At 71.3% G+C, this 110,249-nt stretch carries 111 protein-coding genes and 1 other RNA gene (1 of these 112 running past the window's edge); 63 read left to right on the top strand and 49 right to left on the bottom strand.

The annotated features are described in order from the left end of the window. The 5 genes in view from JTN19_RS09760 to JTN19_RS09740 are tightly spaced (at most 22 nt apart) and all read left to right on the top strand, a layout consistent with a single transcriptional unit that may run on beyond the window. Positions 1 to 924, top strand: partial view of an FAD-linked oxidase C-terminal domain-containing protein gene (locus tag JTN19_RS09760; RefSeq protein ID WP_206931856.1) — the 3' portion only. 516 nt of this gene lie to the left of the window's left edge; the window shows 924 of its 1,440 coding nt (coding positions 517-1,440); its start codon lies off the left edge, out of view; it ends in the stop codon at positions 922 to 924. Next, positions 921 to 2,090, top strand: a complete 1,170-nt coding sequence (locus tag JTN19_RS09755; RefSeq protein WP_206931849.1) for an FAD-binding protein — start codon at positions 921 to 923, stop codon at positions 2,088 to 2,090. The genes JTN19_RS09760 and JTN19_RS09755 overlap by 4 nt, the downstream gene beginning before the upstream one ends. Positions 2,091 to 2,108: 18 nt before the next feature. Next, the gene (locus tag JTN19_RS09750) at positions 2,109 to 2,531 is read left to right on the top strand and encodes a hypothetical protein (RefSeq protein ID WP_206931843.1); all 423 of its coding nucleotides are present in this window, start codon (positions 2,109 to 2,111) and stop codon (positions 2,529 to 2,531) included. Between the two features lie 3 nt (positions 2,532 to 2,534). Beyond that, positions 2,535 to 3,881, top strand: coding sequence for a glycolate oxidase subunit GlcF (glcF, locus tag JTN19_RS09745; protein ID WP_206931842.1), 1,347 nt, complete (start codon positions 2,535 to 2,537; stop codon positions 3,879 to 3,881). Between the two features lie 22 nt (positions 3,882 to 3,903). Beyond that, the gene (locus JTN19_RS09740; RefSeq protein WP_206931841.1) at positions 3,904 to 4,884 is read left to right on the top strand and encodes a Bug family tripartite tricarboxylate transporter substrate binding protein; all 981 of its coding nucleotides are present in this window, start codon (positions 3,904 to 3,906) and stop codon (positions 4,882 to 4,884) included. A gap of 13 nt (positions 4,885 to 4,897) precedes the next feature. On the opposite strand, the gene JTN19_RS09735 is transcribed toward JTN19_RS09740, so the two are convergent. From JTN19_RS09735 to JTN19_RS09725, 3 genes are read right to left on the bottom strand one after another with little or no spacing between them, the layout of a single operon-like run. Next, the gene (locus tag JTN19_RS09735; protein ID WP_206931840.1) at positions 4,898 to 5,839 is read right to left on the bottom strand and encodes a ketopantoate reductase family protein; all 942 of its coding nucleotides are present in this window, start codon (positions 5,837 to 5,839) and stop codon (positions 4,898 to 4,900) included. Further along, positions 5,836 to 6,603, bottom strand: coding sequence for a creatininase family protein (locus JTN19_RS09730; RefSeq protein ID WP_206931839.1), 768 nt, complete (start codon positions 6,601 to 6,603; stop codon positions 5,836 to 5,838). The genes JTN19_RS09735 and JTN19_RS09730 overlap by 4 nt, the downstream gene beginning before the upstream one ends. Further along, complete coding sequence (locus JTN19_RS09725) at positions 6,600 to 7,775, bottom strand: M20 metallopeptidase family protein (RefSeq protein ID WP_206931838.1); 1,176 nt, start codon at positions 7,773 to 7,775, stop codon at positions 6,600 to 6,602. Before JTN19_RS09725 ends, JTN19_RS09730 begins: the two co-directional genes overlap by 4 nt. 331 nt (positions 7,776 to 8,106) lie before the next feature. Here JTN19_RS09725 and JTN19_RS09720 point away from each other — a divergent pair, with 331 nt between their 5' ends. From JTN19_RS09720 to JTN19_RS09710, 3 genes are all read left to right on the top strand, one after another. Continuing rightward, positions 8,107 to 8,583 (top strand): hypothetical protein, encoded by a 477-nt coding sequence (locus JTN19_RS09720; protein ID WP_206931836.1) that lies wholly within the window; start codon positions 8,107 to 8,109, stop codon positions 8,581 to 8,583. 12 nt (positions 8,584 to 8,595) lie between these two features. Then, positions 8,596 to 10,098, top strand: a complete 1,503-nt coding sequence (locus JTN19_RS09715; protein ID WP_206931834.1) for a tripartite tricarboxylate transporter permease — start codon at positions 8,596 to 8,598, stop codon at positions 10,096 to 10,098. 75 nt (positions 10,099 to 10,173) lie between these two features. Next, the gene (locus JTN19_RS09710) at positions 10,174 to 10,926 is read left to right on the top strand and encodes an SDR family NAD(P)-dependent oxidoreductase (RefSeq protein WP_191083302.1); all 753 of its coding nucleotides are present in this window, start codon (positions 10,174 to 10,176) and stop codon (positions 10,924 to 10,926) included. On the opposite strand, the gene JTN19_RS09705 is transcribed toward JTN19_RS09710, so the two are convergent. Then, positions 10,855 to 11,499, bottom strand: a complete 645-nt coding sequence (locus tag JTN19_RS09705) for a gamma-glutamylcyclotransferase (RefSeq protein WP_340643306.1) — start codon at positions 11,497 to 11,499, stop codon at positions 10,855 to 10,857. The genes JTN19_RS09710 and JTN19_RS09705 overlap by 72 nt on opposite strands. A gap of 67 nt (positions 11,500 to 11,566) precedes the next feature. Here JTN19_RS09705 and JTN19_RS09700 point away from each other — a divergent pair, with 67 nt between their 5' ends. Genes JTN19_RS09700 through JTN19_RS09685 form a run of 4 tightly spaced genes read left to right on the top strand, consistent with a single transcriptional unit; the run spans position 11,567 to position 14,707 of the window. After that, positions 11,567 to 12,469, top strand: coding sequence for a DUF2125 domain-containing protein (locus JTN19_RS09700; RefSeq protein WP_206931828.1), 903 nt, complete (start codon positions 11,567 to 11,569; stop codon positions 12,467 to 12,469). Continuing rightward, the gene (locus JTN19_RS09695) at positions 12,466 to 12,852 is read left to right on the top strand and encodes a nuclear transport factor 2 family protein (RefSeq protein ID WP_206931826.1); all 387 of its coding nucleotides are present in this window, start codon (positions 12,466 to 12,468) and stop codon (positions 12,850 to 12,852) included. The genes JTN19_RS09700 and JTN19_RS09695 overlap by 4 nt, the downstream gene beginning before the upstream one ends. Positions 12,853 to 12,905: 53 nt before the next feature. Continuing rightward, the gene (locus tag JTN19_RS09690; protein WP_206931824.1) at positions 12,906 to 13,910 is read left to right on the top strand and encodes an NAD-dependent epimerase/dehydratase family protein; all 1,005 of its coding nucleotides are present in this window, start codon (positions 12,906 to 12,908) and stop codon (positions 13,908 to 13,910) included. Next, entirely contained in the window at positions 13,907 to 14,707 is an 801-nt protein-coding gene (locus JTN19_RS09685) for an SDR family oxidoreductase (protein ID WP_206931822.1), read from the top strand. Before JTN19_RS09690 ends, JTN19_RS09685 begins: the two co-directional genes overlap by 4 nt. Positions 14,708 to 14,734: 27 nt before the next feature. Here the strand turns inward: JTN19_RS09685 and JTN19_RS09680 are convergent, their stop codons facing one another. The 3 genes from JTN19_RS09680 to JTN19_RS09670 are packed head-to-tail and all read right to left on the bottom strand — an operon-like array spanning position 14,735 to position 17,444. Further along, positions 14,735 to 15,250 (bottom strand): DinB family protein, encoded by a 516-nt coding sequence (locus tag JTN19_RS09680; RefSeq protein ID WP_206931820.1) that lies wholly within the window; start codon positions 15,248 to 15,250, stop codon positions 14,735 to 14,737. Further along, on the bottom strand, positions 15,247 to 16,239 hold the full coding sequence (locus JTN19_RS09675) for a GNAT family N-acetyltransferase (protein ID WP_206931817.1): 993 nt from the start codon (positions 16,237 to 16,239) through the stop codon (positions 15,247 to 15,249). Before JTN19_RS09675 ends, JTN19_RS09680 begins: the two co-directional genes overlap by 4 nt. A gap of 2 nt (positions 16,240 to 16,241) precedes the next feature. Continuing rightward, a complete protein-coding gene (locus JTN19_RS09670; protein WP_206931815.1) occupies positions 16,242 to 17,444 on the bottom strand; it encodes a pyridoxal phosphate-dependent aminotransferase in 1,203 nt (400 codons plus the stop codon). A 172-nt stretch (positions 17,445 to 17,616) separates the two neighbouring features. Between JTN19_RS09670 and JTN19_RS09665 the strand changes: the two genes are divergently transcribed. Together JTN19_RS09665 and JTN19_RS09660 are read left to right on the top strand one after the other, a co-directional pair. Continuing rightward, positions 17,617 to 18,573 carry an acetyl-CoA carboxylase carboxyltransferase subunit alpha gene (locus tag JTN19_RS09665; RefSeq protein WP_191083311.1) on the top strand — a complete coding sequence of 319 codons (957 nt, stop codon included), beginning with the start codon at positions 17,617 to 17,619 and terminating at the stop codon, positions 18,571 to 18,573. Positions 18,574 to 18,577: 4 nt separating this feature from the next. Beyond that, complete coding sequence (locus JTN19_RS09660) at positions 18,578 to 20,062, top strand: MFS transporter (RefSeq protein WP_206931813.1); 1,485 nt, start codon at positions 18,578 to 18,580, stop codon at positions 20,060 to 20,062. Between the two features lie 60 nt (positions 20,063 to 20,122). Here JTN19_RS09660 and JTN19_RS09655 read toward each other — a convergent pair whose 3' ends face one another. Continuing rightward, positions 20,123 to 21,427, bottom strand: a complete 1,305-nt coding sequence (locus tag JTN19_RS09655; RefSeq protein WP_206931811.1) for an SDR family oxidoreductase — start codon at positions 21,425 to 21,427, stop codon at positions 20,123 to 20,125. Between the two features lie 59 nt (positions 21,428 to 21,486). Next, entirely contained in the window at positions 21,487 to 22,668 is a 1,182-nt protein-coding gene (locus tag JTN19_RS09650) for a methyltransferase (RefSeq protein ID WP_206931809.1), read from the bottom strand. Between the two features lie 99 nt (positions 22,669 to 22,767). Here JTN19_RS09650 and JTN19_RS09645 point away from each other — a divergent pair, with 99 nt between their 5' ends. Then, positions 22,768 to 23,748 carry a tripartite tricarboxylate transporter substrate binding protein BugD gene (locus tag JTN19_RS09645; RefSeq protein WP_206931806.1) on the top strand — a complete coding sequence of 327 codons (981 nt, stop codon included), beginning with the start codon at positions 22,768 to 22,770 and terminating at the stop codon, positions 23,746 to 23,748. Between the two features lie 41 nt (positions 23,749 to 23,789). Here the strand turns inward: JTN19_RS09645 and JTN19_RS09640 are convergent, their stop codons facing one another. Further along, positions 23,790 to 24,755: a Bug family tripartite tricarboxylate transporter substrate binding protein gene (locus tag JTN19_RS09640; RefSeq protein WP_206931804.1), complete on the bottom strand. Its 966-nt coding sequence runs from the start codon at positions 24,753 to 24,755 to the stop codon at positions 23,790 to 23,792. Between the two features lie 163 nt (positions 24,756 to 24,918). Here JTN19_RS09640 and radA point away from each other — a divergent pair, with 163 nt between their 5' ends. Next, positions 24,919 to 26,331: a DNA repair protein RadA gene (gene radA / locus JTN19_RS09635; RefSeq protein WP_206931802.1), complete on the top strand. Its 1,413-nt coding sequence runs from the start codon at positions 24,919 to 24,921 to the stop codon at positions 26,329 to 26,331. 35 nt (positions 26,332 to 26,366) lie between these two features. Here the strand turns inward: radA and JTN19_RS09630 are convergent, their stop codons facing one another. Both JTN19_RS09630 and JTN19_RS09625 read right to left on the bottom strand, forming a co-directional pair. Further along, on the bottom strand, positions 26,367 to 26,693 hold the full coding sequence (locus tag JTN19_RS09630) for a BrnA antitoxin family protein (RefSeq protein WP_340643305.1): 327 nt from the start codon (positions 26,691 to 26,693) through the stop codon (positions 26,367 to 26,369). Beyond that, positions 26,656 to 26,949: a BrnT family toxin gene (locus tag JTN19_RS09625; protein ID WP_242531022.1), complete on the bottom strand. Its 294-nt coding sequence runs from the start codon at positions 26,947 to 26,949 to the stop codon at positions 26,656 to 26,658. The genes JTN19_RS09630 and JTN19_RS09625 overlap by 38 nt, the downstream gene beginning before the upstream one ends. A 178-nt stretch (positions 26,950 to 27,127) precedes the next feature. Here JTN19_RS09625 and JTN19_RS09620 point away from each other — a divergent pair, with 178 nt between their 5' ends. The 3 genes from JTN19_RS09620 to JTN19_RS09610 are packed head-to-tail and all read left to right on the top strand — an operon-like array spanning position 27,128 to position 29,891. After that, a complete protein-coding gene (locus JTN19_RS09620) occupies positions 27,128 to 27,688 on the top strand; it encodes a CvpA family protein (RefSeq protein ID WP_206931798.1) in 561 nt (186 codons plus the stop codon). 11 nt (positions 27,689 to 27,699) lie between these two features. Then, positions 27,700 to 29,190: an amidophosphoribosyltransferase gene (gene purF / locus JTN19_RS09615; RefSeq protein WP_242531048.1), complete on the top strand. Its 1,491-nt coding sequence runs from the start codon at positions 27,700 to 27,702 to the stop codon at positions 29,188 to 29,190. Continuing rightward, the gene (locus tag JTN19_RS09610) at positions 29,187 to 29,891 is read left to right on the top strand and encodes an SDR family NAD(P)-dependent oxidoreductase (protein WP_206931794.1); all 705 of its coding nucleotides are present in this window, start codon (positions 29,187 to 29,189) and stop codon (positions 29,889 to 29,891) included. The genes purF and JTN19_RS09610 overlap by 4 nt, the downstream gene beginning before the upstream one ends. Here the strand turns inward: JTN19_RS09610 and JTN19_RS09605 are convergent. Next, positions 29,888 to 30,829 (bottom strand): NAD(P)-binding domain-containing protein, encoded by a 942-nt coding sequence (locus tag JTN19_RS09605; RefSeq protein ID WP_206931789.1) that lies wholly within the window; start codon positions 30,827 to 30,829, stop codon positions 29,888 to 29,890. The genes JTN19_RS09610 and JTN19_RS09605 overlap by 4 nt on opposite strands. A gap of 117 nt (positions 30,830 to 30,946) precedes the next feature. On the opposite strand from JTN19_RS09605, the gene JTN19_RS09600 reads away from it, so the two are divergent. Further along, positions 30,947 to 31,870 carry a lysophospholipid acyltransferase family protein gene (locus JTN19_RS09600; protein WP_206931788.1) on the top strand — a complete coding sequence of 308 codons (924 nt, stop codon included), beginning with the start codon at positions 30,947 to 30,949 and terminating at the stop codon, positions 31,868 to 31,870. 3 nt (positions 31,871 to 31,873) lie between these two features. On the opposite strand, the gene JTN19_RS09595 is transcribed toward JTN19_RS09600, so the two are convergent. The 4 genes from JTN19_RS09595 to JTN19_RS09580 all read right to left on the bottom strand — a co-directional run bounded on the left by JTN19_RS09595 (position 31,874) and on the right by JTN19_RS09580 (position 35,571). After that, on the bottom strand, positions 31,874 to 32,677 hold the full coding sequence (locus JTN19_RS09595; protein WP_206931787.1) for an ABC transporter permease: 804 nt from the start codon (positions 32,675 to 32,677) through the stop codon (positions 31,874 to 31,876). Then, the gene (locus JTN19_RS09590; protein WP_340643304.1) at positions 32,674 to 33,423 is read right to left on the bottom strand and encodes an ABC transporter ATP-binding protein; all 750 of its coding nucleotides are present in this window, start codon (positions 33,421 to 33,423) and stop codon (positions 32,674 to 32,676) included. Before JTN19_RS09590 ends, JTN19_RS09595 begins: the two co-directional genes overlap by 4 nt. A gap of 61 nt (positions 33,424 to 33,484) precedes the next feature. Then, entirely contained in the window at positions 33,485 to 34,642 is a 1,158-nt protein-coding gene (locus tag JTN19_RS09585) for a hypothetical protein (RefSeq protein WP_206931783.1), read from the bottom strand. Then, positions 34,639 to 35,571, bottom strand: coding sequence for a hypothetical protein (locus JTN19_RS09580; protein ID WP_206931782.1), 933 nt, complete (start codon positions 35,569 to 35,571; stop codon positions 34,639 to 34,641). Before JTN19_RS09580 ends, JTN19_RS09585 begins: the two co-directional genes overlap by 4 nt. A 215-nt stretch (positions 35,572 to 35,786) precedes the next feature. On the opposite strand from JTN19_RS09580, the gene JTN19_RS09575 reads away from it, so the two are divergent. Continuing rightward, on the top strand, positions 35,787 to 37,160 hold the full coding sequence (locus JTN19_RS09575) for a bifunctional heptose 7-phosphate kinase/heptose 1-phosphate adenyltransferase (RefSeq protein WP_206931780.1): 1,374 nt from the start codon (positions 35,787 to 35,789) through the stop codon (positions 37,158 to 37,160). 18 nt (positions 37,161 to 37,178) lie between these two features. Here JTN19_RS09575 and JTN19_RS09570 read toward each other — a convergent pair whose 3' ends face one another. Continuing rightward, entirely contained in the window at positions 37,179 to 38,522 is a 1,344-nt protein-coding gene (locus tag JTN19_RS09570; RefSeq protein WP_206931778.1) for a transglycosylase SLT domain-containing protein, read from the bottom strand. 308 nt (positions 38,523 to 38,830) lie between these two features. On the opposite strand from JTN19_RS09570, the gene JTN19_RS09565 reads away from it, so the two are divergent. From JTN19_RS09565 to JTN19_RS09540, 6 genes are all read left to right on the top strand, one after another. Then, positions 38,831 to 40,096 (top strand): glutamate-5-semialdehyde dehydrogenase, encoded by a 1,266-nt coding sequence (locus JTN19_RS09565; RefSeq protein WP_206931770.1) that lies wholly within the window; start codon positions 38,831 to 38,833, stop codon positions 40,094 to 40,096. 100 nt (positions 40,097 to 40,196) lie between these two features. Beyond that, positions 40,197 to 40,853: a nicotinate-nucleotide adenylyltransferase gene (locus JTN19_RS09560; RefSeq protein ID WP_206931768.1), complete on the top strand. Its 657-nt coding sequence runs from the start codon at positions 40,197 to 40,199 to the stop codon at positions 40,851 to 40,853. A 10-nt stretch (positions 40,854 to 40,863) separates the two neighbouring features. After that, complete coding sequence (gene rsfS, locus JTN19_RS20580) at positions 40,864 to 42,027, top strand: ribosome silencing factor (RefSeq protein WP_408901865.1); 1,164 nt, start codon at positions 40,864 to 40,866, stop codon at positions 42,025 to 42,027. Next, positions 42,024 to 42,488: a 23S rRNA (pseudouridine(1915)-N(3))-methyltransferase RlmH gene (locus JTN19_RS09550; RefSeq protein WP_242531021.1), complete on the top strand. Its 465-nt coding sequence runs from the start codon at positions 42,024 to 42,026 to the stop codon at positions 42,486 to 42,488. The genes rsfS and JTN19_RS09550 overlap by 4 nt, the downstream gene beginning before the upstream one ends. A 10-nt stretch (positions 42,489 to 42,498) precedes the next feature. Then, positions 42,499 to 43,179 carry an NnrU family protein gene (locus tag JTN19_RS09545; protein WP_206931767.1) on the top strand — a complete coding sequence of 227 codons (681 nt, stop codon included), beginning with the start codon at positions 42,499 to 42,501 and terminating at the stop codon, positions 43,177 to 43,179. Between the two features lie 68 nt (positions 43,180 to 43,247). Beyond that, positions 43,248 to 44,114, top strand: coding sequence for an ion transporter (locus tag JTN19_RS09540; RefSeq protein WP_206931766.1), 867 nt, complete (start codon positions 43,248 to 43,250; stop codon positions 44,112 to 44,114). Here JTN19_RS09540 and JTN19_RS09535 read toward each other — a convergent pair. Continuing rightward, positions 44,093 to 44,452, bottom strand: a complete 360-nt coding sequence (locus JTN19_RS09535) for a DUF2306 domain-containing protein (RefSeq protein WP_206931765.1) — start codon at positions 44,450 to 44,452, stop codon at positions 44,093 to 44,095. The two genes, JTN19_RS09540 and JTN19_RS09535, sit on opposite strands and share 22 nt — an antisense overlap. Before the next feature lie 51 nt (positions 44,453 to 44,503). Between JTN19_RS09535 and JTN19_RS09530 the strand changes: the two genes are divergently transcribed. The 3 genes from JTN19_RS09530 (at position 44,504) to gshB (ending at position 47,628) form a co-directional block, all read left to right on the top strand. After that, complete coding sequence (locus JTN19_RS09530; protein WP_206931764.1) at positions 44,504 to 45,016, top strand: TetR family transcriptional regulator; 513 nt, start codon at positions 44,504 to 44,506, stop codon at positions 45,014 to 45,016. 50 nt (positions 45,017 to 45,066) lie between these two features. Beyond that, entirely contained in the window at positions 45,067 to 46,587 is a 1,521-nt protein-coding gene (gene gpmI, locus JTN19_RS09525; RefSeq protein WP_206931763.1) for a 2,3-bisphosphoglycerate-independent phosphoglycerate mutase, read from the top strand. A gap of 90 nt (positions 46,588 to 46,677) precedes the next feature. Beyond that, a complete protein-coding gene (gshB, locus tag JTN19_RS09520) occupies positions 46,678 to 47,628 on the top strand; it encodes a glutathione synthase (protein WP_456315796.1) in 951 nt (316 codons plus the stop codon). 106 nt (positions 47,629 to 47,734) lie between these two features. Here the strand turns inward: gshB and trpE are convergent, their stop codons facing one another. Both trpE and JTN19_RS09510 read right to left on the bottom strand, forming a co-directional pair. After that, on the bottom strand, positions 47,735 to 49,234 hold the full coding sequence (trpE, locus tag JTN19_RS09515) for an anthranilate synthase component I (protein ID WP_206931761.1): 1,500 nt from the start codon (positions 49,232 to 49,234) through the stop codon (positions 47,735 to 47,737). Further along, on the bottom strand, positions 49,231 to 51,132 hold the full coding sequence (locus tag JTN19_RS09510) for a peptidylprolyl isomerase (protein ID WP_206931759.1): 1,902 nt from the start codon (positions 51,130 to 51,132) through the stop codon (positions 49,231 to 49,233). The genes trpE and JTN19_RS09510 overlap by 4 nt, the downstream gene beginning before the upstream one ends. 94 nt (positions 51,133 to 51,226) lie before the next feature. Here JTN19_RS09510 and tpiA point away from each other — a divergent pair, with 94 nt between their 5' ends. Genes tpiA through JTN19_RS09495 form a run of 3 tightly spaced genes read left to right on the top strand, consistent with a single transcriptional unit; the run spans position 51,227 to position 53,818 of the window. After that, complete coding sequence (gene tpiA, locus JTN19_RS09505; protein WP_206932303.1) at positions 51,227 to 51,964, top strand: triose-phosphate isomerase; 738 nt, start codon at positions 51,227 to 51,229, stop codon at positions 51,962 to 51,964. A 25-nt stretch (positions 51,965 to 51,989) separates the two neighbouring features. Beyond that, positions 51,990 to 53,114, top strand: a complete 1,125-nt coding sequence (locus tag JTN19_RS09500) for a phosphoserine transaminase (RefSeq protein WP_206931757.1) — start codon at positions 51,990 to 51,992, stop codon at positions 53,112 to 53,114. A gap of 38 nt (positions 53,115 to 53,152) precedes the next feature. Continuing rightward, entirely contained in the window at positions 53,153 to 53,818 is a 666-nt protein-coding gene (locus JTN19_RS09495) for a histidine phosphatase family protein (RefSeq protein ID WP_206931755.1), read from the top strand. Here JTN19_RS09495 and JTN19_RS09490 read toward each other — a convergent pair. Continuing rightward, on the bottom strand, positions 53,806 to 54,630 hold the full coding sequence (locus JTN19_RS09490; RefSeq protein ID WP_206931754.1) for a tellurite resistance TerB family protein: 825 nt from the start codon (positions 54,628 to 54,630) through the stop codon (positions 53,806 to 53,808). The two genes, JTN19_RS09495 and JTN19_RS09490, sit on opposite strands and share 13 nt — an antisense overlap. Before the next feature lie 86 nt (positions 54,631 to 54,716). Here JTN19_RS09490 and JTN19_RS09485 point away from each other — a divergent pair, with 86 nt between their 5' ends. The 4 genes from JTN19_RS09485 (at position 54,717) to JTN19_RS09470 (ending at position 61,261) form a co-directional block, all read left to right on the top strand. Next, positions 54,717 to 55,874: an ATP phosphoribosyltransferase regulatory subunit gene (locus JTN19_RS09485; protein ID WP_206931753.1), complete on the top strand. Its 1,158-nt coding sequence runs from the start codon at positions 54,717 to 54,719 to the stop codon at positions 55,872 to 55,874. Next, a complete protein-coding gene (locus tag JTN19_RS09480) occupies positions 55,874 to 57,163 on the top strand; it encodes an adenylosuccinate synthase (protein ID WP_206931752.1) in 1,290 nt (429 codons plus the stop codon). The genes JTN19_RS09485 and JTN19_RS09480 overlap by 1 nt, the downstream gene beginning before the upstream one ends. A 79-nt stretch (positions 57,164 to 57,242) precedes the next feature. Next, positions 57,243 to 59,324: a HAMP domain-containing methyl-accepting chemotaxis protein gene (locus JTN19_RS09475; RefSeq protein WP_206931751.1), complete on the top strand. Its 2,082-nt coding sequence runs from the start codon at positions 57,243 to 57,245 to the stop codon at positions 59,322 to 59,324. Between the two features lie 389 nt (positions 59,325 to 59,713). After that, positions 59,714 to 61,261 carry an ABC transporter substrate-binding protein gene (locus JTN19_RS09470; protein ID WP_206931750.1) on the top strand — a complete coding sequence of 516 codons (1,548 nt, stop codon included), beginning with the start codon at positions 59,714 to 59,716 and terminating at the stop codon, positions 61,259 to 61,261. Between the two features lie 12 nt (positions 61,262 to 61,273). Here the strand turns inward: JTN19_RS09470 and JTN19_RS09465 are convergent, their stop codons facing one another. The 12 genes from JTN19_RS09465 to JTN19_RS09410 all read right to left on the bottom strand — a co-directional run bounded on the left by JTN19_RS09465 (position 61,274) and on the right by JTN19_RS09410 (position 74,764). Beyond that, positions 61,274 to 61,744 carry a cupin domain-containing protein gene (locus tag JTN19_RS09465; protein ID WP_191083348.1) on the bottom strand — a complete coding sequence of 157 codons (471 nt, stop codon included), beginning with the start codon at positions 61,742 to 61,744 and terminating at the stop codon, positions 61,274 to 61,276. Between the two features lie 124 nt (positions 61,745 to 61,868). After that, a complete protein-coding gene (locus JTN19_RS09460) occupies positions 61,869 to 62,852 on the bottom strand; it encodes a branched-chain amino acid ABC transporter permease (RefSeq protein ID WP_206931749.1) in 984 nt (327 codons plus the stop codon). Positions 62,853 to 62,855: 3 nt separating this feature from the next. Next, complete coding sequence (locus JTN19_RS09455; protein WP_206931747.1) at positions 62,856 to 63,740, bottom strand: branched-chain amino acid ABC transporter permease; 885 nt, start codon at positions 63,738 to 63,740, stop codon at positions 62,856 to 62,858. Between the two features lie 131 nt (positions 63,741 to 63,871). Beyond that, complete coding sequence (locus tag JTN19_RS09450; RefSeq protein ID WP_206931745.1) at positions 63,872 to 65,119, bottom strand: ABC transporter substrate-binding protein; 1,248 nt, start codon at positions 65,117 to 65,119, stop codon at positions 63,872 to 63,874. 63 nt (positions 65,120 to 65,182) lie between these two features. Continuing rightward, complete coding sequence (locus JTN19_RS09445; RefSeq protein ID WP_206931743.1) at positions 65,183 to 66,427, bottom strand: ABC transporter substrate-binding protein; 1,245 nt, start codon at positions 66,425 to 66,427, stop codon at positions 65,183 to 65,185. 33 nt (positions 66,428 to 66,460) lie between these two features. Further along, entirely contained in the window at positions 66,461 to 67,702 is a 1,242-nt protein-coding gene (locus tag JTN19_RS09440; RefSeq protein WP_206931741.1) for an ABC transporter substrate-binding protein, read from the bottom strand. A gap of 52 nt (positions 67,703 to 67,754) precedes the next feature. Then, a complete protein-coding gene (locus JTN19_RS09435; protein ID WP_206931740.1) occupies positions 67,755 to 68,462 on the bottom strand; it encodes an ABC transporter ATP-binding protein in 708 nt (235 codons plus the stop codon). Continuing rightward, the gene (locus JTN19_RS09430) at positions 68,455 to 69,240 is read right to left on the bottom strand and encodes an ABC transporter ATP-binding protein (RefSeq protein ID WP_340643303.1); all 786 of its coding nucleotides are present in this window, start codon (positions 69,238 to 69,240) and stop codon (positions 68,455 to 68,457) included. The genes JTN19_RS09435 and JTN19_RS09430 overlap by 8 nt, the downstream gene beginning before the upstream one ends. Before the next feature lie 128 nt (positions 69,241 to 69,368). Further along, complete coding sequence (xdhB, locus tag JTN19_RS09425) at positions 69,369 to 71,660, bottom strand: xanthine dehydrogenase molybdopterin binding subunit (RefSeq protein ID WP_242531019.1); 2,292 nt, start codon at positions 71,658 to 71,660, stop codon at positions 69,369 to 69,371. After that, entirely contained in the window at positions 71,657 to 73,009 is a 1,353-nt protein-coding gene (locus tag JTN19_RS09420; RefSeq protein ID WP_206931737.1) for a xanthine dehydrogenase small subunit, read from the bottom strand. Before JTN19_RS09420 ends, xdhB begins: the two co-directional genes overlap by 4 nt. 19 nt (positions 73,010 to 73,028) lie before the next feature. After that, positions 73,029 to 73,607, bottom strand: a complete 579-nt coding sequence (locus JTN19_RS09415) for an amino acid synthesis family protein (protein ID WP_206931734.1) — start codon at positions 73,605 to 73,607, stop codon at positions 73,029 to 73,031. Continuing rightward, a complete protein-coding gene (locus JTN19_RS09410) occupies positions 73,604 to 74,764 on the bottom strand; it encodes an amidohydrolase family protein (RefSeq protein WP_206931733.1) in 1,161 nt (386 codons plus the stop codon). Before JTN19_RS09410 ends, JTN19_RS09415 begins: the two co-directional genes overlap by 4 nt. A gap of 122 nt (positions 74,765 to 74,886) precedes the next feature. Between JTN19_RS09410 and JTN19_RS09405 the strand changes: the two genes are divergently transcribed. Further along, positions 74,887 to 76,374, top strand: coding sequence for a 6-hydroxynicotinate reductase (locus JTN19_RS09405; protein ID WP_206931728.1), 1,488 nt, complete (start codon positions 74,887 to 74,889; stop codon positions 76,372 to 76,374). Between the two features lie 11 nt (positions 76,375 to 76,385). Then, positions 76,386 to 77,267 carry a UPF0280 family protein gene (locus JTN19_RS09400; RefSeq protein WP_206931726.1) on the top strand — a complete coding sequence of 294 codons (882 nt, stop codon included), beginning with the start codon at positions 76,386 to 76,388 and terminating at the stop codon, positions 77,265 to 77,267. A gap of 51 nt (positions 77,268 to 77,318) precedes the next feature. Here the strand turns inward: JTN19_RS09400 and JTN19_RS09395 are convergent, their stop codons facing one another. From JTN19_RS09395 to ssrA, 8 genes are all read right to left on the bottom strand, one after another. Beyond that, positions 77,319 to 77,546 (bottom strand): ribbon-helix-helix domain-containing protein, encoded by a 228-nt coding sequence (locus JTN19_RS09395; protein ID WP_206931724.1) that lies wholly within the window; start codon positions 77,544 to 77,546, stop codon positions 77,319 to 77,321. After that, a complete protein-coding gene (locus JTN19_RS09390) occupies positions 77,543 to 78,925 on the bottom strand; it encodes a class II fumarate hydratase (protein ID WP_206931722.1) in 1,383 nt (460 codons plus the stop codon). Before JTN19_RS09390 ends, JTN19_RS09395 begins: the two co-directional genes overlap by 4 nt. Positions 78,926 to 79,034: 109 nt before the next feature. Further along, on the bottom strand, positions 79,035 to 79,433 hold the full coding sequence (locus tag JTN19_RS09385) for a VOC family protein (protein WP_184382301.1): 399 nt from the start codon (positions 79,431 to 79,433) through the stop codon (positions 79,035 to 79,037). Positions 79,434 to 79,444: 11 nt separating this feature from the next. Then, positions 79,445 to 79,834, bottom strand: a complete 390-nt coding sequence (locus JTN19_RS09380; RefSeq protein ID WP_206931719.1) for a RidA family protein — start codon at positions 79,832 to 79,834, stop codon at positions 79,445 to 79,447. Positions 79,835 to 79,844: 10 nt separating this feature from the next. After that, positions 79,845 to 80,084: a DUF2798 domain-containing protein gene (locus JTN19_RS09375; RefSeq protein ID WP_340643302.1), complete on the bottom strand. Its 240-nt coding sequence runs from the start codon at positions 80,082 to 80,084 to the stop codon at positions 79,845 to 79,847. A gap of 127 nt (positions 80,085 to 80,211) precedes the next feature. Next, a complete protein-coding gene (locus JTN19_RS09370) occupies positions 80,212 to 81,864 on the bottom strand; it encodes a FumA C-terminus/TtdB family hydratase beta subunit (RefSeq protein ID WP_206931718.1) in 1,653 nt (550 codons plus the stop codon). 23 nt (positions 81,865 to 81,887) lie between these two features. Further along, on the bottom strand, positions 81,888 to 82,391 hold the full coding sequence (locus JTN19_RS09365) for an SspB family protein (RefSeq protein WP_206931717.1): 504 nt from the start codon (positions 82,389 to 82,391) through the stop codon (positions 81,888 to 81,890). A gap of 345 nt (positions 82,392 to 82,736) precedes the next feature. Next, positions 82,737 to 83,061: a transfer-messenger RNA gene (gene ssrA, locus JTN19_RS09360) on the bottom strand. A gap of 63 nt (positions 83,062 to 83,124) precedes the next feature. Here ssrA and thyX point away from each other — a divergent pair. Genes thyX through JTN19_RS09345 form a run of 3 tightly spaced genes read left to right on the top strand, consistent with a single transcriptional unit; the run spans position 83,125 to position 85,518 of the window. Then, a complete protein-coding gene (thyX, locus tag JTN19_RS09355) occupies positions 83,125 to 84,063 on the top strand; it encodes an FAD-dependent thymidylate synthase (protein WP_206931715.1) in 939 nt (312 codons plus the stop codon). Further along, the gene (locus tag JTN19_RS09350) at positions 84,053 to 84,637 is read left to right on the top strand and encodes an HD domain-containing protein (RefSeq protein ID WP_206931706.1); all 585 of its coding nucleotides are present in this window, start codon (positions 84,053 to 84,055) and stop codon (positions 84,635 to 84,637) included. The genes thyX and JTN19_RS09350 overlap by 11 nt, the downstream gene beginning before the upstream one ends. Continuing rightward, positions 84,634 to 85,518, top strand: a complete 885-nt coding sequence (locus JTN19_RS09345) for a ribokinase (protein WP_206931704.1) — start codon at positions 84,634 to 84,636, stop codon at positions 85,516 to 85,518. Before JTN19_RS09350 ends, JTN19_RS09345 begins: the two co-directional genes overlap by 4 nt. Here the strand turns inward: JTN19_RS09345 and JTN19_RS09340 are convergent. Both JTN19_RS09340 and JTN19_RS09335 read right to left on the bottom strand, forming a co-directional pair. Further along, positions 85,509 to 85,841, bottom strand: coding sequence for an MmcQ/YjbR family DNA-binding protein (locus JTN19_RS09340; protein ID WP_206931702.1), 333 nt, complete (start codon positions 85,839 to 85,841; stop codon positions 85,509 to 85,511). The genes JTN19_RS09345 and JTN19_RS09340 overlap by 10 nt on opposite strands. Next, positions 85,838 to 86,944 carry an Mrp/NBP35 family ATP-binding protein gene (locus JTN19_RS09335; RefSeq protein ID WP_206931700.1) on the bottom strand — a complete coding sequence of 369 codons (1,107 nt, stop codon included), beginning with the start codon at positions 86,942 to 86,944 and terminating at the stop codon, positions 85,838 to 85,840. The genes JTN19_RS09340 and JTN19_RS09335 overlap by 4 nt, the downstream gene beginning before the upstream one ends. A gap of 293 nt (positions 86,945 to 87,237) precedes the next feature. Here JTN19_RS09335 and hflK point away from each other — a divergent pair, with 293 nt between their 5' ends. From hflK to JTN19_RS09285, 10 genes are all read left to right on the top strand, one after another. Beyond that, positions 87,238 to 88,323, top strand: a complete 1,086-nt coding sequence (hflK, locus tag JTN19_RS09330) for an FtsH protease activity modulator HflK (RefSeq protein WP_340643301.1) — start codon at positions 87,238 to 87,240, stop codon at positions 88,321 to 88,323. Beyond that, a complete protein-coding gene (hflC, locus tag JTN19_RS09325) occupies positions 88,320 to 89,201 on the top strand; it encodes a protease modulator HflC (RefSeq protein WP_206931698.1) in 882 nt (293 codons plus the stop codon). The genes hflK and hflC overlap by 4 nt, the downstream gene beginning before the upstream one ends. Positions 89,202 to 89,374: 173 nt before the next feature. Further along, positions 89,375 to 90,967 (top strand): DegQ family serine endoprotease, encoded by a 1,593-nt coding sequence (locus JTN19_RS09320; protein WP_206931696.1) that lies wholly within the window; start codon positions 89,375 to 89,377, stop codon positions 90,965 to 90,967. An 82-nt stretch (positions 90,968 to 91,049) separates the two neighbouring features. Further along, positions 91,050 to 92,240, top strand: a complete 1,191-nt coding sequence (locus JTN19_RS09315) for a M20 family metallopeptidase (protein WP_206931694.1) — start codon at positions 91,050 to 91,052, stop codon at positions 92,238 to 92,240. 66 nt (positions 92,241 to 92,306) lie between these two features. Further along, entirely contained in the window at positions 92,307 to 93,257 is a 951-nt protein-coding gene (locus tag JTN19_RS09310; RefSeq protein ID WP_206931692.1) for a Bug family tripartite tricarboxylate transporter substrate binding protein, read from the top strand. A 64-nt stretch (positions 93,258 to 93,321) separates the two neighbouring features. Continuing rightward, positions 93,322 to 94,476, top strand: coding sequence for a YeeE/YedE family protein (locus JTN19_RS09305; protein WP_206931690.1), 1,155 nt, complete (start codon positions 93,322 to 93,324; stop codon positions 94,474 to 94,476). A gap of 34 nt (positions 94,477 to 94,510) precedes the next feature. Then, entirely contained in the window at positions 94,511 to 94,939 is a 429-nt protein-coding gene (locus JTN19_RS09300; RefSeq protein ID WP_206931689.1) for a thiosulfate oxidation carrier protein SoxY, read from the top strand. Beyond that, complete coding sequence (locus JTN19_RS09295; RefSeq protein ID WP_206931688.1) at positions 94,936 to 95,256, top strand: thiosulfate oxidation carrier complex protein SoxZ; 321 nt, start codon at positions 94,936 to 94,938, stop codon at positions 95,254 to 95,256. The genes JTN19_RS09300 and JTN19_RS09295 overlap by 4 nt, the downstream gene beginning before the upstream one ends. A 19-nt stretch (positions 95,257 to 95,275) precedes the next feature. Beyond that, positions 95,276 to 95,575, top strand: a complete 300-nt coding sequence (locus JTN19_RS09290; protein WP_206931687.1) for a c-type cytochrome — start codon at positions 95,276 to 95,278, stop codon at positions 95,573 to 95,575. Positions 95,576 to 95,589: 14 nt separating this feature from the next. After that, a complete protein-coding gene (locus JTN19_RS09285) occupies positions 95,590 to 96,870 on the top strand; it encodes an NAD(P)/FAD-dependent oxidoreductase (protein ID WP_206931685.1) in 1,281 nt (426 codons plus the stop codon). A 182-nt stretch (positions 96,871 to 97,052) separates the two neighbouring features. On the opposite strand, the gene JTN19_RS09280 is transcribed toward JTN19_RS09285, so the two are convergent. Then, positions 97,053 to 98,084 carry an ABC transporter substrate-binding protein gene (locus JTN19_RS09280; RefSeq protein WP_206931683.1) on the bottom strand — a complete coding sequence of 344 codons (1,032 nt, stop codon included), beginning with the start codon at positions 98,082 to 98,084 and terminating at the stop codon, positions 97,053 to 97,055. A gap of 264 nt (positions 98,085 to 98,348) precedes the next feature. Between JTN19_RS09280 and rutA the strand changes: the two genes are divergently transcribed. The 4 genes from rutA to rutD are packed head-to-tail and all read left to right on the top strand — an operon-like array spanning position 98,349 to position 101,314. Then, entirely contained in the window at positions 98,349 to 99,431 is a 1,083-nt protein-coding gene (rutA, locus tag JTN19_RS09275; RefSeq protein WP_206931681.1) for a pyrimidine utilization protein A, read from the top strand. Continuing rightward, on the top strand, positions 99,431 to 100,159 hold the full coding sequence (gene rutB, locus JTN19_RS09270; protein ID WP_206931678.1) for a pyrimidine utilization protein B: 729 nt from the start codon (positions 99,431 to 99,433) through the stop codon (positions 100,157 to 100,159). The genes rutA and rutB overlap by 1 nt, the downstream gene beginning before the upstream one ends. Positions 100,160 to 100,163: 4 nt before the next feature. Then, positions 100,164 to 100,550, top strand: coding sequence for a pyrimidine utilization protein C (gene rutC / locus JTN19_RS09265; RefSeq protein WP_206931677.1), 387 nt, complete (start codon positions 100,164 to 100,166; stop codon positions 100,548 to 100,550). Further along, positions 100,547 to 101,314 (top strand): pyrimidine utilization protein D, encoded by a 768-nt coding sequence (gene rutD / locus JTN19_RS09260; protein ID WP_206931676.1) that lies wholly within the window; start codon positions 100,547 to 100,549, stop codon positions 101,312 to 101,314. The genes rutC and rutD overlap by 4 nt, the downstream gene beginning before the upstream one ends. 5 nt (positions 101,315 to 101,319) lie before the next feature. Here rutD and JTN19_RS09255 read toward each other — a convergent pair whose 3' ends face one another. Then, positions 101,320 to 103,023, bottom strand: coding sequence for a gamma-glutamyltransferase family protein (locus JTN19_RS09255; RefSeq protein WP_206931672.1), 1,704 nt, complete (start codon positions 103,021 to 103,023; stop codon positions 101,320 to 101,322). 53 nt (positions 103,024 to 103,076) lie between these two features. Beyond that, a complete protein-coding gene (locus JTN19_RS09250; protein WP_206931670.1) occupies positions 103,077 to 103,469 on the bottom strand; it encodes a metallopeptidase family protein in 393 nt (130 codons plus the stop codon). Positions 103,470 to 103,497: 28 nt separating this feature from the next. Here JTN19_RS09250 and JTN19_RS09245 point away from each other — a divergent pair, with 28 nt between their 5' ends. Further along, positions 103,498 to 103,785, top strand: coding sequence for a 4a-hydroxytetrahydrobiopterin dehydratase (locus JTN19_RS09245; RefSeq protein WP_206931668.1), 288 nt, complete (start codon positions 103,498 to 103,500; stop codon positions 103,783 to 103,785). Continuing rightward, positions 103,779 to 104,246 (top strand): MmcB family DNA repair protein, encoded by a 468-nt coding sequence (locus JTN19_RS09240; RefSeq protein WP_340643300.1) that lies wholly within the window; start codon positions 103,779 to 103,781, stop codon positions 104,244 to 104,246. The genes JTN19_RS09245 and JTN19_RS09240 overlap by 7 nt, the downstream gene beginning before the upstream one ends. On the opposite strand, the gene JTN19_RS09235 is transcribed toward JTN19_RS09240, so the two are convergent. Continuing rightward, complete coding sequence (locus JTN19_RS09235) at positions 104,243 to 105,214, bottom strand: Bug family tripartite tricarboxylate transporter substrate binding protein (RefSeq protein WP_206931667.1); 972 nt, start codon at positions 105,212 to 105,214, stop codon at positions 104,243 to 104,245. The two genes, JTN19_RS09240 and JTN19_RS09235, sit on opposite strands and share 4 nt — an antisense overlap. A gap of 76 nt (positions 105,215 to 105,290) precedes the next feature. Between JTN19_RS09235 and JTN19_RS09230 the strand changes: the two genes are divergently transcribed. The 5 genes from JTN19_RS09230 to panC all read left to right on the top strand — a co-directional run bounded on the left by JTN19_RS09230 (position 105,291) and on the right by panC (position 109,492). Beyond that, entirely contained in the window at positions 105,291 to 106,214 is a 924-nt protein-coding gene (locus JTN19_RS09230) for a class I SAM-dependent methyltransferase (RefSeq protein WP_206931666.1), read from the top strand. A gap of 77 nt (positions 106,215 to 106,291) precedes the next feature. Continuing rightward, positions 106,292 to 106,618: a c-type cytochrome gene (locus JTN19_RS09225; RefSeq protein ID WP_206931665.1), complete on the top strand. Its 327-nt coding sequence runs from the start codon at positions 106,292 to 106,294 to the stop codon at positions 106,616 to 106,618. Then, the gene (locus JTN19_RS09220) at positions 106,615 to 107,178 is read left to right on the top strand and encodes a glutathione S-transferase family protein (protein WP_206931664.1); all 564 of its coding nucleotides are present in this window, start codon (positions 106,615 to 106,617) and stop codon (positions 107,176 to 107,178) included. The genes JTN19_RS09225 and JTN19_RS09220 overlap by 4 nt, the downstream gene beginning before the upstream one ends. A gap of 3 nt (positions 107,179 to 107,181) precedes the next feature. Continuing rightward, entirely contained in the window at positions 107,182 to 108,600 is a 1,419-nt protein-coding gene (locus JTN19_RS09215) for a M20 family metallopeptidase (protein WP_206931663.1), read from the top strand. A 52-nt stretch (positions 108,601 to 108,652) separates the two neighbouring features. Next, on the top strand, positions 108,653 to 109,492 hold the full coding sequence (gene panC / locus JTN19_RS09210) for a pantoate--beta-alanine ligase (RefSeq protein WP_206931662.1): 840 nt from the start codon (positions 108,653 to 108,655) through the stop codon (positions 109,490 to 109,492). 5 nt (positions 109,493 to 109,497) lie between these two features. Here the strand turns inward: panC and JTN19_RS09205 are convergent. Then, a partial coding sequence (locus JTN19_RS09205) for a DUF2971 domain-containing protein (protein WP_206931658.1) occupies positions 109,498 to 110,249 on the bottom strand: 752 nt, incomplete at its 5' end.

The following is a 110,249-nucleotide window of genomic DNA, read 5'->3' as shown; positions in this document are numbered from 1 at the left end:
GCCAACAACCTGCTGGGCGTCACCTTCGTCACCATCGAGGGCGAGGTGGTGGAGATCGGCGGCACGCATCTGGACGCGGCCGGCTATGACTGGCTTGGCCTCATCACCGGTAGCGAGGGGCAGCTCGGCCTCGTCACCGAGGTCACCGTCCGCATCCTGCGCGGCCCCGAGGGCGCGCGGGCCATGCTGGCCGCTTTCGACAGCGTGGAGGTGGCGGGCCAGGCCGTGGACGCCATCATCGGCGCGGGCGTGATCCCGGTGGCGCTGGAATTCATGGACAAGCCCTGCATCCATGCCTGCGAGGCCTTCGCCCATGCCGGCTACCCGCTGGATGCCGAGGCCATGCTGATCATCGAGGTGGAGGGCAGCGTGGCCGAGCAGGACATGCTGCTGGGCCGCATCCGCGACATCTGCGCGCAGTTCAAGCCCATCTCCATGAAGCTGGCCGAAAGCGCCGAGCAGTCGCTGGCCATCTGGAAAGGGCGCAAGGGCGCCTTCGGGGCGGTGGGGCGCATCAGCCCGGATTATCTCTGCATGGACGGCACCATCCCGACCGGCGAACTGCCCTTCGTGCTGAAGCGCATCGGCGAACTCAGCACGCAATACGGCCTGGGCGTGGCCAATGTGTTCCACGCGGGTGACGGCAACCTGCACCCGCTCATCATGTTCGACGCCAATGACGCCGAGAGCTTCCGCAAGGCCGAGGCCTTCGGCGCCGACATCCTGAAGCTCTGCGTCGAGGTCGGCGGCTGCCTGACCGGCGAGCATGGCGTGGGCGTGGAAAAGCGCGACCTGATGACATCGCAATTCACCGCGCGCGAACTGGACCTCCAACGCGACATCAAGTCCGCCTTTGACCCCGGCTGGCTGCTGAACACGGCGAAGGTCTTTCCGCTGGAAGGCAATGCGAGGATCGCGGCTTGATCGCGCCCTCTGACGAAGCGGGTGTGGCCGAGGCCGTCCGCGCGGCCCATGCGGCGCGCGAGCCATTGTCCATCGAGGGCCGCGGCACCAAGCGCGCCATGCTGCGGCCGGTGCAGGCCGCGCGCACCCTGTCCACGCGCGGGCTGACGGGCATCACGCTGTATCGCCCGACCGAGCTCGCCATCTCCGCCCGCGCCGGCACGCCCATCCCCGAGATCGAGGCGGCGCTGGCCGAGCACAACCAGCAGCTCATCGCCGAACCGCCCGAGTTGCGTGCCCTCTTCGGCGTGGAGGAGGCCGCGACGCTGGGCGGCATGGTCGGCGCCAATCTCAGCGGGCCGCGGCGCATCACCTGGGGCGCCATGCGCGACCATGTGCTGGGCATCCGCGCCGTGAACGGGGCGGGCGAGGTGTTTCGGTCCGGCGGGCGCGTGCTCAAGAACGTGACGGGCCTCGATCTGTGCAAGCTGCTGACCGGCGCGCATGGCACGCTGGGCGTGCTGACCGAGATCACGCTGAAGGTGCTGCCGCGCGCGGAATCCTCCGGCAGCCTGGTGCTGCGGGTGGCGGATATCGCGGCGGGCGTGCGTGCCTTGAGCGCCGCGCTGGGCACCCCCTATGGCGTCAGCGGCGCGGCCCTGCTGCCCGAGGGGCATGGGGCGATGCAGGGCTGCCTTGCCATCGCGCGCATCGAGGATTTCGCCGAGAGCGTCACCTACCGCCTGGACCGGCTGCGGACGGAACTCGCCGCCCAGGGCGAGGCCGCGCTGCTGGGCCGCGAGGCATCGGAGGCGCTGTGGCGTGACATCCGCGATGCCGCGCCGCTGAACCCCGCGCCGGAGGAGGCGGTGTGGCGCCTCTCCCTCGCGCCATCCCGCGCGCCGGCCGCCTGCGCGGAACTGCGCGCGGTCTTCGACGCCAGGCTTCTGCTGGACTGGGGCGGTGGCCTGGTTTGGGTGGCCGGTCCCGCCACCGAGGCCGCGCACGGCGCCGTGATGCAGGCCGCCGCCGGCGGCAGCTTCACCCTGTTCCGCGGCCCCGACGCGCTGCGCGCCGCCGTTCCCGTCCTTCCCGCCGAGCCCCTGCCCCTCGCCGCCATCGGCGCGCGGGTGAAATCGGTGCTCGACCCCGCCGGCATTCTCAACCCCGGGCGCCTGCGCGCCTGAGCCCTAGGAGAGACGAGCATGGGTTCCCTGGCTGATGGCCTGGCGCTGCTGGCGCTGGTGCTGGTGAGCGCGATCTACATCGCCGCCTTCTTCGACGAGGTGGACCCGGACTGGGCCACGCGCTCGCTCAAGGAGCGGGTGCTGGCCATGCCGGCGCTGACGGGCGTACTGATTGCCGTCTGGCTCATCGCCCTGCTGGGCGGCGCGTCCTGGCCGGGGCAGCTCGCCACCTGGGTGGCGGGCTGGAGCTTCACGGCCGTGCTGATGATCGCCGCCGTGCTGGGCGCGATGGTGGCGGTGGTGGGGCTTGCCCTGCTGCTGCGCCTGCGCTTCTCCGGCCCGGCCCTGGCCCTGCCGCGACAGGTCGCCGCCGCGCAGCTGGGCTTGGCGTTGATGCTGGTGGGCCTGGGCATGGCGCAGGCGGGAATTGGGAGCCACTGAACCTTGCAGACCAGCTTCACCGCCGAGCAGCTCCGTGATCCCGACACCGCGGAGAGCAACAAGATCCTCCGCAGCTGCGTGCATTGCGGCATGTGCACCGCCACCTGCCCGACCTTCCTGCTGCTGGGCGATGAGCTGGACAGCCCCAGGGGCCGCATCTACCTCATCAAGGACATGCTGGAGAACAACCGGCCCGCGACGGAGCTGGAAGCGCGGCATGTGGACCGCTGCCTCTCCTGCCTGTCCTGCATGACGACCTGCCCCTCGGGCGTGCACTACATGCACCTGGTGGACCATGCGCGCCGCCACATCGAGGAGACCTACACCAGGCCCTTCCCCGAACGCATGCTGCGCCGCGTGCTGGGCGCGGTGCTGCCGCGGCCTGGCCTGTTCCGCGCCGCACTCACGGCGGCGCGGCTGGCGCGGCCTTTGGGTGCGCTGGTGCCGGGCCAATCGCTGACGGCGCAGCGTCTGCGCGCCATGCTGAAGCTGGCGCCCGCCAGCCTGCCGCCGAAAAGCGCGGCGCAGGAAGCGCAGATCCATCGCGCCCAAGGCCCCCGCCGCGGCCGCGTGGGCCTGCTGACCGGCTGCGCCCAGAAGGTCCTGAACCCCACCATCAACGAGGCCACCATTCGCCTGCTGACGCGCATGGGCCTCGACGTCGTCATCACGCCGGGCCAGGGCTGCTGCGGCGCGCTGACGCACCACATGGGCCAGCACGACCCCGCCATGGCCGCCGCCCGGGCCAACATCGCGGCCTGGGGCGCCGAGATGGCGGGCGAGGGGCTGGATGCCATCGTGGTGAACACCTCGGGCTGCGGCACGACCATCAAGGATTATGGCTTCATGTTCCGCACGGAGCCGGAAGCCGATGCCGCCGCGCAGGTGTCGGCGCTGGCCATGGACGTGACCGAGGTGCTGGAGAAGTTCGGCTACGCCCCCACGCGCGAGGCGCCGGGGCTGACGGTGGCCTACCATTCCGCCTGCTCGCTCCAGCACGGGCAGAAGATCACGGCGCTGCCCAAGCAGTTGCTGGCGCGCGCCGGCTTCACGGTGAAGGAGCCGGCCGAGGGCCATATCTGCTGCGGCAGCGCGGGCACCTACAACCTTATGCAGCCCGAGATCGCGGGGCAGCTGCGCGCGCGCAAGCTGGAGAACATCCAGCGCACCCGCGCCGACCTGATCGCCGCCGGCAATATCGGCTGCATGACGCAGCTGGGGGGCGATGCGCTGCCCGTGGTGCATACGGTGGAACTGCTGGACTGGATGGCGGGCGGGCCCAAGCCGGCCTCTCTCTCAACGCGGGCGGGGCGATGGACGGCGGCCCCGCGGCGGGACAATCTTCGGTGAATACCATCACGGGAGAGAAACCATGTTCCGCCGGTCCCTGCTCGCCGCGCCCGCGCTGCTGGCGTTGCCCGCCCATGCCCAGGCCAACTATCCGGAGCGCGCCATCAACGTCGTGGTGGGCTTCCTGCCCGGCGGCTCGACCGACACGGGCGCGCGGCTGCTGGCCGAGCGGATGGCGCCGCGCCTCGGCCCCAATGCCCGCATGATCGTGGAGAACCGGCCTGGCGCCGGCGGCTCGGTCGGCGCTGAGTATGTCACCCGCCAGCCGGCCGATGGCTATCTGCTGACGCTCTCCACCGCCTCGGGCCACGCCACCAACCCCGCCGCGCTGCCCGCCACCGTGCGCTACAACCCGGTGGAGGACTTCACCCACATCGCCATCGTCGGCGGCGGGCCGCTGGTGGTGGCGGTGCCGCGCGCCTCGCCCCACCGCACGGTCGCGGAACTCATCGCCGCCGCGCGGACCGCCAACCCGCCCATGCTCTGGGGCAGCTCGGGCGTGGGCGGCATCGGCCATCTGACGGGCGAGGCCTTCGCGCACCGCGCCGGCATCCGCGGCGAATACGTGCCCTATCGCGGCGGCGCGGCCGTGCTGGAGGCGATGATGAAGAACGAGCTGGGCTTCTCCTTCGAGGTGATGGCCAGCGCGCTGCCGCATCTGCGCGACGGTTCCTCCCGCCCGCTCGCCGTCACCAGCCGCACGCGCCACCCGGCCCTGCCTGACGTGCCCTCGCTGCACGAGACCGGCATGGAGGGCTTCGACATCATCACCTGGAACGTGCTGCAAGGCCCGCGCGGCATACCCGCGCCCATCGTGGAGCGGCTGAACCGCGCGGCGGTGGAGGCCCTGGCCGAGCCTGAGCTGCGCCGCCGCATGGTGCAGGCCGGCATTGACCCCGCCGACCCCTCCACGCCTGAGGGAACGCGCGCCTTCGTGGCGGCGGAGCTGGAGAAGTTCCGCGGCATCGTGCGCGACGCGAACCTGCAGCTGGGCAGGACCTAGCGGCGATCAGACGCTAACCCCGCCCCACCGTTTTCCGCGCCAGCGCCACCAGCAATTCCAGCGTGGGCGCGGAGACGCCCGCGGCGCGGGCCAGTTGCAGCGGCACCTCCAGCAGCGCGTCGAATTCCAGCGCGCGCCCCGCCTCGAAATCCTGCAGGATGGAGGGGCGGTGCGCGAGCGTGACCGAGCGCAGCACGTTCTTCTCGATCTCGGGGCCGAGCGGATGGCCCAGCGCGGCGGCGATCGCCATGCCCTCCTGCATCATCGCCCGCGCGGCGGCCATCACCACCGGGTCGCTGAAGGTGGTCCGCATGTCCTGCCGCGTGATGAGCGTGATGGGCCCGTTGGTCAGGTTGTTGAGCAGCTTGGTCCAGATCTCGGTGCGGATGGCGGGGCTGACCACGCCGCCCATGCCCCCCGCCTCCAGCGCCGCCGCCAGGGCTTGCAGGCGCGGCGTGGCCTCGCCCGACAGCTCCCCCATGATGAGGCGGTTGGCGGCCGTCTGCACCTGCACCACGCCAGGTTCCGTCACGGTGCAGGCGGACCAGACCACGCCACCCACCGCGCGATCGAGCCCCACCGCGGCGCGGGTGGCGCCGCCCGGGTCCAGCACGTCCGGCGCGCCATCCCACCACCACGGGATGCCGTTCAGCACGAAGACCACGGGTGTGTCGGGGCGCAGCAGCGGGCCGATGGCGGCGGCGATGCCCGGCACGGCGGGCGCCTTCACCGTCACCACCACCGCATCCTGCGGGCCGAGCGCGGCGGCATCGGCCTCGGCGCGGGGGCGGGCGGTGAATTCCTCCTCCGGCGTGCGGACGGTGATGCCGCGCGCGCGGATGGCCTCCAGCTGCGCGCCCCGCGCCAGGACGCTGACCTCCGCCTGGCCCCCCTTGGCGAAGCGGGCGGCGATGTGGCTGCCGATGGCGCCGGGGCCGAAGACGCAGATCTTCATGGCGTGTTCTCCAGGGCGCCGAGCATGGCCCAGCCCGCCTGCACCAGGCGTTCGACGATGCGCGCCCCATGGGCGGCGTTCGCGCCGCGCGGGTCGGCGGCCTGGGTGCCGCCGGGGGCGATCTCATCCAGGTTCAGCGGCACGCCGAATTCCGCGCCTCCGGCGGCCAGCGTGCCGAAGCCGCTGACGGGCAGGCCCAGGAAGGGCGGCTGCACTTCGCGCGGCGCGAGGCGCTCGGGCGCGCAGAGATCGGGCCGCAGATGCAGCGCGACGGATGCCACCGGGTCACCCCCATGGCCCAGCGCGGCCGGGTCGCCGCCCAGCGCCTGCTGCCAGCCGCCGGCGTTCTTCCACAAATGCAGCACGGGGGCGATGAGCCCGCGCGAGACGCGCAGGCCGCGCTGCGCCTCCTCCACGGCCGGGATGTTCCCGCCATGGCCGTTGATGATGAGGATGCGCCGCGCGCCCCCCTCGACCAGCGCTTCCAGCACCTCGCGCAGCAGGGCGGTCAGCGTCGCGGTGGAGAGCGCGATGCCGCCTGGCACGCCCCGGAAGAAATCCGCGCCGCCGAAGGGAATGGGCGGGGCCACCAGCGCGCGGCCATGCGCCTCCGCGATGCGAAGCGCGATGGCCTCGGCCAGCAGGTAGTCGCCCATCGGCAGGGCGGGGCCGTGGGTTTCCAGGCTGCCCAGCGGCAGCAGCACGGCATGGCCCTCGGCGAGGCGCCGCGCGACCTCGGGCGCCGGAAGTTCCGAAATCCTCATCGCAGCATGTCCACCGCGATGCGGCTCAGCGCCTGCACGCCGAGCGCGATGCAGCGCTCATCCGGCTGATAGTTCGCGTTGTGCAGCCGGTCGTCACGCCCCGGCGCGCCGGCGCCGATGCCCAGATGGAAGGCGGGCGCGCGTTCGGCGAAGGCGGCGAAATCCTCTGCGCCCATGCTGGGCTGGCCCTCGTGCACCACCTCGCCGAAATGCGCGCGGAGGCTGGCGATCGCGGGGTCCAGCACGCGATCGTCATTCACCAGCGAGGCCACCATGCGCCGGTATTCGATGGTCGCCTCCAGCCGCAGCGCGGCGGCGGAATGCTCCACCAGGCGGCGGATGGCGGCCTCCGCCACGTCGCGCGCCTCGGCGTGCAGGGTGCGGACGGTGCCCTTCAGGTGCACCCGCTCGGGGATGATGTTGTAGGTGGTGCCGCCCTGGAACATGCCCACCGTCACCACGCAGGGGTGCAGCGGCTTCTGCTCCCGGCTGACGACCGTCTGCAATTGCGAGACGATCTGCGCCGCGCCCACGATGGGGTCCACTGCGGCATAGGGGTGCGCCGCGTGCCCCGACTTGCCGCGCAGATGGATGTCGAAGCGGTCGGAGGCCGCGAGCGACGGCCCGCGCACGAAGCCGAAGGTGCCGACCGGCTTGTCCGGGTGGTTGTGGAAGCCGATGGCCATGTCCACGCCATCCGCCGCGCCATCGGCGATCATGGCGGGCGCCCCTTCCAGCACCTCCTCGGCCGGCTGGAAGACCAGCACGATGCGCCCGGCCAGGTTTTCGCGCAGCCCGTTCAGGATTTCGGCGGCCCCCAGCAGCGTGACGGTGTGGATGTCATGCCCGCAGGCGTGCATCTTGCCGGCCACGGCGCTGGCGAAGGGCAGGCCGGTTTCCTCATGGATGGGCAGCGCGTCCATGTCGGCGCGCAGCGCGAGCGTGGGGCCGGGCCGCGCGCCCTCGATCACGCCCAGCACGCCGGTGCGCCCCACGCCCGTGCGGTGCGGGATGCCCATGCGCGTGAGTTCGGCAGCGACGATGCCGGCGGTCCGAACCTCCTCGAAGGCGAGTTCCGGATGGGTGTGGATGTCGCGCCGCATCTCGATCAGGCGCGGCTCCAGGGCGGCGGCCTGTTCGCGGATGCGCTGTTCGGGGTTGTTGGAGAGCATGTCGCGGTCTCTTTGACGTAATGTCGCATGGTCCTCGCTGGTGCCGCCCTTGTCCACACGGGCGGCCGGGCGCCGTGCCGCGGGTAGCTGTAAAGTAATTTAGGAATAAATTCGTTTTAATATTTTGTGTTGGGCGGCCTCCATGTCACTTCACCATAAGTTCCCACCCTGGAAACGAATACAGGGCAGGGAGGTATAGGTGGGTCATAGGATCAATACGAGGGATGTATTGTCCGGACTAATTTTACTTGGGCTAGGTTTGGCCGGGCTGTATTTCAATCAGGAACACGCCATCGGCTCCGCGCGGCGCATGGGGCCAGGCTACATGCCAATGCTGGCGTTTGTCGGGCTGACGGGTATTGGTGCCTTCGTGACCCTCGCGGCCTTTTTTACCGGGCCGAACCCGGTGGGCAACTGGTCGCGTCGCAATTTGGCGAGCCTGTTCGGGGCCATCATTGTATCGGCCATCGTCTATCTCGTCTCGCCGGCCATCCATCCTTTCTTCGGGGTGGGCTACAACGCGGTCGGCATCGCGATCGTGGCGGGAATGCTGGTGCTGACCCTCTCGCCCGACCTGCGGTTCATCGCGCTCATCTCGGCTTCCGTGGCCGTGTTCGGCCTGCTGCTGGAGCAGATCGGCTTCTTCGCGGCGCTGACGGGCACCATCCTGCTGTCCTGCGCGGCGGAGCGTGAGCACTTCCGCAAGCCGCTCGGCGTGCTGGGCCTCATCGTCTTCATGCTGGCCCTGTGCTGGTGGATCTTCATCCTCCAGCTCGACATCCGCGTCCACCTCTGGCCGACGAGCTGAGAGCCCCCCCACATGCAATTCCTCATCGAGAACCTGGCGCACGGGTTCACTATCGCCTTCGCGGGCCAGAATTTGCTCTTCGCGCTGCTGGGCGCCTTCATCGGCACCGCCATCGGCGTGCTGCCGGGCATCGGGCCGGTGGCGACCATCTCGCTCCTGCTGCCCATCACCTTCGGCATCCCGCCGACGACGGCCATCATCATGCTGGCCGGCATCTTCTACGGGGCGCAGTATGGCGGCTCCACCACCGCCATCCTGCTGAACCTGCCGGGCGAGGTCAGCTCCGTCGTCACCACGCTCGAGGGCTACAAGATGGCCCAGAACGGGCGGGCGGGGGCCGCGCTGGCCACGGCCGCCATCGCCTCCTTCCTGGGCGGCACGGTGGGCACGCTGCTGGTCGCGGCCTCGGGCCCCGCGCTCTCGGCCGTGGCGCTGTCCTTCGGCCCGGCCGAGTATTTCTCCCTCATGCTGCTCGGCCTCATCGTGGCCAGCGTGCTGGCGCAGGGCTCGCCCATCAAGGCGGTCGGCATGGTGATCCTGGGCGTGGGGCTGGGCATGGTCGGCACCGACGTGCAGACCGGGCAGCAGCGCTTCACCTTCGGCATCGCGGAGCTTTCGGACGGCATCAGCTTCGTGGCCATCGCGATGGGCATGTTCGGCATCGCCGAAATCGTGCTGAACCTGGAGCGGCCCGAGGCGCGTTCCCTGCTCAAGACCAAGGTGGGCTCCCTCTGGCTGAACCGCGAGGAGTGGAAGCGCGGCACCCCCTCGGCCGTGCGCGGCACGCTGCTGGGGTCGGTGCTGGGCATCCTGCCAGGCGGTGGCGCCGCGCTCGCCTCCTTCGGCTCCTTCATGATGGAGCGGAAGATGTCGAAGGGCCGGCACCTCTTCGGCAAGGGCGCCATCGAGGGCGTCGCCGGGCCGGAAGCGGCCAACAACGCCGCCTCGCAGACCGCCTTCATCCCGCTGCTGACGCTGGGCATCCCGTCCAACGCGGTGATGGCGCTGATGGTGGGCGCGCTGATCATCCAGGGCATCCAGCCCGGCCCGCAGATGATGGTGCAGCAGCCCGACCTGTTCTGGGGGCTGATCGCCTCCATGTGGATCGGCAACGTGATGCTGCTGGTCATCAACCTGCCCATGATCGGGCTGTGGGTGAAGCTTCTCCAGGTGCCCTACAAGTTCCTCTTCCCGGCCATCCTGGTGTTCTGCTGCATCGGCACCTACTCGATCAGCAACAACGTCTTCGACGTCTACATGACCATCGCGTTCGCCGTGTTCGGCTACATCTGCGCCAAGCTGCAGCTGGAGGCGGCGCCGCTGCTCATCGGCTTCGTGCTGGGGCCGATGATGGAGGAGCACCTGCGCCGCGCCATGCTGCTTTCGCGCGGCGACTGGTTCGTCTTCATGGAGCGCCCCATCAGCGCGACCATGCTGGCGATCGGCCTGGTGGCGCTGGTGATGATGCTGCTGCCCGCGGTGCGGCGGGGCAAGGACAAGGCGCTGGCCGAGTAGGCGGGCGCGACCGCTTCCGCAATTCACGCCGCGGGGGGTAACCTCCGCGGCGTTCCTCATGGGCGGGAGTTCGGCATGGATCTGCAACTGACGGGCAAGGTGGCCTTGGTGACGGGCGCCTCGGCGGGGCTGGGCCGCGCCATCGCGAAGGAGCTGGCGGCGGAGGGCTGCAAGCTGGCCCTGCTGGCACGGCGGCGCCCGCTGCTGGAGGAACTCGCCGCCGAACTGCCCGCGAGCGCGGAGCCATTGATCATCGAGCAGGACTTCACCGCGAAGGATGCCGGCGAGAAGGTGCGCGCCGCGATGCAGGCGCGCTTCGGCCGCTGCGACATCCTGGTGAACAATGCCGGCAGCAGCCGCCCGCAGACGGATCTCGGCAGCGACGAGGTCTGGATGGAGGCGATGGAGATCAACTTCCACGCCGGCCGCCGCATCACCCACGCGCTGGTGCCGATGATGCAGGCGAACAAATGGGGCCGCATCATCAACCTGACCGGCCAGGACGAGCCCTTCATGGTCAACGCCGCGAACGCGCCCAATGGCGCGGTGCACATCTGGGCCAAGGCGCTGTCCCGCGTGCTGGGGAAGGACGGCATCACGGTGAACAGCCTGCCGCCCGGGCGCATCCGCTCGGAGCAGATAGACCAGCGCATCATGCCCACCGAGGAAGCCCGCCGCGCCTGGGCCGAGCGCGAGGTGCCCGTGGGCTATATCGGCGAGGCGCGTGACATGGCCGTCATCGCGACCTTCCTGTGCTCACCGCTGGCGCGCTACATCACCGGCCAGGTCATCCATGTGGATGGGGGCACGCGGCGCTTCTCCCACTGAGGACGGCAGCTCCACCTGCGCGTGGGCACGAAGCTCCACCAGCCGCGCCAGGCGCTCCAGCCGCCGGTCCGGCAGCCCCATGGCGCGCAGATGGGCGGCGGTGTTCAGCAGGTATTCGCGGTTTGGCCCCGCCTGGCCATGGCCGCGCGCGATGGCCGCCACCGTGCTGTCCTCGCAGGGGCGCGCATAGGAGGGGTGGCGCCGGTCCGCCACATACGCGATGCCGCGCACCTGCCGGCCGGAGGCCAGGCTGAGTGGCAGCAGGCGCCGTTCATACACGTAAAAGCCGTTCGGGTTTTCCCGCGCGTCCAGGTAGTCCAGCACCGCGGCGGCGTGGGATGCCACGACGCGGAAGGCCACGCCCCGGCAGGCGCCCCCCCTGTCCAGCCCGAGCACCAGCCCTGGCACCTCCGGCGTGCCGCGATACAGCCGCGACCACAGGCAGAACCTGCGGTGATAGCCCCGGAGCAGGGCGGGCTCGGCGCCCTGGTGGTCGAACCCAGGCCGCCAGATGAGCGAACCATAGGCGAAGACATAGAGATGCCCATCGGCATCCAACGGCAGGTGTTGCACCGCGGCGCGGCCTTTGCTTGTCGGACGGGACCGGGTTAAGCCCAAACCCATGGCAGGAAAATGGTGGGTGCGCGCCGCTGTCGCGCCGGTGCTCGTGGTGGGCCTCGTAGCCGGGGCCTGGCACCTCGCGACCTCGCGGCTGGAGACGGAACTCACCACCTGGCGCCAGGCGCGCGAGGCCGAGGGCTGGCGCATCCGCCACGCGCCACCCACGCGCGGGGGCTTCCCGCTGCAAGCGGAACTGCGCCTGCGCGACGTGGTGGTGGACGCGCCCTCGCGCCTCGGCTGGCAGGCCGAGCGGGTGGTGCTGCGCATCGGCGTGACGCCCTGGGGCGTGCTGCGCGCGGATGTCGCGGGGGCGCAGGCGCTGCGCCACGCCGGCGGGGTGACGCCGGTGGTGGCCGAGGGGCTGCGCCTCTCCGCCCGCCTGCCCTATGCCGGGACGGATGTGGCGGCGGAAAGCCTGGCCCTGCCAGGCATGGCGGCGCAGTCCGTCTCGGGGCGGATCGAGGGCGGGCGGCTCGAGCTGGCGGCCGGCCGGGTCGAGGCCGCGGGCCTGCCGCCGGTGGAGCAGGCCGGGATCGAGGCGCGGGTGAACATCCCGCTGCAAGGCACGGCCGCGCAGTGGCAGGCGTCGGGCGGGCAGCTGCGCGTGGACCGCCTGGAATTCCGCAGCGGCCGCGTGGTGGCGCAGTTCTCCGGGCAGTTCAGCCTGGACCGCAGCCTCCAGCCCGAAGGATATGGCGGCCTCTCCGTCACCCATGCGGCCGAGGCGGTGGGCACCTTGTCCGAGTCCGGCTTGGTGTCCCCCGACATGGTGGGGCCGCTGCGGGCCCTGGTGCTGCTGACCTCGCGCATCCCGCCCGAGGGCGGGCCGCCGCGCCTGGACGTGCCCATCGAGCTGCGGAACCGCCGGCTGATGGCTGCGCGCATGCCGCTTGTCTCCTTGCCCGCGCTGGACTGGCGATGACGGCGCCCGTTTGGGTGGAGGAGTTCCTCGCCGCCATCCGCCGCGGCGTGGCCGAGGGCGCGATGGACGCCTTCGAGGGCCGCTTCGCCGAGGACGCCGAGTATTACACCTCGCCCCAGCTTGCGCCGCTGCGCGGGCGCGATGCCATCCTGGCGCATCTGGAAAAACAGATCGGCGGGCAGCGCGACATGCGGGGCATGACCGAGGTGCTGAACGTCACCGGCATGACGGCGCTGGTGCGCTGGCGGGCCAGCTACGTCCTGCGCGCGGATGACAGTGTGCAGCATTACGATGCCCTCATCCTCTACGACTTCGCCGCCCCCGGCGTGTGCCTTCGCCGCCGTTCCTGGGCCGTGCAATGGGCCGAGACGCCATTGCCCTGAAGCCGCAACGGTTCCATCCTCCGCCCCAAGCAAGGGAATGATGGAGGAAGAGCGTGGCTTCTGTGCCAGTGTCCGGCGGGCGTTTCGTGATCATCGGCGGCGGCAGCCTGGTGGGGTCCGCCACGGCGGCGGAGTTGCTGGATGCGGGTGCCGCCGAGGTGCGCCTCTTCGACAATTTCTCCATGGGCGCCGAGACGGCCGTGGCGCATCTGCGCGACAATCCGCGCCTGACCGTGGTGCGCGGCGACGTGATGCGGATGGCCGACCTGCTCGCCGCCATGGAGGGCATGGACGGCGCCCTGCTTCTGGCCGCCTACATGACGCTGAACATGGACCGCGACCCCTGGGGCGGGTTGGACGTGAACATCCACGGCGTGCAGAATGCGCTGGAGGCGGCCTCGGCGCGTGGGGTGAAGAAGGTGGTCTTCGCCTCCTCCAACGCGGTCTATGGCTATGGGCCAGGCATCAAGGGCGACCTGATCGAGACCACGCCCTTCTTCAGCGAAGGTGCGCCGCCCGCCGCCATCCTCTACGGCGCCACTAAGATCATCGGTGAGCAGCTCTGCCGCACCTACACGAAGAAGCGCGGCCTGCCGCATGTCGTGCTGCGCTATTCGACCGTCTATGGCGAGCGGCAGCACCACCGCGCGGCCAACGCCCTCTACATCATCGAGACGCTGGAGAAGCTGGCGAAGGGCGAGCCGCCCGAAATCTTCGGCGATGGCAGCGAGACGAAGCACTTCGTCTATGTGGGCGACCTGGCGCGCGCCAACCGCATGGCCTTCGAGAGCGCGGCCAGCGATGTCGCGGTGAATTGCTCCGGCCCCGCGCCCATCACGACGAAGCAGCTGGTGGAGCTGGTCACGGAACTGGCCGGCGGCGGCCCCGCGCCGCGCTTCGTGGGGGATGAGCCGGGGAAGGTGCGCCTCACCTCCGGCGGCGCCTTCCGCATCGCGCATGAGAAGGCGCATGCCGCCATCGGCTGGAAGCCCGAGGTGGACATGCGCGAGGGGCTCGGGCGCCTCATCCGCTGGCTGCGCGAGGGCAACGCGAAGTGAGCGGGCGTCTCGCGGGCAAGCGCGCCCTGATCCTGGGCGCGGGCTCGGTCGGCGTGGGCGTCGGCAATGGGCGCGCGATGGCGCTGCTCTTCGCGCGCGAGGGCGCGCAGGTGGCCTGCGTGGACTATCGGATGGAGGCGGCGAAGGAGACCACCGCCATGATCGCCGCCGAGGGTGGGCAGGCTTTCGCCCTCGCCGCCGACGTCACGCAGGAGGCCGAGATCACGCGAATCGTGGAGGCCACGATGGCCGCCTTCGGGCGCATTGATATCCTGGTGAACAATGTGGGCGGCAGCGTGCCCGGCGGGCCCGAGGAGCTGACGCCCGAGGCGTGGCACAAGCAGTTCCACCACAACCTGCACTACGTGCATCTCTCCACCCGCGCGGTGCTGCCCATCATGGTGAAGCAGGGCGGGGGCGCGATCGTGAACCTGTCCTCCGTCGCCGCGCACCGGAACATCGGCAATGACCTGATGGCCTATGCGGCGTCGAAGTCGGGTGTCACGGCGCTGAGCCGGATGATCGCGGTGCGCTATGCGGCCCAGGGCGTGCGCTGCAATGTCGTCACACCCGGGCTGATGCACACGCCGCTGGTCGAGGCGCGGCTGGCAGGCCAGCGCACGGGCGGCGATGTCGCTTCCATCATCGCGAAGCGCAACGCGCAGCCGCCGATGGGACGGATGGGCGATGCCTGGGACATCGCCTATGCGGCGCTGTATCTCGCCTCCGACGAGGCGAAATACGTCACGGGCGCGGAGATCATCGTGGATGGCGGGCTGACGCTGAAGACGCCGTAGCGCGCGAACCTCGCGCCGGACGGAGCTTCAGCTCCAGTCGGCTTCCGCGATCAGCCAGGGTAAATCCGTGTCCTGGGTCTTCGCGCCGAAGCGCGTCAGCAGCGCATGCACCTGCCCACGATGGTGCGTCTGGTGGTTGAACAGATGCGTCACCAGCAGCCAGCGCGGCCGGCGCATCTCGCGGCCCGTGGCGCCGCTGAACCAGGTCAGGTCGCCTTCGAGATCGGCCGGCGTCAGCGCGGCCGCCCAGCCCTGCATGCGGGCATCCAGCGCGGCGCGGGCGGCGCGCAGCGCGTCCCAGTCCTCCACCAGCCGCGTGCTCTCCGCGATGCCGCCCGCCGGGCGTTCCCAGCCCGCGAAGCGGTGCATCCAGATGCTGTCGCCCCAGAGCAGGTGGCACAGCGTGGCGTGGATGCTGCCGAAGAAGGCGCCTCCATCCTCGCGCCGCTGGGCGTCCGTCAGCGTGGCGGCCGCGTCGTAGCTCCGGCGGTTCATCTCCGCATTGTAGGCGGCCATGGCGCGGACATGGGCGGGGCTGATCATGCGGGGACCTCCTTGAAGAAGAAGACCACGTCCTGCTTCTCGCGCCGCGCATCCAGTTCGCAGCGCGGGATGCGCCCCGCTTCCCGCCAGCCCAGGCGGCGATACAGCGCCTCGCCCGCCTCGCCGCCGCGGGTGTCGAGTGTCAGCAGCTTGCGGCCCAGGCGTTCCGCCGCCTGCTCGGCGCGGCGCACCAGGGCGGTGCCCACGCCGCGCCGGCGCAGGGCCGGGTCCACCAGCAGCTTCTCCACCTCGACGCGGTGCGGCTGGTTCTCCTGGCTGTCCAGGTGAAGCTGCACCGTGCCGGCCAGCACGCCATCCAGCCAGGCCACCAGCAGCAGCCGGTGGTTCTGCGCGACCTCGGTGCTGACGCGCTTCCAGAAGCCCCGCGCCTTCTCGCGCGACATGGGCGGCAGGAAGGAGACGGAGGCCCCCTCCGCCACGCAGCCGATCAGGATGTCGGCCAACCGCCGTTCCGCGCTGGCGGCGGCGGCGGCGTCCAGCGCCTCCACCACCAAGCCCTTCAGCGGCTTGGCGTAGCGGAATTCTAGCGACTTCGAGAGGTCATCCAGGATGCGGATGGCGCCGGACCGGACATAGCCGCGCTTCTCGTAGAAGGCATGCGCCGCCTCGAAGCGCGTGTCGGTCCAGAGCACCAGGCGCTCGGCGCCGGCCGCGCGGGCATGGGCCTCGGCCGTGTCCAGCAGCCGGTGCGCGAGGCCGCTGCCCCGCGCCCCCGCATCCACATAAAGCCGGCAGATCTCCCAGGCATCATCGGCGCCCAGCGGACGGGTGGCGACCATGCCCTGCCCGTCCTCGCTCAGCCACAGGGCCCCGCCGCTGCCGGCGAAATAGGTGGCGAGCGCGCGAAGCTCCGGCAGTTCCGCGTCCAGGTCGAAGATGCAGCCTGGGAACTCCGCCCAGGCGTCGCGGATCAGCCGGATGAAGGCCTCGGCATCGCCATCGCGGCCGGGACGGATGGCGACCCCCATGCTCAGCGCAGTGCCTCGCAGAAGGCCTTGATGCGGGCCATCGCCTCGGTCAGTTCGCCCATGTTGGTGGCGTAGCTGATGCGGATGTAGGGCGACATGCCATAGGCGCTGCCCTGCACCACCGTCACATGCGCCTCCTCCAGCAGGGCCATGGCCAGCTCAGTGTCGGTCGTGATCTTGGTGCCGGCCTTGGTGGTCTTGCCCAGGCAGCCGGACACGTTCGGGAAGACGTAGAAGGCGCCCTCGGGCTTGTGGCAGACAATCCCCGGGCACTGGTTCAGCGCATCCACCACGAAGTCGCGGCGGGCCAGGTATTCGGCCGCACGCTCCTTCACCAGGTCCTGCGGGCCGTCCAGCGCGGCGGCGGCGGCGGCCTGGCCGATGGTGGAGACGCCCGAGGTCGCCTGGCCCTGCATGTTGAACATGGCCTTGATGAGGTTCTTGGGGCCCCCGCAGAAGCCGATGCGCCAGCCCGTCATGGCATAGGTCTTGGATGCGCCGTTCACCGTCAGCGTGCGGTCGCGCAGGCCCGGCTCCACCTCGGCGATCGTGCAGAACTCGAACCCGTCATAGACGAGGTGCTCATACATGTCGTCGGTCATGACCCAGACATGGGGGTGGCGCATCAGCACATCGGCCAGCGCCTTCATCTCGGCGCGCGAGCAGGCGGCACCCGTCGGGTTGTTCGGGAAGTTCAGCATCACCCACTTGGTATTGGGGGTGATGGCCGCCTCCAGATCCTCGGGGCGGAGCTTGAAGCCGTTGTTCTGCGGGCAGTTCACGGTCACCGGCACGCCGCCCGCCACCTTCGCCATGTCCGCGTAGCTGATCCAGTAGGGGGCGGGGATCACCACCTCGTCGCCCGGATCGAGGGTCGCCATCAGGGCGTTGTAGATGGCCTGCTTGCCGCCATTGGTGACCAGGATCTCGTCATCCGAGAAGTCCAGGTTGTTGTCCCGCTTGAACTTCCGGCGGATGGCCGCCTTGAAGGCCGGCGTGCCGCCCTGGGGCGGATACTTGGTGTCGCCCTTCAGCGCCGCCTGGTGGGCGGCCTCGATGGCATGGGCGGGGGTGGCGAAATCGGGCTCGCCGGAGTTCAGCGCGATGACCTTGATGCCCTGGGCGGCCAGTTCCCGCGCCTTCATCCCCATGACGACGGAAGCGGAAACCTGGACATCGGCGAGGCGACTGGCGAGGGTGGGCATGGTCAATTCCTGAAGCGGTGTGAAAGGCGGGCGCATCCTATGGCCGGGCCGGGGCCGCGCCAATACGCGGGGGCGGGCCTCCGGCCCGGGGCGGGGGCCTTGCGTCACAGGCATGCAATCCTTCGGGGGTGGCAGTTCTCGCGCGGCGGGGTTTCGGCTAAGCGGCACCCCCATGCGCCACTTCCTCGACTTCGAAAAACCCATCGCCGAGCTGGAAGGCAAGCTCGAGGAGCTGCGCCGCACCACGGATGCGGGCGGGCTGGACCTGCACGAGGAGATCGAGAAGCTCCGCGACAAGGCCGAGAAGCTGCTGGCGGCCACCTACGCCAAGCTCACCCCCTGGCAGAAGGCCCAGGTGGCCCGCCACCCCGAACGCCCCAAATGCCTGCACTACGTGGAGGCGCTGATCGAGGACTGGACGCCGCTCGCCGGCGACCGCGCCTTCGGGGAGGACGCGGCCATCATCAGCGGGTTGGGCCGGTTCCGTGGCCGCCCGGTGGCCGTGCTGGGCACCGAGAAGGGCCATGACACCGAAACCCGGGTGAAGCACAATTTCGGCATGGCCAAGCCCGAGGGCTACCGCAAGGCCCGGCGCATCATGCAGCTGGCGGGCCGCTTCAACCTGCCGATTCTCTCCTTCGTGGACACTTCCGGCGCCTTCCCGGGCATCGAGGCCGAGGCGCGCGGCCAGGCGGAAGCCATTGCCCGCTCCATCGAGGCGGGGCTGGAGGCGCCGGTGCCCTTCGTGGCCACCATCATCGGCGAGGGGGGGTCGGGCGGGGCCATCGCGCTCGCCACCGCCGACCGGGTGCTGATGCTGGAGCACGCCATCTATTCCGTCATCAGCCCCGAGGGCTGCGCCAGCATCCTGTGGCGCGACGCGACGCTGGCGCCCCAGGCCGCCGAGGCGCTGAAGCTGACGGCCGAGGACCTCAAGCGCCTCAACCTGATCGACACCGTCATCACGGAGCCGCTGGGCGGCGCCCACCGCGACACCGCCGCCACGCTCGCCAGCGTGGGCGATGCGGTGGCGGCGGCGCTGGACCCGCTGCTGAAACTGGACGGACCCACGCTAAAGGCCCGGCGGCGCGACAAATTTCTCGAAATGGGGCGAAGCGCGGTAGCCTGAGGGCATGACCCCCCGGCCCGCCTTCTCCCCCGCCGAAGCCCGGCGGTCCTTCCTGCGGGCCTTCCCCACCATCGCGGTGGCCATCTTCATCCCGGCCATAGACACCACCATCACTGCCACCGCCCTGCCCGCCATGGCGGCGGAGTTCGGGGTGGTGGAGCGCATTTCCTGGGTGGTGGTGGCCTATCTCATCGCGGCCACCATCGCCGCCCCCGTCTTCGGCCGCCTGGGCGATGCCTTCGGCCGGCGGCACATGCTGCTGGTGGGCTTCGCCATGCAGGGGGTGGGCATGCTGGCCGCGGGGCTCGCGCCCAGCTTTGAGGGGCTGCTGGCCGCCCGCCTGCTGCAGGGCTTCGGCGGCGGGGCGCTGCTGACGCTGGCCATGGCCCTGATCGGCGAGAGCCTGCCCCCGCGGGAGCGCGGCCGCTACCAGGCCTATCTCGTGGCCTGCTTCATGAGCGCCTCCGCCACCGGGCCTTTGGCGGGCGGGTGGCTGACCCAGGCCTTTGGCTGGCCGGCGGTGTTCCTGGCCGGGCTGCCGCTGGTCCTGCTCGGGGCGGTGGCGGCCTGGCTGCTGCCACGCCGCCCCACCTCCGGCGCCGGCTTCCGCTTCGACCTGCCGGGCACGCTGCTCTTCGCCGTCTTCGTGCTGACGCTGGTGCTGATGCTGGACCGCATCCAGGCCCTGCGCTGGGACGCGGCGGTCTGGGCCGCGGTGTTCGGCGCGGTGGCGCTGGGCGCCCTGCTGGCGCTGGGCCTGGTCGAGCGCCGGATGCCCGACCCGCTGCTGCCTTTGCCCCTGCTGGCGCACCCGGCCATCTGGCGCCTGTCCATCCTGTCGGCCTGCGTGCAGGGCGTGCTGGTGGCGCTCATCTCCTTCCTGCCGCTCTACCTCTACGCGGTGCGGGACGTGCCGCTGGCGACAGTGGGCGTGCTGCTGCTGCCGATGAGCGTGGGCGGCGGCGTGGGGGCGTTGATTTCCGGGCAGTTCATGGCGCGCACGGGGCGGAACATGCTGCTGCCCTCCATCGGGCTGACGGCCTCGGCCGTGCTGCTCTCGGGGCTGGCCTTCGTGGGACAGAGCATCCCGCTGGCCTGGCTGCCCTGGGTGCTGGGGGTGGTGAGCTTCTGCTTCGGCACCTCCTTCCCCGTGGTGCAGACCACGGTGCAGGTGGCGGCTGGGCCGAGCCAGCTGGGGGTGGCCACGGCATCGGTTCAATTCATGCGCAACCTTGGTTCGGCGGCCGGGACGGCCATCCTCGGCACCGTGATCTTCGGCACCTTCGCCCTGGCCGATGCCGTCCTGGCCGAACGCTTCGCCACCGTCCTGCGCGGCGGGCGCGAGGCGCTCGCCGCCCTGCCCGTGCCAGAGCGCGCCGCCATGGCGGCGGGCCTCTCGGACGGCTACCGCGCCATGTTCGCCGGCGCGGCGGCCATCATGGCGCTGGCCGCCGTGATGGCCTGGCGGGTGCCGCTCCGCCGGGTCTGAGGTTGGCGCCTGATCCCGCGGCGGCGGAATCGCCGCCGCGGATCAGGCACCTGCACAAGGCTAGAGCCCGACGCTGTGCCGCAGCCGCTGGGCGGCGTCGCGGGCATTGTCATAGCCACGCTCGAACCAGGTGCGGTTGTCCCAGCGGGGCATCCAGCCGCGCTGGCGCACCAGCCCATGCTCGGCCGCGGTGTCGCTCAGATAGCGGCCGGCGTCGCGGGCATGGGAACTGGCATAACGCCCCGCCTCGTCGGCGTGACGGCCGAGGTAGCGGCCGGCCTCATGGGCGTGACGGCCGAGGTAGCGCCCGGCGTCGTGCCCGTAATGGTTCACCATCCGGCGCGCATAGTCCCAGTAGCTTTCCCGCGCGGTGCCACGGCACAGCGCCGCGAGGCCGAGCACCCCCACCGTCATCAGCGCGAGCGACGTGACGGGATACATCTTCGCCGTGGTGTAGAGGCTGCTGTTGAAGGTGTGCCCCTGGTCGCCATAGCGCTTCCCATCCTCGCCGGCGCTGTGCAGGTTCTTGGGGGTGTTCCGCTTCGGCACGCCGGACTGCCTGGCCGTGCGGAAGAAGGAATAGCTGAACACCTGGTCCGCCAGCAGCGGCACGGTGCGCGTCAGCGCGATCATGAAGCGGCCCCAGCCACCCACCACCAGGTCACGCGTCGGATGGACGGCGGCGTGCAGGATGGCCTTGGCCACCACCTCCGGCGCGTAGACTGGCGGCGGCACCTGGCTCTTCTCGTCCATGTAGTTCTGCGCGTGCTCGCCGAAGGGCGTGTCAATGCCCGAAGGCTGGATCAGCGTGATGCGCGCCGGGCTGCCCTCATGGATCATCTCCAGGCGCAGGCTGTCGGTGAAGCCCTTCACCGCGAACTTCGACGCCGTGTAGGCGCTGAGGATGGGCGAGGGCATCTCGGAGGAGATGGAGCCGATGTTGATCAGCGTGCCGCCCCGCTTCTTCAGCGTCTTGAGCGCGACCGTCGAGCCATAGACCACGCCCCAGTAATTCGTCTGGAACAGCTTCTGGTGGTCCTCGTCGGACATCTCCTCGAGCTTCGCATAGGCGCCGATGCCGGCATTGTTCACCCAGGTGTCGAAGCCGCCATAGGTGGTGATGGCGGTCTGCGCGATCTTCTCGACATCCTCGCGCACACCCACATCGGCCACGACCGTGGCGCATTGCCCGCCGGCCGCCTTGATGGCGGAACAGATGGTCTCGAGCGCCTCCTCGTTGCGGGCGGCCATCACGACCTTCGCGCCGCGCTTCGCCGCCATGCAGGCGGTGGTGAGGCCGATGCCGGAGGTCGCGCCGGTGATGACGATGACCTGCTGGTTCAGGGGTTTGGATTTACGGGCCATGTGGTGCCTCCGATGGATCTGCGCGACGGAGGGCCGCCGCATCCTCGGGGGCTAACCGATCAGCCCGGGGCGGGTTGCCGGCGCAGCAGGAACAGCGCGCCCTCCACCGGGGCGCCCTTTTCCTGGCGCAGCACCGCAGGTTCCCGCCGCAGCGGCGTGAGGCCCGCGGCCTCGGCGAGCGACGCCACATGCGCGGGATCGTGCCGGAAGCGCAGCCCCTGGCCCAGCTCCACCTGCGCCGCGCCCGTCTCGATGCTGAACAGCGCCTCGCCCCCCGGCTTCAGCGCGGCGCGGATGGCGGCCAGGGCGGGCGCGAGGTCGCCCAGGTAGTTCAGCACGTCGGCGGCGGCGACCAGGTCATAGGCCGTCGCGCGGCGCGGCAGGAAATCCAGCAGGTCCGCCTCGTGCAGCGCGTCGTAGAGGCCGCGCGCCCGGGCCCGGTCCAGCATGCGGGGCGAGAGGTCCAGCCCCTCCAGCCGTTTCGCGAAGGGCTTCAGGGCCACGCCGGAAAGCCCGGTGCCGCAGCCCAGGTCCAGCACGCGGGCGCGGGTGCCGGGTTCCAGCAGCGCCGCCAGCAGGGCGGGGGTCTGGTAGTCCAGCGCCTCGGCCAAATCCTGGTCAAAGCGGGGGGCGAAGGCGTCGAACATCTCGCGCACGAAGGCGGCGGGGGCCCGCGGGGGCAGGGGGGCCTCGCCCAGCGCGGCCAGCAGGAAGCCGGCCTGGGTCGCGAGCGGCCCCTTCACGGCCTGGGCGGCGGCGCGCGCCTCCTCGGCCTCGCCCGCCTGGTGGGCGGCATGGGCCAGGGTCAGCGCCACCTCGGGCGAGGCGGGGGCGAGGCGATGCGCCTCGCGCAGCGGACCCAGCGCCGCTTCCGGCTGCCCGCCCGCGGTCAGCGCCTGGCCCAGGTTGCGCAGGCTGGTCACGTCATCAGGCTCGCGTTCCAGCGCGGCCTGGAGGGTGGCCACGGCCTGGGGCAATTGGCCATCGGCGGCCAGCGCCGCGCCATGGTTGGCCAGGTAGATGGCGCTGTCAGGCATCACGGCCAGCGCCCGGGCCGAATGCTCCACCGCCGCCGCCGTGTCGCCGCGTTGCAGCGCGCAGACGGAGAGCAGGTTCTCCGCGTCCGGGTGGCCGGGGGCGAGGCGCAGCGCGCGGCGGTAGAGGCTCTCCGCCTCCTCCACCTTGCCGGCACGGTGGCGCTCGGCGCCGCGGCGCAGCAGGTCTTGGGCCGTGATCTTCATGGGCCAACCTATGCGCGGCGAAACGCCCTATTGCAAACCCGGGGGGGCGAAACCAAAACATCGCCTGTCATCCTCAGAATCCCCCCGGGAGAAACCTCCATGTCGCAATTCACGCGCCGCGCCCTGCCGGCGCTCGGTCTTGGGCTGGCCGCCCCTGCCATCGCCTCGGCCCAGTCCTTCCCGACGCGCAACCTCAGCATCGTGGTGCCCTTCGCGGCCGGCGGGCCGACCGACACGGTGGCGCGGCTGGTGGCCCAGGGAATGACGGCCAATCTCGGCCAGAACGTGATCGTGGAGAACGTGGCCGGCGCCGGCGGCACCCTCGGCGCCCAGCGCACCGCCCAGGCGCGGCCGGATGGCTATTCGCTGCTGATCCATCACATCGGGATGAGCACCATCCCCACCCTGTATCGCCGCCTGGCCTATGACCCGATCAACGGCTTCGAGACCATCGGCCTCATCACCGAAGTGCCCATGACCATCGTGGCGCGGCGCGACTTCCCGGCCAACAACCTCCAGGAATTGATCGAGGTGGTGCGCCGTGACCGCGAGCGCATCAACCTCGCCAATGCCGGCATCGGCGCGGCCTCGCACCTCTGCGGCCTCCTGTTCCAGTCGGCGCTGAACGTGCCGCTGACCACGGTGCCCTATCGCGGCACGGCGCCCGCCATGGCGGACCTGATGGGCGGCCGCGTGGACATCCTGTGCGACCAGACCACCAACACCACCCAGCAGATCTCCGCGAACCAGATCCGCGCCTATGCGGTGACGACGCGCGAGCGTGTGTCCGCGCTGGGTGACCTGCCGACGGCCGCCGAGGCCGGGCTGCCGGGCTTCGAGGTCAGCGTGTGGCACGGCATGTATGCGCCGCGCGGCACGCCCGCCCCCGTGGTGGAGCGCCTGTCCCAGGCCCTTCAGGCGGCGCTGCGCGAGGCCTCGCTGGTCGAGCGCTTCGCCGCGCTGGGCACCGCCCCCGTCGCGCAGGAGCGCGCGACGCCCGCCGCCCACCGCGAATTCTGGCAGGCTGACGTCGCCCGCTGGCGCCCGGTGATCCAGGCCGCGGGCCAATTCGCGGACTGATATGCGTGGGGGCGGGGCGCCATGCCCCGCCCCTGCCGCCCTCAATCGGCGGTGATGCCGACCTCGCGCACCAGCGCGGTCCACATGGCGCGGTCCTCGCGCAGCCTGGCGTCCAGCTCGGCCCCCGGGGCGAAGCGCGGGAAGGTGCCCAGGTTGGTGAGCGTCCGCGGCAGGTCCGTGTTCTCGAAAACCCAGCGGAGGTTGTCCTCCAGCCGCTGCCGGACAGGCGCCGGCGTGGCGGTGGGCGCCGCGATGCCCTGCCAGCTGGTGAAGACCCAGTCCATGCCCTGCTCGCGCACCGTGGGCACATCGGGCAGCTGCGGGTGGCGCTCGGCCGAGGTGATGCCGATGACGCGCACGCGCCCCCCTTCATGCGCCCCGCGCACCACGCTGTAGCCGTCCAGCATCATCTGGGTGCGGCCGCCCAGCAGGTCCTGGAAGGCGGGGGCGGAGCCGCGATAGGGGACATGCACGATGTCCACGCCGGCCTGGCGCTTCCACACTTCGAAGGCCAGGTGCGGCACGCCACCGGAGCCGCCGGAGCCGAAGTTCAGCTCGCCCGGCCGCGCCCTCGCCGCCGCGATCAGGTCCGGGATGGACCGGATGGGGCTGTCCGCATGCACCACGAAGACCAGCGGGCCCAGGGTGATCTGCCCCACGAAGCGGAAATCGCGCGAGGTGTCGAAGGTCAGGTTGGGAAACAGCGCGTGGGTCATGGCGAAATTGCCGACATTGCCCTGGAACAGGGTGTTGCCGTCGGGCGGCGCCTTGCTGACGAAATCCATGGCGATGTTGCCGTTGTTGCCGGCGCGGTTGTCGATCACGACGGGCTGGCCCAGCCGCTCGCTCCAGCGCTGCGCGATGGGGCGGGCCAGGGCGTCCACGCCGCCACCGGCGGGAAAGCCCACCACGACACGGATGGTGCCCGACTGGGCGCGCAGGATGCCGGGGGCGGCAAGCAGGCCTGCGGCAGGTGCGATCAGCGCCGCGCGGCGGGTCAAGGACATGGTTTTTCCTCCGGTTTATTGTCCGGAAGGCTGGCCGCTGGCGGGGGCCGATGCAACCCCGGCCTGGCAAGACGAATCCGGAAATTTCCGCGATGCTGGAACCGAACGCCTGGGAGCGATGGCATGACGCGACGACCCGTACCCGTGCCGGCCCGGTAGCCTGATGGCGAAGGAACGCACCCGCTTCGTCTGCCAGTCCTGCGGCGCCGTCCATCCCAAGTGGCAGGGCCGCTGCGATGGCTGCGGCGAATGGAACACCCTGGTCGAGGAGGCCGCCCGCACCGGCCCCGGCCCCGGCGCCAAGGCCCCGCCGGGCAAGGGCATCACCATCCTGGGCCTGCAGGGCGAGACCGCGCCCCCGCCCCGGCACCTGACCGGCATCGCGGAGCTGGACCGCGTGCTGGGCGGCGGCTTCGTGCCCGCCTCGGCCGTGCTGGTGGGGGGTGACCCGGGCATCGGCAAATCCACCATCCTGCTCCAGGCGGCGGCGCGCATGGCCAGCGCGGGCAAGCGCGTCCTCTACATCTCGGGCGAGGAGGCGGTGGCGCAGGTGCGGCTGCGCGCCCAGCGCCTGGGGCTGACCGAAAGCCCGATGGGCCTCGCCTCCGCCAGCGCGCTGCGCGACATCACGGCCACGCTGGAGCATGAGCGCGAGGCCGCGCTGGTGGTGATCGACTCCATCCAGACCATGTGGCTGGACACGCTGGATTCCGCGCCCGGCACCGTGGCCCAGGTGCGCGCCTGCTCCAACGAGCTGATCCGGCTGGCGAAATCACGCGGCTTCGCGCTGGTGCTGGTGGGCCATGTCACCAAGGAGGGCACCCTGGCCGGCCCCCGCGTGCTGGAGCACATGGTGGACGCCACCCTCTATTTCGAAGGCGACCGCGGCCACCAGTTCCGCATCCTGCGCGCCGTGAAGAACCGCTTCGGCGCGACGGATGAGATCGGCGTCTTCGAGATGACCGAGGGCGGGCTGATGGAAGTCCCCAACCCCTCGGCGCTCTTCCTGGCCGAGCGGCGCGGCAACATCTCGGGCAGCGCCGTCTTCGCGGGGCTGGAGGGCACGCGGCCGGTGCTGGTGGAGGTGCAGGCGCTGCTGGCCCCATCCTCCGGCGGCTCGCCGCGCCGGCAGGTGGTGGGCTGGGATGGCGGGCGGCTCAACATGCTGCTGGCCGTGCTGGAGGCGCGCTGCAACCTCACCTTCGCCCAGGCCGATGTCTATCTGAACATCGCGGGCGGACTGCGCATCAACGAACCGGCGGCGGATCTGGCGGTAGCGGCGGCGCTGGTCTCCGCCATGACCGACCGGCCCACGGAGCCCGATGCCGTCTATTTCGGCGAGGTGGGGCTTTCGGGCGAGGTGCGCCAGGTGTCCCAGGCCGAGCAGCGCCTGCGCGAGGCCCAGAAACTGGGCTTCGGCCAGGCCGTGCTGCCGCGGCGCGTGGCGCGCGGGTCCAAGCAGCCCGCCCCGGTGGAGGGGCTGCGGCTGACCGAGATCGGGCATCTGGCGGACCTGGTGGCGCCGTTTGCGGCGCAGACGGTGCGGCGCGGCGGGGGCGCCAAGGCGGCCGGCTGACGGCTTCGGCGGATGCCGAAGCCGACTGGACGCAGCTACCGCGGCTTCGACGCCGCCGTCATGAAGGCGCGCAGCACCGCGTTCATGCGCGTCTGGTAGCCCGGCCCCTGGGCGCGGAACCAATCGACCACATCCGGGTCCACCCGCAAGGAGAGCAGCTTCTTCGTGCCGGGCGCGACGGGGATCGCGTCCAGGTGCCAGTCGGGCGGGATATTTTTCCAGTCGGGATCGGTGGCGATGTCGCGCGCCAGTTCGGCCTCGGTCTTGGCGTCCACCCGGGCCCAGTCGGTGCGGCTTTCGCCCTTGGCGCGGCGTTCGCGAAGCTCAGTCGCCGAAAGCCGCTTGGTGTTGCTCGCGCTCACGTTGTCGTGCCTTTCGCAGGGAGATGACGCGGATGGCGCCATCCCGTTCGGTGAAAATCATCGCCACATGGCGGCCGGCGATGCGGCCGATGGCCAGATGGCGGACCTCTCCGTCCACAGTGCGTGCCTCGGTTAGGAGATGCGGTCCTTCCAGGACGAGGTCCGCGTCGAGGAAGTCGAGGCCGTGCTTGGCGAGGTTGGCGTGCCGCTTTGCCTCATCCCATTCGAACATCTGGTTTGCGTTCTCGGACGTCATCAAAGACTCCAACGTGGGGACGCCGTGCTTGCGCATGGCAGGAAGGGACAAAAAACATCCGGTTCTCCCACGGGCCGATCTTGGCCTACGCTTTGTTGCTGCAAACGTAGCTACAATTGCGCGCCGTGTCAACCCACCCCTGACGTCCCGCCCCAATCCGGCTATACCGCGCCGCATCATGACCTGGGTCGACGGCGTCCTCCTCTTCGTGATGGTGATTTCCGCCATCCTCTCCCTCCTGCGCGGTTTCGTGCAGGAATTCCTGGGCGTGGCCGCCTGGATCGGCGCGGCCTTCGCGGCCTTCGCCCTCCAGGAAAGCCTCACGCCCCTGCTGGCCGGCGTGGTGGAGCCCGACTGGCTGGCCGATGCCATCGTCATCGGCGGCACCTTCCTGGTGGTGCTGATCGTGCTGAAGCTGGTCATCCACGCCATCGCGGGCCGGGTGCAGGACAGCGCGCTGGGCGGGCTGGACCGTTCCCTGGGCTTCCTCTTCGGCCTGGCGCGCGGCGCCTTCCTGGCGGTGCTGGCCTATGTCATCGCGGGGCTCTTCGTGCCGGCGGTGGACCGCTGGCCGGAGCCGGTGCGGGACGCCATGGCCCTGCCCTATGTGGTCGAGGGCGCGCGCTGGCTTGCGGACAGGCTTCCCGAGGAGTATCGCCCGCGCATAGCAGAACCGCCCGAGCGCCGCATGCCCACGCAGGATGACCTGTTGCGCCCGCCCGCCCGCGACCGCATCTGAAGGTCATGCGCATGCCCCAAGCCGAAACCCTCTCCACTCCCCACGGCCTGGGGCCCCACGGTCTTGGGGCTGACGACGACCATTTCCACGAGGAATGCGGCGTCATCGGCGTCTGGAACGGCAAGGATGCCGCGGCGCTGACCGCGCTCGGCCTGCACGCGCTCCAGCACCGGGGCCAGGAGGCCTCGGGCATCGTGGCGCTGAGCGAGAAGGGCGAGTTCCACTCCCACCGCGGCCTCGGCCTCGTCGGCGACATCTTCGGCGACGCCAAGGTGATGGCGGGCCTGCCCGGCCGCGCCGCCTGCGGCCACAACCGCTACGCCACCACGGGCGAGACGGCGTTGCGCAACGTCCAGCCCCTCTACGCGGATTTCGAGTTCGGCGGCCTCGCCGTGGCGCACAACGGCAACCTGACCAATGCCGGCCAGCTCCGCCGCGCCCTGGTGCGCCGCGGCTGCCTGTTCCAGTCCAGCACGGACAGCGAGGTCTTCGTCCACCTCATCGCCATCAGCCTCTATTCCAACGTGGTGGACCGGCTGATTGACGCGCTGAAGCAGGTGCAGGGCGCCTATTCGCTGGTCGCGCTGCACAATGGCGCGCTGATCGGCGCGCGGGACCCGCTGGGCGTGCGGCCTTTGGTGCTGGGCAAGCTGAACGAGGGCTGGGTGCTGGCCAGCGAGACCTGCGCGCTGGACATTGTGGGCGCCGAATTCGTGCGCGACATCGAGCCAGGCGAGATCGTCGTCATCAACGACGAGGGCATCCGCAGCCTCAGCCCCATGCAGCCCGCCCCGTCGCGCTTCTGCATCTTCGAATACATCTACTTCGCCCGGCCGGATTCCGTGGTCGAGGGCACGCCGGTCTATGAGACGCGCAAGCGCATCGGCGCCGAGTTGGCGCGCGAAAGCCATGTGGCGGCCGATGTGGTCGTGCCCGTGCCCGACAGCGGCGTGCCCGCCGCCATGGGCTATGCCACCGAGGCGGGCGTTCCCTTCGAGCTCGGCATCATCCGCAACCACTATGTGGGCCGCACCTTCATCGAGCCCACGGACCAGATCCGCCACCTGGGCGTGAAGCTCAAGCACAGCGCCAACCGCGCCATGCTGGAGGGCAAGCGCGTCATCCTGGTGGATGACAGCATCGTGCGCGGCACCACCTCGAAGAAGATCGTGGAGATGGTGCGCAACGCGGGCGCGGCGGAGGTCCACATGCGCATCTCCTCGCCGCCCACCACCCATTCCTGCTTCTACGGGATTGATACGCCCGAGCGCGCGCAGCTTCTGGCCGCCCAGCATGATCTGGACGCCATGGCGAAGCTGATCGGCGTGGACAGCCTGGCCTTCATCTCGCTGGACGGGCTGTATCGCGCGCTGGGCCGGCCGGGACGCGACGCGGCCAGCCCCGCCTATTGCGACGCCTGCTTCACCGGCGACTACGCCATCCCGTTGACCGATTGGTCGAACGCCCCCGAATCCAAGGCCAAGGCCGCCATCCCCGCATGAACGACACGACACTGAAGGGGCAGGTGGCGCTGGTCACCGGCGCCTCGCGCGGGATTGGCCGCGCCACGGCCTTGGCACTGGCCGCGCGCGGCGCCCATGTGGTGCTGACCGCCCGCACCCAGGGCGCGCTGGAGGAGGCGGATGACGCCATCCGGGCTATTGGCGGCAGCGCGACCTTGCTGCCGCTGGACCTCATCCGCGAGGCCGACCAGATGGACGCCATCGGCCCCTCGCTGGTGGAACGCTTCGGCCGGCTGGACATCCTGGTGCATGCGGCCGGCCACCTCGCGCGGCTGACGCCGGCCGCGCATATCGTGCCCAAGGACTGGTCGGACAGCCTGGCGGTGAACGCCACGGCCGCCTGGCGCCTGATCCGCACCTGCGACCCGCCCCTGCGCGCCGCCCCCGCCGGCCGCGCGCTGTTCCTGACCGACGGCCAGGCGGACCAGGCCTATTGGGGCCTCTACGGCGCGGCCAAGGCGGCGGCGGCGCATCTGGTGGGTTGCTGGGCCGCCGAGGTCGCCCGCACCCCGCTGCGCGTGGCCCTGCTGGACCCGGGGCCGGTCAACACCAAGCTGCGCTCCTTCGCCTTCCCGGGCGAGGACCCGGCCTCCATCCGCCAGCCCGACTCCGTGGGCGAGGCCATCGCGTCCCTGGTCGCCGGCGGTGACATCGCGCAGGGCGCGACGATCCGAATCTAACCCAGCGCGCGGGCCAGCGTCGGCCCGTCCAGCGCCGCCAGCACCGGGTGGGCGGAAGCCCCACCCCCCATGCCCGCCTTCAGGATGGCCAGCGCCCCGCCCAGCAGCGGCAGGGGCGTGCGCGTGGCGCGGCCCAGCGCGGCCAGGAATTCCAGGCCGTGCAAGGTCTCGGCCAGGGGTGGGTCGGCCAAGGCGCCCGTGCCGGCCAGCAGGTCATCCAGACCCGGCAGCACGCGCCCGCAGGCGGCGGCCAGCGCGTCGCGCTCCCGACCAAAGGCGGCCAGCAGGCGCAGCGGGGCCTCCTCCATCCGCGCGGGGGCCAGCAGCCGCGCGGCGCCGACCAAGGCCATGGGGTCGGCCAGCCCCGCCGCCAGCATGTCGGACAGCGGGTCCACCGGCACGTCGAAGATGCGCGCGGTCAGTTCCGCCAGGGCCGGCGCCGCCGCGGCCGGCAGCCCCGCCAGCCAGAGGCGCGGCCGCTGCCCCGTCACCGACAGGCTGCCATCGCTGTTGCGTTCCGCCAGCAGGGGCAGGGCGGGCAGGGCGCCGATGCGCGGCACGCCGCCCCGCGCCAGCAATTCCCGTTGCAGCAGCAGCCCGGCCAACCCCCCCGAGGGCGCGAAGATCAGCGCCGGATCACCCCGCAGCGCGCCCGCGATCCGCACCACCGCGCCCGGCAGCACGGCGGGCGGCAGGCAGATGAGGACGGCATCCGCGCCCTCCATGGCCCGGCCGAGATCGGCCGCCACCCGCACCGGCCAGCGCCCGGCCAGCGCCCCCCGCGTCGTCACCGATCCCAGGATGTGCCGCGTGCCGCCGCCGCGCGGCGACCACAGCACCGCCTCATGCCCCCGCGCGGCCGCCTGCGCGGCCATGGCGGTGCCCGCCGGCCCCGCGCCCAGCACCGCGACTCGCAGGGGTTTCCCGGCCGGTTCCATTCCGTGACCTTGCCGCGCGCCTGTGGCCCAGGACAACCCCGGGTTCGGCCGCAGGCTTCATCATCCTGTCGTCATCCCGTCATTGCCTTGACCCGATCAAAGCGGATAGCTGCCCAGATGAACCCTGACGCTGCCGCCTTCGACGGACCTGCCCCGGGCACGCCAGCCGCCGGCGCGCGACGGCTCCGGCGCGGCCGCCCCCTGCGCTTCCGCCCGCGCCTGCCCGGGCCGATCTGGAACGACGTGCTGGGCGAGCGGCCCGAAGGCGGCCGGCTGCGCGCCATGCGCCGGATGATCACGGCGCTGCTCTTCACCCTGTTGTGCATGCCCATCCAGGCCGTGCTGCTGCTGCTGCCCGGCCCGGCCAAGAGCGCCTTCCCGCGCTTCTACCACCGCACCCTGTGCTGGCTCATCGGGCTGAAGCTGCGCGTCATCGGCCGGCCGACCGGGGCGCCGCGCACGCTTTATGTCTCCAACCATTCCTCTTGGCTGGACATATTGGTGCTGGGCGCCACGCTGGATGCACGCTTCGTCAGCAAGAGCGAGGTGGGCACCTGGCCTGTCATCGGCTGGGTGGCGAAGCTGGGGCGCACGGTCTTCGTCAGCCGCACCCGCGGCCGCACGGGCAGCGAGGCGCAGGAGATGCGCGCGCGCATGGAGGCGGGCGACAGCCTGATCCTCTTCCCCGAGGGCACCACGAGCGACGGCGCCCGGGTTCTGCCCTTCCGCTCCTCCTTCTTCGCCGTGGCCAATGCGGCGCAGCAGGTGCAGCCCGTGACCCTGGTCTACGACCGGCTGGGCGGGCTGCCGGTGGGGCGGCGCGACCGCCCCCTCTTCGCCTGGTATGGCGACATGGAGACGGCGAGCCACGCCTGGCGCCTGCTGCGCCGCACCGGCACCCGCGTCACGGTCGTGATGCACGCGCCCTTCGCGCCCGAGACCGTGCCCGACCGCAAGCTGCTCGCCGCCCGCGTGGGCCGCGCCGTCAGCGAGACGGCGGCCGCGCTGCGCCAGAACCGGGACGTGAGCGTCGGCGCCTGAGCCCTATTCGCCAATGTTCAGCAACGCGCCCCGCACCCGCGCGCCGCGCAGCTGCCCCATGAACAGCGCCGCCATGCCCGTGATCCAGACGAGGTTCAGCGCATAGGCCGCGGCCAGATGGTCCCAGGCGATGACCCCCTGCGTCAGCGCGGCGCGCATCCCCTCGAAGACATGCGCGGCCGGCAGGATCAGCGCCACGGGCTGCAGCCACACCGGCAGCACCGCCACCGGGTAGAAGACGCAGGCGAAGGGCGTGATGCCGAACAGCACGGACCAGGCCAGCGCCTCCGCCCCCGCGCCATAGCGCAGGATCAGCGAGGTCACGCCCAGCGCCACCGCCCAGCCCATCAGGATCAGCGCGGCGAAGAAGGCCACCAGCACCGGCCCCATGGAGAAGATGTTGAAGGCGTAGAGCACCCAGGCCAGCCCCATGGCCGGGATCACGCCCACCATGGCGCGCAGCAGGCTCATGGTCATCAGCGCCGCCACCATCTCGGCGGGCCTTATGGGCGAAACGAAGATGTGGCCCAGGTTGCGCGACCAGATCTCCTCCAGGAAGGAGATGGAGAAGCCCATCTGGCTCCGCAGCGCCGCCTCCCACAGCAGCACGCCGCCGATCAGCACGCCGGCCGCGATGCTGGTCACGTCGTTCTGCAATCCGGCCAGGTAGGCGGTGACGAAGCCCCACACCACCATCTGAAGCGCGGGCCAGTACATCAGCTCGATGATGCGCGGCGGCGAGCGACGGAACAGCGCGAGGTGCCGGTAGACCAGGCCCCAGACGCGGCGCAGCGCGGCGGCGTTCATGCCAGGGCCTCCGCGCGGGTGCCGCGCGCGATGTCGAGAAACACCTGCTCCAGATCGTCCCGCCCGTAGCGGGCGATGAGGTCGTCCGGGCTGCCCTGGTCCACGACGCGCCCCTGCTTGAGCATCAGCACATGGCCGCAGAGCCGCTCCACCTCCGCCATGTTGTGGCTGGCGAGCAGGATGGCGCAGCCCGTCTCGTCCCGATAGCGCTCCAGCCGGGTGCGGACCCAGTCGCCCGTGTCGGGGTCGAGGCTGGCGGTGGGCTCATCCAACAGCAGCAGGGCAGGTGTGTTGATCAGCGCCTTGGCCAGCGCCACGCGCGTCTTCTGCCCCGCGGACAGGTCCCCCGCCGGGCGTTCGATGAAATCGGTCAGCTGCAATTCCTCGGCGAGGCGGGCGATGCGCGCCTCCAGCCCCCGCACGCCGTAGAGATGCCCGTAGACCCGCAGGTTCTCCCGCACCGACAGCTTGTGCGGCAGGGAGATATAGGGGGACGAAAAATTCATCCGCGCCAGCGCCGCGAAACGGTCCGTCGCCATGTCATGCCCCAGCGCCACGACGCGCCCCGAGGTCGGCAGCAGCAGCCCCAGCAGCATGGCGATGGTGGTGGTCTTGCCCGCGCCATTGCCGCCCAGCAGGCCGAGCGTGGTGCCGGCGGTGAGGGTGAAGCTCAGCCCGTCCACGGCCGGGGGGCGGCCGGGGGCATAGCGCTTGACGAGGTTCTCGACGGTCAGGGCATGGGTCACGCCCCAGATATGCGCCGACATGCTCTCCGGCACACCCCCGGGGCCATGCTTGCCGTGCAGGTCAACGCCGCGCGTCCAGCACCTTCCCCATGAAGGCGGTGATGCCGCGCTGCCAGGCCCAGGCGATGGCCACCGGCGCATCGGCGCCCATCAGCACCACCCGGTCACGGTCCTTGGGCAGGGTCGCGTCGAGGGCGGCGCGTTCCGCCGCGCTGCCCGCCAGCCATTCGGCCCGGAAGCGCAGCCGCACTAGGCCGGGGTCCAGCGCGCGCAGGTCAATGCGCGCGAGGTGCCAGGGCTCCAGTTCATCGAGGCCGAGCGTCCAGCCGCGTTCCCGCGCCAGCCGCGCGGCCAGCGCCGCCCCCCCGGGGTCCGCCAGCACATCGGAGAGCGGCACGCAGATGACGAGCTGCTCACGCCCCACCGGCCCCAGCGCGGCGTCGAAGCGCAGCCCCTCGGCCTCCATCACGGAACCAAGGCTGAGCGGCAGGCAGGCCGGGTCCATGGCGCGGGCGACCTGCGGCCTGGCGAGATCGGCCAGCAGGCGCCGCTCGGCCGCGCGGCGGAACAGCCGCCCCAGCGCCGGCGCGCCGGCCAGCGAGGCGCCGGGCAGCAGCCGCTCCATCAGGTCGGGGAGGTGGACGCGCGTCTCGGTCCAGAGCGGGGTGGGCGTGGCCTGGCCATCGCCCAGGCGCCAGATGGGGTGGCTGCGAAGCGAGGCGGCGAGGTCGGCCGTCGCCAGGGCGCGCAGCGCGGCGTCCAGGTCGGCGGCGGAGGGTGGCGGCAGGGCGTCAGGGCGGGCGGCGGGCTCGCGCCGCAGCACCAGCCCCATGGCCCCCTCGACCACGGAGAGCAGCCGCGCCCCCTCCGCCGGCAGGCGCATCGTGGTGGAGAGCGGCCCGTCCGGCGCCTCGGGCAGCAGGCGGGAGAGGGCGGCGTGCACCTCCTCCAGGTGCTGGCCGGGCGGTGGCGAGACGATGACGAGATCACCCCCCGGCAGTTCGAAGCGGCGCGCGCGGGTGGGGCGCATGACCGGGGCCAGCACCTCGTCGATCATCTGCCGGTGACGGGCTTCGCGCAGCGCCTCGGGCAGGGCGGAGAGGCGCAGGTGCAGCGTCCGCCGCTCGACGCCCGATGTCACGCAGTCGCGCACCAGGGCGGCCAGGGCCAGCGCCTCGGCCTGCGGCCCGACCTCGGGGCCGGGAAGGGCGACGCTCATGCCGGCACCTCCCACAACAGGCCGGGCGCGCGGCACCAGGCGGGGATGTCGCGGCCGAGGGCGATGAAGAGCGGCGCATCCCCCGAGGGGGGCAGGGCTGGCGGCGCCGCGGGTGGCGGGGCCGCCAGCGCATAGCCGCCTCCCGCGAGCAGCCCCACCGCCTCCGCATCCCTGCTGACAAAGCCCGTGTGCCAGCCCGCCGCCGCCAGATCTTGCGCGAGGGCGGGAAAGCGCGGCTCCGCCAGCGCGGCCAGCGGGAGCAGCGCGATGGGGGTGGCCCGCCCACTCCTGCCGCCGCCCACCATCCGACTGCCCGGCAATCCCGCCAGCGGCAGGTCGAGCAGCAGGCGCAGCCCGGGGCGGAGCGCGGGCAGCCGGCCCCGCAACGCCGGATCGGTCAGCGCCGCCAGCACGCGACGGCAGAGCAGGGCGCGGGCCTGGGCGCGCAGGTCCGGGTCTTCCAGGGCCAGGTCGGCCGGCGCCAGCCGCTGCGCCACGGGCCGGGGGTCGGGCCCCTCCGCGAAGAAGGAGAGCCGGGCGACCTCCTCCACCGGCAGGGCGGCGCAAAGCGCTTCCAGCGCCACGAGGCTCGTGGGCTGCGGCGCGGGTGGGGAAAGGCCGTCCAGCCAGGCATCCAGCTCCGCGGCGTCGCCGGGCAGGGTCCAGGTGGCGGGGCGGGCGCCGATGAGCCGGCCCAGCGCCTCGCTGGCGCGGGCGGCGGCGCCGGGCGCGGCGCCCAGCAGCAACTGCGCGCCGCGCGGCCAGGGCAGGACATGGCCGCCGCCCTGGGCCGCCGCTTCCTCCAGGAAGGCGAGGGCGACGCGCCGTGCCATCGGGTCGGGCAGGTCGGGCATGGTCAGCACCAGGCTGCCCGGCGGCAGGGCGCGCAGCGTCGCCCGCACATCGGTGATGGCGGTCTTCATGAGCACGACGCGCGCCGGGCGTCGTGGCCGGATTGCGGTGGCGCCATGGTGGATGCCCCGTCGGTGGCGCGGCGGCCATCCGTCGCGCGGGCCTTCTGCCCGCACCCTTTGTCTGCGAAAGTCGTTAAGGAAACGTGCCGCCGCCCGGCGGACATGTTTCGTCACTATATGTTGCGCTGGCACCTCCCGGCGGGTTAGGAAAATCCATGGTTTTTGACCCGATGTCCCAAGCCGGACGCGATGCGGTCAGCCCCGCCGAACTGGCGGAGGCCGTGAACAACCTCTCCCGCACCGCCGTGCTGGTGGTGGGCGACGCCATGGTGGACCGCTACATCTTCGGCACCGTGAGCCGCGTCAGCCCCGAGGCCCCGGTGCCCGTGCTCAACATCGACCGTGAGGTGGCGCTGCCGGGCGGCGCGGGCAATGTGGTGCGCAACCTGACCGCGCTGGGGGCGGCCGTGGCCTTCGTCTCGCTGGTGGGCGACGACGCGGCGGGCAGCGACCTGACGGGCCTCATCGGCGGGCAGTTGCGGGTGGAGCCGTGGCTGCTGGTGCAGGGCGGCCGCACCACCACCACCAAGACGCGCTTCCTGGCCGGCGGGCAGCACATGCTCCGCGCCGACCGCGAGGAGGCCCAGCCCATCCACCCTCGCCTGGCCGACCGCCTCATCAAGATCGCGACCGACGCGGTGGCGGCCACCAGCACCGTCGTGCTGTCCGACTATGGCAAGGGCGTGCTGGCGGGCGACATCCCCGCGCGCCTCATCGCCGCGGCCCGCGCCGCCGGGCGCCGCGTGGTGGTGGACCCCAAGGGCGGCGACCATTCGCGCTTCGCCGGGGCCGACCTCATCATGCCCGAGCCGGATGAGCTGGCCGCCGAGACCGGCATGGCCGTGAATGACGAGACGAGTGCCGCCATCGCCGCCTCCATCCTCAGCCGCAAGCATGGTTTCGGCGCGGTGCTGGTGCCCCGCGTGCCGGATGGGCTGACGTTGCTGCAGGTGGAACCCGATGGCAGCGAGACGGTGCGCCATTTCCGCGCGGAGGCGTCCGAGGTGCATGACCCGGCCGGCGGCGGGGATGCCGTGGTGGCGGCGGTCGCGGCGGGGCTGGCCTCGGGCCTGTCGCTGGCGGGCTGCGCGCGGCTGGCGGCGCTCTCGCTCGGCATCGTCAGCCGGAAGTCGGGCATCGCCGTGGTCCGCACGGATGAGCTGCTGGAGGGGCTGACCCCCGGCCGGGGCGCCGCACGCAAGCTCGTCTCCCTGCCCCTGGCCGTCGAGGTGATCGAGCGCTGGCGCCATCGCGGCTGGCGCATCGGCTTCCTGCCCGCCAATGGCAGCCCCTGCCCCGAGACCATCACGCAGGAGGCGCGCCGCTGGTGCGACCGCCTGCTGGTGGGCGTTGAGGATGAGAGCATCTGGGCCGGCGAGATGGCCGAGCGGCCGGAGGTGGACCTGGTGGCCGTGGGCGCCGGCGCCGGCGGCGAGGACACGCTGCGCCTGCTGCGCCCCGATGTGGTGATGGCGGCGGATGACGATCCGCGCCTGACCGCCCTGCTCAGCGAATGGGGCGGCCAGGTGAAGCTGCCGGGCTGAGCCCGGCAGCCATTTCCCTTACTCCGGCGCGACCACCGAGCAGCTGCCCCGGCCCAGCCGCGCGCAGGCCTGCTGCGCGCTGGACTGGTTCAGCCCCGTGATGCGCGCGCGGAACAGCGTCCCCTGCGACACCTGCACCGCCATCACCTGCACCATGCCGCCGCTGCGCGCCTGGGTCTGGGCGGCCGCCGCCGCGCGGCGCGCCTGCTCGGGCGAGCGGAAGGCGCCCACCTGCACGCCCCAGCTCGCGGCTGGTGCAGTGGGGCGGGGCATGGCCACGGGCGTGGCGCGGGTGGGCGCGGTGCGGGTCGGCGCGGCCAACACGGGCGCGACGAGCGCGCTGGCCGGGCGCGGCGCCTGGCGGAAGCTCGCGGGCAGGGTGCTGGCCTGCGCGGTGCCGATCAGGCCGAGGCCGCGCGGCGCCGGGGCGGCGGCCACCGGCAGTTGCGGCGGCGCGGAGTCCGACAGCGGCGGCAGCGCGCCCTGCGACTCGGCCAGCCGCGCCGCGCCCTCGGGCGTGGAGCCGTCGGGGATGGGGTCCATGGCGGCGACGACGATGCGCCCATCGGGCAGGACCCGCCCGCCGCTGGGCGAGATCACCGGCGCGGGGGCAGGCGCCGAGGCCAGCACCACCGGCGGCGCCGCGGCCGGCGCGGGCGCCGGGGCGGGCGTGCGGCTGGCGAACATGGCGCCCTGCTCGCGGATCTGGCGCTGCTCGGCGAGGGCGAGGCGCGTCGCGGCGTCCATCCGGCGCGGGCCGGGCGGCACCTGCAGCGGGATTTCGGCGGCGGCGTAGATCTCGGCCGGCGCGCGGCGGCTCGGGCTGTGGCGGATCACGCCGGGGCCCACGCGGGCGACGTAGTTGCGCGTCTCGGGCGGCAGGCCGCGGCGGTTGTAGAGGAAGCCCTCCAGCCGGCCCGGCCCGGCGTTGTAGGCGGCCAGGAAGGCCGGCGAGCCGAACAGGTCGTACATCTGCCGGATATAGGCGGTGCCGGCCATGATGCTGTCATAGGGGTGGTAGGGGTCATCCCCCAGCCCGTGCCGGGCCTGCAACTCGCGATAGGTCGCGGGCATCACCTGCATCAGCCCCATGGCGCCGGCGCGGGAGGTGACATGCGCGCGGCCGCCGGATTCCTGGCGCATCACCTCGCGGATCCAGGCCTCGGGCACGTCGAACCGTGCGGAGGCCTCGCGGATCCAGGGGCCCCAGGGGTCCCCGGGCGGGCCAGGCGGCGTGGTGCTGCGGATTTGCGTGGAACTGGCGGCCGGCGTGCGCGCCTGCTGCTGCGACCCGCAGGCCGCCAGCACGCCCAGCGCGGCCAGCGCCAGCACGGGCACGGACAGGCGGCGGGCGCGTGCCATGGGTTGAAAGATCATCCCCGAAAACTCCCCCAATCGGCCTTGCCGTCCCGGGCTTCACCCCGGCCCCCCGACACCGCCACCCCCATGGCACGCGCCGAAAGCGGCAAGATTACGAGTGTCCGACGCGGGGCGGTGCCCCGTGCGGACATAGTCTCCAGCGTGCCGGCCAGTTGGGCCAGCCGGATGCCGGCGCGCGGACACTATGCCCGCAAGCCAGCCCCGCGCAAGCAAAGCCTTGCCGTAACGGTCGCGACACCCGACAAGGTGTGGCGCGCCTGCCATGAATCGGCGCGAAAGATGAGGGTCCCGTGAACGCCGTCACCGATGATGCCGCCCGCCTGTTCGACACCGCCGGCCGCGCCGCCCGCGCCGCCGCCGCCCTCGTCGCGCGCGCGCCAGGCCCGGTGAAGGATGCGGCGCTGCGCGCGGCGGCGGCACGGCTGCGTGCCGAGTCGGCGGCCATCCTCGCCGCCAATGCCGCCGACCTGGACGCCGCCCCCGGCCTGACCGCCGCCTTCCGCGACCGGCTGGTGCTGAACCCCGCCCGCATCGAGGCGATGGCCAAGGGGCTGGAGGAGGTCGCCGCCCTTCCGGACCCCGTGGGCCGCGTGCTGGCCGAATGGACACGCCCCAACGGGCTGCGCTTCGCCCGCGTGGCCCAGCCGCTCGGCGTCATCGGCATGATCTTCGAGAGCCGCCCGAACGTGACGGCCGATGCCGGGGCGCTGTGCCTCAAGGCCGGTTCCGCCGTCATCCTGCGCGGCGGCAGCGAGAGCGCCCATTCCGCCCGCGCCATCGCCGCCTGCCTGCGCGCGGGCCTGGCGGAGGTGGGGCTGCCGGAGGACGTCATCCAGCTCGCCCCCACCCAGGACCGCGCCTTCGTGGGTGCGATGCTGCGCGGGTCGGGCCTGGTGGACCTCATCATCCCGCGCGGCGGCAAGGGGTTGGTGACGCGCGTGCTGGAGGAGGCGCGGGTGCCCGTGCTGGCCCATGCCGAGGGCCTCTGCCACAGCTTCATCCATGCGGCGGCCGACCCCGGCATGGCGCGCACCGTCTTGCTGGACGCCAAGTTGCGCCGCACCGGCGTCTGCGGCGCGACCGAGACGCTGCTGGTGGACGCCGCCATCGCCCCCTCCCTGCTGCCCCTGCTGGTGGCGGACCTCGCGGCCAAGGGCTGCGGCTTCCGCGCGGACGAACGCGCGCGCGCCATCTGCCCCGAACTGCCCGCGGCCACCGACGAAGACTTCGCCACCGAATGGCTGGACGCGATGCTCAGCATCGCCGTGGTGGACGGGGTGGAGGGCGCGCTCGCGCACATCCGCCGCTTCGGCAGCGAGCACACCGAGGCCATCATCACCGAGGACGCCGCCGCCGCCGAGGCCTTCCTGTCCGGCATCGACAGCGCGGTGGGCCTGTGGAACGCCTCCACCCAGTTCTGCGACGGCGGCGAGTTCGGCTTCGGCGCCGAGATCGGCATCGCCACCGGCCGCATGCACGCGCGCGGCCCGGTGGGGCTGGAGCAGCTTTGCACCTATCGCTACCGCATCACCGGCACGGGGCAGGTGCGGGGCTGAACGCGCTTCACTTCCCGGACATGCGGGCTGGTCTCGTTTGCGCGGCTGATTCACCGCTCCGGCGATTTCGCCTCCGCGGATCAGCCGCTAGGCTGCCCGTGTGAGGAACGCCAAAACCGCCCCCGCGCGACCCTCGCGCGCCGCCCCCGGCCCGGCCGGTGATGGCCGGCGCGCGCGGATCGGCCTGCTGGGCGGCAGCTTCAATCCGGCGCATGAGGGCCACCGCCATGTGGCGGAGGTGGCGCTGCGGGCGTTGCGGCTGGACCAGGTGTGGATGCTGGTCTCGCCTGGAAACCCGCTGAAGCCCGTGGCCGGCATGGCGCCCTTCGCCGAACGCCTGGCCAGCGCGCGCCGCATGGCCGATGGCGTGCGGGTGGTGGCGACCGACATCGAGGCGCGGCTGGGCTCGCGCTTCACCTTCCGCACCCTGGCGCTGCTGCGCGCGCGCTTCCGCCGCGTGGCCTTCGTGCTGGTGCTGGGCGCGGACAATCTGCTGCAACTGCCGCGCTGGCGGCGCTGGCGGGAGGTGGCGCGGCAGACGGCGCTGGCGGTTCTGCCGCGTCCGGGCTACAGCCGGGCGGCGCTGCGTGGGCGCGCGGCCAGCGTGCTGCGCCACACCCGCCGCGACGCCGGCGGGCTTTTGGCGTTGACCCCACAGGACGGGTTGCTGCAAGCGGGGGAGGGGGCATGGTGCTTCATCCCGGCCGCCGAGCGATCCATTTCCGCCACCGCGATCCGCGCGGGGGCGAGGAGCTAGAGTTCAGGACATGGCGCGGACACCCGACGACACGAAGAAGCCCGCCCGCAAGCCCACGGCGCGGACGGCGAAGCCCAGCACCCGGGCCAAGCCCCCGGTGCGCGAAGCGGCGGCGAAAACCCCTCCCCGCGACACCGCCAAGAAGGCGGCCCCGCGCGGCGATGCCAAGCCGGTGGCGGCGCGAGGCGGTGCCAAGACGGCCGGCCCGCGTGGGGCGGCCAAGCCGGCGGCCCCGCGTGGCGCGGCCCGGACCACCGCCACGCGGGAGGGCGGCGACACCAGGCCCCGCGCTGGCGGCAAGGCCACGCCGGCCCGCGCCCCGGCCGCCGGGAAAGCGCCGCGCGCCGCCACGCCCCGTGCCGCGCGGTCCGAGGGCCAGGCGCCCGCGCGCAAGCGTGCCGCTCCGGCCGAGGCCACCCCGGCCCGCCGCGGCCGATCGGAAGCGCCGGCTCCCGCCCGGCGCGCCGCCGCGTCGCCGGCCGCCAAGCCCGCCCCGCGCCGTCGTGCCGCGCCGGCCGAACCCGCGCCGGCCAAGCGGACCACCACGGCCAATGTGCGCGCCACACCGCGCGGCACCGCGGCCGCGACGCCGCGTGCGGCCGCCGGAACGGTGAAGCCTCGCGGCGCCGCTGCTGCCTCCCGCGCCTCCAGCGGCACGGCCCAGCGCGCCTCCGGCGCGACACCCCAGCGCGCCTCCGGCGCGACACCCCAGCGCGCCTCCGGCGCGACCAACTCCGACGGCGGCGCCAAGCCCCGCCCTCCCGCCGCCCCGCGCCGCAAGGCGGGCAAGCGCGTGCCCATGGACCGGGACCGGCTTGCCGCCCTGGTCGCCGTCGCGGTGAAAAGCCTGGAAGACGACAAGGCCGAGGATGTGGTGGTCCTCGACGTGACGGGCCGCGCCAGCTTCACCGACCGCATGGTGATCGCGACCGGCCTCGTGGACCGGCAGATCGAGGCGATGGCCACGCATGTCACCGAGGCCCTGGCCAAGGAAGGGATGCGCCTGAAGCGCGACGCCATCCAGGGCAGCGAGGACTGGGTGCTGATCGACGCGGGCGACCTCGTGATCCATCTCTTCAAGCCCGAATCGCGCCAGGCCTATGACCTCGAGAAGATGTGGGGCCCGGACAGCCCGCTCGGCGAGGCCGCGCCTGGCGAGCAATCGCCCATTTGAAGGCGCTGCTGCTGGCCATCGGCCGGTTCAAGTCGGGCGCGGAGGGCGCGCTCTTCGCCCAGTACAACGCCCGGCTGCGCCCGCCGCTCGACCTCGTGGAACTGCCCGAGGCACGCGGCAGCGCGGGCGAGATCCGCGCGCGGGAAGGGGCGGCGCTGCTGGCGGCCCTGCCGGCCAATGCCCTGCTGGTGGCGCTGGACCTGGGCGGCCCGGCGCCTTCCTCCGAAGCCCTGGCCGCGCTGACCGAACGCTGGGAACAGGCCGCCCGCCCCATCGCCTTCGCCATCGGCGGCGCCGAGGGGCTGGATGGCGCCGTCACCGCGCGGGCCGAGCATGTGCTCTCGCTGGGACCGCTCACATGGCCGCATCTGCTGGTGCGCGCCCTGCTGGCCGAGCAGCTTTTTCGCGCCCAGTGCATCCGCGCAAATCATCCCTACCACCGCAGGTGGAGACCCGCCTAAGCTCCGGCGCATGGAGATGTTCCTTCTGATCCTGGCCTCCTGCCTCTGGGTGGGGGTGCATTTCGGCATCGCGGGCACCGTGGCGCGGGCGCGCATCGTCGCGCGGGTGGGGGAGTTGCCCTTCACCATCGGCTATTCGCTGCTGTCGGTCCTGGCCATCATCCTGCTGGTGCAGGCCTGGGGGGCGGCGCCCTATGTGGGGCTGTGGGTCACGCCCGACTGGCTGCGCTGGCTGCTGGCGCTGCTGATGCTGCCGGCCTTCATCCTTTTCGTCGCCTCGGTCGCCACGCCCAACCCGACGGTGGTGGGCGGCAAGCTGACCACGCCCGAGCCGCGCGGCATCCAGCGCATCACCCGCCACCCCATGCTGTGGTCCTTCGCGCTGTGGGGGCTGGTCCACCTGATCGCCAAGGGCAGCCTGGGGGGCGTCTTCTTCTTCGGCGCCTTCCTGGTGACGGCGCTGGTGGGCATGCCCTCCATTGACCGCAAGGTGGCGGCGCGGAACCCGGAGATGTGGGCACGGCTCGGCCCCGTCACCTCCATCCTTCCCTTCGGCGCCATCCTGTCCGGGCGGAACCGGCTGGCCCTGGCGGAAATCCCGGTCTTCGTCTGGGCCGCGGGGGCGGTGGCGTGGCTTGTCTTCCTCATCGCGCACCCCTGGCTGTTCGGCTATCCGGCGGTGCCTCTCTGACGCCCGGGGCTTGATCGCGGCGCGGTGCGCGCCCATTCCATGCGCGCACCAACAGGACATTGCCCCACATGCAGGAAGCCCTCACCAGCGCCGACACCGGCAGCGACCTGCGCGCGCGTGCCGCGCGCCTGGTCATGGAGCCGCTGTTCCAGAAGACCGTGATCGCGCTGATCCTGTTCAATGCCGTCACCCTGGGTCTCGAGACCAGCGAGAGCATCTCGGCGCAATGGGGCGGGGTGCTGGCGGTGCTGGACCGGGCGCTGCTGGTGATCTTCACCCTGGAGGTGGCGCTGCGGATCTACGCCTTCCGCGGCCGCTTCTTCCGCGACCCCTGGGGGCTGTTCGACCTGGCCATCATCACCATCGCCTGGCTGCCGGCCACGGGGCCGCTCTCGGTGCTGCGGGCGCTGCGCATCCTGCGCGTGCTGCGCCTGGTCTCCGTCGTGCCGAGCATGCGGCTGGTGGTGGAGGCCATGCTGCACGCCCTGCCCGGCATGGGCTCCATCGTGATGCTGATGGGGCTGATCTTCTACGTCTTCGCGGTGATGGCGACGAAGCTCTATGGCGAAATCCTGCCGGAGCGCTTCGGGACGTTGGGCCTCAGCCTCTACACCCTGTTCCAGATGATGACGCTGGAATCCTGGTCCGAGGCCAATGTGCGCCCCATCCTCGCGCAGCAGCCGCTGGCCTGGATGTTCTTCGTGCCCTTCATCCTGATCGCGACCTTCGTGGTGCTGAACCTGTTCATCGGCGTGATCGTGGACAGCATCCAGACGCTCAGGAAGCAGCGGGAGGCGAGCGACCCTGCCGCCGTGGCCGCCGATGCCCATACCCGCGAGATGGAGGAAGAGCAGCACGCCCTGCTGCGCGAAATCCGCGCGCTCAGGGCCGAGGTGGCGGCGCTGCGCGAGGCTCAGCCGAAAAGCGCGCCATAGAGGTAGCGGCCCGGGATGACGGTGGCGAAGACGCCGGCCGTCAGCAGCCCGCCGGCGGTCGCCAGCATGGTGCCGCGATGCGCCGCGATCCGCCCTTGCCGGGCGTAGCGAATGCCCAGCGGCAGCATGACCAGCGTCAGCAATGTCAGCGCATGGATGGGCGTGAGGGTGCCGAAGGCCGGCAACCCGAAGGAGGAGAGCGCCGCCAGCGCCCAGACCCCCACCGCGACCCGCCCCGCCAGGCGGTGCCGCGCCGTGCCCTTGGGCAGCGCCAGCACCGAGAGAATGAGCGCCGCCGCCAGCAGCGAGGACCAAAGATGCAGTTGCAGCATGGACATGGCGCCCAGACCCCTTATGTTGACGATGTGAACATAGCGGGTATGTGAGCGGTGTCAACATCAGAAAAGCCCTACCACCATGGCGATCTGCGCGCCGCGCTGCTGGACGCCGCCGACACGCTGCTGGACCAGGGGGGCGATGGCGCCGTCTCCCTGCGCGAGGTGGCGCGCATGGCCGGCGTCTCCCCCACCGCGGCCTACCGGCATTTCGCGGACAAGGAGGCGCTGCTGGCGGCACTCGCCGCCCGGCATTTCGCCCAATTCGGCGCGGCCCTGGGCGGGCGGCCGCTGGCCGAGATGGGCCCCGCCTATCTCCGCTTCGCCCTGGCCCGGCCGGGCCGCTTCCGGCTGATGTTCGGCCCCCTGCTGCAACGGTCCCGGCAGCACCCTGCGCTGGCCCAGGCCTCGGACGCCGCGCTGGCGGGGCTCTATGCCGCCGCGCCCTCACCCGATGCCGCGCTGCGGGCCTGGGGCATGGTGCATGGCTTGGCCCATCTGATGCTGGACGGGGCGCTGCCGGCGGAGGAGGAACTCATCACCCGCCTGCTCAACCCCCCCGGCTGACAGCCCGCCCGTTCCGCCTTAAGCCCTTGGCCGCGGAGAGGGAGTTGCGCATGACCAAGCCCGTGATGCTGGTGATCCTGGATGGCTGGGGCCATCGCGCCGAGAGCGTGGACAATGCCGTGGCGCTGGCCCGGACGCCCAATTTCGACGCGCTGTGGTCCACCTGCCCGCGCAATCACCTTCGCACTTCGGGCCTCGATGTCGGGCTGCCCGAAGGGCAGATGGGCAACAGCGAGGTGGGGCACCTGAACATCGGCGCCGGCCGCGTGGTGATGCAGGACCTGCCGCGCATTGATGCCGCCATCGCCGATGGCAGCCTGGAGGGCATGGCGCCGCTGGCCGATTTCATCGCCGCCATGCGGGCCAGCGGCGGCACGGCGCATCTGGTGGGGCTGGTCTCGGCGGGCGGGGTGCATTCGCACCAGCGCCATGCCCTGGCCCTGGCGCGCATCCTGGACCAGGCGGGCATCCCGGTGGCGCTGCACGCCTGGACGGATGGGCGCGACACCGCGCCGCGCGCAGCGGGGGATTCGCTGGCCGTTGTCGCGCAGGAACTCGGCGCGCTGAAGCAGGCGCGCATCGCCACCATCACCGGCCGCTACTTCGCCATGGACCGTGACCACCGCTGGGAGCGGGTGGAGCAGGCCTGGCGCGCCATGGTGCTGGCCGAGGGCAACCAGGCCGAAAGCGCCGACGCCGCCATCCGCGCCTGCTACGCCGCCGACAAGCATGACGAGTTCCTGCCGGCCTCCGTCCTGCCCGGCCATGCGGGCATGGCGGATGGCGACGGTATCCTCTGCTTCAACTTCCGGGCCGACCGGGTGCGGCAGATCCTGGCGGCCCTGCTGGACCCGGGCTTCACGGGCTTCGCACGCCCCCGCGCCCCGCGCTTCGCCGCGGCACTCGGCCTGGTGGAGTATTCGCGGGAGTTGAACCCGCTGCTCGGCACGATCTTCCCGCCGCAATCCATGGAGGACATCCTGGGCGCGGTGGTGAGCGCCGCCGGCCGCACCCAGCTGCACATGGCCGAGACGGAGAAATACCCCCACGTCACCTACTTCCTGAATGGCGGCGAGGAGGTCGCATTCGCGGGCGAGACGCGCATCATGGTGCCCTCGCCCAAGGTGGCCACCTATGACCTCCAGCCCGAGATGAGCGCGCCCGAACTCACGGAAAAGGCGGTGGAGGCCATCGCCTCCGGCGCCCATGACCTGATCGTGCTGAACTTCGCCAATGCCGACATGGTGGGCCATACGGGCAGCCTTTCCGCCGCCATTCGCGCCTGCGAGGCGGTGGACCGCGGCCTCGGCGCCATCGCTGACGCCATCCGCGCCCAGGGGGGCGCCCTGATGGTCACGGCCGACCACGGCAATGCCGAACTGATGCGCGACCCGGCCAATGACGGCCCGCACACCTCCCATACGACGAACCCCGTGCCCGTGCTGCTGATGGGCGGGCCGGAGGGGGCGGTGCTGCGCGAGGGGCGCCTCGGGGACATCGCGCCCACCCTGCTGGCGCTGATGGGCCTGCCCCAGCCCGCCGCGATGACAGGGCGCAGCCTGCTGGCCTGACGCGCCCGCGCGTGGCACATCACAGCGTCTGATCGGCTTCGGCCATCTTGCCGAAGCCGTGAATCAGCCGCTCGACAATGAGCAAGGAGCTTGACCATGGCGCTGCGCGTCGCCGTCCAGATGGACCCGATCGAGAGCATCAACATCGATGGCGACAGCACCTTCGCCATGATGCTGGAGGCCCAGGCGCGCGGCCACACGCTCTGGCACTACCATGTGCGCCACCTTTCGCTGAACGCGGGCCGCGTGCTGGCCCAGGCGCACCCCGTCACGGTGAAGCGCGCCAAGGGCGACCACTACCTGTTCGGCGACCCGGTGGAACTCGACCTCGGGCGCGACGTGGATGTGGTGCTGATGCGCCAGGACCCGCCCTTCGACATGGCCTACATCACGGCCACGCACATCCTGGAGCACATCCACCCCAAGACGCTGGTGGTGAACGACCCCGCCCAGGTGCGCAACGCGCCGGAAAAGCTCTTCGTCACCCATTTCCCGGAGCTGATGCCCGAGACGCTGGTGACGGCCGACACGCGGCAGATCGCGAAGTTCCGCGCGAAGCATGGCGACATCATCGTGAAGCCGCTCTTCGGCAATGGCGGCGCGGGCGTGTTCCACCTGCGCCCCGATGACCCCAACCTGAACTCGCTGGTGGAGATGTTCACCGAACGCTCGCGCGAGCCCTTGGTGGTGCAGCAATACCTGCCCGCCGTGCGCCTGGGCGACAAGCGCGTGATCCTGATTGACGGCGAGGCGATGGGCGCCATCAACCGCGTGCCGGCGGATGGCGAGGCGCGCAGCAACATGCATGTCGGCGGCCGCGCCGAACCCACCAAGCTGACCGACCGCGAGCGCGAGATCTGCGCGCGCATCGGGCCGGAGCTGAAGAAGCGCGGGATGATCTTCGTGGGCATTGACGTGATCGGCGGCTACCTCACCGAGATCAACGTCACCTCGCCCACCGGCCTGCAGGAGCTGGCGCGCTTCGACGGCATCCACCTGGAACGCGCCATCTGGGACGCGATCGAGGAAAAACGCAGGTAGCTTTTCCGCCCGGCCGATTCACGCCCCGGCTAAGCCGGGACGATCGGACGGCACTACCCGGCCGATTTACGCCGCCGGCTGCGCCGACGCCGATCGGACGGGGGTCCTACCCGCCCCCCGCCGCGAACCTCACCGCCTCCTCCGCCGCGCGGAACAGGGCGCGGGCCTTGGCGATGCATTCCTCATGCTCGGCGCGCGGGTCGCTGTCGGCCACCACGCCGGCGCCGGCCTGGACGTGCAGCTGGCCTTCCTTCACCAGCGCCGTGCGCAGCGCGATGCAGATGTCCATGTTGCCGTCCACGCCGAAATAGCCGACGCCGCCGGCATAGAGGCCGCGGCGCGACGGCTCCAGCTCCTCGATGATCTCCATGGCGCGCACCTTGGGCGCGCCCGACAGCGTGCCGGCCGGGAAGCCCGCCTGCAGCGCGTCCAGCGCCGAAAGCCCCGGCCGCAGCCGCCCGCGTACCTCGGACGCGATGTGCATCACCTGCGAATAGCGCTCGATCCGGAACTGCGCGGTCACGCGCACCGAGCCGATGGAAGCCACCCGCCCGACATCATTGCGCCCGAGGTCGAGCAGCATCAAATGCTCCGCCCGCTCCTTGGGGTCCGCCAGAAGCTCGGCCTCCAGCGCCGCATCCTCCTCGGGCGTCGCCCCGCGGCGGCGCGTGCCGGCCAGTGGGCGGATCGTCACCTCGCCATCCTTGGCGCTGACCAGGATCTCGGGCGAGGCCCCCACCACGGCAAACCCGCCATGGTCGAAGAAGAACAGATAGGGCGCGGGGTTGATGCGCCGCAGCGCGCGATACAGCGCGAAGGGCGGCAGCGCGAAGGGGGCGGTGAAGCGCTGCGAGGGCACGATCTGGAAGGCATCGCCCGCGCGGATGTATTCCCGCGCACGCTCGACGGCCGCCATGTAGCCCTCGGGCGTGAAGTTCGACACGGGCGCGGGCTGCGGCGCCAGCTTCGCCGGCGGCGCGGGGCGGGGCAGGGGGCGGGCCAGGGCGGCCTCGGCCTCGTCCAGCCGCGCCTGCGCCTCGGCCCAGGCGGCTTCCGCATCGCCGCCCGCCTCAGCCCAGACGGGCGTGGCCAGCGTCAGCGCGTCGCGCACATGGTCGAAGACGGCCACCAGCGTGGGCCGGATCATGATGGCGTCCGGAATGCCCAGCACATCGGGGTTGGTGCTGGGCAGCCGCTCCATCAGCCGCACCATGTCGTAGCCCAGATAGCCGAAGAGGCCCGCCGCGATGGGCGGCATGCCCGGCGGCAGGGGCATCCGCAGCGCGGCCACGCGGGCGCGGAGCGCCTCCAGCGGCGGCAATTCCTCCGGCACGAAGGCGTGGGGGGCCGACAGCGCCTGGGTGTTGCACTCGGCCACCCCGTCGCGGCAACGCCACACCAAATCCGGCGCCATCCCCACCGCCGAGAAGCGGCCGCGCGCGGCGCCGCCCTCCACGCTCTCCAGCAGGAAGGAATGCGGCTTGCCATGGGCCAGCTTCAGGAAGACGCCCACGGGCGTCTCCAGGTCCGCCACGCGCTCGCGCCAGAGAAGCTGGTTCTGGCCGCGCGCATAGGCGTCGCGGAAGGCGCTGTCCGGGCCGCTCATGGCAGGGAGTTCCCCGCCACGCGGTCCATCATGCGCGGGTTGATGCGCACATCGGCCCGCGCCCGCAGCGCCGCCTGGTACTGCACCTCGATGTCGTCGGCCATGCGCTGGGCGCCCGTGGCGCGCACGGCCGCGATGGGCTGTTCCTGGCCCGTCAGGTCCGCCGGCGTCACGCCCGTCAACTGGATGACGGCGAAGGATTGCGGCAGTTCCACCATGGTCACGCCATTGGCCGACAGTTCGAAGGTGGGCGCCAGCAGGTCGCGCGGCATGGGGTTGCCGCCGCCCGGCTCGCGCCCGAAGGGACCGAGCGCCTCGGCGGTGATGCCGGCGGCCTCGGCGGCGGCGGCGAGCGTCTGGCCGCCCCGCACCGCGGCCAGCAGGGCGGCGGCGCGGGCATCCTGGGCGCGGCGGCGGGCATCGGCCATGTAGGCCGTCATCACCTCCTCGCGCACCTGGTCGAGCGGGATCAGGCTGGGGGCGATCACCTCGTTCACCTGGACGGCCATGAAGCCCCAATCGCCCTCCTGCAGCCGCACATCGGCGTTGGGCGCCTGGGCGAAGATGGCGCGGATGGCGGCCTCGCGCGCCGCGTCTGCCACGGGCAGTTCGGCGGGCGTGCCCTCGGGCGTCATTCCCGTCGCGTCCATCCGCACGCGCGCATAGGCCAGGTCATAGCGCTGGGCGATGTCGGCCAGCCCCACGCGCCCGGCCAGCGCGTCCTCAATGCGGTTGGCGCGGTCGAAGGCCAGGTCGGCCGCGCGTTCGGCCGCGATCTCGTTGCGGAGTTCGTCGCGCACCTCGGCCAACTCGCGGCGGCTGGGGGGCGTCACCTCCACCACCCGCAGCACATGCCAGCCGAAGGGCGACTGGATGGGGGGCGAGATGGTATCGGGCGCCAGCGCGAAGGCGGCATCGCCCAGGGTGGCGATGGGCAGCTCGGCCTGGGTGGTGGGCGGCAATTCGCTGGCGGCGGCGCCCTCGGCGCGGGCGGCGGCCTGGAAGGTGGCGAAGTCGGGGGCGGCGGCCCAGGCCTCGGCCAGGGCGCGGGCCTGGGCCTCCTCCTGCACGATCACCTGCTGGATGCGCCGGCGCTCGGCCACCTCGAAGCGGTCGCGGGCGGCGGCGTAGGCGTCCTCGATCTCGCGCTCGCTCACCTCCACCGAGGCCATCAGCCGCTCGGCGTTCATGGTGATGACGCTGACGTCGCGGTATTCGGAGGTCGAGAACAGGGCCGGGTTGTTCTCGTGGAAGCGGGAAAGCTGCGCCTCGGTCGGCGCCTCGGGCTCGGGGGCCTGGGCGAAGGGCAGTTCCACCAGCATCACGCTGCGGCGCTCCAGCGACCAGCCCAGCAGCCGGCGCCCGGCCGTCTCCGGCAGGGCCGCGCCGGCCCGCACCGCGCCCGACATCTGCTGCCGCGCCAGGTCGGTGCGGAGCAGGCCCAGGAAAAAGGGCTCGCTCATGTCGTTGTTGCGGAGGAAGCTGTTGAAGACCTCGCGCGAGAAGCGCCCATCCGCCCCCTGGAAGCCCGGGATGCGGAAGACGTAGTCGCGCACCGCCTCGTCGGGCACCACGACGCCCATCCGCGCCGCCTCCTGCTGGAGGACGCGGTCAATGACCAGCCCCTCCACCACCTGCTCGGCCACGGCGCGGCGCATGGCGGCGTCCGGCTCGAACCGGCCCTGCAGCGCGCGGCTGATGCGCTGCAACTCGCGCCGGGCGGCTTCCTGCGCCTCCGCCGCCTCGATGGGCTGGCCCGAGACGCGGGCGACGCTGTCGTCCCGCCCGATGCCGCGGATCATGTCCTCGATCCCCCACACGGCGAAGGAGAGGATCAGGAGGACGAAGAGGGCCTTGGCGGCCCAGGTCGCGGCCAGGCGGCGCATGAAGGTGATCATGCCCGCGCGCATAGCGCGCCCACGGGCTGTTGCCAAACATCGGCCTCGGCTATCCCTCCCCCGCAAAGAAGGAAGCCCGCCCATGACCCCAGGGATTCGTCCCCTCATCGCCGGCAACTGGAAGATGCACGGGACCGTGCGCGAGGCCGCGCGCCTCGCCGAGTCGGTGCGCGAGGGGGTGGAGGGCGTGGACCTGCTGGTCTGCCCGCCCTTCCCGCACCTGCATACCGTGTCGGTGGTGCTGCTGGGCGGGCGCGTCGCGGTGGGGGGGCAGGATTGCCACGCCGCCGCCAAGGGCGCCCATACCGGCGATGTGAGTGCCACCATGCTGCGCGACGTGGGCGCCACCCATGTCATCCTGGGCCATTCCGAGCGCCGGGCGGACCACGCCGAGAACGACGCCGCCGTGCTGGCCAAGACCACGGCGGCCCTGGCCGCGGGCCTCATTCCCATCGTCTGCGTGGGCGAGACGGAGGCCGAGCGCCTGGGCGGCCTCGCGGAATCGGTGGTGCGCGGCCAGCTGGAGGGGTCCGTCCCCTATGGCTTCGTGACCGCCGGCGGCACCGTGGCCTATGAGCCGGTCTGGGCCATCGGCACCGGCCGCACCCCCACCGAGGACGACATCGCGGCCATCCACGCCACCATGCGCGCGGCGCTGGTGGAGCGCTTCGGCCCCGCCGCGCGGACCACGCGGCTGCTCTATGGCGGCTCGGTGAAGCCTTCCAACGCCAAGGCCATCCTGGCCCTGCCCGAGGTGGATGGCGCCCTGGTGGGGGGTGCCAGCTTGGTGGCTGAGGATTTCCTGGCCATCGCCCGCGCCGCCCCCGTCTGAATCTTCGCTTCTGAGAATCCCGCTCATGCTGAAGCCCGAATGCCCGCATTTCTCCTCCGGCCCCTGCGCGAAGCGGCCGGGCTTCTCGCTCTCCGCGCTGGAGGGGGCGCTGCTGGGGCGCAGCCACCGCGCCCCCGCCTCCCGCGCCCGCATGGCCGAGGTGATCGAGCGCTCCCGCGCCATCCTCGGCATGCCGGCCGATTGGCGGCTGGGCATCGTGCCCGCCTCAGACACCGGGGCGGTGGAAATGGCGTTGTGGTCCCTGTTGGGGCCGCGCGGGGTGGATGTGCTGGCCTGGGAAAGCTTTTCCGCCGAATGGGCCCATGACATCACCCAGGCCCTGAAGCTGCCCGATGTGCGGCTGCTGAAGGCGCCCTATGGCAAGCTGCCCGACCTCGGCGCCGTGGACTGGGCGCGGGACTGCGTCTTCGTGTGGAACGGCACCACCTCCGGCGTGCGGCTCGTGAATGGCGACTGGATCACGGCGGACCGCGAAGGGCTGGCCATTTGCGACGCCACCTCCGCGGCCTTCGCCATGGACCTACCCTGGGACAGGCTGGATGTCGTCACCTGGTCCTGGCAGAAGGTGCTGGGGGGCGAGGCCGCGCATGGCATGCTGGCCCTCTCGCCCCGCGCCGTGGCGCGGCTGGAGAGCCACACGCCCGCCTGGCCCCTGCCCAAGGTGTTCCGCCTGACCAAGGGCGGGAAGCTGATCGAGGGCATTTTTCGGGGCGACACGATCAACACGCCTTCCATGCTCTGTGTCGAGGACGCGCTCGATGGGCTGCGCTGGGCGGAAAGCGTGGGCGGCCTGAAGGGGCTGGTGGCGCGGGCCGAGGGCAACCTCAAGCTGGTGGCCGACTGGGTGTCCCGCAGCAAATGGGCGGAATTCCTGGCGGAAGACCCGGCCACCCGCTCCTGCACCTCCGTCTGCCTGCGCTTCCGGGACTTGGCGCCCGAGCACCAGGCCGAGATCGCGCAGCGCATGGTGACCTATCTGGAGGCCGAGGGCGTGGCGCTGGACGCCGCCCATTACCGCGACGCCCCGCCGGGCCTGCGGCTGTGGTGCGGCGCGACGGTGGAGGCCGCGGACGTGGCGGCGGTGCTGCCCTGGCTGGACGCGGCCTGGGGCGCTGCCAAGCGCGGCTGAACCTTCCGGATAGGGCAGGGCGGCCCTATCTGCCGGGCATGATCGCCCGCCGCGCCCTGCCCGCCCTGTTCGTTGCCTCCGCCTGGGCCTCCGCCTGGACCATGCCGGCCCTGGCCCAGCGCCTGTCGCCGCTGGAGGCCACGGCGCCCGAGGCCGCGCCGCTGCTGGCCCGGCTGCGCGCCGGCGGCCACACCCTGTTCTTCCGCCACGCCGACACGGCGGGGGAGCCCTGCGACCGGACCTATCGCCTGGGCGACCGTGCGGGGCAGCGCAACATCTCCCCGCGGGGCCGCCAGCAATCGGCGCGCATCGGCGCAAGGCTGCGGGAATTGGGCGTCCCAGTGGCCCTGCCGGTGCTGGCCGGGCCGGTTTATCGCGCGCGGGACACGGCGGAACTGGCCTTCGGCGCGGAAAATGTGGTGGTCACGGAGGGGCTGCTGGCCGATGACTATTCCGGCCCGCGCCTCGCCTGGGTGCTGGACCAGCACCGCCGCCTGCTGGCCGAAATCCCGCCGCCGGGGGTGAACCGCGTGCTGGTGGGCCACCGCACGCCCCCCATCATGATCATGGGCGACCCGGTGGCCGGGCGCGCCTTCCCCGAGGGCGGCGCGCTGGTGGTGGAACCCTTGGGTCCGGAAGGGTTCCGCCTGCACGGCATCGTGGAATTCGCCCCCATCCCAGGGGGCGGGTTTCACGCCTGTTGAGGCGAAACCGAGGCAGCCGCCACGACCTGCCGTTCCAGATGCGCCACCAGCTCGGCCGGGATGCCGAGGCGGTGGGCCAGCGCGTCCAGATAGACCCGCTCCGCCGGCTGGTCGGGGTCCATGGCGAGGCGCGAGGCCAGCCAGAGTTCCGCCGCCTGCTCCGGTGAATTGGCGGCGGTGGCCACCTCCTCCACGCCGATGCGCTGGTTCAGCAGGGTGAAGACGAAGCCCTTGGCCGCGGGGTCCAGCGAGGACCGCTCCACCTGCTCGAAGATTTTCGCGCGTTCGGCGGCGTCAATGTGGCCATCGGCCTGGGCGGCGCCGATCATGGCGCGGATGAGCGAGAGTTCGAAGGGCTCGCCCGCCGCGGCCTGGGTGGCGCCGGGGATGAAGGCGGCATCGGCCGCCGCGTCCGGCGGCGCGGCCGGGGGTGCCGAGGCCGGCTGCTGCCCCGCCTGCCAGTTCTGCCAGGCGCGATAGGCCAGCGCGCCCAGCGCCGCCGCGCCGCCATGGGTCAGCACGCTGCGCGCCGCGCTGCGTTTCCCGCCGAACAGCGTGCCCAACAGCCCGCCCGCCGCCAGCCCGCCCAGCGCGGCGCCGCCGGGGCCGACGCCCGCCAGCAGGTCCCGCGCGCGGTCCGTGAGGCCCTGCGGTGGCGCCTGGGTCTGCGGCGGGGCGCTGGGCCATTGGGCGGGCCAGGGCGAGGGCGCCTTGGCCGGCACCTGGCCGGACGGAATCTGCCAAGGGCTGCCGCCCTGCGCGGCACCACCCCGTCCCAGGAATTGTTCGAGCAGCGTCTTCGGGTCCATCATGGCGGCGCAGATGGCCCCGCACGCATGGCGCCACAAGCCCACCCCATCTTGCCCCCACCCCGCCCCCCTGCCACACAGCGCGGGTCATGAACGACGCCTTTTCCCCGCCGCCCGGATTGCTGCCCGCGGGCCTCATGGATGTGCTCCCGCCGGCCGCGGAGCGCGAGGCCGCGCTTGTCGAGGCGCTGATGGAGGGCTTCGCCCGCCACGGCTATGAGCGGGTGAAGCCCCCGCTGCTGGAATTCGAGGACGGGCTGCTGGCCGGCTCGGGTGCCGCCGTCTCCGAACAGATTTTTCGCCTGATGGACCCCGTCAGCCAGCGCATGATGGGCTTGCGCGCCGACACGACCCCCCAGGTCTCGCGCATCGCCGCCACAAGGCTGGGTGCCCAGCCCCGCCCGCTGCGCCTGTGCTACGAAGGCCCGGTGCTGCGCGTGCGCGGCAGCGAATTGGCGCCCGCGCGCCAACTGGCCCAGGCCGGCATCGAGCTCATCGGCGGCGCGGCGCCCGAGGCCGATGCGGAAGTGGCCCTTGTGGCCGCCGAGGCCCTGGCGCGCGTGGGTGTCACCGGCATCACGCTGGACATCACGCTCCCGCGCATGGCCCAGACCCTGCTGGAGGCGGCGGGGCTGGAGGACGCGGTGGCCCGCCGCCTGATCCGCGCGCTGGACCGCAAGGACGCCGCGGCCGTCGCCACGCTCGCTCAGAATGCCGGCCCGGTGGCCGCGCTGCTGCCGCCCTTGCTCGCCGCCGCCGGCCCGGCCGAGGGCGCGCTGGCGGTCCTGCGCAGCCTGGACCTGCCCGTGGCCGCGCGCGCCATCGCGGAGAATGCGGCGCTGGTCATCGCCGCCATCGCCGCCCGCGCGCCGTCGCTGCGCGTCACTCTGGACCCGGTGGAGTTCCGCGGCTTCCGCTATCATGTGGGCGTGGCCTTCACCATCTACGGGCCCGGTGCCACGGGCGAGATGGCGCGCGGCGGCCGCTATCAGTCCGCGAATGACGAGCCCGCGACGGGCATGACGCTCTATCCCGGCGCCGTGCTGCGCGCCGCACCCAGGCCCGCCAGCCGCCCGCGCTGCTTCCTGCCCATCGGCACCGCGCCCGCGGTGGGCGAGGGGCTGCGGCGCCAGGGCTTCGCCACCATCGCAGCGCTTTCCGCCGCCGACGCGCCGGCGGCCCTGCGCTGCAGCCATGTCTGGGACGGCACCGCACCCGTCCCCGTTACCGAGGAAAGTTCCGTCTGATGGCCAATGTCACCGTGATCGGCGCCCAGTGGGGCGATGAGGGCAAGGGCAAGGTGGTGGACTGGCTGGCCAGCCGGGCCGACATCGTCGTGCGCTTCCAGGGCGGGCACAATGCCGGCCACACGCTGGTTGTGGGCAACAACACCTACAAGCTGTCGCTGCTGCCGTCCGGCATCGTGCGCGGCAAGCTCGGCGTCATCGGCAATGGCGTGGTGCTGGACCCCGAGGCGCTGCTGGCCGAGATCAGCAAGGTGCGCGCCCAGGGCCTCGACGTGGGCCCGCACAACCTGCGCATCGCGGAGAACGTGCCGCTGATCCTGCCGCTGCACCCGGCCCTGGACCGCGCGCGCGAGGCGGCCCGCGGCGAGGACAAGATCGGCACCACCGGCCGCGGCATCGGCCCCGCCTATGAGGACAAGGTCGGCCGCCGCTCGGTGCGGCTGTGCGACCTGTCGGAGCCCGAGACGCTGTCCGCCAAGCTCGATGAGCTGCTGTTGCACCACAACGCCCTGTTCCGCGGCCTCGGCGCGCCGGAGTTCGAGAAGGCGCCGCTGCTGGAGGCGCTGCTGGCGCTCGCGCCCAAGCTGCTGCCCTATGCGGAACCGGTGTGGGAACGCCTCGACGCCGCCCGCCACGAGGGCAAGCGCGTGCTGTTCGAGGGCGCGCAGGCCGTGATGCTGGACGTGGACCACGGCACCTACCCCTACGTCACCAGTTCCAACACCGTGGCCGGCAATGCGGCCGCCGGCGCGGGCGTGGGGCCGGATGCAGTGGGCCTCGTGCTCGGCATCGCCAAGGCCTATGCGACGCGGGTGGGCTCCGGCCCCTTCCCCTCCGAACTGCATGACGAGACGGGCCGCCTGCTGGGTGAGCGCGGGCATGAATTCGGCACCGTCACCGGCCGTCCCCGCCGCTGCGGCTGGTTCGACGCCGCCATGGTGCGCCAGGCGGTCAAGATCGGCGGGGTGCAGGGCCTGGTGCTGACCAAGCTCGACGTGCTGGACGGGCTGCCCGAACTCAAGCTCTGCACCGGCTACCGCGTGGATGGCGAGGTGATGAAGCGCCTGCCCGCCGCCATGCGCGCCCAGGCCCGCGCCGAGCCCATCTTCGAGACCATGGAGGGCTGGTCCGGCTCCACCCGCGGCGCGCGCAGCTATGCCGACCTGCCGGCCCAGGCGGTGAAGTATGTGCGCCGCATCGAGGAGCTGGTGGAGGCGCCGGTGATGATGCTCTCCACCTCGCCGGACCGCGACGACACCATCGCGCTGCGGGACCCTTTCGCGGGGTAGGCGGCCGTTAACCCTTGGGCGGGTAAGGGACGCGGCGCGGTTGTTCATGGCCGCGCCCACGCCTGGCTCAGAGGGTTGCATGCACATCCGGAAGCTCGTTCCCGCCGTCATGGTCGTGGTGTTCGCCGTGGCCTCGCTCATGGCGGGACGCATGGCCTGGCAGGAATGGGACCACCGCGCGGACGCCATCGAGGCCAGCCGCAAGATCGCCGCCGCGGAAAGCCTGCTGCGCCTCGCGGACGCCATGGGTTTCGAACGTTCCTTCGCCTTCATCCGGAGCAACGTGCCGGTCGCGGCGACGCCCACGCAGATCCAGGAACTGCGCGAGATGGCGGCCGATACCGACCGCACCCTCGCCGCGGCATTGGCCGCCCTGCGCGCGGCCGCCCTGCCGGAATTGGCGCCCCAGCAGCAGGCGCTGGAGAACGCCTCCGCGCGGCTTTCGGCGCTGCGCCCGCCCCTCTATGCCGCGATCGCCCTGCCGCTGGCCGAGCGCCGGACCCCCGAGGCGCTGCGCCCCATTCCCATCTTCGACGCCCTTCTGGAGCAGGTGCAGGAGGCGACGTCCAAGGTCCATGCCCGCCTCACCCAGCAGGCGCCTGAACTCGGCAACCTGCTGCAGGTCGCGCGCGGCACGCGGGAGCTGCGCTCCGCCACCACACGCGGGCTGCTGCCCATCAGCGGCGCCATCCGCAGCGGCCGCCCGCTGAACCCCGGCGAGGTGGAGGCCGTGCTGACGCACAGCGCCGTGCGCGATGCCATCTGGGAGCGGCTGCGCGAGGAGGTGGCCCTGCTGGGCGCCCCGCCCCGCTTGGCCGCGGCGCAGGCAGAGGTTCAGCGGCGGTTCGTGGATGAGGGCCTGGCGCAGGTGCGCGCGCTGTTCGAGGCGGGACGCGCGGGCCAGCCCTATCCCATGAGCCTCGAGGCCTATTCGGCCTTCGGCCCCCCGCTCAGCCGCATGCCCGTGGTGCTGATGGACGCCGCCCTGGCCGAGGCCGACGCGCGCGCCACCGCGCTGCGCGAGGCTTCCACCTTGCGCATCCTCATGCTGGCCAGCTTCGTCCTCATCGTCGCGCTGCTCCTGGCCGGCGCCACCTGGCTGCTGCTGCGCCGGATCGTGGCGCCGCTGGGGCGGCTGACGCCCGCGGTGGGCCTGCTGGCCGAGGGCCGCCACGAGACGCCCATCCCGGCCCATGCCCATGCGGATGAACTGGGCGCGCTGACCGAGGCGCTGGAGGTGCTGCGCCGCAACGCCCTGGCCGCGCAGGAACTGGCGGCGGCCTCGGCGGCCGAGCAGGCCGCGAAGATGGCCCGCGCCGAGCGCAGCGAGGCCCTGATCCGCGACTTCGAGGAGGAGCTGGGCCGCCTCCTCGCGGACCTCTCCAATGCCAGCATTCCCCTGGACGCGGCCGCGGAAATGATCGGGCGCACCTCCGCCTCCGCGCAATCCCATGCCGAGACGATGGCGGCCGCGGCCGGCACGGCCTCGCAGAACGTGCAGGCGGTCGCGGCCTCGACCGAGGAGCTGGCGGCGAGCGTCTCCGAGGTGGCGCGCCGCGTGACCGAGAGCGCGGACCTCGCGGCCCGCGCGGAACAGGAGGCGCGCACCACCAACACCGTGGTCGAGGGCCTGGTGAAGGTGACCGAACGCATCAACGACGTGAGCGGCCTGATCGCCTCCATCGCCGGCCAGACCAACCTCCTGGCGCTGAATGCCACGATCGAGGCGGCGCGCGCGGGCGAGGCCGGCAAGGGCTTCGCCGTGGTGGCGAGCGAGGTGAAGAACCTGGCCGCCCAGACCGGCCGCGCCACCGAGGAGATCGCGACGCAGATCCAGGCCATGAAGGCGGAGACGGGAGAGGCCGTGGCCGCGATCCGCAGCATCGGCAACTCCATCGAGGCGCTCAGCCTGCTGGCCACCCAGGTGGCCGGCGTGGCCGAGGAACAGGCCAGCGCCACGAAGGAGATCGGCCGGGCGGTGGCGCAGGCGGCGGCCGGCACCACCGAGGTGGCCGAGCAGACGGGCGAGTTGCTGACCGGCGCACGGGCCGCGGCCTCGGCCGGATCGGAACTGCGCGCCGTCTCCGACCAGCTCACCACCCCGGCCGGCACGCTGCGCGTGCGCGTGGACCGCTTCCTGGAGGCCCTGCGCGCGGCGTGAGCGTCAGCGCCACGTGCCGGAGCGAGATGGGCCGCCGTCATCGGCGAATGGCCGGCGAGGCGGTGTCGAATTGGCTCTCCACGAAATTCGTGATGGTGCTCGCAAGCCCTATGCCACGCGTCACGACCCGTCGAAGGCCGTGATGTCGCGCGACGCCTCCTCCCGCGGGCGATAGAGGCGGCGCGGCACCCCGCGAGGGGGCGCGTCACCTGGGCGCGCTCCGCTTCCCCCGCATCACCGCATTCCGCTGCAATGTCGGTTTCATGTTGCATCGCCGCATCGGCACCACTTTAGGCTTGTCCCAGCCCCATCAAAGGGGGCACCGGGAAGGGCGACAGTCACTCCACCCAGCACCGTCGCGCCGCATGGCGCGCCGATGAGGAGCTGACATGAAGAGACGCCTTGCTTCGCTCTGCGCCGGCCTTGCGGCCATTTCCTTCGTGATCGCCGCTCCGGCCGCCGCCCAGCGGGAGACGGTGCTGCGCGTGGCGATGACGGCGGGCGACATCCCGTTGACCGCGGGCATTCCTGACCAGGGCTTCGAGGGCTGGCGCTTCGTCGGCTACAACCTCTACGACTCGCTGACGCTGTGGGATCTGTCACGCAGCGACGTGGTGGCGGACATCCGCCCTGGGCTCGCCACCGAATGGCGCATAGACCCCGAGAACAACCGCCGCTGGCTGTTCACCATCCGCCGCGACGTGCGCTTCCATGACGGATCGCCGCTGACGGCCGCCGACATCGTGTGGAACTTCGACCGCTTCACCAAGGAGAGCGCGCCGCAGTTCAACGCGCGGCAATTCGCCTTCGCCCGCGCCTATCTCGGCAATTTCGAAAGCGCGGAAGTGGTGGACGAATACACCGTGGCGCTGACCACGCGGCAGCCGGACAGCCTCTTCCCCTACAATGTCAGCTTCCTGATGATGGTGAGCCCGCGCCGCTCGGCCGAGGTGAACCACGATGCCGACGCCTTCGCGCGCAACCCCTCCGGCACGGGCCCCTATCGCTTCGGCCGCATGGTGCCGGGTGAGCGGCTGGAGCTGGTGCGCAACCCCGACTACTGGGACCAGGCGCGCGTGCCCCGGCATGACCGGCTGGTGCTGCTGCCCATGCCCGAGGCCTCCACCCGCACGGCCGCCCTCCTCTCGGGCCAGGTGGACTGGATCGAGGCGCCGGCGCCCGACGCCATCCCACGCCTGCGCTCCTCGCGCATGCAGGTCATCGCCGGCCACGACCCCGCGGACCCCGCCAGCGCCACGCTTCCGGTGCCGGACTTCCTGTCGGGGCTGGAGGACGGCGTGGCGGGGCTGCGGATCGGCCGGCCGCGCCACTTTTACCTGGAGGCCGAGGGCGTGACACCCGAGACCATCGCCGCGCTGGACCGCCTGGCCGACGCCCTGGCCGATGCGGGCGCCATCGTCGAGGACGTGATCCTGCCGGACTACGCGCTGTTCAACGCCTGCGGCCGCGTCATCCTGCTGTCCGAGGCCTTTGCCATCCATGAACAGGATCTGCGCGCGCGCCCACAGGAATACGGCGAGATCTTCTTCATGCGGCTGGCCGTGGGGGCCGCGCTCAGCGCCGCCGACTACATGCAGGCGCAAAGGCTGCGGCGCGAGCTGTCGGAAGCCGTCAACCGCGTGGCCCTCCGCCAGCACGACCTGTTGCTGACCGCCTGCGCGCTGACGCCGGCACCGCCCTTCTCCGCCTTCCCGCCGGACATGCCCGGGCCCGCGCAGATCCAGACCATGCCCTTCAACGTGACGGGCAACCCGGCGCTCTCCATGCCGGCCGGGCTGTCGCCGGAGGGGCTGCCGCTTTCCGCCCAGCTGGTCGGGCGGCCCTTCGAGGATGCGCTGGTGCTGCGCGCGGGCCGGGCCGTGGAGAAGATCGTGCAGGGCTGGGGCGCGCCGGCCCGCGCGCCCGGATTCACCTGAGGCGCACGCCGCTCAGCGCGGCAGACCCTGCTCCACGATGGTGATGGTGGGCGCGCCGGGCGGCAGCTTGAAGGTGTCCATCAGCACCGCGTCCTCGGTGCCGAGATTGGCCGCCGTCATCGGCGTGTTCGCCGGCATGTAGTAGCAGCTGCCCGCGGGCCAGACCGTGTCCGGGTGGCCTTCCACAAAATCCGTGATGGTGCCCGACAGCACGCAGGTGTGCCCGCCATGCTCGTGCACATGGATGGGCGCCCGCGTGCCCGCGCGCCGGATACCGCGCGTGACGACCAGCCGCTGCCCGTCCGAGGCCGTGACGTCCAGCAGCACCACCACCTCTTCCAGCGGGCGATAGACGCCGCGCGGCGCGACGCCGTTGATGGTGGTGAGCTCGGTGTGCCCCGCATGGCCCGCGTGCTGGGCGGGCAGGGCGGTGGGGATGGCGAGGGCCGCGCAGAGGGCGACGGCGAAGAGGCGGGTGGGCATGGGGTTCCTCATCTCCGACCCGCCTGAAGTGGCGGGCCGGCGCGCAATGTGTCGTGTTTTCGGGAAGGGCGGCAACAGCCGGCGGGTGGCACCGCCCGCACGGGGCGGCGCCTTGAGGCGCGGCCTACAGCCGCACCTTCAGCCAGTTGCCGATCTCGCCCACGATGCCGCGCCGGAAGGCCAGCACGCAGAGCACGAAGATCACGCCCTGGATCACCGTCACCCAGGCGCCGAACTCGGCCAGGTAGTTCTGCATGGTGATGATGACGACGGCCCCCATCACCGGGCCGAAGATGGTGCCAAGACCACCGACCAGCGACATCAGCACCACCTCGCCCGACATGGTCCAGAACACGTCGGTCAGGGTCGCGATGCCGAAGACGATGGACTTGGTGCCACCCGCCACGCCCGACAGCGCGGCGGACAGAACGAAGGCCATCAGCTTGTAGTCGTCGGTGCGGTAGCCGAGCGAGGTGGCGCGCGGCTCGTTCTCGCGGATGGATTTCAGCACCATGCCGAAGGGCGAGTGGACGATGCGGTGCACCAGCAGGAAGCCGATGAGGAAGACGCCCGCCGTCAGCCAGTACATCGTCATGTCGGAGTTCAGGTTGAACACCCCGAACAGCACCCCGCGCGGGATGGACTGGATGCCGTCCTCGCCGCCCGTGAAGGGCGCCTGGAGGCAGAAGAAGTAGACCATCTGCGCGAAGGCCAGGGTGATCATGGCGAAGTAGATGCCCTGGCGCCGGATGGCGATGGCGCCGATGACCAGGCCCAGGATGGCCCCCGTGGCCCCGCCGATCAGGATGGCGATCTCGGGCGGCAGGCCCCATTCCTTGGCCGCGTGGCCCGCCAGGTAGCCGCCCATGCCAAAATAGGCCGCATGCCCGAAGCTGAGCAGCCCCACATAGCCGATCAGCAGGTTGAAGGCGCAGGCGAAGAGGGCGAAGCACAGCACCTTCATGAGGAAGACGGGGTAGAAGTAGAAGGGGCTGACCACCACCAGCACCACCATCAGCACGAAGGCGATGAGCTGGGTGCGGGTGAAGCCGAGGAACACCTGTTCCTCGTGCTTGAAATCCCCTCCGGAGAAACCGGGACCGGCCATGGCTCAGGCCCTCCCGAACAGGCCGGCGGGCCGCAGCAGCAGCACGATGGCCATGACGACGAAGATCACGGTTGCGGATGCCTCCGGATAGAAGACCCTGGTGAAGCCCTCGATGACGCCGAGCGCGAAGCCCGTGACGACGGAGCCGAGGATGGAACCCATGCCGCCGATGACGACCACGGCGAAGACGATGATGATGAGGTTGGCGCCCATCTGCGGGTTCACCGAGTAGATCGGCGCCGCCAGCACCCCCGCGAAGGCCGCCAGCGCCACGCCCGCGCCATAGGTCAGCGTCATCATCCGCGGCACGTTGATGCCGAAGGCCTGCACCAGCGCCGGGTTTTCCGTCGCCGCGCGCAGGTAGGAGCCGAGCTTGGTCTTCTCGATGACCAGCCAGGTGGCGAGGCACATGACGATGGCCACGATGACCACCCAGCCGCGATAGACCGGCATGAACATGAAGCCGAGATCCCACGCGCCCTGCAGTTCCGGCGGGATGCGGTAGGGCATGCCGGAGCTGCCATACTGGTTGCGGAACAGCCCCTCGATGATGAGGCCCACGCCGAAGGTCAGCAGCAGCCCGTACAGGTGATCGAGCTTGTACAATCGACTGATCATTGTCTTTTCAATGACCACGCCGGTGAAGCCCACGATCAATGGCGCCAGCAGCAAGGCCCACCAGTAGCCGATGCCGAAATAGTGCAGCAGCATCCAGGCCACGAAGGCGCCCATCATGAATTGCGCGCCGTGGGTGAAGTTGATCACGTTCAGCATGCCGAAGATGACGGCGAGGCCGAGCGACAGCAGGGCGTAGAAGGCCCCGTTGATCAGCCCCAGCAGAAGCTGGCCGAACAGCAATGGCGCGGGTATGCCGAAGATCTCGTCCATCGGAATCAGTCATCCCTGGCAAGGGTTCGGCCGCCCCACCACGCCCGACGCGAACGTGCCGGGCAGGGCGGGGCGGCCGTGCCCCGGTGAAGTCACACGCGCCCCCGGGCCGCGTGGCCCGGGGGTATTCCTCAGCTGCGGACCAGGGCGCAGTTGCCCTCGCCCAGCGGGCGGAAGGCCTCGGCGGCCGGCGTGGTCTGCAGCAGCTTGTAGTAGTCCCAGGCGCCGCGGCTTTCGGCCGGCGTCTTCACCTCGAAGAGGTAGACGGGCTGGATGCGGCGGCCATCGGGGCGGATCGTGCCCTCGCCCATCGCGTCGTCATTGGTGGGCTGGGCCTTCATGCGGTTGACCGTCTCGACGCCGCTGGCGCGCGCCGCCGGCACGCCCATCTCCGCCACCGTCTTGAGGTAGTGCATGATGGCCGAGTAGCAGCCCGCCTGGCCCATGCCCGGGCGCAGCCCGCCCGGCATGGAGGGCAGCACGCGCTGGGTGAAGGCGCGGGTGCGGTCGTTCAGGTCCCAGTAGAAGCTCTCGGTGCAGACGAGGCCCTGCGCCGTCTCCAGCCCCAGGCTGTGCACGTCGCTGATGAACATCAGCAGCGCGGCGAGCTTCGTGCCACGGCGCGTCACGCCGAACTCGGCGGCCTGCTTGATGGAGTTGATGGTGTCGCCGCCGGCATTCGCCAGCCCGATCACCTTGGCGCGCGACGACTGCGCCTGCACGAGGAAGGAGCTGAAATCCGTCGTGCCCGGGAAGGGCGTGCGGACCTGGCCCAACACCCGGCCGCCGGCCGCGCGCACGAAGCCCGAGGTGTCGCGCTCCAGCGCATGGCCGAAGGCGTAGTCGGCGGTGATGAAGAACCAGGTGTCGCCGCCCGCCCGCACCATGGCCCCACCCGTGCTCTTGGCGAGCATGTAGGTGTCATAGGTCCAGTGGATGGTGTTGGGGCTGCACTGCGCACCCGTCAGGTCGGAGGTGGCTGCGGACGAGTTCAGGAAGATCTTGTTCCGCTCGCGCACGATGGTGTTGACGGCGAGTGCGACGGAGCTGGTCGGCACGTCCAGGATCACGTCCACATTGTCGCGGTCAATCCATTGCCGCGTGATGGTGGAGCCGACATCGGGGCGGTTCTGGTGGTCGCCCACCACCACCTCGACATTCACGCCGCGGGCGGTGACGCCCGAATCCTGGATGGCCTGGCGCACGCAGGCGACGGAGCCGGGCCCGTTCACGTCACGATACAGGCCGGACTGGTCGTTGAGGACGCCGATGCGGACCGTGTTCGCGGCCTGCGCCCGCGCCACATGGGCGGGCAGGGCGCCGAAGGCGGCGGTGGCGGCCGCGCCACCCAGCAGTGCGCGGCGATTGAGGTGTGCCATCTTTTCGTTTCTCCCGGGGGGTAAGGAGGGGCAGGGGTTGCCCCCGCCCCGTCACGCGTCAGGTCAGCTGCGGGCGATGGCGCAGTTGCCGTCCGCCATGGGGCGGAAGGCCCGGTCGGCGGGCACGGTCTGCAGCAACTTGTAGTAGTCCCAGGCGCCGCGGCTCTCCTCCGGCGTCTTCACCTGGAACAGGTAGGCGGGGTGCAGCTTGCGGCCATCGGCGCGGATGCTGCCCTCGCCGAAGGCATCGTCGCTGGTCGGCATGGCCTTCATGCGGTTCACCGCCTCGACGCCATTCGCCTTGGCCGCGGCCACGCCCATGTCGCCCACCGCCTTGAGGTAGTGCAGCACGGAGGAGTAGCAGCCCGCCTGCACCATCGAGGGGCGGGTGTCGTTGGGCATCGGGCCCAGGCGCTGGGTGAAGGCGCGGGTCTTGTCGTTCAGGTCCCAGTAGAAGGTCTCGGTCAGCACCAGGCCCTGCGCCGTCTGCAGGCCCAGGGAATGCACGTCGGTCGCGAAGACGAGCAGCCCCGCCAGCCGCACGCCGCGCCGCGTGATGCCGAATTCGGCGGCCTGCTTGATGGAGTTGATGGTGTCGCCGCCGGCATTGGCCAGCCCGATCACCTGCGCGCGGGAGGCCTGGGCCTGCAGCAGGAAGCTGCTGAAATCCGTCGTGCCCGGGAAGGGCGTGCGGACGCTGCCGACGATGCGGCCGCCGGCCTGGCGGACGAAGGCGCCGGTGTCACGCTCCAGCGCATGACCGAAGGCGTAGTCGGCCGTGATGAAGAACCAGGTCTGCCCGCCGGCGGCCACCATCGCGCCGCCGGTCGAGTTGGCCAGCATCCAGGTGTCATAGGTCCAGTGGACGGTGTTGGGGCTGCACTGCGCGCCCGTCAGGTCGGACGTCGCGGCACCCGAGTTCAGGAACACCTTGTTCCGCTCGCGCACGATGGTGTTGACGGCCAGCGCCACCGAGCTGGTGGGCACGTCCACGATCACGTCCACATTGTCGCGGTCAATCCATTGCCGCACCACGGTGGAGCCGACATCCGGGCGGTTCTGGTGGTCCGCCTGGATGACCTCGACATTCACGCCGCGCTGCGTGATGCCGCTCTCCTGCACCGCGAGGCGCACGGCCTGGGTGGAGCCGGGGCCCGAGAGGTCTCGGTAGAGGCCCGACTGGTCGTTCATCACGCCGATGCGGATGGTGTTGGCCGCCTGGGCGCGGGCCGAGCGATAGGGCAGCGCGCCCCACACGGGCGCCGTCGCGGCGGCGCCCAGCAGGGTGCGGCGGGAAGTGGTGGTCATGGGGGGTCCTTCCTCCTGGTGCGCGTTGCCGCCTTAGCTGCGGATGAAGCCGCAACCACCCTCGGCCAGGGGCCGCCAGGGCTCCTCGGCGTCGGTGGACTGCAGCAGCTTGTAGTAGTCGTGCCGGCCGCGGCTTTCGGCCGGGGTCTTCACCTCGAACAGGTAGGCGCGGTTCAGCTTGCGGCCATCCTCGCGGATGCGGCCCTCGCCGAAGGCCAGGTCATTGGTCGGCATGGCCTTCATGCGCGCCACGGTGTCGCGCCCGCTGGCCTTGGCGGCGGCGACACCCAGGTCGGCCACGGCCTTCAGGTAGTGCAGGTTGGCTGCGTAGTCGCCCGCATGGCTCATGGCCACCGGCATGTCGCCGCCGGCCAGCGCCAGGATGCGGCGCGACACGTCGCGCGTGCCGTCGTTCAGGTCCCAGTAGAAGGTGTTGGCGCAGACGAGGCCCTGCGCGACCTCCAGCCCCAGCGCGTGCACGTCGGTGATGAACAGCAGCAGCGAGGCGATCTTGGTGCCGCGCCGCGTGATGCCGAATTCCGCCGCCTGCTTGATGGAGTTGATGGTGTCAACGCCCGCATTGGCCAGCCCAATCACCTTCGCGCGGCTGGCCTGGGCCTGCAGCAGGAAGGAGCTGAAGTCGGTCGTGCCGGGGAAGGGCGTGCGGACGCTGCCCAGCACGCGGCCGCCGGCGGCGCGCACGAAGCCCGTGGTGTCGCGCTCCAGCGCATGGCCGAAGGCGTAGTCCGCGGTCAGGAAGAACCAGGTGTCGCCGCCGGCGCGCACCATGGCCGCACCCGCCACCTTGGACAGCATGTAGGTGTCATAGACCCAGTGGATGGTGTTGGGGCTGCACGCCCGGCCCGTCAGGTCCGAGGTGGCGGTGGAGGTGGCGATGGCCACCTTGTTGCGCTCACGCGCGAGGTCCGCCACGGCCAGCGCGACCGAGGAGGCGGCCAGGCTGGTCACCACGTCCACATTGTCGCGGTCGAACCATTGGCGGGCGGTGGCCGTGGCGACATCGGGGCGGTTCTGGTGGTCGGCCACCACCATTTCCACGTTGAAGCCGCGTGCCGCGAATTCCTGGATGGCAAGCCGCGTGGCGGCGACCGTGTTCGGCCCGTTCAGGTCGCGGAAGGTGCCCGACATGTCGGTCAGCACGCCGATGCGGACGGTGTTGGCCGCCTGCGCGCGGGCGCGCGACATGGGCAGCGCACCCCAGGCCGGCGCGGTGGCGGCGGCCCCGAGTAAGGTGCGGCGGGTGGTGGTGGTCATTTCCTTGGGTTTCCTTCCTTGGGGTTTCCGGTCCGGCCGCTTCTTGTCGGTCTCAGACGCCCAGATATTCGTGGAGGCGGTCCATGGAGGCGTTCAGCTCCGCATTGCTGACCATGTCCACGACCCGCCCGTGTTCCATGACGTAGTGGCGGTCCGCCACCGTCTGCGCGAAGCGGAAATTCTGTTCCACCAGCAGCACCGTGAAGCCGCGGCTCTTCAGCTCGCGGATGGTGCGGCCGATCTGCTGCACGATCACGGGGGCCAACCCCTCGGAAGGCTCGTCCAGCAGCAGCAGCTTGGCCCCGGTGCGCAGGATGCGGCCGATGGCCAGCATCTGCTGCTCGCCGCCCGAGAGCTTGGTGCCCGGGCTGTTGCGGCGCTCCTGCAAGTTCGGGAACAGCTCATAGATGGTGGGGACGGGAAGCCCGCCCGGCAGCACCTCGGGCGGCAGCATCAGGTTCTCGTAGACCGAGAGCGAGGCGAAGATGCCGCGTTCCTCCGGCACATAGCCGATGCCCGCGCGCGCGATGATGTCCGACCGCGCGCCGATCAGCTCCCGCCCCTCATACTTCACCGAGCCGGCGCGCCGCCCCACCAGCCCCATGATGGAGCGCAGGGTGGAGGTCTTGCCCGCGCCGTTGCGGCCGAGCAGCGTCACCACCTCGCCGGCATGGATGTGGATGTCCACGCCATGCAGCACGTGGCTCTCGCCATACCAGGCCTCGAGGCCCTTCACCTGGAGCAGCGGGGCGTCAGCCATGGTGCGCGCCCTCCGGAACGCCGACGGAGGAGGGGTCGGTGCCGAGATAGGCCGCCTGCACCTCCGGGTTGCGGCTGACGGCGGCGTAGTCGCCCTCGGCCAGGATCTGTCCGCGGGCCAGCACCGTGATGCGGTCGCAGAGGCCCTCCACGACCTTGAGGTTGTGCTCCACCAGCAGCACCGTGCGGCCCGCCGAGACGCGCTTCACCAGGGTGACGATGCGGTCCACATCCTCATGCGTCATGCCGGCGGTGGGTTCGTCCAGCAGCATCATCGCGGGGTCCATCGCGAGCGTGGTGGCGATCTCCAGCGCGCGCTTGCGGCCATAGGGCAACTGACCCGCGCGCAGGTCCGCGTATTCGGTCAGCCCCACATCGGCCAGCAATTCATGCGCGCGGTCGTCATATTGCCGCAGCACCTTCTCCGAGCGCCAGAAGTCGAAGCTGGCGCCGCGCTGGCGCTGCAACGCCATGCGGACATTCTCCAGCACGGTCAGGTTCGCGAAGACCGCCGAGATCTGGAAGGAGCGCACGAGGCCGAGGCGGGCCACCTCCGCGGGCTTCATCCGCGTGATGTCGCGCCCGTCATAGGTGATGCTCCCGCGCGTCGGGATCAGGAATTTCGTGAGCAGGTTGAAGCAGGTCGTCTTGCCCGCGCCATTGGGCCCGATCAGCCCATGGATGGTGCCCCGCCGCACATTGATGTTGACGTCCTGGACGGCCAGAAAGCCGCGGAATTCCTTCGTCAGATTCTCTGTCTGAAGGATGATGTCGCTCACCCGGATCCGTCCCCCACGCCATTGTTGAATCCGGGGTTTGCCCCGGCGGCTTGTGTCCCTGCCGGGTTGCTTATTCCGCAGCCCAGCCATGCCTGTATGGCCAAGCCCGCAGCGACATGCAAGCGCCTTTACGGCCCCGATTTTATTGCCTTTAAATTGAGCAGAAGCCGCTCCGGGGTGGCCGGCAAATCGAGGTGGACCAGCCCCGCCGCGTCCCGCAGCGCGTTGACCACGGCGGTGGCCAGCAGCAGGGGCGGCTCGCCCACGGCCTTGGAGCGGAACAGCGTCCGCGCCCGCCCGGCCGAGCCCGCCAGCAGCCGCGTGTGCAGCACCGGCGGCACGTCGCGCGAGCCGGGAATCTTGTAGGTGGAGGGCCCCAGCGTGCGCTGCCGCCCTTGCCCGTCCCACCACAATTCCTCGGTGGTCAGCCAGCCCATGCCCTGCACGAAGGCGCCTTCGATCTGGCCGAGGTCAATGGCCGGGTTCAGGCTGCGCCCGCAATCCTGCACGAGATGCGCGGAGAGGCAGCGATGCTCCCCCGTCAGCGTGTCCAGCAGCACCTCGGCCACGGCGGCGCCATAGGTGAAATAATGGAAGGGTTCGCCCTTCAGCGCCGTGGCATCCCAGTGGATGTCGGGCGTCTTGTAGAAGCCGGTGGCGGAAAGGCTGACGCGCGCCTTCCAGCACAGCTTCGCCAACTCGCCGAAGGTCAGGCGCTTGTTGCTGCCGGCGCCGCCCGGGAAGATCTGGCCATCCTCGAAGACGACCTCCTCCACCGGGCAGCCGAAATGCTGCGCGGCCACCTCCGCCATGCGTTCGCGCAGCGTGGTCGCGGCGGCATGCGCGGCCCAGCCATTCAAATCGCTGCCCGTGCTGGCGGCGGTGGCGCTGGTGTTGGGGATTTCGGCGGTGGAGGTCGCGCTGAGGCCCACGCTCTCCACCGGCACGGAGAACACCTCCGCCACCACCTGCGCCACCTTGATGAAGAGGCCCTGGCCCATCTCCGTCCCGCCATGGGCGAGGCGGATGGAGCCATCGGTGTAGACATGCACCAAGGCACCCGCCTGGTTCAGATGAACAATGCCGAAGCTGATGCCGAAGGCGCAGACGAAGGAACCAAGCCCGCGCCGCAGCGTGGGGTGGGCGGCGTTGAAGGCGGCGATCTCGGCGCGCTTCGCTTCCCAGCCGGCATCCTGCTTCGCCTCGGCCAGGACGCGGCGCGTCAGGCTCGGGTCCAGTTCCTGGCCATAGGGGGTGCGGCTGGCGAAGTTGGCCTCGCGCACCTGGTCCACATCCCGGCCCAGATGCGCGGCGACCGCGTGCAGCACCTCCTCCATCAGCAGCGCGCCCTGCGGGCCGCCGAAGCCGCGAAAGGCGGTGTTGCTGACATGGTTGGTCTTGACCGCGCAGGCCGTGATGCGGTGCGCCGGCACGCCATAGCAGTTCAGCGCATGGGTCAGCGCGCGGAACACCACCCCGCCCGACATGTCCACCGAATGCCCGCCATCCCCCGCCAGCAGCGCGTCCAGCCCAAGCAGCCGTCCCGCATCGTCGAAGCCCACCTTCCAGCGATAGAGGAAGGGGTGGCGCTTGCCCGTGGCCGCCATATCGGCGCGGCGGGGCAGGCGCAGCTTCACGGGGCGGCCCGTCAGCCGCGCGGCCAGGGCGGCGGCGGCGGCGATCCAGCTCGCATTGCTCTCCTTGCCGCCGAAGGCCCCGCCCATGCGGCGGCATTGCACCGTGACACGGTGGTAAGGCACGCCCAGCACGCGGGCCACGATGTGCTGCACCTCGGTCGGGTGCTGGGTGGAGGAATGCACCAGCATCTCCTCCTCCTCGCCCGGGATGGCGAGCGCGATCTGCCCTTCCAGGTAGAAATGCTCCTGCCCGCCCGCGCGGAACTCGCCCGAGAGGCGGTGCGGCGCGGCCTCCAGCGCGGCCGCCGCATCGCCCGCCACCATGGTCTGCGGCTTGATGATCCAGGCCTCGCGCGCCAGACCTTCCTCGATGCTCAGCACCGGGGGCAGCGGCGTGATCGCGGCGGTGACGGCGGCAGCGGCACGCAAGGCCTCGTCGCGGGTCTGGGCCACCACGATGGCCAGCGCTTGGCCGTGATGTTCAACCATTTGCTCGGCCAGCATCACCTCGCCGGTCGCGATGGGGGCGATGTCGTTCTCGCCCGGAATGTCCTGGGGCGTGATGATCCGCACCACGCCCGGCATGGCGCCGGCGGCTTGGGTGTCCAGCGCGTCCAGCCTCCCATGCGCCAGCGGAGAGAGAACCAGTGCCGCGTGCAGCAGGCCCGCGGGCTCCGGCATGTCGTCCAGGAAGCGCGCCTCGCCCGTCGCGTGCTTCAGCGCGCTGTCATGGCGCAGGGCCTGGCCGGCATGCTTCAGGCGGAAGCTGCTGCCATCCATCATGCGAAGATCTCCGCGGGCAGCCCGGCATGGCGGAGCGCCAGGCGCCGCAGCAGGCCCCGCGCGGCCTCCATCCGGAACTCGGCGCTGCCGCGCCAGTCGGCCATGGGCGCGAAGTCCAGCGCCTGGCCCGCGCCGGCCAGGGCGCCATCATCCAGGGGCCGACCGCGCAAGGCGGCCTCGGCCGGGGCGCAGCGGCGGGCCGTCGCGTCCATGCCGCCGAAGGCCAGCCGCGCCTCGCGCACCACACCGTCCTCGAAGGTGATGAGCGCGGCCAGGGACACGGCGCTGATGTCCTGGTCATGCCGGCGCGAGAGTTTTTCCGCCGCCAGGAAGGCGCCCTCCGGCGGGCGGGGCAGGTGGATGGCGACGATCAGCTCCTCCGGCACCAGGGCGTTGCGGCGATAGCCCGTCAGGAACTCCCCCACCGGGATGTGCCGCACGCCGCGCAGCTGCGCCACCTCCACCACCGCGCCCAAGGCCAGCAGCACCGGCAGCGCATCCCCGATGGGCGAGGCCGTGCCGAGATTGCCCGCCACCGTCCCCAGCCCCCGGATCTGCCGCGAGCCCAGCCGCGCCAGATAGGGCACCAGCGGCGCCCAGGCGGCGTCCGCGCGGCAGGCGCGCAGCCATTCGGCATAGCTGGCGGCGGCGCCGATCCTGAGGCCGGTGGGGCGCACCTCCACCCCCCGCATCTCGGCCACGTTCAGCAGGCAGAGCACCTGCGCCGGGTGTTCCCGGTGTTCCGAGAAGCGCAGGCCGAGATCGGTGCCGCCCATCAGCACCAGGGCCTCGGGCCGCACGGCGCGCAGCGCCAGCGCCTCGTCCAGCGAGGCCGGCAGATGGAAGCCGCCGAACTTGGCGCTGTCCGGGACCATGGGGGCGGGCGGCGCCGCGCCGTCATCCTGCATGCGGGCCATGGCGTCCAGGATGGGGCGATAGCCCGTGCAGCGGCAGAGATTGCCCGCCAGCGCCTCATGCGGGTCCCCGCCCTCGCGCGTATGGGCCCAGGCGGACATGACGATGCCGGGCGTGCAGAAGCCGCATTGGGTGGCATCGGCTTCGGCCAGGGCGCGGGGGACGGTGTGCTGCGGCCCCAGCCCCTCCACGGTGCGGATCGCGCGGCCATGCAGCTGGCCCAGCACGCAGAGGCAGGCATTCACGGGCGTGCGGGCGCCATCGGCGCCCTCCAGCACCACGGTGCAGGCGCCGCAATCGCCCTCGGCGCAGCCTTCCTTGGCGCCGGTCAGCCCCTCGGCGCGCAGCCAGTCCAGCAGGGTGGTGGTGGGGCTCTGGTGCGGGGGCAGGGTGCGGGGGGCCCCATTCAGCACCAGGCGAATCTGGTCATTCATCGGCACGGCCCGCCTGCGTTCATCTCAAGCCATCCGTCCCCATGATGTCCTTCACCTCCAGCCCGCCAATGCGCGGCAGCGGCCGCCCCCCGGTGGTCAGCGCCAGGCAGAGCAGGATTTCGCCGGCCATGGGCGCATCCGTGCAGCGGAACTCGATGGCGTCGAAATGCGAGCGGACAAAGGCCGCATCCTTGTGGCCGAGCGGGATGTCGATGGCCGTGCCCATGCCGCCCCGCTTCTTGGCGGAAGGGATCAGCGCCGGCCCCTTGCCCAGCGCGGCGCGCACCGGCGCGCCCATCTTCGGGTGCAGCAGGGCGGCGGCGTGTTCCAGCTCGCCCCCCTCGCCCACCACGGCGGCCTTGCCGAAGCTGTGGCCTGCCTCCCCCGGAATGCCCAGCGCGGCCACGGCGCGGGCGGCGAGTTCGGCGCCCAGCGCCTCGCCCGCCTCGATCAGCGGCGCCAGGTCCTCGACATAGCGTCCCGCGAAGGGGTTCTGCAGCACGCAGGCGGCGACGGCGCGGCGGATGGGGGGCGTCACGGTCTGGCCCTGTTCCAGCGCCACCTCCTCCACCAGCGAGAGGTATTTCCGGATGATCATGCCAGCACCTCCGGGATGAGCGCGGCGGGGGGCGTGTTGCGGCTGCGCCCGGTCTTCACCTCGCCGTCCACCATCACCATGCCGATGCCGGGCAATTCGCCGAACCCGAAGGCCTGGGCGGCATCGCTGCCCGCCCCGCCGATGGGGGCGTCCAGGAACACCAGGTCCGCGGGGCGCCCCACCGCGATGGTCCCGGCCTCGATGCCCCGCCAGCGCGCCGTGTTGCCGCCGGCCGCGGCAATGGCGATGGCCGGATCAAGCCCGCCCAGGCTGCACAGCAGCGAGATGGTCCGCATGACACCCAGCGGCTGCACGCCCGACCCCGCCGGGCTGTCCGTGCCCAGCACCAGCCGGTCCAGCCGGCCCATCTCCCGCAGCACGTTCATGGCGTGGATGGCGTTGCGCGGGTTGCCGTTGTGCACCACCTCGATGGCGCGCTTCGTGCCCTCGATCACCTTCGTCAGTTCGGCGGCGGGAAGGCTGGTCGGGCCGCCATTGATATGCGCCACGATGTCGGCATCGGCCGCGATCACCACCGGCGCCTGCATCAGGTTGGACCCCGCGATGGAAGGCCCGCCGCAATGGATCATGGCGTTCAGTCCGGCGGCGCGGACATGGCCCATCACCTCCACCACCTCGGCCTCGTCCTTCACCGTGCCCAGGCCGAATTCGCCCACGAAGCGCACGCCGGCGGCGGCCATCTCGGCGTAGTCGGCGGCGGTCAGGCCACGCTCGGGCACCGGGGCGCCGGCCAGCACCCGCGCGCCCATGGGGCGGAAGGCGCTGAAGCAGCGCTGGGCGGCGATGGCGAGCGCCTTCACCCCCACCGGGTCCTTCGGGCGGCCGGGCAGATGGACCTCGCCGGCCGAGATCAGGGTGGTGGTGCCGCCATGCACCATGGCCTCGATCCAGCCCAGCTGGTTCTGGCGCGGCGTCCAGTCGCCGAAGGCCGGATGCACATGGTTGTCAATCAGGCCCGGCATGACGGCGCAGCCCTTGGCGTCAATGACCGTGGCGCCCTCCGGGTCGAAATCCGCCGCGCGGCCGATGCCGGCCACCTTCCCGCCCTCGATCAGCAGGGCGTCCGCCTCCCGCAGGGGGGCGTCCATCTCGCCCGTGAAGAACAGTCCTATGCCACGCACCAGCACCCGCGCCATCCAATCCCCCTTGCGCCTGATATCCCAGCCTAGTTTCCGATTGAGCGTGCCGCCAAGGGAAAGCACAATCCGTTGCGATGACGGAGGCAGGATTTGCGACACCCCCACCTGGCGGCCCGCCCATGACCGACCGGACCGAGCAATTCGGCGCCCGCGAGGGGAACGAGGGCATCGTCCGCTGCGACGCCTGCCCGGTGCTGTGCCGCATCCGCCCCGGCCGCGCCGGGGCCTGCCACCGTTACGCGAATGAAGATGGCCGCCTCATCCGCACCGATCCGCTGGTGCTGCTGCACCAGGCGGTGGAGGAGGGCGCGCCGCTGGTGCCCTTCCTGGATGCCGCCGAGGATTGGGCGGGCGGCGTCACCCCCGCGCCCCAGGTCTTCGTGACCGCCATCGGCGCCGGCACCACCTATCCGGACTACAAGCCCGCCCCCTTCATCGTGGCGCAGAAGCATGAGGGGGTGGACACGGTCACGGTCGTGACCGAGGGAATCTTCAGCTATTGCGGGTTGAAGGTGAAGATCGACACCGACCGACACCTCGGCCCCGAATGCGCGCCGGTGATGCATGAGGGCGAACAGATCGGCCATGTCACCACCGCCGAATATGGCAGCCAGATGCTGAGCCTCGGCGGGGTGCGGCACCTGACGGGCGGCTCCAAGCGCGAGGGCCAGGTGACCTGCGCCGCCATGCTGGCGCTGTGCCGCAAGCAGGCCATCGAGGTGACCATCCCCGGCGGCTCCCGCGTCACGCTCCAGGCGGGTGCGGCGCCCATCGTGAACGGCGTGGCCGAGACGCGCATGCGGGTCGGCTGCGGCAGCGCCGCGGTCGGCATCTTCGCCCAGCAATGGCAGGGCCATGTGGACGAGGTCGTGGTGGTGGACGACCACATCACCGGTGTCCTCACCGAGCACCAGGCCGGGCGCTGCCTGAGCATGCGCCCCTCCGGCCTGCGCGTGCGCGGCCGACGCTCCACCCCCGGGCGCTATTTCCAGGTGGCCCACCCCGGCACCGGCTGGGGCGGGACCGATGTGACGGACCCGCTGACGCTGATCGAGAGCATTGATGCGAAACTCGCCTGGCCCGGCATGCGCGTGCTGATGACCAGCACCACGGGCGAGGATTCCCTCTGGCTGGAACTGGACGAGGCCTTGCGCCCCGTGGTGGCGCCGATGCCCGATTCCGTGGCCCAGACGGTCGCCCGCATCGGCGAGAATTGCGAACCGGCGCTGACCTCCATCCTCTTCATGGCGGGCGCCGGCGGTTCGCTGCGCGCGGGCGTCACGGAAAACCCCATCCTGCTCACCCGCAGCGTCCAGGCGGGCGAGGTGCGCGTCACCATGGGCGGCGCGCCCTGCACCCTCTGGCCGGGCGGGGGCATCACCATCATGGCCGATGTGCTGGCCATCCCGGACAATGCCTTTGGTTACGTCCCCACGCCCGCCTTGGTGGCGCCCATCGAATTCACCTTGCGCGCCGGGCTTTACGCCGCACTTGGAGGGCATGTGGACCAGGCCATCGCCCTCGAGACCCTGCTCGCCCGCCATGCGGAGGCCGCGGTGAACGCCCCCTGGCCGCGCGCCAACCCCTGGCCCGACGCGCCCTCATGACCGATGGGGGCATGAGCGCCTGGCCCGCGCCACGGCGCGCCATGCTGCCCGATGGGCGGCTGCATCTGCAGGACGGGCCCATTGATCTCGTCATCGGCATCGAGGGGTTGCGCCCCGCCGTGCTCCAGGCGCGCGAGGCGGCCACCGCGGCGCTGACCGGCCTGCTGCCGGCGCTGGCGCTGGAATTGCCGCTGCTCCGCACGCCTTTGCTGGGCCGGATGCCCAGCTTCCGCCACCCCGTCGCCCGCCGCATGGCCGAGGCCGCCTGGCCCCACCGCGCCACCTTCATCACCCCCATGGCGGCCGTGGCGGGGGCCGTGGCCGAGCATGTGCTGGCCGCCATCGCCGCCGTGCCGGGCGTGCAGCTCGCGCATGTGAACAATGGCGGCGACATCGCGCTGCACCTCTCGCCCGCCAGCACCTTGCGGGTCGGGCTGGTGGAGGGGCCGGAGGCCGGGGCGCCCGACGGGTTGGCCGTGATCCGGGGGCGGGACGAGGTGCGCGGCATCGCGACCTCCGGCTGGCGGGGCCGCAGCTTCTCGCGCGGGATCGCCGATGCGGTGACGGTGCTGGCCGCCCGCGCGCCCGAGGCCGATGCGGCGGCCACCATCATCGCCAATGCCGTGGATGCGGACCACCAGGCCATCTCCCGCGCCCCGGCCGACAGCCTCGACCCCGACAGCGACCTGCGCGACCTGGCCGTGACCACGCATGTGGGCGAATTGCCGGATCAGGTGGTGTCCGAGGCCCTCGGGCACGGCGAGGCCTGCGCCGAGCGCCTGCTGGCGCGCGGCCTGGTGCTGGGCGTCTGCCTGCGGCTGAAGGGCCAGGTGCGCCTGCTGGGCGCGGCCGACGCACTGGCAGCGATGGACCGCGCGGCGGCGCTGCGCTGAGGTCTTGGCTGGCGGCGGGGACACGCCTTGGACGGGTTCCGCCTCCGCGGGTCAGGCGCGATCGCGCCGCGCGCATTCCAGCGCGAAGACGCGCAGCCGGCTGGTCAGCGGCTCCGCCGCGTCGGCGCGCGCCGCATCCTGCTCGGCGATGAGGGCGGCCAGCGGCATGGCACGCCGCGCGGCCTCCTCCTCGAGCGCGGCCCAGAAGGCGGGTTCCAGCGCGATGGAGGTGCCATGGCCCGCCAGCCGCAGGCTGCGCTTCACCAGGTGCCCTGTCACGGTCGCAGCATCGCCTCCGGTTTCACCCAGGCGTCGAAATCCTCGCCCGCGACGCCCTCGCGTTCGGCGGCCTCGCGCAGGGTCAGGTCCTCGTGCAGGGCGCGCTTGGCGATGGCGACCGCGCGGTCATAGCCGATATGCGGGTTCAGCGCGGTGGCGAGCATGAGGGACTTCGCCAGGTTCTCGGCCAGGCGCGCGTGGTTGGGTTCCAGCTTGTCCACCATGTGGCGGGCGAAGCTGGTGGCGGCCTCGGCCATCAGGGTGGCGGATTGCAGCACCGCCTGGATGATGACGGGCTTGAAGGTGTTCAGTTCCAGATGCCCCTGCGACGCGCCGATGGTGACCGTCACCTGGTTGCCCATGACCTGGGCGCAGACCATGGTCAGCGCCTCGCTCTGGGTGGGGTTGGTCTTGCCGGGCATGATGGAGCTGGAAAGCCCGTCATCGGGGATGACGAGTTCCGCCAGCCCCGCGCGCGGCCCGCTGCCCAGCAGGCGGATGTCATTGCCGATCTTCATCAGCGAGGCGGCGATGGTGTTCATCGCCCCGTGCAGTTCCAGCAGCGCGTCATGCGCCGCCATGCCCTCGGACTTGTCGGGGTTGGGCGTGAAGGCGAGGCCCGTGCGGGTGGCCACCACCTCGCAGAAGATGCGGTCGAAATCGGGGTGGCGGTTCAGGCCGGTGCCGGCCGCGGTGCCGCCCTGGGGCAGTTGCAGCAGCCGCGGCATGGCGGCATCGAGCCGCGCGACGCCATGGATCACCTGCCTTGCCCAGGTGGCGAATTCGCCGCCCAGCGTGACGGGCACGGCGTCCATCAGGTGGGTGCGCCCCATCTTGATGATGCCGGCCCATTCCTCGGCGCGGGCGTTCAGGCTGGCGGCGAGCAGTTCCAGGGCAGGCTTCAGGCGGCGCTGCGCGGCCTCGGCCGCCGCCAGGTGCATGATGGTGGGGAAGCTGTCGTTCGAGGATTGGCCGCGGTTCACATGATCGTTCGGATGCACCGGCGCCCGCGCGCCCAGCTTCGCGCCCAGCAGCTGGTTGGCGCGGTTCGCGATGACCTCGTTCGCGTTCATGTTGGTCTGGGTGCCGGAGCCGGTCTGCCAGATGGTCAGTGGGAAATCCACGTCGCGCTGGCCCGCGATGATCTCCTGCGCCGCCTGCTGGATGGCGTCCGTCAAATGGCGCGGCAATTCGTCCAGCCGCGCATTGGCCTCCGCCGCCGCCCATTTCTGCTGGCCCAGCGCGCGCAGCAGCAAGGGCGGGAAACGCTCGGTTCCAATGGCGAAGAGGTGGCGGGCGCGTTCGGTCTGCGGGCCCCAGATGCGCTCGGCGGGAATCTCGACCGTGCCGAGGCTGTCGGTTTCGGTGCGCGTGGTCATGTGGCCTCAACCCCTTGTGGTGGGGCGGAGGATAGCATGGCGCGCCGACACCCCCACCCGCGCGCAAAACGCGCGAGAGGGGCGTGCGGATGAGGGGCCGCTTCGGTTTTCAGTCGGAGTAGGTGGCGATCTCGATCAGGTTCTGGTCCGGGTCGCGGCAATAGACGCTGGTGATGGGCCCCAGCGCGCCATCCTTCGGCACCGGCCCCTGTTCCACCATGACGCCGCAGCGGTGCAGATGCTCCACCACCTGAAGCGCGCTGACGGTGACGATGAAGCAGAGATCCTGCCCGCCAGGTGCCGTCGCCACGCCCGAGAACCATTCAGATTGCGTGGCCTCGACCGGGCGCAAATTCATCTTCTGGCCGCCGAAGCGCAGGGTGGTGCGACGGTGCGGGCCGAACTCCACCCGCTCCATGCCCAGCACGCGCTGGTACCAGGCGGCCGTGATCTCCACGTCCTTGCAGGTCATGACCAGGTGGTCGAGGCGGTCCACGGCGAAGCGCATCTGGGCTGTCCTTAGCTGCGGGGCTGGCGCCGCGCGGTGACTTCGATCTCGATGCGCATGGCGTCGGTCTGCAACTGCGCGTGGATCAGGGTGGAGGCGGGGCGCGTCTCGCCGAAATACTTCTTCAGGATGGGCCAGCAGGGGGCCCAGTCCTCGCGGCGCGGGACGATGACCAGCATGCGGACGACATCGGCCAGCGTGGCATCGGCCTGGGCGAGGGCGGCGCTGATGTTCTTCAGCGTCTGCTCGCATTGCGCGGCCACGTCGTCCACGATGGTCATGGTCGCGTAGTCATAGCCGGTGGTGCCGGAGACGAAGATGAAATCCCCGTCCACCACGGCGCGCGAATAACCGATTTCCTCTTCGAACTTCGAACCGGAGGAGATGAGGCGGCGGGTCATGCGGTATTCCTCACACGGGGGCGACGAGGCGTGCCACCAGCCGCCGCACGAGCGGCAGCACGACGAGCACGGTGGGGAAGGCGATCACCCAGGAGGTGAGCCAGGCGATGGGCCATGCGCCCAGCGCCATGACCGAGACACCCAGCGCCATCACGGTGGATATGCCCGAGATGATGAAGGTCATGATCGCCGTCAGGAAGAATCCCGTGACGGCGAGGGTGTAGCGGGCGGGCAGGCGACGGTCGGTCACTCGAGGCCTTCGTGGAAGTCGTTGCCGTCATGTGGACGCCGAAGGCGGCCACGTGCCGAACAAGCATGTGGACGCCGAAGGCGGCCACGTGCCAGGGAAAGGGAAGGGCAACGCGGCGCGCGCTGCATCACTCCAGCCCTTCGTAGAAATCGTTGCCCTTATCGTCCACCACGATGAAGGCCGGGAAATCCTCCACCTCGATCCGCCACACCGCCTCCATGCCGAGCTCCGGGTATTCCAGCACCTCGACCTTACGGATGCAGTCCTGCGCCAGCCGCGCCGCCGGGCCGCCCACGGAACCGAGGTAGAAGCCGCCATGCTTCTGGCAGGCCTCGCGCACGGCGCGGGAGCGGTTGCCCTTCGCCAGCATCACCAGCGAACCGCCCGCCGCCTGGAAGGCCGCCACATAGCTGTCCATGCGGCCCGCGGTGGTGGGGCCGAAGCTGCCGGTGGCCATGCCCGTCGGCGTCTTGGCGGGGCCCGCGTAATAGACGGGGTGGTTCTTGATGTAGTCGGGCAGGCCCTCGCCGCGGTCCAGCCGCTCCTGCAGCTTCGCGTGCGCGATGTCGCGCGCGACCACGATGGTGCCGGTGAGCGAGACGCGGGTCTTGACCGGGTGCTTCGCCAATTCCGCGCGGATGGCGTCCATGGGGCGGTTGAGGTCGAGCTTCACCACCTCCCCGCCCAGGATGTCGTCGGTCGCTTCGGGGAGATACTTGGCCGGGTCGTGCTCCAGCTCCTCCAGGAACACGCCCTCGGCCGTGATCTTCGCCTTGATCTGCCGGTCGGCGCTGCACGAGACGCCGATGCCGATGGGCAGCGACGCGCCATGCCGCGCCATCCGCACCACGCGCACATCGTGGCAGAAATACTTCCCGCCGAACTGCGCGCCGATGCCGAGATTCTGCGTCAGCTTGTGGATCTCGGCCTCCAGCGCGCGGTCGCGGATGGCGTGGCCGGATTTGTCGCCCGTCTCGGGCAGCCCATCCAGGTAGCGCGTGGAGGCGAGCTTCACGGCCTTGAGGTTGGCCTCGGCACTCGTGCCGCCGATGGCGATGGCCAGGTGGTAGGGCGGGCAGGCGGAGGTGCCCAGCGTCTTCACCTTTTCCTCGATGAAGGCCAGCAGCTTGGGCTTGTTCAGTACCGCGCGCGTCTGTTGGTAGAGGAAGGTCTTGTTGGCCGAACCGCCGCCCTTCAGCACGAACATCAGGTGGAATTCGTCGGCATGGTCCTCGCCGGGTGAGGCCAGGATGGTGAACTCCACCGGCATGTTGTTGCCGGTGTTCGCCTCGTCGAACATGGAGAGCGGCGCCATCATGGAATAGCGCAGATTGGTCTCGGTGTAGGTGCGGGCGACGCCATAGGACAGCGCCTCCTCCTCATTGCCCTCGACCCAGACGCGCTGGCCCTTCTTGCCGAAGACGATGGCGGTGCCGGTGTCCTGGCACATGGGCAGCTTGCCGCCGGCGGCGATGTTCGCGTTCTTCAGCAGGTCCAGCGCCACGAAGCGGTCATTCGCGCTGGCCTCCGGGTCCTTCAGGATGGAGGAAAGCTGCGCCAAGTGGCCGGGGCGCAGCAGATGCGACACGTCGCGGCAGGCGGCGAAGGCCAGCTCCTCCAGCGCCTTGGGCGGCACCTTCAGCACCCGCTTGCCGTCCACCTCGATGACCTTCACCCCCTCGATGGGCAGGCGGCGATAGGGCGTCTTGTCCTCGGCGAGGGGGAAGGTCGGGCTGTAGTGGAAGCCTTCGGGACGGGCGGGGGTGGCGCTGTCGAGCAAGGTGCGGGGCTCCGGGCGGGGTGTCAGTCGCGCTTGCGGCGGAAGGCGTCGAGGCTGACGACCTGTGGCTGGGGGGCGGGTTCTTCCTGGGTTTCGGCGGGTGCCGCGGCGGCTTCGGGCGGCGGCAGGTCGGCCGCGTCCTCCTCGCCGTCATATTCGGGCTGGAAGCGCAGGCCGAACTGGGCGTGCGGGTCCTGGAAGGCGGTCAGCGCCGCGAAGGGCACGGTGAGCGAGGCCGGGATGCCCGAGAAGGACAGCCCCACCGAGAAGCGCTGCGCCACGCGGTCCACCTTCAGGTCCCAGAAGCGGTGCTGGATCACGATGGTGATCTCGTGCGGGTATTTCGCCTTCAGGAAGGCCGGGATGGAGGTGCCCGGATGGTCCGTGCGGAAGGAGATGTAGAAATGATGCTCGCCTGGCAGGCCCTCGCGCGCCGCATGTTCGAGCGCGTCCACGACCACCGAGCGCAGCGCGCGCGTGGCCCAGGCTTCGTAGGGGAGCAGGCTGGGGGTGTTGGTGTCTGTCATCGGCTATTCCTGGCGCTGCACCATATGGCGGGTGAGGGCGCAAGGGAAGGAAGGGGAGGGGCGCGACGCGCGCGGGCCCTACAGCGGAGTGCGCTGCCCCACGAGCATCCGGCCGCACGTGCGGCCGGCGGGCCCGATCAGGGCCCGGAAGCCAAGCCGCCGGAGGCGGCGCCCGGCGCCTGAGGGCATTCGGCACGCCTTCCCCACGCTCCGGCCGCACGTGCGGCCGGCGGGCCCGATCAGGGCCCGAAAGCCAAGGCCGCGGATGCGGCCGCCCGGCGCCTGAGGGCACAAAAAAACCTGACCCTGACACCCAGGCCCAAGGGGGCCTGGGTGCCAGGGTCAGGCGGGGGGCTTCTGTTGCCCGGTGCCCCCCAGACCGCGCTTACCTATTCCTAGGCAGCGAGCGCCACGTCCTCGCGGACGTTATCGTTGGCACTTGTGATTTAGCCCGATAACGGCGGTACAATGCCGGGCAAAAGCTGCGTCTTTACCACGCACGTCGAGCCTGTTTCGTCCCCGTGCCACGCGCCCCGATAAAGGCGGTTGGAGTGGTGGAGACGCCGGGCACTGCCCCCGGGTCCGTAACGATTATTCCACGCAACGTTTATCGCCATAGCCGCAAGCGGCACCCCGATATGTAGGACATCGGGGCCGTGATTGCCAGGGGTGGGCCGGCCCTTGCGCGCGGCGCCCGCCCCGTTCAAATCCCCGCGCACAGAAGGGGCACCCCATGGCACTCACCCAAGCCCAGCAGGCCGAACTCACCGAGGCCCAGGCCGCGCGCCACGAGACGCGCCGCGCCACCGTGCCCGCGCTGGAGGCCATGCTCTTCACCCCCATCCCCGTGCTCGACCACGGTTTCGTGCGCGTGGTGGACTACATGGGCGATGACGGCGCCGTGGTGCAGGCCGCCCGCGTCTCCTACGGCCGCGGCACGAAGGCCGCCAACGAGGATCGCGGGCTGATCCGCTACCTGATGCGCCACCGCCACTCGACCCCCTTCGAGATGTGCGAGATCAAATATCACGTGAAGCTGCCCATCTTCGTGGCGCGGCAATGGATCCGGCACCGCACCGCCAATGTGAACGAGTATTCGGCGCGGTATTCCGTGATGGACCGTGAATTCTACATCCCGGCACCGGAGCAGCTTGCCGCGCAATCCTCCAGCAACCGCCAGGGCCGCGGCGACGTGCTGCAAGGCGCGGAAGCCGAGGAAGTGCTGCGCCTGCTGCGCGAGGACGCCGCCCGCAACTACGACCACTACGCCTGGATGCTGAACGAGGACGAGGCCGGAAACGTCCAGGACGAATCCCGCTCCGGCCTCGCGCGCGAACTGGCGCGGATGAACCTCACGCTCAACGCCTATACGCAGTGGTACTGGAAGACGGACCTCCACAACCTCCTGCACTTCCTCAGCCTGCGCGCCGACGCCCATGCCCAGTACGAAATCCGCGTCTATGCCGAGGCGATGCTGGACACGGTGCGCGCCTGGGTGCCCCATTGCTACGAGGCCTTCGCCGACTACCGCATGGGCGCCGTCACGCTGTCCGCGCAGATGCTGGCCATCGTGAAGCGCATGCTGGCGGGCGAGGCCGTAACGCAGGCGACGAGCGGCCTGTCCAAGCGCGAATGGCGCGAATTGATGGAGACGCTGGGCCGTGCCGCCTGACCGGCTCGCCGCCATCCAGGGCTTCATTTCCCTGTCCGACCGGCTGAAGCACGTCCACCGCGCCGCCCGCACCGAGGGAAGGCTGGAGAACAGCGCCGAGCACGCCTGGCATGTCGCCATGATCGCCGTCCTGCTGGCCGAGGAGGTGGACCCCCGCCCCGACATCGCCCGCGTGCTGGCCATGATCGCGGTGCATGACGTGATCGAGATCGAGGCCGGCGACACCTTCGCCTTCGACGAGGCCGGCCTTCTCACCCAGCAGGCGCGCGAACAGGCCGCCGCCGCGCGCCTCTTCGGCACCCTGCCGCCCGACCTCGCCGCGCGGCTTGCCGGCCTCTGGGCGGAGTTCGAAGCGCAGGAAACGCCGGACGCCCGCTTCGCCATGGGCTGCGACCGCTTGCAGGGCTTCGCGCAGCAGGTGGAATGCGGCGCGCCGGCCTGGAAGGAAGTCGGGCTGACCCGCGCCCGCAGCCTCAAGCGGATGCAGCCGGCGCTGGACCTCGGCCCGCCCTTCGCGCCGATGATCGCGGCGCTCTACAACCGTGCCATGGCGGAGGGGCTGCTGCGGCCATGAGCCTGCTCGTCTTCGGCTCGGCCGTGGTGGACGTCATTTTCCGCCTGCCGCAACTGCCCCGCCCCGGCGAGACGGTGCTGGGCGAGGCCGGGCCGCCCCTGCCCGGCGGCAAGGGCGCCAACCAGGCGCTGGCGGCGGCGCGGGACGGGGCGGCGGTGCGCTTCGCGGGCTGCGTGGGCGCGGATGCCCATGGGGCGCTGCTGCGGGCCACGCTGCAACAGGCCGGGGTGGACACCGCCCTGCTGGCGCAGTCGGACACCCCCACCGCCCTGGCCGCGGTCTGCGTGGACATGGCGGGGCGCAACCAGATCGCCGTTTCCGCCGGGGCCAACATGCGGGCGCGGCAGGCGAATGTCCCGGTCGCGGCGGGCGACACAATCCTGCTGCAGATGGAGGTGCCGCCGGAGGAGAACGCCGCCCTCATCGCCCGCGCGCGGGCCGCCGGCGCGCAGGTGATCCTGAACCTGGCCCCCGCCGCCGCCCTGCCGCGCGAGGCGCTTTCGGCGCTGGACCTGCTGGTGGTGAACGAGCACGAGGCCGGCTGGCTCGGCGCCGCGCTGGGCTGCGGCGCGGGGGCGGCGGCGCTGCACGCGGCGCTGGGCGTCACGATCGCCGTCACGCTGGGCGAGGCGGGGGCGGAATGCCATGGCGCGGGCCTCGCCCTTCATGTGCCGGCCTTTCCCGTGAAGGTGGTGGACACGGTGGGCGCGGGCGATGCCTGGTGCGGCGTGCTGGCGGCGGCGCTGGACCGTGGTGCGCCGCTCCCGGCCGCCATGCGCCGCGCCAATGCGGGGGCCGCGCTCTCTTGCACCAAGGCCGGTGCGGGCCCCGCCATGCCCATGGCCGCCGAGACGGACGCGCTGCTGGCCGGTCAGGCCTGAAGCCGCGCCGCCAGCCGCTTCGGCGCCACCAGGGAGTAGCTGCGCCGGACCAGCGCCTCCAACTCCCCAGCTTCCAGCGCGGCGTCGAGCCGCACCCCCACCCAGCCCTTCCCGCCGAGATAGGGCGGGCGGAAGAAGCGCGCCGGGGCCGCCTCGATCAGCAATTCGGCGCTGCCGGGCGGGGCCTTGAGCCAGCAGGCCGCTCCGCCCTCGGCCATCAGGCAGAAGATCTTGTCGCGGACGCGGAAGGTGGGCGTCTCCCAGGTCTCGCGCTCCTCCGCCTCGGGCAGGGCGAGGCAGATCCGGCGCAGCGCCTCGCTCATTCCATCACGATGCGCGGCCCGGCGGGTGCCACGCCCGCCTCCAGCTTCGCCCAGATGCGGGCCGCGATGGCGCGGTAGAGGCCCGCTTCCTCGCTGTCGGGCGCGGCCAGCACCACCGGCGTGCCGGCGTCGGACATCTCCCGGATGGCGAGCTTCAGCGGCAATTCGCCCAGGAAGTCGAGGCCGAGCCGCGCCGCCTCCGCCCGCGCGCCGCCATGGCCGAAGATGTCGCTGCGGTGGCCGCATTGCGGGCAGCAGAAGAAGCTCATGTTCTCGATCAGGCCGAGCACCGGGACGTTGACCTTCTCGAACATCTTCACCCCGCGCCGCGCATCGGTCAGCGCCATGTCCTGCGGGGTGGAGACGATGACGGCACCCGCCAGCGGCACGCGCTGGCTCATGGTGAGCTGGGCGTCGCCGGTGCCGGGGGGCATGTCCACCACCATGATGTCCAGCTCGCCCCAGTCCACCTGGCCCATCATCTGTTCCAGGGCGCCCATCACCATGGGGCCGCGCCAGATCATCGCCGTCTCCTGCTCCACCAGGAAGCCGATGGACATGGCCTTCAGCCCCCAGCGCGCGATGGGCTGGATGCGGTTCTCCACCGCGCGGGGCTTTTCCTGGGTGCCCAGCATCAGCGGCAGGGAGGGGCCGTAGATGTCGGCGTCCAGCAGCCCCACCCGCAGCCCCTGCGCGGCCAGGGCCACGGCCAGGTTCACGGCGGTGGTGGACTTGCCCACCCCGCCCTTGCCCGAGGCCACGGCCACGATCTTCCGCACCCCGGGCAGCAGCATCTGCCCCTGGCCTGGCGGCGGGCGGGAAGAGGTGGCCGGGCCGGCGGGGGTCTGCACCTCGCGATGCGCCGTCATCACCACCGTGGCGGACAGCACGCCGGGCACCGTGGCGGCGGCCCGTTCGGCCGCCTGGCGCAACGATTCCAGCTCCCGCGCGCGCTCCCGCGGGACGGCGAGGGCGAATTGCACCATCCCGTCGCGCACGCTGACGGTCTCGACCATTCCGTTCTCGATCACGCTTTGGCCGGTCTTCGGGTCGCGCACGGCGCGCAAGGCGCGTTTGACCCCATCCACGATGGCTTCCGACATGCGGTTGACCTTTCCTTGAGCGCTGGGCGTCCTCATATGCACGGCAGGACGGGTTGTGCACCCACCCCCCTGCGGGGCATGTGTAGGACAGGTAATGCAGGCGGTGCGCCATGGTGCGCGCCAGACGGGAGATCACCACAGAGATGGCGTGGAACAATGGCGGCCCCAGCCCTTGGGGCAACCCCCGTCCCGGTGGCGGGGGACCCTGGGGCGGACCGCCACAGGGCGGTGGCGGGGGTGGCGGCGGTGGCGGCGGTGGCCGCGGCCCGGGCCAGGGGCCCGACATCGAGGAAATGATCCGCAACGCCCAGAACACGGTGCGGCGCTTCCTGCCGCGCGGCACGGGCGGCGGCCGCGCCATCGGCGCCGTGCTGCTGATCATCGTCGCGATCTGGGGCGCCTCCGGCTTCTACCGGGTGCAGCCGGATGAGCTGGGCGTCGTCATGCGCTTCGGTGCCTTCAACCGCACCACGCCGCCTGGCCTGAACTACGCCATCCCCTGGCCGGTCGAGCAGGTGTCCACGCCGCGCGTCACCCGCATCAACCGCGCCGATGTGGGCTTCCGCGCCGGCGCGGACAACACGGGCCGCATCGTCCCCGCCCGCGACGTCCTGGCCGAAAGCCTGATGCTGACGGGCGACGAGAACATCATTGACGTGGATTTCTCGGTGTTCTGGCGCATCCGTGACGCGGGCGAGTTCCTCTTCAACACGCGCAACCCGGAAGAAACGGTGAAATCCGCCGGCGAGAGCGTGATGCGCGAGGTCATCGGCCGCACGCCGATCCAGCCCGCCCTGACCGAGGCGCGCGCCGCCATCGAGCAGGAGGTCCGCCGCCTGACCCAGGCGATGATGGACCAGTATGGCTCCGGCGTGGAAATCACCCAGGTGCAGCTGCTGAAGGTGGACCCGCCGGCGGCCGTCATCGAGGCCTTCCGCGACGTGCAGCGCGCCAACACCGACCGCGAGCGCCTGCGGAACGAAGCCGAGAGCTTCCGCAACGACATCATCCCCCGCGCCCGAGGCGAGGCCGAGCGGATGGTGCAGGAAGCGACCGGTTTCCGTGACAGCCAGATCGCCCGCGCCCGAGGCGAGGCCGGCCGGTTCAACGCCGTGCTCGGTGCCTACACCCTCGCGCAGGACGTGACGACGCGGCGCATCTATTTGGAAACGATGGAGGAAATCCTCCGCCGCAACAACATGATCCTGGTGGATGACCGGCTGCAGGGCCTGGTGCCCTTCCTCCAGCTCGAAGGCGGGCAGCAGGCGCGTGGCCAGGGCGGCACCCGGCCGCCGCAGGCGCAGCAGCAGCTCTCGCCGGCCGTCATGGCGCCGATGATGAACCAGCAGAGGCCCGCCAACCAGGGAGGCACCCGATGAACCGGCTCGCGATTTTGGGCGGCGTCGTCTTCGTCGCCCTCATCACCCTGGCCAGCACGCTCTTCACCGTGCACCAGACCCAGCAGGTGCTGATCACGCAATTCGGCGAGCCCGTGCGCGTGATCCGCGAGCCGGGGCTGAACGTGAAACTGCCCTTCGTGCAGAACGTGATCACCTTCGACCGCCGCCTGCTCGACTTCGAGGGCGGGGGCGAGGAGGTGATCCTGGGCGACCAGCGCCGCGTCATCGTGGACAGCTTCACCCGCTACCGCATCACCGACCCGCTGCTGTTCTTCCAGACGGTGGGTGCCACCGAGCAGGGCATCCGGGGCCGGCTGAACTCCATCGTCTCCTCCTCCATGCGCCGCGTGCTGGGCAGCGAGTCGCTGCTGTCCATGCTCTCGGCCGACCGGCCGCGGATCATGGGCGCCATCCGCGACCAGGTGAATGACGAGGCCTCGCGCTTCGGCATCGTGGTGACGGATGTCCGCATCCGCCGCGCCGACCTGCCGGAGGAGAACACCCAGGCCATCCTGGCGCGCATGCAGTCCGAGCGTGAGCGCGTGGCGCGCGAGGCCCGCGCGGAAGGCGCGGAACAGGCCCAGCGCATCCGCGCCCAGGCCGAGCGTGACCGCACCGTGCTGCTGGCGGAGGCGGAGGCGAATGCCGCCATCCTCCGCGGTGCCGGTGAGCAGGAAGCGATCGGCATCTTCGCCGAGGCCTTCAGCCGTGACCCGGAATTCTTCCAGTTCTGGCGCACCATGCAGGCCTATCGCAATGTCTTCGGCGAGGGCGAGGCGCGCCTCGTGCTCACCCCGGACAGTGATTTCTTCCGCTTCTTCCGGGATATGCCTGGCATGACCCCGGTCCAGCGCTGATTGCGCGCTGGCCTTCCGGCACCGGCGGCGTGTAACCGCCGGTGTCCGACCGGGACAAGTTGCAACCTTGGCAACTTCCACCCCCCGCGGCTGTTGCGGTGCGGTGCCCTCGTGCCACATCCTGGGCGCCCGGCCCGGTCCACCGATGCCGAACAATGATGAGGTTCCGCCGCATGCGTCGTCTCTTCCTGGCCATCTTCCTTCTGGGCGCGCTGCCGGTGGCGGCGCAGCAGGCGCCCGCCCCAACACCAGCGCCGCAGGCCGCACCTGCACCCGAGGCGACCCCCGCCCCGGGCACGACCGGCCCGGCCAGCCCGCCCCCCGGCGCCCCCGAGAGCTTCGCGCCGCTGGTGCGCCGCCTGCTGCCCGCCGTGGTGAACATCTCCACCACGCAGAATGTGGGCGCGCGCCCCGGCCCCGGCGGCCGCCCGGACGCGCCCGCGCCCCAGGCCCCGCCCGGCTCGCCCTTCGAGGAATTCTTCCGCGACTTCTTCAACCGCCAGCGCCCCGGCCCCCAGGGTGAGGCGCCGCCCGCCCCGGGCCGCCCGCCCCAGGGCGCGCCGCAGCGCCGCGCGCAGTCGCTCGGCTCGGGCTTCGTGGTGGATGCCTCGGGCATCATCATCACCAACAACCACGTCATCGAGGGCGCGGACGAGATCAACGTCATCCTCCAGGACAACACGACGCTGCGCGCCACGCTGCTGGGCACGGACCCGCGCACCGACCTGGCCGTGCTGCGCGTCAGCCACTCCGCGCCGCTGCCCTATGTGGCCTGGGGCGATTCCGACACGGCCGAGGTGGGTGACTGGGTGCTGGCCATCGGCAACCCCTTCGGCCTGGGCGGCACGGTGACGGCCGGCATCGTCTCGGCGCGCGGCCGTGACATCCGCCAGGGGCCGTTCGACGACTTCATCCAGACCGACGCCGCCATCAACCGCGGCAATTCGGGCGGCCCGCTGTTCAACCTGCGCGGCGAGGTGGTGGGCATCAACACCGCCATCTACTCACCGACGGGCGGTTCCATCGGCATCGGCTTCTCCATCCCCTCCAACCTGGCGCGCGGCATCGTGCGGCAGCTGGCCGATGGCGGGCGGGTGCGGCGTGGCTGGCTGGGCGTGAACATCCAGCAGGTGACGGACGAGATCGCGGAAAGCCTGCAGCTGCGCAACGGCACCCGCGGCGCGCTGATCGCCCGCGCGCAGGAAGGTGGCCCCGCCGCCGCCGCGGGCCTGCGCGCCGGCGACGTGGTGCTGCGCTTCAACAACCAGGAGGTGCGCGAGATGCGCACCCTGCCGCGCATCGTGGCCGACACCGCCGTGGGCAGCCGCGTGCCGGTGGTGGTGTGGCGCGACGGGCGCGAGGTGACGGTCGAGGTCACGCTGGGCGAACTGCCCTCGGAGCAGGCCCAGGCCGGCGCGACGCCGGAGCCCGCCCGCCCCGACCAGCCGGTGGAACTGGCCGGCCTCGGCATGCGGGTGGCCGGCGTAACGCCGGAGCTGCGGGAGCGTTTCCGCCTCCGCCCCGAGGCGCGCGGCGTGGTGGTGGTGGACGTCACCGCTGGCTCCGCCGCCGCCGAGCGGGAAATCCGCCCGGGCGACATCGTGCTGGAAGTCCAGCAGGAGCGCGTGACCACGGCGCAGGAGCTGCAGGAGCGGATCGAGCGGCTGCGCCGCCAGAACCGCGCCACCGCCCTGTTCCTGATCGAGAGCCAGCAGGGCCAGCGCTTCGTCCCGCTGCGCCTGGCCGCGCCGGCGCCGTCGCGCTGACGAAACTGGGGCCGCCCGTGGTTGCGGGCGGCCCCATCCCGTGTTCGCATCGGGCCTCTCGCCGCAGGATTGGAGGCCGCGCATGAACACCGAAAGCACCGAAGCCAAGATCACCGCCTGGCTCGCCACCCAGCAGCAGGCGATGCTGGATGTGCTCGCCGACCTCGTGAACACCGATGGCGGCAGCTACGACAAGGCGGGCGTGGACGCGGTCGGCGCGCGCATCAAGGCGTTCTGCGAAAGCCACGGCCTGAAGGTCGAGACGGTGAAGGGCGAGCGCTTCGGCGATTGCCTCCGCGCCATCCTGCCGCACGAAGGCACGGCGCCCACCCGCGGCAACCACGCCGCCAACATCGTGCTGATGGGCCACCGCGACACGGTCTTCCCCAAGGGCGAGCCGGAGCGCCGCCCCTTCACCATCAAGGATGGCCGCGCCTACGGGCCCGGCGTGGCCGACATGAAGGCCGGGCTGGTGATGAACATGTTCGTCCTGGCCGCCTTCGCGAAGTTCGGCGGCGCGCCGGGGCCGATGGTGGGCCTCTTCACCGGCGACGAGGAGATCGGCAGCCCCGAGGGCCGCGCCGTGATCGAGGAGGAGGCGCGCGGTGCCCGCGTCGTGTTCAATTCCGAGCCCGGCCGGCCCTCGGGCAATGTCGTCACCGGCCGCAAGGGCGGCGTGTTCATGGTGTTCGACATCGAGGGCAAGGCCAGCCATTCGGGCGGCAATTTCCAGGCCGGCATTTCCGCCATCGGCGAGCTGGCGCACAAGATCGTGGCCATCCACGCCCTGACCGACCTGGAGCGCGGCATCACCCTCAATGTCGGCCTGGTGGAAGGCGGGCAGAGCGTGAACACCGTCGCCCCCTGGGCGCGCGGCCAGATTGACCTGCGCTACGTGAAGCCCGAGGACCGCGAGGAGGTGATGGCCAAGATCCACGAGATCATCGGCCGCAGCTACGTCCCCGGCACCAAGGCCAGGCTTACCATCAAGGGCGAGTTCAACGCGCTGACCCAGGATGCGGCGGCGAAGAAGCTGTTCGGCCTCTACCAGGGCGCCGCGGCCGAGGCCGGGCTGAAGGTGGAGGGCGAGTTCTCCGGCGGCTGCGCCGACAGCGGCTTCACGGCCCAACAGGGCGCGCCCACCATCTGCGCCGTGGGGCCGGTGGGCGGGCTGGCGCACAGCCCGGAGGAATACCTGGAGATCAGCAGCTTCGTCCCCCGCGCCCAGGCCGTGGCGCGGGCGGTGCTGCGGCTGGAGCAGGCGGGGCTGTAGTCCGAGGCGGGGGTCGCCTCCCCGGCACGCGGCTTGCATAACCCTCTGTGAACCGGAGGGTTTTTCATGCTTCGTCGTGGTATTCTGTCATTGCCCGCCCTGCTGCCTTTCGCGGCCGCGCGGGCGCAATCCTTTCCCGACCGGCCGTTGCGGCTGGTCGTGCCCTTCCCGCCCGGCGGCGCGGCCGATTTCCTGGGCCGCGTGGTGGGCGAACGCCTGTCGCGCGGGGTGGGCCAGCCCGTCACCATCGAGAACCGCAGCGGCGCCGGCGGCAATATCGGCACCGCCGCCGCCCTGGCGGCCGAGCGTGACGGCCACACCCTGCTGCTGAACGGCGTGCCGATGGCGGTGAACCGCTTCCTCTTCGCCCGCCTGCCCTTCGACCCCGATGCGGACCTGGTGCCGGTGGCGATGATCGCGCTGTCGCCCAACATCATGGTCGTGCCCAACAGCCTGCCGGTGAACAGCGTGGCGGAATTCGTGGCGCTGGCCCGCACGCGGCGGCTGAACTACGCCTCCATCGGCAATGGCACCTCGCTGCACCTGGCCGGGGCGCAATTCGCCATCGCGGCCGGGGTGGAGATGGACCATGTGCCCTATCGCGAGACGGGGGCCGCCAACACCGACCTCATCGCCGGGCGGGTGGAGGTGATGTTCCAGACCATCGCCGCCGCGGCCGATTTGGTGCGCTCCGGCCGGATGAAGGCCCTGGCCGTGACCAGCGCCGAACGCGCCCCCGGCTTTGACGACGTGCCCACCCTGCGCGAGGCGGGGGTGGACTTGGTGTCGGTGGGCTGGTTCGGCCTTTTCGCCGGGCGCGGCACGCCGCCCGAGCGCGTGGCGGTGCTGGAACGCGAGGCCCTGGCCGCGGTGCGCGACGAGGCGGTGGCCACGCGCATCCGCGGCAGCGGCAGCATTCCGCGCCCCATGGACGGGGCGGAGTTCCGCGCCTTCATCGCCTCCGAGGTGGCGCGCCTCAGCGAGACCGTGCGCGTGGCGGGCATCCGGGCGGACTGACGCCCTCTTTTCACGTGCCTTGAATGTGCATATGCCCCGCCCGGATAGTCCGAGGCGGGGCCGTATGTCGTTGCGCGTGAATGTGCTGCTGGGGCTGCTGCTGCTGGGCGGTGGGGCGCTGGCCCTGGGCCACGCCCAGGGCGGGCGCGTCGCCCTGCTCTGGCTGATCGGCGCGGGGCTGGGCGTGGCACTGTTCCATGCCAGCTTCGGCTTCGCCGGCGCCTTCCGCCGCCTGCTGGCCGAGGGAAGGGGAGCCGGGCTGCGCGCCCAGATGCTGCTGCTGGCCCTGCTGATCGCCTTCTTCCTGCCGGCGCTGGAGGCCGGCGAGGTGCTGGGCGCGCCCGTGCGCGGCTTCGTCTTCCCCGTGGGCTGGGCCTTGCTGCTGGGCGCCTTCCTGTTTGGCATCGGCATGCAGATGGGCGGCGGCTGCGCCTCCGGCACGCTTTACACGGCGGGCGGCGGGGCGGTGCGGATGTGGATCACACTGGCCGCCTTCGTGGCGGGGGCGACGCTGGCGGCCTGGCAGGCGGATCTCTGGCTGGGCTGGCCGGCGTTGCCGGCCTTTTCGCTGCCCGCCACGCTGGGGCTCTGGCCGGCGCTGGGGCTGAGCCTGGGGGTGCTGGGGCTGGTGGCGCTGGCTTCACGCGCGCTGGAAAAAGCCCGCCATGGCCGCGTGGAACCTTTGGCGTGGCGCGGCGGCGATGCGCTGCGCGGCCCCTGGCCCATGGCCTGGGGCGCGGTGGCGCTGGCGTTGCTCGGCATCGCGACGCTGGTGGCGGCCGGACGGCCCTGGGCCATTACGGCGGCCTTTCCGCTATGGGGCTCCAGCCTGGTCGAGGCGCTGGGCTGGGACGACCCTTCCTTCTGGACCTATTGGGAAGACCCCACCCGCGTCGAGGCCTGGCTGCGCCCCGTCTGGACGGACCGCATCACCCTGATGAACCTGGGACTCATGGCCGGCGCCTTCCTGGCGGCGGGGCTGGCCGGCCGCGCCGCCGGCTGGCGCCTGCCGCGCCTGCGCGAGGTGGCCACGGCCATTACCGGCGGGCTGCTGCTGGGCGTGGGCGCGGTGCTCGCGACGGGGTGCAACATCAGCGCCTATGTGGCGGGCATCGCCTCGGGCAGCCTGCATGGCTGGGTGTGGATTGTGCTGGCGCTGCTGGGGAATTGGGTGGGGCTCAAACTCATGAAAATCGTGGATAACCGAACGCATAATTGACAAGGAAAAATCGTTCAAATACGAAGGCGGCATCATGCCGAATTCCCGCCTCAGCCGACGCGCAATCCTGGCCCTCGTCGCCCTGCCCTGGCCCGCGCTGGCCTCCGGCCTGCAGGACGCCATCCGCGACGCGGTGGGCGAGGGCGAGTTCACCGAATCCGGCATCACCCTCACCTTGCCCGCCACCGCCGAGAATGGCGGCCAGGTTCCACTCACCGTCCAGGTGGAAAGCCCGCAGACCGGGGCGCTGCACGTCACCGCCATCCACATCTTCGCCACCCGCAACCCGACCCCGGGCGTGGCGAGCTTCCGCCTGACGCCGCTGGTCGCGCGCGCCGAGGTGCAGACGCGCATCCGCCTCGCGGAACACCAGCAGGTCATCGCCATCGCGGTGATGAGCGACGGCACGCGCCGCCGCACGGTGGCCGAGGCACGGGTCTCCACCGGGGGGTGCCTGTCATGAGCGCGCCGCTGGCCACCCCCCGCCTGCGTGTGCCCCGCACCGCCCGCCGCGGCGAGGCCTTCGAAATCCGCTGCCTGATGACGCACCCCATGGAAACGGGGCTGCGGCCCGATGCGCCGCCGCGCGACATGCTGAACCGCCTGCTGGTGCGGGTGGAGGGCGAGGTCGCGCTGGACGCCGCGCTGCGCAACGGCACCGCCGCCAACCCCTACCACGTCTTCTTCCTGCGCCTGGAGCGCAGCAGCGAGATCGAGTTCATCTGGTCCGACGAGGGGGGCCGCAGCGTGCGCGCCACCGCGCGGGTCACCATCGCCTGACAGCCGGAACCATTACGCCATGCCAAGCCCTCGCCGCCTGACCCTGGCCCTGCCGCTGCTGCTGGCCGGGCCTGCTTTCGCGCAGCCCGCCACGAACGGCCCGCTGCTGGCGCAGGCCTGCCTGGGCTGCCATGGGCCGGGGGCGGCGGGGCAGGATGGCGTGCCGGCCATCGCCGGCCGCCCGGCGCCGGAGCTGGTGGCGCAGATGACGGCGTTCCGCGCCAATGAACGGCCCGGCACCATCATGGGCCGCATCGCCCGCGGCTACACGGCCGAGGAAATCACGGCCGTCGCGGCCTATCTCGCCCAAGCCCGCTGAGAGGCGCCCCGACCATGACCCAGACCACCCGCCGCGCCCTGCTGGGCGCCGCCCCGGCGCTGATCGCCGCCCCCGCCCTCGCGCAGAACCAGGGGCAGGCGCGCCTCGTGGTGGTGGGGGGCGGCTTCGGCGGCGCCTCGGCCGCCCGCTTCGCGCGCATGAGCTACCCTTGGCTCGAGGTCACGCTGATCGAGCCCAAGACGCGCTTCGTCACCTGCCCCTATGGCAATCTGGTCCTGGCCGGGACGCGGCGGCTGGAGCAGATCAGCCACGGCTATGACGGGCTGCGCGCGCGCGGCATCAACGTGGTGCATGACTGGGTGGCGGGCATCGACCCCACCGCGCGCAGCCTGCGCCTGCGGGGCGGCGCCACCCTCTCCTATGACCGGCTGATCCTCTCCCCCGGCATCGCGCTGCGCTGGGATGCGCTGCCCGGCTATGACGAGGCCGCCTCCGAAATCTTCCCCCATGCCTGGGTCCCCGGCGAGGGCGCGCAGACCACCCTGCTGCGCCGCCAGATCGAGGCGTTGCCTGAGGGCGGCGTGGTCGGCCTCGCCATCCCCGCCAACCCCTTCCGCTGCCCGCCCGGCCCCTATGAGCGGATCAGCATGATCGCGGCGCATCTGAAGCGGCACAATCCGCGCGCCAAGATCCTGGCCTTCGACGCGAAGAACGCCTTCAGCAAGCAGGGCCTGTTCCAGGACGCCTGGGCCGAGCTCTACCCGGGCATGATCGAATGGGTGCCGGCGAACCAGGATGGCCGCATCACCCGCGTGGACCCCGGCGCGCGCGAGTTCGAGAGCGAATTCGGCACGCGCCACAAGGTGGATGTGGGCAACGTCATCCCGCCGCAATCGGCCGCGCGCATCGCCATCGAGGCGGGGCTCGCCAATGCCAGCGGCTGGGTGCCCGTGGACCCGCTAACCTTTGAGGCCCGGCAGGCGCCCGGCATCCATGTGATCGGCGACGCCAACATCGCCCCTCCCATGCCCAAATCCGGCTATGTGGCGAACAGCACGGCCAAGCAGGCGGTGGCGAGCGTGGCGGCCCTGCTGCGCGGCGAGGCGCCGCCGCCCGCGCCGGTCTATTTCAACACCTGCTACAGCCATGTGGGCGAGGATTACGGCATCTCGATCGTGGGCGTGTTCCGCCCCAACCCGGATGGCAGCGGCTTCGTCGAGACGCCGCAATCGGGCGGCGTCTCCCCGCGCGGGAACCATCCGGAACAGCGCCGGCTGGAGGCGCTCTATGCCGATGCCTGGTATGCCAGCATCACCCGGGACATGTTCGGCTAGCGTCTGATCGGCTTCGGTGGAACCCAAGCCGTGAATCAGCCGCTCGGTGGCAGCGTCTGATCGGCTTCGGTGGAGCCGAAGCCGTGAATCAGCCGCTCGGTGGCAGCGTCTGATCGGCTTCGGTGGAGCCGAAGCCGTGAATCAGCCGCTCAACAGTACACACCCCGGGCGCGGCGGGCGCCTCAGCCCAGCTGGCGCTCCGCCGCCGGCGGCAGGAAGCGGTCGGTGAAGAAGCGGTCCGGCGTGGGCATGTCGCCCAGGCTGAAGGCCGCCTTCACCGCGTCAATCTGCCGCTGGAAGCGCGGGGCCTCCATCACGCCCAGGCCCAGGCGGCGGACGTTCGGGCTGTCCACCAGCTCGGCCATCGCCATGTCCTGGCGGATGGTCTCGATGGCCACATCCGTCAGCGCCTCACGCGCGCGCAGCGCCTGGATGGCGGCCGGGCGGTTGGCGAAGGACCAGCGCAGCGAGCGGATCATGCCATGCACCACGGCGCGCACCGCATCCGGGTTCGCGTCCATGTAGCGCCGCGTGGTCAGCAGCACCGAGCCATAGAAGAAATCCAGCCCATGCTCGCGATAGCGGAAGATGCGCTGCGCGGGCAGGTCCATCCCCAGCGCGCGCAGGCTCAGCGCGGTGGAGGTGACGAAGCCCGTGATGCCGTCGGCGCGGCGCTGCACCAGCATGGTCTCGCGCAACTCGGGCGCCACGCTCATCCAGGTGATGGAGCTGAGCGGGATGTTGTTCACCGCGGCGAAGGCCGGGAACACCTGGCGCCCGCCGTCGAACTCGGGCGCCGCCAGCGTCTTGCCCGCCAGCTCCGCGATGCTGTTGATGGGGCCATCGGCGCGCACCGTCACGGCCGTCGGCGCCTGGTCCCACAGCAGGCCCACCGCGATCAGGTCGTTGTTGGGGTTCTGCGACATGAAGCGCAGCGTGGGCGTGGGGTCGCACATGGCGATGTCGAAGGTGCCCGCCGCCATGTCCAGCGGAATGCGGGCCGAGCCGAAGCCGCGCTGGATGGTGATGTCGATGCCGGCCTCGCGGAAGAAGCCCTGGCGCTCACCCGCGATGCCGAAGGCGTAGGGGCCGTTCAGGATCCAGTCATAGGCGAAGCGGACGGTCGGGCGGGCCTGGGCGTTCGCCACATGCGGGGCGGCCAGCAGGCCCGTGCCGGCGCCGAGCGCGGCCCGGCGGGTGAGACGCAGCGTCATGAAATGCTCCTGTTCTCCGGCCCGTGATGGGGCCGCGCAACTGTCCCGGAAATTGGCGAGGCGGGACGGGGCGCGGCAAGGGCGAAGGCGACGCCGCTTGCGCCCACGCGCGCCGCTTCGCCGCTTCCGCGGGCAGATGCGCGCGGGCCTGCCTCATCATCAGGCGTTCATCGCGCCGGGCTGCCGCCCTGGCCGCGCTTCACCCATGGAACGCCGCGCCGGGCGCTGCGACATAGCCGGTGTCCGGGAGAGGAGTTGGTGCCCATGCAGGTCGGCGTGTTCATCCCCATCAACAACAATGGCTGGCTGCTGTCCGAAACGGCACCGCAATACATGCCGAGCTTCGATCTCAACCGCGACATCACCCTGGCGGCGGAACGGCATGGGCTGGACTTCGTGCTGTCCATGATCAAGCTGCACGGCTTCGGCGGGAAGACGCAGTTCTGGGACCACGGCCTCGAGAGCTTCACGCTGATGGCGGGCCTCGCCGCCGTCACGACGCGCATCAAGCTCTTCGCATCCGTCGCCACGCTGACCATCCCGCCCGCCATCGCGGCGCGCATGTCGGTCACCATCGACAGCATCTCAGGCGGGCGCTTCGGGCTGAACCTCGTCACCGGCTGGCAGAAGGCCGAGTATGACCAGATGGGCCTCTGGCCGGGCGAGAGCCACTTCTCCCGCCGCTACGAGATGCTGGACGAATACGCCACCATCCTGCGCGAGCTGTGGGAAAAGGGTGAAAGCGACCTCAAGGGCGATTTCTTCACCATGGACAAATGCGTCCTTTCGCCCCGCCCCTCCGCGCCCATCAAGATGATCTGCGCCGGTTCCTCCACCGAGGGGCTGCGCTTCACGGCGAAGCATGCGGACTACAGCTTCTGCCTGGGCAAGGGCATCAACAGCCCGACCGCCTTCGCGCCCGTGGCCGCGCGCATGCAGGACTTCGCCGCCGAGACGGGCCGCAAGGTCGAGACCTTCGTCCTCTCCATGGTCATCGCCGCCGAGACGGATGAGGAGGCCTGGGCGCGCTGGGAGCACATCAAGTCCGGCGCCGACCACGAGGCCATCCGCTGGATGCAGGGCCAGGCCGCCGCCGACGCCCGCCCCAACGCCGATACGAATGTGCGCCAACTCGCCGATGCCACGAGTGCCGTGAACATCAACATGTCCACCTTCATCGGCAGCTATGCCTCCGTGGCGCGAATGCTGGACGAGGTGGCGGAGGTGCCGGGAACGGGCGGCGTGCTGCTCACCTTCGACGACTTCGTGAAGGGGGTCGAGGATTTCGGCACGCGCATCCAGCCGCTGATGCGCTGCCGCCAGCACATCGTGAAGGAGGCCGCGTGATGACTGATTCACCCGCCGGCTACGCCCCCGAAACCCCCGCGCGCAGCCCCTTCATCTTGCCCGCCCGCCCCGAGCCCATCCGGCTGAACCCGGCCGAGACGGCGCTCATCATCGTGGACATGCAGAACGCCTATGCCTCGCCGGGCGGCTATCTGGACATCGCGGGCTTCGACATTTCGGGGGCGGCCGCCTGCATCTCCCGCATCGCCACCGCGGCCGACGCCGCGCGCAAGGCCGGCATGCCCGTGCTCTATTTCCAGAATGGCTGGGACCCCGAATACACCGAGGCCGGCGGCCCCGGCTCGCCCAACTGGCACAAGTCCAACGCGCTGAAGACCATGCGCAAGAAACCCGAACTCCAGGGCAAGCTGCTGGCCAAGGGCGGCTGGGACTACGCGCTGGTGGAGGCCCTGGCGCCCCAGCCCGGCGACATCGTGGTGCCCAAGACGCGCTATTCCGGCTTCTTCAACACCAACATCGACAGCCTGCTGCGCGCGCGCGGCATCCGCAACATCGTCTTCACCGGCATCGCCACCAATGTCTGCGTGGAATCCTCGCTGCGGGATGCCTTCCACCTGGAATACTTCGGCATCGTGCTGGAGGATGCGACCCACGCGGCCGGCCCGGACTTCGCGCAGAAGGCCGCGCTCTACAATATCGAGACCTTCTTCGGATGGGTCTCCACCGTCGCGGATTTCTGCGGCGCCATCGGACAACGCGAGGAATAGCTCAATGCCCTTCACCCCCATCATCCCCGCCGGTTCCGGCAAGCCGCTCGCCCCCTATTCCCCCGGCGCCACCGCCGATGGCGTGGTCTACGTCTCGGGCACGCTGGCGCTCGACAAGAACAACGATGTGGTCGCGCCCGACGACGCCACGGCCCAGACGCGGCACGTGCTGGAGACCATCAAATCCGTGCTCGAGACGGCGGGCGGCAGCATGGCCGATGTCGCCTTCAACCACATCTTCCTGAGCGACTGGAAACACTACGCGCCGATGAACGCCGTCTATGCGGAGTATTTCCCGGGCGACAAGCCCGCGCGCTACTGCATCCAGTGCGGCCTGGTGAAGCCCGGCGCGGTGGTGGAGATCGCGACCATCGCGCACCTGCCCAAATGAAGTATCGCCTGACCGGGCAGGCGGGCGGGGAGGTCGTGGTCCTCTCCGCCGGCCTCGGCGGCGCCGCCGCCTTCTGGGCGCCGCAGGTGCCCGCGCTGGAACAGCGCTTCCGCGTGCTGCACTACGACCATCGCGGCACCGGCGCGAACCGCGAGGCGCTGCCCGCGAACTACAGCATCGCCCACATGGCGCGCGACGTGGCGGACATCCTGGATGAGGCCGGCATCGCCTGCGCCCACATCCTGGGCCATGCGCTGGGCGGGCTGGTCGGGCTGGAAATGGCCCGCCGCGTGCCGGAGCGCGTGGGCAAGCTCGTGCTGGTGAACGCCTGGGCCAAGGCGGACCGCCACACCGCGCGCTGCTTCGACGTGCGGCTGGGCATCCTGGCTGCCCAGGGGCCGGCCGCCTATGTAGCCGCGCAGCCGCTCTTCCTGCACAGCGCGGCCTATGCCTCGGCGCATCACGAGAAGATCCTGGCCGAGATCGCCCATGGCACGGAAAGCTTCCAGGGCGAGGACACGCTGAAGAAGCGCATCGCGGCGCTGCGCGCCTTCGACGCCAGGGCGGATTTGCCGCGCATCACCGCCCCTACCCTGGTCGCCGCCGCCAAGGATGATCTGCTGGTGCCCTGGACCGCCTCCGAAGCCCTGGCCGCCGGCCTGCCCAACGCGACGCTCTGGCTGACCGACCACGGCGCCCATGCCTGCACGGTGGAAGACCCCGACGCCTTCAACCCCGTGATGATGGAGTTCCTGGCGGGCTGACCGGTTCAGTCGCCCGCCGCCGTCCCGTCCCGGCGCGGATCGGCCGCCCCTTCCAGCGTGCCGTCGGGCAGCCGGCGCAGCACCTGCAGCCCGGTGTTCATCACCACCACCCGCGGCGCATGGCCCAGCGCCTGTAGGGCCGGCGCCAGCTCCGCCGCCGGGGTGCCCTGTTCCAGCTCCACCGCCTGGTTCTGCGCGCCGAGGCGCGGGCGGGCCGTGGCGCGTTGCGCGTCGCCGCCGAAGACCAGCACCTCGATCACCGCGGCCGCCACCGCATCCGGAATGCGTGAACCGCCGCCCGCCCCCAGCACGAGTTCGGGCCGCCCATCCGCCCCGAACACCAGGGTCGGCGCCATGGTGGTGACGGGCCGCCTGCCGGGCGCCATGCGGTTCTGCGCCGGCGCTTCCGCCGTGCCCGGATTGGCGGCGAAATTGGTCATGCCATTGTTCAGGGTGATGCCCATGGCCAGCAATTCGGCGCCGAAATTCAGGTTGTTGGTGGTGGTGAAGGCCACCGCGTTGCCGGCGGCGTCCATGATGGAGAGATGCGTCGTCGCCGCCTCGGCCCGGGGGTCGCCGGGCGCGGGCAGGGCGCCGTGGCGTTCGGCCGGCGTGCCGGGCGCCACATTCTCCATCGCCCGCGCCGGACTGGCCAGGGCGGCGCGCGCGTCCAGGTAGTCGCGCGCCAGGAGGCCCGCCTGCGGCACCGCCACCCGGTCCGGGTCACCCATCCAGCGGCGCCGGTCGGCGGCCGCCATCCGGCTGGCCTCGACGAAGATATGCGCGGCGGCGGCGCTGTCCCGCTCCGCCCGCGCCATCCCCAGCCGCTCCGCCACGGCCAGTGTCTGCAACACGGCGATGCCGCCGGAGGAAGGGGCCGAGGCCGTGCAGATGCGCCGCGCGAAGGCCTCGGCGCAAAGCGGCTCCCGCTCCACGGCGCGATAGGAAGCCAGGTCCTCCAGGGTCATCCAGCCCGGCACGGCATGGGCCTGCACGGCCTCGACCACCGCCCGGCCCAGCGTGCCGCCATGGAGCGTGGCGGGGCCTTCGCTGGCCAGCAGCCGCAGCGCCCGCGCCTGCTCCGGATTGCGGAAGGGCGCGCCGGCGGGCAGCGGCTGGCCCTCCGCGTCGAAATACAGCGCGCGGATCGCCGGCACGCGGGCCAGCTCCGCCGCCCGGTTGCGCAGGACTTGGTGCAGATAGGGCGGCAGCGGGAAGCCGCCCTCCGCCAACTCGATGGCCGGGGCGAACAGATCCGCCCAGGGCAGGCGGCCATGCGCCGCATGGGCCATGGCCAGCGCCGCCACGGCACCCGGCACCGCCACCGCGCGGCCGGAGCGTGCGGCCGTGGCCGGGCCGATGCCGCCCGCGACCAGCCGGTCCGCGCTGGCGGCCGGTGCGCTGGCGATGCCCTCGTAATAGCGCAGCCGACCCGCCGCCTGGTCCCAGACCATGACGAAGGCGCCGCCGAGCAGCCCGCTGGCATGGGGCTCCACCACCGAGAGCGCCGCCTGGGCCGCGATCGCCGCATCCACCGCGGAGCCGCCGGCGCGCAGCATGGCCAGCGCCGCCGCCGTGGCGTGCGGGCTGGCGGTGGCGGCCATCTGGCGGGTGGCGCGGGCGGGTTCCCCCGCGGCGGCAGCCGCCAAGGGAAGCACGGCGGCGGGGACCGCCAGCGACAGAAAAGCGGCCAGGATCAGGCGGCGCATGGCGGTCGGTTCCCTTCGAGGAAACGCCACGATATCCCGATCGCGAAGGGACGCTACTCCTCGCCCTCCAGCCTCTCGATATCCTCATCCGACAGGCCGAAATGATGCCCGATCTCATGGATCAGCACGTTGCGGACCAGGGCGAAGAGGTCCTCCCCCGTCTCGATCCATTCCAGCAGGATGGGTTCGCGGTAAAGGAAGATGGTGTCCGGCTCGCGCGGGGTGTCCAGGCTCGATTTCTGGGTCAGCGGCACGCCGCGATACAGGCCCGTCAGCTCCCAGGGGCTGTCGAGGTCCATGTCGGCGATGGTCTCGTCATCCGCCACCTCCTCGACCACAATGGCGGTGCCGCGCACCATGTCGCGCAGGGGCGCCGGGATGGCGGAGAGCGCATCCTCCGCCATCTCCAGGATGTCCTCGGTCGTCGGGGGCGTGGTGGGGCGCATGCGCCCGCTTTGGCACAGGAAGGGATGCATGGTCGAGAAGCTCGATGCCGCGGCGCGTGCCGCGCTGGCCACCGAACTGCCCGAATGGCGCCTGGTGGAGGGGCGCGATGCCCTGACGCGCAGCTTCCGCTTCCGCGACTTCAGCGCGGCCTGGGGCTTCATGGCCCGCGTGGCCCTGCTGGCCGAGGCGCAGGACCACCACCCGGAATGGTCCAACGTCTACAACCGGGTCGAGATCACGCTGACCACCCATGACGCAGGCGGGCTGTCCGCGCGGGACGTGAAGCTGGCGCGGAGCATAGACGCGCTGTGCTGATCGAGGCCCCCCAGCGCACGCTGCGCGTGACGCGCGCCGCCACCCGCTTCTGCCTGGCCCAGGGCTGGGCGCCGGTGACGGAGGTGCCGCTGCCCGATGGCCGCCGCGCCGATGTGCTGGCCCTGCGCCCCGATGGCGGCATCGTCATCCTGGAGGTGAAGTCCTGCGCGCGGGACTACCTGACGGATGCGAAATGGCAGGATTGCTGCGCCTGGGCCGATGCCTTCCTCTTCGCCGTGGACGCCGACTTCCCGCAGGAGCTGATCCCGCCCGAGGTCGGCCTGCTGCTCACCGATGACCGCGAGGCCGCGCTGCTGCGCGATGGCGCCTGCGCCCCCCTGCCGGCCGCGCGCCGCAAGGCCCTGACGCTGCGCGTGGCGCGACTGGCGGCGCAGCGCCTGGCCTTCCAGCTGGACCCGGCCGGCGCGATCGAGATGCGGGCGGCCTTGCGGCTCGATTAGTTGCTCATTGGCGTGGCGCGCAGCAGGGGCAGCCAGGTCTCGCGCTCGCGCGCGTAGAAGGCGTCCACCTGCTCGGGGCTGGGCGGGCCATCGGGCAACTCGCTGCCCATCTCGGCCAGACGCTGGCGCAGGCCGGGGCGGGCGAGCGCCGCGTTGAACCCCTCGGCCAGCGCTGCCAGCCGCGGCGCGGGCAAAGCGGCCGGCCCCGCGATGCTGTTCCAGGTGCTGCCGGTGAAGCCGTCCATCCCGGCCTCGATCATCGTGGGCAGGTCGGGCGCCGCGGGCAGCCGCGTCTCGGCCGCGACGCCCAGGATGCGGATGCGCCCGGCGCGGTGATGGGGCAGGGCGGTCAGCGCCGCGTCGAACATGAAGGTGAGCCGCCCGGCCATCAGGTCCGTCAGGGCGTGGGCGCTGGAGGGGTAGGGCGCGTGCACCAGGTCCCCCCGCGCCAGCCCCGCCTGCTCCACGAAGCGCGCGCCCACGATGTGCGTGGTGGTGCCGATGGGGCCGGAGCCATATTGCACGGGGCCCCCCTGGCGCAGCCTGCCCAGCAATTCGGGCAGGTTCCGCGCCGGGTCGGTGCCCGAGACGCACAGCACCATGGGCACTCGGTTCACCATGGCGATGCCGCGGATGGCGGTGGCGACGTCCACCGGAGGGTTGGGGAACAGCGCCAGGTTCATCACGAGTTGCGAGGCGGTGCCGAACAGCAGCGTCTCGCCATCGGGCGCGGCGTTGGCCACCGCTTCCACGGCGCGCATGCCCGAGGCGGCGGGCATGTTCTCCACCAGGATGCGGCGTTCGAGCACGCCCTCGGCCTCTGCGGCGAGCAGGCGGGCGACGACATCCGCATTGGCCCCCGCCGCCGAGGCGACGATGAGGCGCATGGGGCGGCCCTGCGCCAGCGCGGGCGCGGCCAGAGGGAGGAGGAGGGCGGCGCCCAGGGCCGCGCGGCGGGGGATGACCATTTCTTCATTATGATATTGCGAGGCATTATCATCAAGAGCCACTTTGCGTGCAACCGCAAGTTCGGTATCAGCGCGCATGGCCTCCCTCGCGCGCCTCGCCGCCGGATTCGTCCCCTTCACCCCCTATGCCTATCAGGGCCGCGCCGAGGCATGCAGCCTGTGCGGCGCCCGTGACACCCTGCCCCTTTCGGCGCATGACCGGCGGCTGAAGCGCCTCACCACCGTCATCTGCGCGGGCTGCGGGTTGCTTCGCACGGACCCCATGCCCACCGAGGCCGAGCTGGCCGACTACTACCGCCACCATTACCGCGCCGACTACCAGTTGGTGGGCACGAAGCCACCGCGCCGCCACCTGGCCCGCACCCGCGCCGAGGCCGCCCGCCGCGTGGCCCTGCTGGGCCTGCCGCCGGGCGCCCATGTGCTGGACTATGGCTCGGGCTCGGGCGAGTTCCTGGAGGCGGGGGCGCGCGCCGGCTGGCGCATGGAAGGCGTGGAGCCCGGCGAGGCCTATTCCACCCATGCCCGCGGCCAGGGCGCCGTGGTCCATCCCCGCCTTCCGCCCGATGCCGGCCCCTTCGACGCCATCACCGCGCACCATGTCTTCGAGCACCTGCGCGACCCGCTTTCCGTGCTGCGCGAACTGGTGGCGGCGCTGAAGCCGGACGGCGTCGTCTATCTCTCGGTGCCCGACATGGGCCCCAGCCGCCGCCCCGCCTTCGATCGGCTGCACTTCGCCCATGTCCATGGCTTCGTGCCGCAGACGCTGGACCTGCTGGCCGCCCGCGCCGGCCTGGTGCCGGACCCCCGCTTCCCGCGGGACGGCACCACCGCGGTCTATGCGCGGGGCGAGGCGACGCCGGCGCCCGACCCTGGCCTCGCCACGCGCATCCGCGCCGGCTTCAACATGGTCACGCCGCTGCGCCATGTCGCCAGCTTCGGCTGGCTGGCGCCCACGCTGCGCCGCTGGTCACGCGACATCAGGGACAGCCTGCGCCGATAGGGCGCGATCCGTCCCGCCTGGGCTTGCCCGGCGGCGGGCCTCGGGTCCACCCTTCGCCCCTCGCAAGGGAGAGAACGATGCGCCGGGCCACACTGATCTGCGCCCCCTTCGCCGTGGCGCTCGCCGCCATGGCCATGCCCGCCCTGGCCCAGCCCGCGCCGCTGGCGGAGGAAGGGGCGCGGATCGCCCAGCAATGGTGCGCCAATTGCCACGCCATCGCGCCCGGCCAGCTTCCCCCCATGGGCGATGCCGCGCCCTCCCTGCCCGCCGTGGCGCGCCGCGGCACCACCGACGCCGCCCTGCGCGCCTTCCTCAGCCAGCCCCACGCCAACATGCCCGACCACAACCTCACGCGCGCCGAGCTGGACGCGCTGGTGGCCTATATCGCCTCGCTGCGTCCATGACCCTCTTCTTCCACCCGGGCAGCCCCTACGCCCGCATCCTCCGCATGCTGTGGCGGGAGCGCGGGCCGGCGCTGACCGAACAGGAAGTGACGCTGCGCGACCCCGCCTCCGCCCTGCTGCCGCACAACCCGGTGGGCCGCGTGCCCTCGCTGCTGCTGGCCGACGGCACGCTGCTGTCGGAAACCCTGCTGATCCTGGCCCACCAGGGCTGGCTGCCGCGCGACAATGCGGGCATGGCCCGCCTCGGCCGCGTCATGGGCATGCTGGACGGCATCGCGGTGTGGAACCGCGAACTGCGCCGCGTCCCGACCGAACGCGCCCCCGGCGTCATCGCGCTGGAAGCCGCGCGGGCCGACCGCATCCTGGCCAGCCTCGACCCCGCCGCGCACGACACCGGCAGCGTCGAGGGCATCGCCCTTGCGTCCGCTTTGGGCTATGGCGAACGCCGTCACACCGTCTGGAACTGGCGCGCGGCGAACCCTTCCCTCGCGCCCTGGTTCGAGGCGGCGGCACGCCGTCCCGCCTTCCAGGCCACTCTACCACCCGTCTCAGGAATTTGACCGATGCAGAACAGCGAACCCGTCTGGCGCCATGTGGATGAGAAGGCGGGCCCCGCCATCGAGCTGTCGGACCGCGTCTGGGGCATGCCCGAGCTGGCCTACAACGAGCACCGCTCCGCCGCCGAACACACCGCCTACCTCAACGCCGAGGGCTTCCGCGTGACGGAAAACCTGGCCGGCATCCCCACCGCCATGATGGGCGAGGCGGGCGAGGAAGGCCCCGTCATCGCCATCCTGGGCGAGTTCGACGCGCTGCCGGGCCTCTCCAACGAGGCCGGCGTCGCCAAGCACACCCCCGTGCCCGGCGACGGCAACGGCCATGCCTGCGGCCACAACCTGCTGGGCGCGGCCAGCCTGCTCGCCGCCACCGCCGTGAAGGATTATCTCGCCGCCAACGGCATCAAGGGCCGCGTGCGCTACTATGGCTGCCCGGCCGAGGAGGGCGGCGCCGCCAAGGGCTTCATGGCCCGCGCCGGCCTGTTCGACGATGTGGACATCGCCATCTCCTGGCACCCCTCGGCCTTCGCGGGGGTGAACGAGCCCATCTCGCTGGCCAACACGCGCATTGACTTCACCTTCCATGGCCGCGCCAGCCACGCCGCCGCCGCGCCGCACCTCGGCCGCTCCGCCCTCGACGCGGTGGAGCTGATGAGCGTGGGCGTGAACTACCTGCGCGAGCACATCCCCTCCGAAAGCCGCATCCACTACGCCTATCTCGACGCCGGCGGCGTGGCGCCCAACGTGGTGCAGGCCAAGGCGAAGGTGCGCTACCTGATCCGCGCCGCCGATGTGCAGAGCCTGAACCGCCTGGTCACGCGCGTCCGCAAGATCGCCGACGGGGCCGCGCTGATGACCGAGACGCGGGTGGAGACGCAGGTGATTTCCGCCGTGTCCAACCTGCTGGGCAACACGCCGCTGGAGCGGCTGATGCAGGACAGCCTGGACCGCCTCGGCCCGCCCCCCTTCGACGCCGAGGACATGAAGCGCGCCGCGGAATTCCAGGCGACGCTGAGCGAAGAGGACATCGAGAGCGCCTACAAGAAGGTGGGCATGCCGCGCACCGAATCCCCGCTGGCGGACCGCATCGTGCCGCTGGACAGCCCGCGCGCGCCCATGGTGGGCAGCACGGATGTGGGCGATGTGTCCTGGAAGGTGCCGACCGTGCAGGCGCGCGGCGCCACCCACGCCATCGGCACCGCGCTGCATTCCTGGCAGGCGACGGCGCAGGGCAAGCTGCCCCACGCGCACAAGGGCATGGTGCATGTGGCCAAGGTGATGGCCGGCACGGCGGTGGACGCGCTGAAGCGCCCCGAGATCATCGCCGCCGCCAAGGCCGAGCACCACGCCAAGACGGGCGGCGTCTATCACTGCCCGCTGCCCGAGGACGCCACGCCGCCCATCGGCATGTCGCTGACGGTCTGAGCCTACCGGGGCGGCGCAAGCCGCCCCCCATGAACGAGGTTGGGAGGACGCCATGAAGGTGGTGCGGGACGCGGCGGCGCTGGCCGCCGCCGTGGGGGAATGGCGGGCCGCGGGGCAGCGCGTGGCCGTGGTGCCCACCATGGGCTACCTGCACGAGGGGCACCTGGCCCTGGTGGCGCGCGCGCGGGAACTGGCGCCGCGCGTGGTGGCGACCATCTTCGTCAACCCGACGCAATTCGCGCCGCATGAGGACCTCGGCCGCTATCCGCGCGACGAGGCGGGGGACATCGCGAAGCTGGAGGCCGCCGGCTGCGACCTGCTCTTCGCGCCGCCGGTGGAGGTGGTCTACCCGCCCGGCTTCGCCACGCGCATTTCTATGGATGGCCCGGCGCTGGGGCTGGAGGGCACGCACCGGCCGCAGATGTTCGGCGGCGTGGCGCTGGTCTGCACCCGGCTGTTCGGCCTGACGCGGGCGGATGTGGGCGTCTTCGGCGAGAAGGACTGGCAGCAGGTGATGGTGATCCGTCGCGTGGTGGCGGATCTGGCGCTGCCCATCGAGATCGTGACCGTCCCCACCGTGCGCGCGGCGGATGGCTTGGCCCTGTCCTCGCGCAACGCCTACCTGGATGCGGGCGCGCGGGCGAAGGCGGTGGCGCTGCATGCGGCGCTGGTCTTCGCGGCGGAGCGGCTGCGCGCGGGCGAGACGGCCGGCGAGGCCTGCGCGGCGGCGGAGAAGCGGCTGCTGGAGGCGGGGTTTGACCGGGTGGATTATGTGGCGGTCCGGCGGGAGGGGGATTTTTCGGAGTTGGACCGGTTGGAGGGGGCCGCGCGGGTGTTGGGGGCGGCTTGGTTGGGAAGTGTGCGATTGGTAGATAATATCCCTGAAATTTAATTCGCTTACAATCTTAATGGAATAAATATCAATTTGACTATTTCTCCAGCGTTCGGAAATCCGGCATCTTGTAGTACTTTTATATAGGCGTCTCTAATTGCGTTTTGATGAAGCGAAGGACCGATCAAAACCGCTTCAACAAAGTCAGTAATTCTAAAACATTGTGCATGAGAGTTCAAATTTATATCAAGCGGAACTGATTTTATTATTTGAGGTATATTTTTTATTATTTCAATTTTTTGCGAAATAAATGGGGCGTTGTGCAATTCCAATAACGATAAGCGCCATTCCTGCTCTTCGCTGAAAGCTGGATTTTTCATTCCAATTAGATGGGACGCAAAGCAATTAACTGCAGCTGAATAAAATTCCGAAATTGTAAGAGAACTGAAAAAATCCGAATTTTTGTAAACATTTTGGGCAATTTCTCTAGTTTTTTTCGAAAAAATCGAAGGCGTGAAATAGGAGACTGGACAAAATCCGATAGATGGTAATTTTTCTAGAGACAGCATTGTATTTCTTTTAAATACTATGGCAACGCCATCATGTGGCGCGTAAGCGCGCCACATAGAAAGTTTGCCACTTTGCATAGAGATCTCATGTTCAGAAACGCAGAATACATATGCCTTTTCTAATACTAGAGGGGTCAGATCATTGAGTATTCTTTCCATGAATTGCGGTCCAAGTACAAGCCGATCTTTTGTGATAATGTTTTCGAATGCTTCGTTTAGTTTCATTCCATCCGAAGTCTTTAAAAAAT

Source organism: Roseococcus thiosulfatophilus (assembly GCF_017311575.1).
GTDB lineage: Bacteria > Pseudomonadota > Alphaproteobacteria > Acetobacterales > Acetobacteraceae > Roseococcus > Roseococcus thiosulfatophilus.
This window is presented reverse-complemented; position numbering and strand designations above follow the sequence as displayed.

Coding starts and splice junctions, on each gene's coding strand:
- JTN19_RS09320 (WP_206931696.1), top strand. CDS start 89,375: ATGCGTCGTCTCTTCCTGGCCATCTTCCTTCTGGGCGCGCTGCCGGTG.
- JTN19_RS09655 (WP_206931811.1), bottom strand. CDS start 21,427: ATGGCCCGTAAATCCAAACCCCTGAACCAGCAGGTCATCGTCATCACC.
- JTN19_RS09510 (WP_206931759.1), bottom strand. CDS start 51,132: ATGATCACCTTCATGCGCCGCCTGGCCGCGACCTGGGCCGCCAAGGCC.
- JTN19_RS09720 (WP_206931836.1), top strand. CDS start 8,107: ATGCTGGCGTTTGTCGGGCTGACGGGTATTGGTGCCTTCGTGACCCTC.
- gpmI (WP_206931763.1), top strand. CDS start 45,067: ATGACCAAGCCCGTGATGCTGGTGATCCTGGATGGCTGGGGCCATCGC.
- JTN19_RS09475 (WP_206931751.1), top strand. CDS start 57,243: ATGCACATCCGGAAGCTCGTTCCCGCCGTCATGGTCGTGGTGTTCGCC.
- JTN19_RS09695 (WP_206931826.1), top strand. CDS start 12,466: ATGACGGCGCCCGTTTGGGTGGAGGAGTTCCTCGCCGCCATCCGCCGC.
- JTN19_RS09730 (WP_206931839.1), bottom strand. CDS start 6,603: ATGAGGATTTCGGAACTTCCGGCGCCCGAGGTCGCGCGGCGCCTCGCC.
- JTN19_RS09750 (WP_206931843.1), top strand. CDS start 2,109: ATGGGTTCCCTGGCTGATGGCCTGGCGCTGCTGGCGCTGGTGCTGGTG.
- JTN19_RS09385 (WP_184382301.1), bottom strand. CDS start 79,433: ATGCGCTTCGCCGTGGACCGCCTCGACCACCTGGTCATGACCTGCAAG.
- purF (WP_242531048.1), top strand. CDS start 27,700: ATGCCCCAAGCCGAAACCCTCTCCACTCCCCACGGCCTGGGGCCCCAC.
- JTN19_RS09710 (WP_191083302.1), top strand. CDS start 10,174: ATGGATCTGCAACTGACGGGCAAGGTGGCCTTGGTGACGGGCGCCTCG.
- JTN19_RS09605 (WP_206931789.1), bottom strand. CDS start 30,829: ATGGAACCGGCCGGGAAACCCCTGCGAGTCGCGGTGCTGGGCGCGGGG.
- JTN19_RS09305 (WP_206931690.1), top strand. CDS start 93,322: ATGTCGTTGCGCGTGAATGTGCTGCTGGGGCTGCTGCTGCTGGGCGGT.
- JTN19_RS09490 (WP_206931754.1), bottom strand. CDS start 54,630: ATGATGGACCCGAAGACGCTGCTCGAACAATTCCTGGGACGGGGTGGT.
- rutB (WP_206931678.1), top strand. CDS start 99,431: ATGACTGATTCACCCGCCGGCTACGCCCCCGAAACCCCCGCGCGCAGC.
- JTN19_RS09440 (WP_206931741.1), bottom strand. CDS start 67,702: ATGACCACCACCACCCGCCGCACCTTACTCGGGGCCGCCGCCACCGCG.
- JTN19_RS09715 (WP_206931834.1), top strand. CDS start 8,596: ATGCAATTCCTCATCGAGAACCTGGCGCACGGGTTCACTATCGCCTTC.
- JTN19_RS09340 (WP_206931702.1), bottom strand. CDS start 85,841: ATGAGCGAGGCGCTGCGCCGGATCTGCCTCGCCCTGCCCGAGGCGGAG.
- JTN19_RS09725 (WP_206931838.1), bottom strand. CDS start 7,775: ATGCTCTCCAACAACCCCGAACAGCGCATCCGCGAACAGGCCGCCGCC.
- JTN19_RS09400 (WP_206931726.1), top strand. CDS start 76,386: ATGAGCGCCTGGCCCGCGCCACGGCGCGCCATGCTGCCCGATGGGCGG.
- JTN19_RS09640 (WP_206931804.1), bottom strand. CDS start 24,755: ATGTCCTTGACCCGCCGCGCGGCGCTGATCGCACCTGCCGCAGGCCTG.
- thyX (WP_206931715.1), top strand. CDS start 83,125: ATGGCACTCACCCAAGCCCAGCAGGCCGAACTCACCGAGGCCCAGGCC.
- JTN19_RS09650 (WP_206931809.1), bottom strand. CDS start 22,668: ATGAAGATCACGGCCCAAGACCTGCTGCGCCGCGGCGCCGAGCGCCAC.
- JTN19_RS09230 (WP_206931666.1), top strand. CDS start 105,291: ATGGCCTCCCTCGCGCGCCTCGCCGCCGGATTCGTCCCCTTCACCCCC.
- JTN19_RS09735 (WP_206931840.1), bottom strand. CDS start 5,839: ATGAAGATCTGCGTCTTCGGCCCCGGCGCCATCGGCAGCCACATCGCC.
- JTN19_RS09310 (WP_206931692.1), top strand. CDS start 92,307: ATGCTTCGTCGTGGTATTCTGTCATTGCCCGCCCTGCTGCCTTTCGCG.
- JTN19_RS09610 (WP_206931794.1), top strand. CDS start 29,187: ATGAACGACACGACACTGAAGGGGCAGGTGGCGCTGGTCACCGGCGCC.
- JTN19_RS09255 (WP_206931672.1), bottom strand. CDS start 103,023: ATGCGCCGCCTGATCCTGGCCGCTTTTCTGTCGCTGGCGGTCCCCGCC.
- hflK (WP_340643301.1), top strand. CDS start 87,238: ATGATCCGCAACGCCCAGAACACGGTGCGGCGCTTCCTGCCGCGCGGC.
- JTN19_RS09220 (WP_206931664.1), top strand. CDS start 106,615: ATGACCCTCTTCTTCCACCCGGGCAGCCCCTACGCCCGCATCCTCCGC.
- JTN19_RS09660 (WP_206931813.1), top strand. CDS start 18,578: ATGACCCCCCGGCCCGCCTTCTCCCCCGCCGAAGCCCGGCGGTCCTTC.
- JTN19_RS09215 (WP_206931663.1), top strand. CDS start 107,182: ATGCAGAACAGCGAACCCGTCTGGCGCCATGTGGATGAGAAGGCGGGC.
- JTN19_RS09585 (WP_206931783.1), bottom strand. CDS start 34,642: ATGAGCGTCGCCCTTCCCGGCCCCGAGGTCGGGCCGCAGGCCGAGGCG.
- JTN19_RS09445 (WP_206931743.1), bottom strand. CDS start 66,427: ATGACCACCACTTCCCGCCGCACCCTGCTGGGCGCCGCCGCGACGGCG.
- JTN19_RS09500 (WP_206931757.1), top strand. CDS start 51,990: ATGCTGAAGCCCGAATGCCCGCATTTCTCCTCCGGCCCCTGCGCGAAG.
- JTN19_RS09450 (WP_206931745.1), bottom strand. CDS start 65,119: ATGGCACACCTCAATCGCCGCGCACTGCTGGGTGGCGCGGCCGCCACC.
- JTN19_RS09250 (WP_206931670.1), bottom strand. CDS start 103,469: ATGCGCCCCACCACGCCCCCGACGACCGAGGACATCCTGGAGATGGCG.
- hflC (WP_206931698.1), top strand. CDS start 88,320: ATGAACCGGCTCGCGATTTTGGGCGGCGTCGTCTTCGTCGCCCTCATC.
- JTN19_RS09480 (WP_206931752.1), top strand. CDS start 55,874: ATGGCCAATGTCACCGTGATCGGCGCCCAGTGGGGCGATGAGGGCAAG.
- JTN19_RS09680 (WP_206931820.1), bottom strand. CDS start 15,250: ATGATCAGCCCCGCCCATGTCCGCGCCATGGCCGCCTACAATGCGGAG.
- JTN19_RS09675 (WP_206931817.1), bottom strand. CDS start 16,239: ATGGGGGTCGCCATCCGTCCCGGCCGCGATGGCGATGCCGAGGCCTTC.
- JTN19_RS09665 (WP_191083311.1), top strand. CDS start 17,617: ATGCGCCACTTCCTCGACTTCGAAAAACCCATCGCCGAGCTGGAAGGC.
- JTN19_RS09595 (WP_206931787.1), bottom strand. CDS start 32,677: ATGAACGCCGCCGCGCTGCGCCGCGTCTGGGGCCTGGTCTACCGGCAC.
- JTN19_RS09485 (WP_206931753.1), top strand. CDS start 54,717: ATGAACGACGCCTTTTCCCCGCCGCCCGGATTGCTGCCCGCGGGCCTC.
- JTN19_RS09225 (WP_206931665.1), top strand. CDS start 106,292: ATGCGCCGGGCCACACTGATCTGCGCCCCCTTCGCCGTGGCGCTCGCC.
- JTN19_RS09465 (WP_191083348.1), bottom strand. CDS start 61,744: ATGCCCACCCGCCTCTTCGCCGTCGCCCTCTGCGCGGCCCTCGCCATC.
- panC (WP_206931662.1), top strand. CDS start 108,653: ATGAAGGTGGTGCGGGACGCGGCGGCGCTGGCCGCCGCCGTGGGGGAA.
- JTN19_RS09495 (WP_206931755.1), top strand. CDS start 53,153: ATGATCGCCCGCCGCGCCCTGCCCGCCCTGTTCGTTGCCTCCGCCTGG.
- JTN19_RS09335 (WP_206931700.1), bottom strand. CDS start 86,944: ATGTCGGAAGCCATCGTGGATGGGGTCAAACGCGCCTTGCGCGCCGTG.
- JTN19_RS09295 (WP_206931688.1), top strand. CDS start 94,936: ATGAGCGCGCCGCTGGCCACCCCCCGCCTGCGTGTGCCCCGCACCGCC.
- JTN19_RS09620 (WP_206931798.1), top strand. CDS start 27,128: ATGACCTGGGTCGACGGCGTCCTCCTCTTCGTGATGGTGATTTCCGCC.
- JTN19_RS09415 (WP_206931734.1), bottom strand. CDS start 73,607: ATGATCATCCGGAAATACCTCTCGCTGGTGGAGGAGGTGGCGCTGGAA.
- JTN19_RS09625 (WP_242531022.1), bottom strand. CDS start 26,949: ATGACGTCCGAGAACGCAAACCAGATGTTCGAATGGGATGAGGCAAAG.
- JTN19_RS09470 (WP_206931750.1), top strand. CDS start 59,714: ATGAAGAGACGCCTTGCTTCGCTCTGCGCCGGCCTTGCGGCCATTTCC.
- JTN19_RS09645 (WP_206931806.1), top strand. CDS start 22,768: ATGTCGCAATTCACGCGCCGCGCCCTGCCGGCGCTCGGTCTTGGGCTG.
- JTN19_RS09460 (WP_206931749.1), bottom strand. CDS start 62,852: ATGGCCGGTCCCGGTTTCTCCGGAGGGGATTTCAAGCACGAGGAACAG.
- rutD (WP_206931676.1), top strand. CDS start 100,547: ATGAAGTATCGCCTGACCGGGCAGGCGGGCGGGGAGGTCGTGGTCCTC.
- JTN19_RS09535 (WP_206931765.1), bottom strand. CDS start 44,452: ATGTCCATGCTGCAACTGCATCTTTGGTCCTCGCTGCTGGCGGCGGCG.
- JTN19_RS09570 (WP_206931778.1), bottom strand. CDS start 38,522: ATGGCACGCGCCCGCCGCCTGTCCGTGCCCGTGCTGGCGCTGGCCGCG.
- JTN19_RS09740 (WP_206931841.1), top strand. CDS start 3,904: ATGTTCCGCCGGTCCCTGCTCGCCGCGCCCGCGCTGCTGGCGTTGCCC.
- JTN19_RS09285 (WP_206931685.1), top strand. CDS start 95,590: ATGACCCAGACCACCCGCCGCGCCCTGCTGGGCGCCGCCCCGGCGCTG.
- JTN19_RS09300 (WP_206931689.1), top strand. CDS start 94,511: ATGCCGAATTCCCGCCTCAGCCGACGCGCAATCCTGGCCCTCGTCGCC.
- JTN19_RS09410 (WP_206931733.1), bottom strand. CDS start 74,764: ATGGCGCGGGTGCTGGTGCGTGGCATAGGACTGTTCTTCACGGGCGAG.
- JTN19_RS09235 (WP_206931667.1), bottom strand. CDS start 105,214: ATGGTCATCCCCCGCCGCGCGGCCCTGGGCGCCGCCCTCCTCCTCCCT.
- JTN19_RS09315 (WP_206931694.1), top strand. CDS start 91,050: ATGAACACCGAAAGCACCGAAGCCAAGATCACCGCCTGGCTCGCCACC.
- trpE (WP_206931761.1), bottom strand. CDS start 49,234: ATGAGCGGCCCGGACAGCGCCTTCCGCGACGCCTATGCGCGCGGCCAG.
- rutA (WP_206931681.1), top strand. CDS start 98,349: ATGCAGGTCGGCGTGTTCATCCCCATCAACAACAATGGCTGGCTGCTG.
- JTN19_RS09365 (WP_206931717.1), bottom strand. CDS start 82,391: ATGACAGACACCAACACCCCCAGCCTGCTCCCCTACGAAGCCTGGGCC.
- JTN19_RS09380 (WP_206931719.1), bottom strand. CDS start 79,834: ATGACCCGCCGCCTCATCTCCTCCGGTTCGAAGTTCGAAGAGGAAATC.
- JTN19_RS09435 (WP_206931740.1), bottom strand. CDS start 68,462: ATGGCTGACGCCCCGCTGCTCCAGGTGAAGGGCCTCGAGGCCTGGTAT.
- radA (WP_206931802.1), top strand. CDS start 24,919: ATGGCGAAGGAACGCACCCGCTTCGTCTGCCAGTCCTGCGGCGCCGTC.
- JTN19_RS09600 (WP_206931788.1), top strand. CDS start 30,947: ATGAACCCTGACGCTGCCGCCTTCGACGGACCTGCCCCGGGCACGCCA.
- JTN19_RS09670 (WP_206931815.1), bottom strand. CDS start 17,444: ATGCCCACCCTCGCCAGTCGCCTCGCCGATGTCCAGGTTTCCGCTTCC.
- JTN19_RS09390 (WP_206931722.1), bottom strand. CDS start 78,925: ATGACCACGCGCACCGAAACCGACAGCCTCGGCACGGTCGAGATTCCC.
- JTN19_RS09290 (WP_206931687.1), top strand. CDS start 95,276: ATGCCAAGCCCTCGCCGCCTGACCCTGGCCCTGCCGCTGCTGCTGGCC.
- JTN19_RS09545 (WP_206931767.1), top strand. CDS start 42,499: ATGGAGATGTTCCTTCTGATCCTGGCCTCCTGCCTCTGGGTGGGGGTG.
- rsfS (WP_408901865.1), top strand. CDS start 40,864: ATGGCGCGGACACCCGACGACACGAAGAAGCCCGCCCGCAAGCCCACG.
- JTN19_RS09245 (WP_206931668.1), top strand. CDS start 103,498: ATGGTCGAGAAGCTCGATGCCGCGGCGCGTGCCGCGCTGGCCACCGAA.
- JTN19_RS09575 (WP_206931780.1), top strand. CDS start 35,787: ATGTCCCAAGCCGGACGCGATGCGGTCAGCCCCGCCGAACTGGCGGAG.
- xdhB (WP_242531019.1), bottom strand. CDS start 71,660: ATGATGGATGGCAGCAGCTTCCGCCTGAAGCATGCCGGCCAGGCCCTG.
- rutC (WP_206931677.1), top strand. CDS start 100,164: ATGCCCTTCACCCCCATCATCCCCGCCGGTTCCGGCAAGCCGCTCGCC.
- JTN19_RS09405 (WP_206931728.1), top strand. CDS start 74,887: ATGACCGACCGGACCGAGCAATTCGGCGCCCGCGAGGGGAACGAGGGC.
- JTN19_RS09280 (WP_206931683.1), bottom strand. CDS start 98,084: ATGACGCTGCGTCTCACCCGCCGGGCCGCGCTCGGCGCCGGCACGGGC.
- JTN19_RS09455 (WP_206931747.1), bottom strand. CDS start 63,740: ATGGACGAGATCTTCGGCATACCCGCGCCATTGCTGTTCGGCCAGCTT.
- JTN19_RS09345 (WP_206931704.1), top strand. CDS start 84,634: ATGAGCCTGCTCGTCTTCGGCTCGGCCGTGGTGGACGTCATTTTCCGC.
- JTN19_RS09420 (WP_206931737.1), bottom strand. CDS start 73,009: ATGAATGACCAGATTCGCCTGGTGCTGAATGGGGCCCCCCGCACCCTG.
- JTN19_RS09540 (WP_206931766.1), top strand. CDS start 43,248: ATGCAGGAAGCCCTCACCAGCGCCGACACCGGCAGCGACCTGCGCGCG.